99 protein-coding genes and 1 other RNA gene (1 of these 100 running past the window's edge) are annotated in these 115343 nt (G+C 60.1%); 46 read left to right on the top strand and 54 right to left on the bottom strand.

The annotated features are described in order from the left end of the window. From AC1DWG_RS09335 to AC1DWG_RS09325, 3 genes are all read right to left on the bottom strand, one after another. Positions 1–760: the 5' portion of an NADH:flavin oxidoreductase/NADH oxidase gene (locus tag AC1DWG_RS09335; RefSeq protein ID WP_477754249.1), read on the bottom strand. The gene continues 347 nt to the left of window position 1, outside the view; the window shows 760 of its 1107 coding nt (coding positions 1–760); it begins with the start codon at positions 758–760; its stop codon lies beyond the left edge, outside the window. A gap of 266 nt (positions 761–1026) precedes the next feature. Then, positions 1027–2736 carry a single-stranded-DNA-specific exonuclease RecJ gene (recJ, locus tag AC1DWG_RS09330; protein WP_477762704.1) on the bottom strand — a complete coding sequence of 570 codons (1710 nt, stop codon included), beginning with the start codon at positions 2734–2736 and terminating at the stop codon, positions 1027–1029. Between the two features lie 66 nt (positions 2737–2802). Further along, positions 2803–3345 carry a YaeQ family protein gene (locus tag AC1DWG_RS09325; RefSeq protein ID WP_223459916.1) on the bottom strand — a complete coding sequence of 181 codons (543 nt, stop codon included), beginning with the start codon at positions 3343–3345 and terminating at the stop codon, positions 2803–2805. Positions 3346–3492: 147 nt separating this feature from the next. On the opposite strand from AC1DWG_RS09325, the gene AC1DWG_RS09320 reads away from it, so the two are divergent. Together AC1DWG_RS09320 and AC1DWG_RS09315 are read left to right on the top strand one after the other, a co-directional pair. Beyond that, the gene (locus tag AC1DWG_RS09320) at positions 3493–4692 is read left to right on the top strand and encodes a CaiB/BaiF CoA transferase family protein (protein WP_477760092.1); all 1200 of its coding nucleotides are present in this window, start codon (positions 3493–3495) and stop codon (positions 4690–4692) included. Further along, the gene (locus AC1DWG_RS09315; protein WP_477787683.1) at positions 4646–5602 is read left to right on the top strand and encodes a TIGR02285 family protein; all 957 of its coding nucleotides are present in this window, start codon (positions 4646–4648) and stop codon (positions 5600–5602) included. Before AC1DWG_RS09320 ends, AC1DWG_RS09315 begins: the two co-directional genes overlap by 47 nt. Positions 5603–5772: 170 nt before the next feature. Here the strand turns inward: AC1DWG_RS09315 and AC1DWG_RS09310 are convergent, their stop codons facing one another. The 11 genes from AC1DWG_RS09310 to ffh form a co-directional block, all read right to left on the bottom strand. Continuing rightward, complete coding sequence (locus tag AC1DWG_RS09310) at positions 5773–6060, bottom strand: DUF3509 domain-containing protein (RefSeq protein ID WP_477754252.1); 288 nt, start codon at positions 6058–6060, stop codon at positions 5773–5775. A 160-nt stretch (positions 6061–6220) separates the two neighbouring features. Beyond that, entirely contained in the window at positions 6221–7576 is a 1356-nt protein-coding gene (locus tag AC1DWG_RS09305) for a transporter substrate-binding domain-containing protein (RefSeq protein ID WP_477762702.1), read from the bottom strand. A 119-nt stretch (positions 7577–7695) separates the two neighbouring features. Then, positions 7696–9105 carry a threonine synthase gene (gene thrC, locus AC1DWG_RS09300; protein ID WP_477762701.1) on the bottom strand — a complete coding sequence of 470 codons (1410 nt, stop codon included), beginning with the start codon at positions 9103–9105 and terminating at the stop codon, positions 7696–7698. A gap of 66 nt (positions 9106–9171) precedes the next feature. Then, entirely contained in the window at positions 9172–10476 is a 1305-nt protein-coding gene (locus AC1DWG_RS09295; protein WP_007998527.1) for a homoserine dehydrogenase, read from the bottom strand. A 133-nt stretch (positions 10477–10609) separates the two neighbouring features. Next, positions 10610–11341 (bottom strand): bifunctional protein-disulfide isomerase/oxidoreductase DsbC, encoded by a 732-nt coding sequence (gene dsbC, locus AC1DWG_RS09290; RefSeq protein ID WP_477754254.1) that lies wholly within the window; start codon positions 11339–11341, stop codon positions 10610–10612. A gap of 255 nt (positions 11342–11596) precedes the next feature. Further along, positions 11597–12493, bottom strand: coding sequence for a site-specific tyrosine recombinase XerD (gene xerD / locus AC1DWG_RS09285; RefSeq protein ID WP_477762700.1), 897 nt, complete (start codon positions 12491–12493; stop codon positions 11597–11599). 99 nt (positions 12494–12592) lie between these two features. Further along, on the bottom strand, positions 12593–12943 hold the full coding sequence (gene rplS, locus AC1DWG_RS09280) for a 50S ribosomal protein L19 (RefSeq protein ID WP_003175895.1): 351 nt from the start codon (positions 12941–12943) through the stop codon (positions 12593–12595). A 45-nt stretch (positions 12944–12988) separates the two neighbouring features. Further along, positions 12989–13741, bottom strand: coding sequence for a tRNA (guanosine(37)-N1)-methyltransferase TrmD (gene trmD, locus AC1DWG_RS09275; RefSeq protein ID WP_007897583.1), 753 nt, complete (start codon positions 13739–13741; stop codon positions 12989–12991). 1 nt (position 13742) lies between these two features. Next, positions 13743–14279: a ribosome maturation factor RimM gene (rimM, locus tag AC1DWG_RS09270; protein WP_477762699.1), complete on the bottom strand. Its 537-nt coding sequence runs from the start codon at positions 14277–14279 to the stop codon at positions 13743–13745. A gap of 5 nt (positions 14280–14284) precedes the next feature. Next, on the bottom strand, positions 14285–14536 hold the full coding sequence (gene rpsP, locus AC1DWG_RS09265) for a 30S ribosomal protein S16 (RefSeq protein ID WP_108214983.1): 252 nt from the start codon (positions 14534–14536) through the stop codon (positions 14285–14287). A 250-nt stretch (positions 14537–14786) separates the two neighbouring features. Next, positions 14787–16163, bottom strand: coding sequence for a signal recognition particle protein (gene ffh / locus AC1DWG_RS09260; RefSeq protein ID WP_056726162.1), 1377 nt, complete (start codon positions 16161–16163; stop codon positions 14787–14789). A gap of 210 nt (positions 16164–16373) precedes the next feature. Between ffh and AC1DWG_RS09255 the strand changes: the two genes are divergently transcribed. From AC1DWG_RS09255 to rlmF, 5 genes are all read left to right on the top strand, one after another. Further along, on the top strand, positions 16374–17186 hold the full coding sequence (locus tag AC1DWG_RS09255; protein ID WP_477754505.1) for a cytochrome C assembly family protein: 813 nt from the start codon (positions 16374–16376) through the stop codon (positions 17184–17186). 12 nt (positions 17187–17198) lie between these two features. Beyond that, positions 17199–18431 carry a transporter associated domain-containing protein gene (locus AC1DWG_RS09250; RefSeq protein ID WP_477762698.1) on the top strand — a complete coding sequence of 411 codons (1233 nt, stop codon included), beginning with the start codon at positions 17199–17201 and terminating at the stop codon, positions 18429–18431. A gap of 255 nt (positions 18432–18686) precedes the next feature. Continuing rightward, complete coding sequence (locus tag AC1DWG_RS09245) at positions 18687–20003, top strand: MFS transporter (protein WP_477762697.1); 1317 nt, start codon at positions 18687–18689, stop codon at positions 20001–20003. Positions 20004–20241: 238 nt separating this feature from the next. Continuing rightward, complete coding sequence (locus tag AC1DWG_RS09240; protein ID WP_477762696.1) at positions 20242–23088, top strand: valine--tRNA ligase; 2847 nt, start codon at positions 20242–20244, stop codon at positions 23086–23088. A gap of 223 nt (positions 23089–23311) precedes the next feature. After that, entirely contained in the window at positions 23312–24340 is a 1029-nt protein-coding gene (gene rlmF / locus AC1DWG_RS09235; RefSeq protein WP_477787682.1) for a 23S rRNA (adenine(1618)-N(6))-methyltransferase RlmF, read from the top strand. A 70-nt stretch (positions 24341–24410) separates the two neighbouring features. Here rlmF and AC1DWG_RS09230 read toward each other — a convergent pair whose 3' ends face one another. Further along, on the bottom strand, positions 24411–24692 hold the full coding sequence (locus AC1DWG_RS09230; protein ID WP_007905514.1) for an HU family DNA-binding protein: 282 nt from the start codon (positions 24690–24692) through the stop codon (positions 24411–24413). Between the two features lie 396 nt (positions 24693–25088). Between AC1DWG_RS09230 and yejK the strand changes: the two genes are divergently transcribed. Both yejK and AC1DWG_RS09220 read left to right on the top strand, forming a co-directional pair. Then, positions 25089–26093 carry a nucleoid-associated protein YejK gene (gene yejK / locus AC1DWG_RS09225; protein WP_008018580.1) on the top strand — a complete coding sequence of 335 codons (1005 nt, stop codon included), beginning with the start codon at positions 25089–25091 and terminating at the stop codon, positions 26091–26093. Continuing rightward, positions 26093–26443 carry a glutaredoxin family protein gene (locus AC1DWG_RS09220; RefSeq protein ID WP_477787681.1) on the top strand — a complete coding sequence of 117 codons (351 nt, stop codon included), beginning with the start codon at positions 26093–26095 and terminating at the stop codon, positions 26441–26443. Before yejK ends, AC1DWG_RS09220 begins: the two co-directional genes overlap by 1 nt. A gap of 116 nt (positions 26444–26559) precedes the next feature. On the opposite strand, the gene AC1DWG_RS09215 is transcribed toward AC1DWG_RS09220, so the two are convergent. The 4 genes from AC1DWG_RS09215 to AC1DWG_RS09200 all read right to left on the bottom strand — a co-directional run bounded on the left by AC1DWG_RS09215 (position 26560) and on the right by AC1DWG_RS09200 (position 29162). Next, a complete protein-coding gene (locus AC1DWG_RS09215; protein ID WP_477787680.1) occupies positions 26560–27495 on the bottom strand; it encodes a glutathione S-transferase family protein in 936 nt (311 codons plus the stop codon). A gap of 88 nt (positions 27496–27583) precedes the next feature. Further along, on the bottom strand, positions 27584–27904 hold the full coding sequence (locus AC1DWG_RS09210) for a GIY-YIG nuclease family protein (protein ID WP_477787679.1): 321 nt from the start codon (positions 27902–27904) through the stop codon (positions 27584–27586). Positions 27905–27944: 40 nt separating this feature from the next. Beyond that, complete coding sequence (locus AC1DWG_RS09205; protein WP_477762692.1) at positions 27945–28415, bottom strand: nuclear transport factor 2 family protein; 471 nt, start codon at positions 28413–28415, stop codon at positions 27945–27947. Between the two features lie 120 nt (positions 28416–28535). Further along, positions 28536–29162, bottom strand: coding sequence for a response regulator (locus AC1DWG_RS09200; RefSeq protein ID WP_477787678.1), 627 nt, complete (start codon positions 29160–29162; stop codon positions 28536–28538). Positions 29163–29635: 473 nt separating this feature from the next. On the opposite strand from AC1DWG_RS09200, the gene AC1DWG_RS09195 reads away from it, so the two are divergent. The 5 genes from AC1DWG_RS09195 to AC1DWG_RS09175 all read left to right on the top strand — a co-directional run bounded on the left by AC1DWG_RS09195 (position 29636) and on the right by AC1DWG_RS09175 (position 35575). Continuing rightward, on the top strand, positions 29636–30364 hold the full coding sequence (locus AC1DWG_RS09195; RefSeq protein WP_477787677.1) for a fimbria/pilus chaperone family protein: 729 nt from the start codon (positions 29636–29638) through the stop codon (positions 30362–30364). Positions 30365–30504: 140 nt separating this feature from the next. Then, positions 30505–32988: a fimbria/pilus outer membrane usher protein gene (locus AC1DWG_RS09190; RefSeq protein WP_477762689.1), complete on the top strand. Its 2484-nt coding sequence runs from the start codon at positions 30505–30507 to the stop codon at positions 32986–32988. Positions 32989–32998: 10 nt separating this feature from the next. Next, positions 32999–34141 (top strand): DUF1120 domain-containing protein, encoded by a 1143-nt coding sequence (locus AC1DWG_RS09185; RefSeq protein ID WP_477787676.1) that lies wholly within the window; start codon positions 32999–33001, stop codon positions 34139–34141. Positions 34142–34227: 86 nt separating this feature from the next. Then, positions 34228–34842: a DUF1120 domain-containing protein gene (locus tag AC1DWG_RS09180; RefSeq protein WP_477787675.1), complete on the top strand. Its 615-nt coding sequence runs from the start codon at positions 34228–34230 to the stop codon at positions 34840–34842. Between the two features lie 82 nt (positions 34843–34924). Further along, the gene (locus AC1DWG_RS09175; RefSeq protein WP_477762686.1) at positions 34925–35575 is read left to right on the top strand and encodes a DUF1120 domain-containing protein; all 651 of its coding nucleotides are present in this window, start codon (positions 34925–34927) and stop codon (positions 35573–35575) included. A 7-nt stretch (positions 35576–35582) separates the two neighbouring features. Here AC1DWG_RS09175 and AC1DWG_RS09170 read toward each other — a convergent pair whose 3' ends face one another. The 6 genes from AC1DWG_RS09170 to AC1DWG_RS09145 all read right to left on the bottom strand — a co-directional run bounded on the left by AC1DWG_RS09170 (position 35583) and on the right by AC1DWG_RS09145 (position 41959). Next, positions 35583–36893, bottom strand: a complete 1311-nt coding sequence (locus AC1DWG_RS09170) for a CynX/NimT family MFS transporter (RefSeq protein ID WP_477762685.1) — start codon at positions 36891–36893, stop codon at positions 35583–35585. Continuing rightward, positions 36883–37542: a FadR/GntR family transcriptional regulator gene (locus tag AC1DWG_RS09165; RefSeq protein ID WP_477762684.1), complete on the bottom strand. Its 660-nt coding sequence runs from the start codon at positions 37540–37542 to the stop codon at positions 36883–36885. The genes AC1DWG_RS09170 and AC1DWG_RS09165 overlap by 11 nt, the downstream gene beginning before the upstream one ends. A 235-nt stretch (positions 37543–37777) precedes the next feature. Beyond that, positions 37778–38542, bottom strand: coding sequence for an amino acid ABC transporter ATP-binding protein (locus AC1DWG_RS09160; RefSeq protein WP_223459741.1), 765 nt, complete (start codon positions 38540–38542; stop codon positions 37778–37780). 30 nt (positions 38543–38572) lie between these two features. Beyond that, a complete protein-coding gene (locus AC1DWG_RS09155) occupies positions 38573–39670 on the bottom strand; it encodes an amino acid ABC transporter permease (protein WP_477762683.1) in 1098 nt (365 codons plus the stop codon). A gap of 10 nt (positions 39671–39680) precedes the next feature. Next, positions 39681–40862 carry an amino acid ABC transporter permease gene (locus tag AC1DWG_RS09150; RefSeq protein WP_477762682.1) on the bottom strand — a complete coding sequence of 394 codons (1182 nt, stop codon included), beginning with the start codon at positions 40860–40862 and terminating at the stop codon, positions 39681–39683. Between the two features lie 65 nt (positions 40863–40927). Next, a complete protein-coding gene (locus AC1DWG_RS09145; RefSeq protein ID WP_008018591.1) occupies positions 40928–41959 on the bottom strand; it encodes an amino acid ABC transporter substrate-binding protein in 1032 nt (343 codons plus the stop codon). Positions 41960–42426: 467 nt separating this feature from the next. Between AC1DWG_RS09145 and AC1DWG_RS09140 the strand changes: the two genes are divergently transcribed. The 5 genes from AC1DWG_RS09140 to AC1DWG_RS09120 all read left to right on the top strand — a co-directional run bounded on the left by AC1DWG_RS09140 (position 42427) and on the right by AC1DWG_RS09120 (position 47686). Beyond that, a complete protein-coding gene (locus tag AC1DWG_RS09140) occupies positions 42427–43083 on the top strand; it encodes an alpha/beta hydrolase (RefSeq protein ID WP_477787674.1) in 657 nt (218 codons plus the stop codon). 98 nt (positions 43084–43181) lie between these two features. Next, the gene (gene rhlB, locus AC1DWG_RS09135; RefSeq protein WP_477762680.1) at positions 43182–44672 is read left to right on the top strand and encodes an ATP-dependent RNA helicase RhlB; all 1491 of its coding nucleotides are present in this window, start codon (positions 43182–43184) and stop codon (positions 44670–44672) included. Between the two features lie 137 nt (positions 44673–44809). Next, complete coding sequence (locus AC1DWG_RS09130) at positions 44810–45754, top strand: ornithine cyclodeaminase family protein (RefSeq protein ID WP_477787673.1); 945 nt, start codon at positions 44810–44812, stop codon at positions 45752–45754. A 60-nt stretch (positions 45755–45814) separates the two neighbouring features. Continuing rightward, positions 45815–46942 (top strand): NAD(P)/FAD-dependent oxidoreductase, encoded by a 1128-nt coding sequence (locus AC1DWG_RS09125; RefSeq protein ID WP_477762678.1) that lies wholly within the window; start codon positions 45815–45817, stop codon positions 46940–46942. 102 nt (positions 46943–47044) lie between these two features. After that, positions 47045–47686, top strand: a complete 642-nt coding sequence (locus AC1DWG_RS09120) for a helix-turn-helix transcriptional regulator (RefSeq protein WP_477756321.1) — start codon at positions 47045–47047, stop codon at positions 47684–47686. Between the two features lie 112 nt (positions 47687–47798). On the opposite strand, the gene AC1DWG_RS09115 is transcribed toward AC1DWG_RS09120, so the two are convergent. The 6 genes from AC1DWG_RS09115 to AC1DWG_RS09090 form a co-directional block, all read right to left on the bottom strand. Then, positions 47799–48575, bottom strand: a complete 777-nt coding sequence (locus AC1DWG_RS09115) for an ABC transporter substrate-binding protein (protein WP_477762677.1) — start codon at positions 48573–48575, stop codon at positions 47799–47801. A gap of 307 nt (positions 48576–48882) precedes the next feature. Beyond that, entirely contained in the window at positions 48883–49335 is a 453-nt protein-coding gene (moaE, locus tag AC1DWG_RS09110) for a molybdopterin synthase catalytic subunit MoaE (RefSeq protein ID WP_477756323.1), read from the bottom strand. Positions 49336–49338: 3 nt separating this feature from the next. Further along, positions 49339–49581: a molybdopterin converting factor subunit 1 gene (gene moaD / locus AC1DWG_RS09105; protein WP_007989957.1), complete on the bottom strand. Its 243-nt coding sequence runs from the start codon at positions 49579–49581 to the stop codon at positions 49339–49341. Beyond that, positions 49578–50051 carry a cyclic pyranopterin monophosphate synthase MoaC gene (moaC, locus tag AC1DWG_RS09100; RefSeq protein WP_056726185.1) on the bottom strand — a complete coding sequence of 158 codons (474 nt, stop codon included), beginning with the start codon at positions 50049–50051 and terminating at the stop codon, positions 49578–49580. The genes moaD and moaC overlap by 4 nt, the downstream gene beginning before the upstream one ends. Before the next feature lie 234 nt (positions 50052–50285). After that, positions 50286–51680, bottom strand: a complete 1395-nt coding sequence (locus AC1DWG_RS09095; RefSeq protein WP_008050144.1) for a PhoH family protein — start codon at positions 51678–51680, stop codon at positions 50286–50288. A 336-nt stretch (positions 51681–52016) separates the two neighbouring features. Next, positions 52017–53141 (bottom strand): polysaccharide deacetylase family protein, encoded by a 1125-nt coding sequence (locus tag AC1DWG_RS09090; protein ID WP_477762676.1) that lies wholly within the window; start codon positions 53139–53141, stop codon positions 52017–52019. Between the two features lie 244 nt (positions 53142–53385). On the opposite strand from AC1DWG_RS09090, the gene yaaA reads away from it, so the two are divergent. The 13 genes from yaaA (at position 53386) to AC1DWG_RS09025 (ending at position 71684) form a co-directional block, all read left to right on the top strand. Beyond that, a complete protein-coding gene (gene yaaA, locus AC1DWG_RS09085) occupies positions 53386–54165 on the top strand; it encodes a peroxide stress protein YaaA (RefSeq protein WP_477753211.1) in 780 nt (259 codons plus the stop codon). An 825-nt stretch (positions 54166–54990) separates the two neighbouring features. After that, entirely contained in the window at positions 54991–56307 is a 1317-nt protein-coding gene (locus AC1DWG_RS09080) for a nucleotide sugar dehydrogenase (protein WP_223459840.1), read from the top strand. 200 nt (positions 56308–56507) lie between these two features. Further along, positions 56508–57989: a mannuronan synthase gene (gene alg8, locus AC1DWG_RS09075; protein WP_437128365.1), complete on the top strand. Its 1482-nt coding sequence runs from the start codon at positions 56508–56510 to the stop codon at positions 57987–57989. Between the two features lie 36 nt (positions 57990–58025). Further along, entirely contained in the window at positions 58026–59195 is a 1170-nt protein-coding gene (locus AC1DWG_RS09070; protein ID WP_477762675.1) for a PilZ domain-containing protein, read from the top strand. 138 nt (positions 59196–59333) lie between these two features. Next, positions 59334–60713, top strand: a complete 1380-nt coding sequence (gene algK, locus AC1DWG_RS09065; RefSeq protein ID WP_477762823.1) for an alginate biosynthesis TPR repeat lipoprotein AlgK — start codon at positions 59334–59336, stop codon at positions 60711–60713. After that, positions 60710–62197, top strand: coding sequence for an alginate export family protein (locus tag AC1DWG_RS09060; RefSeq protein ID WP_477753208.1), 1488 nt, complete (start codon positions 60710–60712; stop codon positions 62195–62197). Before algK ends, AC1DWG_RS09060 begins: the two co-directional genes overlap by 4 nt. Before the next feature lie 26 nt (positions 62198–62223). Next, positions 62224–63798, top strand: coding sequence for a mannuronan 5-epimerase AlgG (gene algG, locus AC1DWG_RS09055; protein ID WP_477762674.1), 1575 nt, complete (start codon positions 62224–62226; stop codon positions 63796–63798). Between the two features lie 10 nt (positions 63799–63808). After that, positions 63809–65260 carry an alginate O-acetyltransferase gene (locus tag AC1DWG_RS09050; RefSeq protein ID WP_477762673.1) on the top strand — a complete coding sequence of 484 codons (1452 nt, stop codon included), beginning with the start codon at positions 63809–63811 and terminating at the stop codon, positions 65258–65260. 8 nt (positions 65261–65268) lie between these two features. Further along, a complete protein-coding gene (locus tag AC1DWG_RS09045; RefSeq protein WP_477753205.1) occupies positions 65269–66393 on the top strand; it encodes a mannuronate-specific alginate lyase in 1125 nt (374 codons plus the stop codon). 207 nt (positions 66394–66600) lie between these two features. Next, positions 66601–68166, top strand: a complete 1566-nt coding sequence (locus AC1DWG_RS09040; RefSeq protein WP_477787672.1) for an MBOAT family O-acyltransferase — start codon at positions 66601–66603, stop codon at positions 68164–68166. Between the two features lie 11 nt (positions 68167–68177). Next, positions 68178–69353 carry an alginate O-acetyltransferase gene (locus tag AC1DWG_RS09035; protein WP_477762671.1) on the top strand — a complete coding sequence of 392 codons (1176 nt, stop codon included), beginning with the start codon at positions 68178–68180 and terminating at the stop codon, positions 69351–69353. 14 nt (positions 69354–69367) lie between these two features. Beyond that, positions 69368–70024 (top strand): alginate O-acetyltransferase AlgF, encoded by a 657-nt coding sequence (locus AC1DWG_RS09030; RefSeq protein WP_477762670.1) that lies wholly within the window; start codon positions 69368–69370, stop codon positions 70022–70024. Positions 70025–70232: 208 nt separating this feature from the next. Then, positions 70233–71684, top strand: a complete 1452-nt coding sequence (locus AC1DWG_RS09025) for a mannose-1-phosphate guanylyltransferase/mannose-6-phosphate isomerase (RefSeq protein ID WP_477760623.1) — start codon at positions 70233–70235, stop codon at positions 71682–71684. Positions 71685–71805: 121 nt separating this feature from the next. Here the strand turns inward: AC1DWG_RS09025 and AC1DWG_RS09020 are convergent, their stop codons facing one another. After that, positions 71806–74439: an RHS repeat domain-containing protein gene (locus AC1DWG_RS09020; RefSeq protein WP_477787671.1), complete on the bottom strand. Its 2634-nt coding sequence runs from the start codon at positions 74437–74439 to the stop codon at positions 71806–71808. 329 nt (positions 74440–74768) lie between these two features. Between AC1DWG_RS09020 and AC1DWG_RS09015 the strand changes: the two genes are divergently transcribed. From AC1DWG_RS09015 to AC1DWG_RS09005, 3 genes are all read left to right on the top strand, one after another. Then, entirely contained in the window at positions 74769–75233 is a 465-nt protein-coding gene (locus AC1DWG_RS09015; RefSeq protein WP_108214937.1) for a multidrug transporter, read from the top strand. Positions 75234–75267: 34 nt separating this feature from the next. Further along, positions 75268–76092: an SDR family oxidoreductase gene (locus AC1DWG_RS09010; RefSeq protein WP_477762667.1), complete on the top strand. Its 825-nt coding sequence runs from the start codon at positions 75268–75270 to the stop codon at positions 76090–76092. Between the two features lie 120 nt (positions 76093–76212). Further along, entirely contained in the window at positions 76213–76611 is a 399-nt protein-coding gene (locus AC1DWG_RS09005) for a DUF4440 domain-containing protein (RefSeq protein ID WP_477762666.1), read from the top strand. A gap of 40 nt (positions 76612–76651) precedes the next feature. Here the strand turns inward: AC1DWG_RS09005 and AC1DWG_RS09000 are convergent, their stop codons facing one another. The 4 genes from AC1DWG_RS09000 to AC1DWG_RS08985 form a co-directional block, all read right to left on the bottom strand. Beyond that, the gene (locus tag AC1DWG_RS09000; RefSeq protein ID WP_477762665.1) at positions 76652–77515 is read right to left on the bottom strand and encodes an efflux RND transporter periplasmic adaptor subunit; all 864 of its coding nucleotides are present in this window, start codon (positions 77513–77515) and stop codon (positions 76652–76654) included. A 24-nt stretch (positions 77516–77539) separates the two neighbouring features. Continuing rightward, positions 77540–77740 carry a DUF1656 domain-containing protein gene (locus AC1DWG_RS08995; RefSeq protein ID WP_477753196.1) on the bottom strand — a complete coding sequence of 67 codons (201 nt, stop codon included), beginning with the start codon at positions 77738–77740 and terminating at the stop codon, positions 77540–77542. Next, the gene (locus AC1DWG_RS08990) at positions 77730–79922 is read right to left on the bottom strand and encodes an FUSC family protein (protein ID WP_477787670.1); all 2193 of its coding nucleotides are present in this window, start codon (positions 79920–79922) and stop codon (positions 77730–77732) included. Before AC1DWG_RS08990 ends, AC1DWG_RS08995 begins: the two co-directional genes overlap by 11 nt. Positions 79923–80031: 109 nt before the next feature. Next, positions 80032–81543, bottom strand: coding sequence for an efflux transporter outer membrane subunit (locus AC1DWG_RS08985; protein ID WP_477762662.1), 1512 nt, complete (start codon positions 81541–81543; stop codon positions 80032–80034). Between the two features lie 281 nt (positions 81544–81824). Between AC1DWG_RS08985 and AC1DWG_RS08980 the strand changes: the two genes are divergently transcribed. The 7 genes from AC1DWG_RS08980 to AC1DWG_RS08950 all read left to right on the top strand — a co-directional run bounded on the left by AC1DWG_RS08980 (position 81825) and on the right by AC1DWG_RS08950 (position 91965). Then, positions 81825–82793 (top strand): LysR family transcriptional regulator, encoded by a 969-nt coding sequence (locus AC1DWG_RS08980; RefSeq protein WP_477753193.1) that lies wholly within the window; start codon positions 81825–81827, stop codon positions 82791–82793. Positions 82794–83494: 701 nt separating this feature from the next. Continuing rightward, complete coding sequence (locus AC1DWG_RS08975; RefSeq protein WP_477762661.1) at positions 83495–84655, top strand: efflux RND transporter periplasmic adaptor subunit; 1161 nt, start codon at positions 83495–83497, stop codon at positions 84653–84655. Continuing rightward, positions 84652–87753 carry a multidrug efflux RND transporter permease subunit gene (locus tag AC1DWG_RS08970; protein ID WP_477787669.1) on the top strand — a complete coding sequence of 1034 codons (3102 nt, stop codon included), beginning with the start codon at positions 84652–84654 and terminating at the stop codon, positions 87751–87753. Before AC1DWG_RS08975 ends, AC1DWG_RS08970 begins: the two co-directional genes overlap by 4 nt. A 9-nt stretch (positions 87754–87762) precedes the next feature. Continuing rightward, the gene (locus AC1DWG_RS08965) at positions 87763–88440 is read left to right on the top strand and encodes a heavy metal response regulator transcription factor (protein ID WP_477762659.1); all 678 of its coding nucleotides are present in this window, start codon (positions 87763–87765) and stop codon (positions 88438–88440) included. Next, positions 88430–89794, top strand: a complete 1365-nt coding sequence (locus AC1DWG_RS08960; RefSeq protein ID WP_477787668.1) for a heavy metal sensor histidine kinase — start codon at positions 88430–88432, stop codon at positions 89792–89794. Before AC1DWG_RS08965 ends, AC1DWG_RS08960 begins: the two co-directional genes overlap by 11 nt. 196 nt (positions 89795–89990) lie before the next feature. Next, positions 89991–90215, top strand: a complete 225-nt coding sequence (locus AC1DWG_RS08955) for a hypothetical protein (RefSeq protein WP_477760640.1) — start codon at positions 89991–89993, stop codon at positions 90213–90215. 247 nt (positions 90216–90462) lie between these two features. Then, positions 90463–91965 carry a sensor domain-containing diguanylate cyclase gene (locus AC1DWG_RS08950; RefSeq protein ID WP_477787667.1) on the top strand — a complete coding sequence of 501 codons (1503 nt, stop codon included), beginning with the start codon at positions 90463–90465 and terminating at the stop codon, positions 91963–91965. A gap of 109 nt (positions 91966–92074) precedes the next feature. On the opposite strand, the gene lpxC is transcribed toward AC1DWG_RS08950, so the two are convergent. The 18 genes from lpxC to rsmI all read right to left on the bottom strand — a co-directional run bounded on the left by lpxC (position 92075) and on the right by rsmI (position 111592). Continuing rightward, complete coding sequence (lpxC, locus tag AC1DWG_RS08945) at positions 92075–92986, bottom strand: UDP-3-O-acyl-N-acetylglucosamine deacetylase (RefSeq protein WP_007939852.1); 912 nt, start codon at positions 92984–92986, stop codon at positions 92075–92077. Between the two features lie 112 nt (positions 92987–93098). After that, positions 93099–94292 carry a cell division protein FtsZ gene (gene ftsZ, locus AC1DWG_RS08940; RefSeq protein ID WP_477762656.1) on the bottom strand — a complete coding sequence of 398 codons (1194 nt, stop codon included), beginning with the start codon at positions 94290–94292 and terminating at the stop codon, positions 93099–93101. 65 nt (positions 94293–94357) lie between these two features. Continuing rightward, a complete protein-coding gene (gene ftsA / locus AC1DWG_RS08935; RefSeq protein ID WP_007989901.1) occupies positions 94358–95617 on the bottom strand; it encodes a cell division protein FtsA in 1260 nt (419 codons plus the stop codon). A 15-nt stretch (positions 95618–95632) separates the two neighbouring features. Then, the gene (locus AC1DWG_RS08930; protein WP_477753058.1) at positions 95633–96502 is read right to left on the bottom strand and encodes a cell division protein FtsQ/DivIB; all 870 of its coding nucleotides are present in this window, start codon (positions 96500–96502) and stop codon (positions 95633–95635) included. 4 nt (positions 96503–96506) lie between these two features. Beyond that, positions 96507–97490, bottom strand: coding sequence for a D-alanine--D-alanine ligase (locus AC1DWG_RS08925; protein WP_477762655.1), 984 nt, complete (start codon positions 97488–97490; stop codon positions 96507–96509). Beyond that, the gene (gene murC / locus AC1DWG_RS08920) at positions 97487–98947 is read right to left on the bottom strand and encodes a UDP-N-acetylmuramate--L-alanine ligase (RefSeq protein ID WP_477787666.1); all 1461 of its coding nucleotides are present in this window, start codon (positions 98945–98947) and stop codon (positions 97487–97489) included. The genes AC1DWG_RS08925 and murC overlap by 4 nt, the downstream gene beginning before the upstream one ends. After that, a complete protein-coding gene (murG, locus tag AC1DWG_RS08915) occupies positions 98940–100010 on the bottom strand; it encodes an undecaprenyldiphospho-muramoylpentapeptide beta-N-acetylglucosaminyltransferase (protein ID WP_477753056.1) in 1071 nt (356 codons plus the stop codon). The genes murC and murG overlap by 8 nt, the downstream gene beginning before the upstream one ends. Continuing rightward, positions 100000–101217 (bottom strand): putative lipid II flippase FtsW, encoded by a 1218-nt coding sequence (gene ftsW, locus AC1DWG_RS08910; RefSeq protein WP_477753055.1) that lies wholly within the window; start codon positions 101215–101217, stop codon positions 100000–100002. The genes murG and ftsW overlap by 11 nt, the downstream gene beginning before the upstream one ends. After that, positions 101214–102560, bottom strand: a complete 1347-nt coding sequence (murD, locus tag AC1DWG_RS08905; protein WP_477762654.1) for a UDP-N-acetylmuramoyl-L-alanine--D-glutamate ligase — start codon at positions 102558–102560, stop codon at positions 101214–101216. Before murD ends, ftsW begins: the two co-directional genes overlap by 4 nt. Positions 102561–102566: 6 nt before the next feature. Continuing rightward, positions 102567–103649 carry a phospho-N-acetylmuramoyl-pentapeptide-transferase gene (gene mraY, locus AC1DWG_RS08900; RefSeq protein WP_108214916.1) on the bottom strand — a complete coding sequence of 361 codons (1083 nt, stop codon included), beginning with the start codon at positions 103647–103649 and terminating at the stop codon, positions 102567–102569. Further along, positions 103649–105016, bottom strand: coding sequence for a UDP-N-acetylmuramoyl-tripeptide--D-alanyl-D-alanine ligase (locus AC1DWG_RS08895; RefSeq protein ID WP_477787665.1), 1368 nt, complete (start codon positions 105014–105016; stop codon positions 103649–103651). The genes mraY and AC1DWG_RS08895 overlap by 1 nt, the downstream gene beginning before the upstream one ends. Beyond that, positions 105009–106472 carry a UDP-N-acetylmuramoyl-L-alanyl-D-glutamate--2,6-diaminopimelate ligase gene (locus tag AC1DWG_RS08890; RefSeq protein ID WP_477753052.1) on the bottom strand — a complete coding sequence of 488 codons (1464 nt, stop codon included), beginning with the start codon at positions 106470–106472 and terminating at the stop codon, positions 105009–105011. The genes AC1DWG_RS08895 and AC1DWG_RS08890 overlap by 8 nt, the downstream gene beginning before the upstream one ends. Continuing rightward, a complete protein-coding gene (locus AC1DWG_RS08885; protein WP_223459011.1) occupies positions 106472–108211 on the bottom strand; it encodes a peptidoglycan D,D-transpeptidase FtsI family protein in 1740 nt (579 codons plus the stop codon). The genes AC1DWG_RS08890 and AC1DWG_RS08885 overlap by 1 nt, the downstream gene beginning before the upstream one ends. Continuing rightward, positions 108211–108504: a cell division protein FtsL gene (ftsL, locus tag AC1DWG_RS08880; protein ID WP_223458993.1), complete on the bottom strand. Its 294-nt coding sequence runs from the start codon at positions 108502–108504 to the stop codon at positions 108211–108213. Before ftsL ends, AC1DWG_RS08885 begins: the two co-directional genes overlap by 1 nt. Continuing rightward, positions 108501–109448 carry a 16S rRNA (cytosine(1402)-N(4))-methyltransferase RsmH gene (gene rsmH, locus AC1DWG_RS08875; RefSeq protein ID WP_477753051.1) on the bottom strand — a complete coding sequence of 316 codons (948 nt, stop codon included), beginning with the start codon at positions 109446–109448 and terminating at the stop codon, positions 108501–108503. The genes ftsL and rsmH overlap by 4 nt, the downstream gene beginning before the upstream one ends. Beyond that, complete coding sequence (mraZ, locus tag AC1DWG_RS08870; RefSeq protein WP_221731512.1) at positions 109445–109900, bottom strand: division/cell wall cluster transcriptional repressor MraZ; 456 nt, start codon at positions 109898–109900, stop codon at positions 109445–109447. The genes rsmH and mraZ overlap by 4 nt, the downstream gene beginning before the upstream one ends. Positions 109901–110257: 357 nt before the next feature. Then, positions 110258–110611: RNase P RNA component class A (gene rnpB, locus AC1DWG_RS08865), an RNA gene on the bottom strand. A 75-nt stretch (positions 110612–110686) separates the two neighbouring features. Further along, positions 110687–111592: a 16S rRNA (cytidine(1402)-2'-O)-methyltransferase gene (gene rsmI / locus AC1DWG_RS08860; RefSeq protein ID WP_162130270.1), complete on the bottom strand. Its 906-nt coding sequence runs from the start codon at positions 111590–111592 to the stop codon at positions 110687–110689. 177 nt (positions 111593–111769) lie between these two features. Between rsmI and AC1DWG_RS08855 the strand changes: the two genes are divergently transcribed. From AC1DWG_RS08855 to AC1DWG_RS08840, 4 genes are all read left to right on the top strand, one after another. Then, positions 111770–113581 (top strand): penicillin-binding protein activator, encoded by a 1812-nt coding sequence (locus tag AC1DWG_RS08855; protein WP_477762651.1) that lies wholly within the window; start codon positions 111770–111772, stop codon positions 113579–113581. Beyond that, positions 113581–113943 carry a YraN family protein gene (locus tag AC1DWG_RS08850; protein ID WP_477753049.1) on the top strand — a complete coding sequence of 121 codons (363 nt, stop codon included), beginning with the start codon at positions 113581–113583 and terminating at the stop codon, positions 113941–113943. The genes AC1DWG_RS08855 and AC1DWG_RS08850 overlap by 1 nt, the downstream gene beginning before the upstream one ends. A gap of 104 nt (positions 113944–114047) precedes the next feature. Continuing rightward, positions 114048–114641, top strand: coding sequence for a phosphoheptose isomerase (locus tag AC1DWG_RS08845; protein WP_477753048.1), 594 nt, complete (start codon positions 114048–114050; stop codon positions 114639–114641). Beyond that, positions 114638–115216 (top strand): BON domain-containing protein, encoded by a 579-nt coding sequence (locus AC1DWG_RS08840; protein WP_477753047.1) that lies wholly within the window; start codon positions 114638–114640, stop codon positions 115214–115216. Before AC1DWG_RS08845 ends, AC1DWG_RS08840 begins: the two co-directional genes overlap by 4 nt. The last annotated feature ends 127 nt before the right edge of the window (positions 115217–115343 follow it).

The raw sequence follows: 115343 nt of genomic DNA, 5'->3' as shown, positions 1-115343 counted from the left end.
TGAGGCGGCGTGCCAGTTCCACCGTTTCATCGGGGTTCCAGCCATCTTCCACCCAGTCGGTGGCCGAGACTCGGACAAACACCGGCAACTCTTCAGGCCACACCGCACGCACCGCTTCGGTGACCTGCAGCACCAGCCGAATACGATTTTCGAAGGAGCCGCCATATTGATCGCGACGCTGATTGCTCAACGGCGACAGGAACTGATGCAGCAGGTAACCATGGGCCGCGTGCACTTCGACCACCTTGAAACCGGCCGTCAGTGAGCGTTTTGCCGCATCGACAAAGGCCTGGATCACCTTCGCGATCTCGCCGTCATCCAGTTGTCTGGGTTGGGTGTGCTGTGGATCGAACGCGATCGGTGAAGGTCCGACCGGCACCCAGCCGCCCTCATCGGGCTTGACGCTGCCATGCTTGCCGAGCCACGGCCGGTAGGTGCTGGCCTTGCGCCCGGCATGGGCCAGCTGAATGCCGGCAACGGCGCCCTGGGCGTTGATGAAGCGGGTGATGCGTTGCAGGGGTTCGATCTGCTCGTCATTCCACAGACCGAGGTCCTGAGCGGTGATACGCCCGTCGGCGGTGACCGCCGTGGCTTCGGTAAACACCAGCCCGGCCCCGCCGACAGCGCGGCTTCCGAGGTGGACCAGGTGCCAGTCATTGGCCAGGCCATCGGCACTGGAGTACTGGCACATCGGCGATACCGCGATGCGGTTGGGCAGGGTCAATTGGCGAAGGGTAAAGGGTTCAAGCAGCAGACTCATGGGGCACCTCTCGAATCAGTGGGCAGGCTCCAGGTTCTGTTTGAATAGTCGACGAGTGACAGGAAAAAGGTACAGCACCCGCCCCCGCGGGCAAAAAATTCGACAAGACGTCACAAGGCCAAAATCAAGCAGTGCTTAGAGCCTAGTCGACATCGGAGATCAGTGGAGGGTTCAAGAAAAGATCGCAGCCTTCGGCAGCTCCTACAGGTGTACGTCATGCCTTTGCAGGAGCTGCCGAAGGCTGCGATCTTTTGATCTTTAACGCACTATCGCGGTTCGATGTGGGCAATCATCAGCTGGACCGTCTCGTTGCCACGAAACTCGTTGAGGTCGAGTTTGTAGGCCAGTTCCACCCACTTGATGGTCGGATTCGGCCAGATGTCGCGGTCGATCCCGAAGGCAATGCCGTCGAGTTTCACCGAGCCACATTCACTTTTGAGCACGACTTTAAGGTGCCGTTCGCCAACGACGCGCTGCTCGACCAACTGGAACACCCCATGAAACAAGGGTTCCGGGAAGTGTTGCCCCCAAGGGCCGGCATGCCGCAAGGCACGGGCCAGCTCCAGGTGGAACTCTTCCACCGCCAGGGTGCCGTCCGACAACAGGCGGCCAGTCAGGTCTTCTTCGCGCAGTTGCCGGCGCACTTCAGCGTCGAAGGCTTCGGCGAACAAGGGGAAGTTCGCTTCCGGCAGCGTCAGGCCGGCCGCCATCGCGTGGCCACCGTATTTGGTGATCAGATTCGGATGCTGCGCCGCCACCACGCTCAGGGCGTCGCGGATGTGAAAGCCCTGGACCGAACGCCCCGAGCCCTTGAGCAGGCCATCTCCGGCATCGGCAAAGGCGATGGTCGGGCGGAAATAGCGCTCTTTCATCCGTGACGCGAGGATACCGATGACGCCCTGATGCCACTCGGGATCGAACAGGCACAAGCCGAACGGCATCGACTCCACCGGCAGATCCTTGAGCTGCGCCAGCGCTTCACGCTGCATACCTTGCTCGATGGATTTGCGATCCTGGTTCATGCCGTCCAGTTGCGCCGCCATCTCACGGGCCAGACCGGCGTCTTCGGTCAGCAGGCATTCGATGCCCAGGCTCATGTCATCCAGGCGCCCCGCCGCGTTCAGCCGCGGGCCGACAATGAAGCCCAGGTCGGTGGAAGTGATACGTGCATGGTCACGCTTGGCCACCTCGAGGATCGCCTTGATCCCCGGCCGGGAACGTCCGGCACGAATGCGCTCCAGGCCCTGATGCACCAGAATCCGGTTGTTGGCATCCAGCGGCACCACGTCGGCCACACTGCCCAAGGCCACCAGATCGAGCAGTTCGCCGATATTCGGCTGCGGCTTGCTTGTGTACCAGCCCAGTTCGCGCAACCGCGCACGCAGGGCCATCAGCACATAGAAAATCACTCCGACCCCGGCCAGTGCCTTGCTCGGGAACTCGCAACCTGGCTGGTTCGGATTGACGATGGCGTCGGCTAACGGCAGCTCGTCACCGGGCAAGTGGTGATCGGTAACCAGCACCTTGAGCCCGGCCTTTTTCGCCGCGGCCACGCCTTCGACGCTGGAGATGCCGTTGTCGACGGTAATCAGTAAATGCGGCTGACGCTCAAGCGCCACCGCGACGATCTCCGGTGTCAGGCCGTAGCCGTAGTCGAAACGGTTTGGCACCAGATAATCGACATGCGCCGCGCCCAGCAAACGCAGGCCCAGCGTACCCACAGTGCTGGCCGTCGCGCCGTCGGCATCGAAGTCGCCGACGATAAGAATGCGCTGGCGCTGTTCGAGCGCCGTCACCAGCAGATCCACGGCGGCATCGATGCCCTTGAGCTGCTGGAACGGAATCAACCGCGCCAGGCTCTTGTCCAGTTCTGCCTCGGATTGCACACCCCGCGCCGCGTACAGGCGGGTCAGCAGCGGCGGAATATCACCGAGGAATGGCAGGGTGTCGGGCAGCAAGCGAGGTTCGATGCGCATGGGGTGAATGATGCTTCTCTTCGATACGTAGGATAAAACCGGGTGACGCGGTGCAATGGCGAATAATCAGCCGCGCTCACCGGCCAGCCACTGCAACTGGACTTCGTGCTGACCACGGTCGTCGGTGACGAAAATCGTTCCTTCGCTGATCATCACGTCCCACTTGATAACGCGCGGCATGTCTTTGGCCAGGGTTTCCAGGACTTCCTGCGGAACAGCCGCGATATGTACGTTTTTTAGATTTTTGATCGCCGGGATCACTTTGGTTTCCCAGACGCGCAGGCTGCCATAGGCCAGCAGGCTGGTGCGCTCGGTGCGGCGCGAGCACCAGGTCAGGCGCTCGGCATCGGGCTGGCCGACTTCGATCCAGTGCAGGACGCGGTCATCCAGACTTTTTTCCCACAAGGCCGGTTCATCCACTTCCGACAGACCACGGCCAAAAGACAGTTGCTCGTTGTACCAGAGGGCGTAGGCCAGCAGGCGCACGGTCATGCGCTCTTCGGTTTCCGAAGGGTGACGGGCGATGGTCTGCTTCACGCTCTCGTAGACGCTGCGGTCAAGGTCGGTGAGGTTCAGTTCAAACTTGTAGGTCGTGGACGGCTGGGCCATGAACGGGCTTCTTGATACGAGGAAAGGCGGCAAGTCTAACCGATGCGACGGGCAATCCACGAATTGAACACAATCAAGCTGGAGCGCCTGACAGTCGGCTATGTTAAAACGCTCTAATCGCTCATCCCTTGTCCTGCAGGATCCCGCATGCCGCTCACCGCCAAACCGCTTTCCGGTCTGAAAGTCATCGAATTGGGTACCTTGATTGCCGGCCCGTTTGCTTCGCGCATTTGCGCTGAATTCGGTGCCGATGTGATCAAGGTCGAGTCCCCGGACGGCGGTGATCCATTGCGCAAATGGCGCAAGTTGTATGAAGGCACTTCGTTGTGGTGGTTCGTCCAGGCCCGCAATAAAAAGTCCCTGACCCTCAATCTCAAGCACCCTGACGGTCAGGCGATCCTGAAACAGCTGCTGGGTGAAGCCGACATTCTGATCGAAAACTTTCGTCCCGGCGTCCTGGAGAAACTAGGCCTGGGCTGGGACGTCCTGCACACCTTGAACCCGAAACTGGTCATGGTGCGGCTGTCGGGTTTCGGCCAGACCGGCCCGATGAAAGATCAGCCCGGCTTTGGCGCAGTTGGTGAATCCATGGGGGGCCTGCGCTACATCACCGGCTTCGAAGACCGGCCACCGGTGCGCACCGGCATTTCCATCGGCGACTCGATTGCCGCGCTCTGGGGCGTGATCGGCGCACTGATGGCCCTGCGTCATCGCGAGGTCAACGGTGGCCAGGGGCAAGTGGTGGACGTGGCGCTGTACGAAGCCATCTTCGCGATGATGGAAAGCATGGTCCCGGAGTTCGATGTGTTCGGCTTCATTCGCGAACGCACGGGCAACATCATGCCGGGCATCACCCCGTCCTCGATCCACACCAGCGCCGATGGCAAGCACGTGCAGATCGGCGCCAATGGCGACGCGATTTTCAAACGCTTCATGCTGATCATTGACCGGGAAGACCTGGCCAACGATCCTCTGCTTGCCAGCAACGATGGCCGCGATGCCCGACGCGACGAGATTTATGGCGTCATCGATCGCTGGGTCAACTCGTTGCCGCTGGACACGGTGCTGGCGCGGCTCAATCAGGCCGAGGTGCCGGCCAGCCGGATCTTCAGCGCCGAAGACATGTTCAATGACCCTCAGTACCTGGCGCGGGAAATGTTCCTGCAGGCCAAGCTGCCGGACGGCAAAGACTTCAAGATGCCGGGCATTGTGCCGAAACTCTCAGAGACACCTGGGGAATGTGAATGGGTCGGGCCACAACTGGGTGAGCACAACGCACAGGTACTCCAGGAACTTGGCTATGACGCGACGCAGATCGCACAGTTGCGCAAAGACGGAGCCATCTGAACCGAGGCGCCTGCCTCGATGCTGCCCGTCGCGCGGCGGGCAGCTGCTGCGCATGCTGGCGATTTTGCTCTTGCTCCTTGAAACGGTCCCATCAGCTCTGGCGCAAACCAGGGAAACCCTGATCTGGCTCAAACGCGACCTGCCGCCGCTGACGATCTTCGACGGCCCGAAAAAAGGCCAGGGCGTTATCGATCAACTGCTTCCACTGTTGATTGCCGGCATGCCGCAGTACCAGCACATCGTGATGAGGGTCAATCGCGCGCGTGGATTGCAAATGCTCCACGAGCCGTCCCTCGTCTGCGACGCGGCGCTGAACTGGAGCAAGGAACGGGAAAAGTGGATCGCCTTTTCCATCCCGGTCTTCCGCGCCATGAGCAATGGCCTGGCCGTGCGGCGCGTCGACCAGAAAGTGCTGACACCCTTTATCAAGGACGGCGAAGTGGACCTGGCAGCGCTGCTCGCCAGCGGCAGCGAAAAACTGGGGATTATTGCCGAGCGCAATTATGGCGAATACCTCGACGAGTTGCTCAAGCAAGCGCCAGCCGACGCGCTGACCGCTCATTACGGTAATGACGCCTTGAGCAGCCTGCTACAGATGCAGCGCCTGGGACGCTTGCGCCTGCTGTTGGGTTATCGCCCGGAAATTCGTTACCAGGCCTCACTGCAAGGTATCGCCGAAGATGAATTGCAGTTCTATCCGATCCGTGGCACTGGCAAGTACCTGTCCGGTTACATCGGCTGCACCGACACGCCAAAGGGCCGGCAGGCCATTGTCGAGATCAACCAGGTGCTGCGCACCCTTCCCCGTGAACGCCTTGACGAGGCCTACGCCGCCTGGCTGGATCCGGAGAGTCGCAGCGATTACTTGAAAGACACCAAGGCGTTTTTCGACAATCTGGCGCAGCCATGACAAATCCCGGGCAAAAAGAAACCCCGGGAAGTGGGGAGACGACCCGGGGTTAAACTTGGCCTGCCTGGAGACCAGTAGCAGCAAGCTACAAGCACCGGAGCACAATGCTTGATCCTGCTGTTACAAAGTCTGACTGACCTGGGCGCGGGAAGGTTCCCACAAATATCCGTTCAATTGCGGCTGGCCAGAAGCTTGTCCTGCGCCGCATTACGCAATGCCGCGATGACACAAGGCTCAAGGCGCCCTTCAGCGATCAGCACGTCGCGATGCAAACCGTCGACCACATCCGTCAGCAGCCGTTTGTCATTCAACTGGACCTGATTGAACGCGCGCTCGACCACGGTCGCGCCGATAGCATTCTTCAAGGTTATCCGGCATTCGCCACGAATGCCTGATGGGGTCAACGTGACCTGATACGGGCTCAGCGCCTCACCGAGCAACAGACTGATACTTTCCATCCCGATCACCACTCAATAGTCCGAAACAACGTGCCTGGGGCATGCCTGAAAAAGATGACCGCTGGCCCGAGAAGAAAGTTCTGGATACTGACCGCAAGCGAACCTGCAGCCCAGTCAAGAGAGCATGCACGGCGAACATGACAGAGAAAAAACGTAACCATCACGTCTGTCGGGTACGTCGGGCGATGTCGGCCCAGCCCCCCAACAATCCTCGTAGCTGGCCATCTGCCGTGTAAAACGGCACCGTCCACTGGTAGATATCCCTGACGCCTTCCTTGAACATCAATTGACGCTCGAAAAAGCGCGTCCTGCGCGTACTCAACTGCGCCAGAAACTCGGCATGCAACAGTTCAGCGGTTTGTCTGGGCATGACATCGACCTCGATCAACTGCCGCCCCTGCATCCGGTCAAAACGTGTCGACAAGGCGTCCTCATAACTTTTGTTGCACATGATCAAGCGCCCTTGCAGATCACGGACAAACATCGGGTCAGGCATGGCATCCATCAGGGCATGCTGGAAGGCGAGCTGATCGCGCAGGCTCCTTTGGGCCTCGACCCGTTGCCTGACCACCACCGCCAACCGCCGATTCCAGAGCAGGGACAACAGCCCGAACAGGCTGAGCACAAACATGCCCCAGCAGACCCACTGGTCAATCCGCTGCCAGAGACCAGGCGGCTGTGGCACGGTAGCGCCGCCGAACCACTTCAGGCGAAGGTCGCGCAGCTCCTGCGCAGGAAACGCCTCAAGCGCCTTGTTGAGGATACTCAGCAACTGCGGCTGACCTTTGCGCAACGTCAGATAATCCGCATCCCATTTGCCCGGCACCACAGCCCCGATCTGCAGCCGACCCGACGGAAAATGCTGGGCGCCGATTTCGTTTTCGATGGTGACGTAGGCTTCGTCGCTTTCAACCCAGGCACGGGCTTCGGCGTAGGTTTTAACCGAACGCAATTCGATGGACGGATAATCACGACGGATCACCGCTTCCAGTGCATGCCGGGTCGGCAGCACCAGTACCCCCGTCGCCATATCCTCCAGCGACTGCACCGGCGGCGCCCCAGCCTGCCCGACAAAGACCCATCCGGCACCGCCGAACGCATGGCTGAAATCGAGAAATACCTTGCGTTCGTCATTCATCGCCAGGGTCGTACTCAAATCCGCCGCGCCGCTTTCCAGATGGGCCAGCATCTGATCGGTGGAAAAAGACTGTTCGTAAACGAACTGCAACCCCGTCATGTCACTGATGCGCTTGAGCAGATCACTGTTCAAGCCCGTCCATTGGCCATGTTCATCCTTGAACAGGTACAACGGATATTCCAGTGCCGTGACCACGACCCGTGGATGGCTGGCCATCCATTGCAACTCCTGGTCATTCAGCACGACCTTTGAGTGGGGGGCAGACATCCCGCGTTCCGGAATCGATGCAGGGTTCGCCCCTCCCCATTCGGCGATTCCCAGCATGCCGAATAAAAACAGCCAGCGTGCGACTGGCTTGAACACACTTGTAAACAGCATTCCCACGTCCTTGGTGATCCATTCGCCTGTCCCTTCGCGGCGATAACACGACAAGTGTGCATGCAGAAATGAAAAAGCCCGTCAGGAGACGGGCTTCAAAATGTTACAGCGCTGACCGGTTACAGCGGCTTGCCGCGGTTGCCATGCTGACTGACAAAGGCCTGCACGGCCTTCAAGTCATTTGGCAATACGGTGCAACGTTCGTCTCGTTCAAACAAATCAGAAAGATGTGCAGGCAGTTCGAGCGCTTTTCCTACACCGGCTTTTTCCACGGCGTCCGGGAATTTGACCGGGTGGGCGGTGCCCAGGATCACCATTGGAGTGTCCAGGCTGCGACGGCATTCCCGCGCAGCTTTCACGCCGATGGCAGTGTGCGGATCCAGCACTTCACCGGTCTGCTCGTAGACTTCAGCGATGGTTTCGCAGGTTTGCGCGTCATCCACGGCCAGCGAGTCGAACAACTTGCGAGCTTCGGTCCAACGCTCTTGCTCGACACTGAAACCGCCGCCCTGCTTGAACGAATCCATCAGCCCGGCGATGGCCGCGCCGTTGCGACCATGCAGGTCGAACAGCAGGCGTTCGAAGTTCGACGACACCATGATGTCCATGGACGGCGACAGCGTGGCGTGCAGGGTTTCCTTGACGTACTGGTTGCCGCTCATGAAGCGGTGCAGGATGTCGTTGCGGTTGGTGGCGACGATCAATTGGTTGATCGGCAGGCCCATGTTGCGCGCCAGGTAACCGGCGAAGATGTCGCCGAAGTTGCCGGTCGGCACCGAGAACGCCACCGAACGCGCCGGGCCGCCCAGCTGCAGGGCCGCGTGGAAGTAGTAAACGATCTGGGCCATGATCCGCGCCCAGTTGATCGAGTTCACGGCCACCAGGCGAGTGCCCTTGAGGAAACCCTGGTCGGCGAAGCTCGCCTTGACCATTTCCTGGCAGTCATCGAAGTTGCCTTCGATGGCGATGTTGTGGATGTTCTCACCAAAAATGGTGGTCATCTGCCGACGCTGCACTTCGGACACGCGGTTGTGCGGGTGCAGGATGAAGATGTCGACGTTTTCGCAGTGCTTGCAGCCTTCGATGGCGGCCGAGCCGGTGTCACCGGAGGTGGCACCGACGATCACCACGCGCTCGCCGCGCTTTTCCAGCACGTAGTCGAGCAGGCGACCGAGCAATTGCAGGGCGAAGTCCTTGAACGCCAGGGTCGGGCCGTGGAACAGCTCCAGCACCCATTCGTTGCCGTTCAGCTGACGCAGCGGCGCAACGGCGCTGTGGGCGAATACGCCGTAGGTTTCTTCAAGAATTTTTTTGAAATCGGCGTCCGGGATGCTGCCGGTGACGAACGGGCGCATGACCCGAAAAGCCAGTTCGTGATACGGCAGGCCGGCCCAGGAAGCGATTTCTTCCTGGGTGAAACGTGGCAGGTTTTCCGGGACGTACAGACCGCCGTCGGTGGCAAGACCTGCCAGCAGGACGTCTTCGAAATTCAGGGCCGGTGCCTGGCCGCGGGTACTGATGTAACGCATGACTGACTCCAATGGACAGTGTTCGTAGTGCCGGGCCCGCAAGCGAGCCCGGTCAACGATATCGGCTTAGTTCAGGTGCTCGACACGGATCCGTACAACCGGACCGACCACACCCGCCAAGGCTTCCAAAGCAGCGATGGCGTCGTTGATGTGCTGTTCCAGCACGCGGTGGGTCAGCAGGATCATCGGCACCAGGCCGTCGTGCTCCTCGGCTTCCTTCTGCATGATCGACTCGATGTTGATGCCGCGCTCCGAGAGGATGCTCGCGACCTGAGCCAATACGCCCGGATGGTCCTTGGCCTGAATACGCAGGTAGTAGGCGCTTTCACAGGCTTCGATTGGCAGGATCGGATGAGCCGACAGCGAATCCGGCTGGAACGCCAGGTGCGGCACGCGGTTTTCCGGGTCGGAAGTCATGGCGCGGACCACGTCCACCAGGTCGGCGATCACCGACGAAGCGGTCGGTTCCATGCCGGCGCCAGCGCCGTAGAACAGGGTCGAACCGGCAGCATCGCCGTTGACCATCACCGCGTTCATCACGCCGTTGACGTTGGCGATCAGGCGATCGGCCGGGATCAGCGTCGGGTGCACGCGCAGTTCGATACCCGCCGCGGTGCTGCGCGCCACGCCCAGGTGCTTGATACGGTAGCCCAGCGCTTCGGCGTAGTTGACGTCGGCGGTGGTCAGTTTGGTGATGCCTTCGGTGTAGGCCTTGTCGAATTGCAGCGGGATACCGAACGCGATGGACGCCAGGATCGTCAGCTTGTGAGCGGCGTCGATACCCTCGACGTCGAAGGTCGGATCGGCTTCGGCGTAACCCAGTGCCTGGGCTTCGGCCAATACGTCTTCGAAGGTGCGACCCTTCTCGCGCATTTCCGTCAGGATGAAGTTGCCGGTGCCGTTGATGATACCGGCCACCCAGTTGATGCGGTTGGCCGACAGGCCTTCGCGGATCGCCTTGATCACTGGAATACCACCGGCTACCGCCGCTTCGAACGCAACGATCACGCCCTTCTCGCGGGCCTTGGCGAAAATTTCATTACCGTGAACGGCGATAAGTGCCTTGTTCGCGGTGACCACATGCTTGCCATTCTCGATGGCCTTGAGTACCAGCTCGCGGGCAACGGTGTAGCCGCCCATCAGCTCTATAACGATGTCGATCTCAGGGTTCGTGGCCACTTCGAAGACATCGTTGGTAATCGCAATACCGGTCGTTTGGAACTGAGGCTTTGGCGTGCGCATGGCAATTTGTGCCACTTCGATCCCACGCCCGGCACGACGAGCAATTTCCTCGGCGTTGCGCTGAAGTACGTTGAAGGTACCGCCACCGACGGTTCCTAACCCACAGATGCCTACTTTGACCGGTTTCACTGTGAACTCCCCATAAAACGGCCGACTCGAGGCCGGCCGTGAAAACAACCGCAGACTCGCGGCTCTCTATTGATGGCCCGGCGAATGTCGCTACCGGACCATGATCGTCAAGGCTTGCCGTGACGATACGAATTTACTTCGCGCCCAGCGCCAGTTTGGCGACTTGTGGCGCAGGCTGGTAGCCCGGAATGACCTGACCGTCGGCCAAAACGATGGCCGGTGTACCGTTCACGCCGATCGACTGGCCGAGTGCGAACTGTTTGGAAACCGGGTTATCGCACTTGGCGGCCTTGATTTCCTTGCCGTCGACCATTTTATCCATGGCCGCCTTCTTGTCCTTCGAGCACCACACCGCTTGCAGCTGTTCGTCACCCGGCGAGCCCAGGCCCTGGCGCGGGAACGCGACGTAACGCACTTCGATGCCGCGCTTGTTCAGCTCAGGCACTTCGGCATGCAGTTTGTGGCAGTACGGGCAGGTGGTGTCGGTGAATACGGTGATGTGCGACTTGGTTTCGCCAATGGCCGGGTAGACAACGGTTTCGGCAACCGGGATGTCGTTGATCAGCTTGGAGATCCCCTGGCGCTCGGTTTTCTCGGTCAGGTTGACCGGCTTGCCGTCCTTGAGATCGAACAGGTAGCCCTGAACTACGTACTGGCCGTCGGCACTGGCATACAGCACGCGGCTGCCTTTGAGCTTGACTTCGTACAGGCCTGGCAACGGGCTGGCGGTGATGCTTTCCACTGGCACTTCGAGCTGGAGGTTTTCCAGGCTTTTACGAATGGCTTTGTCGGCCGCGTCATCGGCGACGGCAAAGGTGCTGACCAACGCAATGGCTGCGGCGGCGAAAATCTGGGTCAGACGCATGAGAACTCCTGAAGGCGAACATATGGGACGATCAGAACGCCCGTGCCGAAACACCGGGTCATAACCGCCCATCGTGCAAACCGGCTCAGCCTATCACATAAGGCCCGCATGGCCGAATGCGCCTGTCGCAAGAGATTTTGAGAGCACCGAAGAACCTGTAGGAGTGAGCCTGCTCGCGATAGCGGTAGTCCTGACAACACAGCGGTGACTGACAGACCGCCATCGCGAGCAGGCTCACTCCTACAGGGATTTTGTTCAGCCTCTGGGGTGGTGTTTGGCGTGCAGGTCCTGCAATCGCGCTCGGGCAACATGGGTGTAGATCTGTGTCGTCGACAAATCGCTGTGCCCCAGCAGCATCTGCACCACCCGCAGGTCTGCGCCGTGGTTGAGCAGGTGTGTGGCGAAGGCATGGCGCAAGGTGTGTGGTGACAGTGACTTGCCTATCCCGGCCACCCTGGCTTGATGCTTGATCCGGTGCCAGAAGGTCTGGCGGGTCATCTGCTCGCCACGCTGACTGGGAAACAACACATCGCTGGGACGCCCGCCAAGCAGTTCGCCGCGAGCATCACGCATGTAGCGCTCGACCCAGACAATCGCCTCCTCGCCCATTGGCACCAATCGCTCCTTGCTGCCCTTGCCCATCACTCGCAACACGCCCTGGCGCAAATTGACCTGTTCCAGGGTGAGGCTGATCAGCTCGGTCACCCGCAAGCCACAGGCGTACAGCACTTCAAGCATGGCCCGGTCGCGCTGACCGATTGCCTCACTCAAGTCCGGTGCCGCCAGTAGCGCCTCGACGTCGGCCTCCGACAAGGATTTCGGCAGTGGCCTGCCGAGCTGCGGCATATCAATCCGTAACGTTGGATCGACGGCGATCATCTTTTCCCGTAGCAAATAGCGATAGAAGCCACGTACACCGGAGAGAAATCGAGCAGTGGAACGAGGCTTGTAGTTTTGCTCCAGGCGCCAGGCCAGGTGGTCGAGAATCAACTCTCGCCCGGCATTGACCAGCTCCAGTCCATTGTCCTGTAACCAGCCGTTGAACAACGCCAGGTCACTACGATAGGCGTCTCGAGTGTTATCGGAGAGACCTTTCTCCAGCCAAAGAGCGTCGAGAAACTGGTCAATCAGGGGATGATCAATGGCAGGCATAAAGGCTCAGGCAAAACCGGCAATACGGCCAGGGAAGATAAATCGCAGACAACAAAAAAGCAGCCCGCAGGCTGCTTTTTTTTGCATCGGAAGCTGGACTTAAGCCAGTTTTTCCTTGATGCGAGCTGCTTTACCCGACAGGTCGCGCAGGTAGTACAGCTTGGCTTTACGTACGTCACCGCGACGCTTGACAGCCATGCTGTCGATTTGCGGGGAGTAGGTCTGGAAAGTACGCTCTACGCCAACACCGTTGGAGATTTTACGAACGGTGAATGCACTGTTTACGCCGCGGTTACGCTTGGCGATAACAACACCTTCGAACGCTTGCAGACGCGAACGGTCGCCTTCCTTCACTTTCACCTGAACGACAATGGTGTCGCCCGGGGCAAAGGTAGGGATCTCTTTGGTCATCTGCTCTGCTTCGAGTGCAAGGATGATTTTGTTAGTCATGCTGTGCTCCTAAGGTAAATCGTCGGATCTACCATCGATACGTTGTTAACTATCGTCCCGCTCGCGGATGTATTCCTCGAGCAGCTTCTTCTCTTCTCCAGAAAGCGAGCGGCTTTCCAGAAGATCGGCGCGTCGTTCAAAGGTCCGACCAAGGGACTGCTGTAAACGCCAACGCCGGATGTGCGCGTGATTGCCACTTAGCAATACGTCGGGAACACGCTGATCCGCATACACCTCCGGTCGGGTGTAGTGCGGGCAATCCAGCAAACCATCCGTAAAGGAATCTTCCTCGGCGGAGTCCGCATGCCCTAAAGCTCCAGGCAGCAGTCGTGTAACCGCATCGATCAGGACCATCGCCGGCAGCTCGCCGCCAGACAGTACATAGTCGCCAATCGACCACTCTTCATCGACATGAGCATCAATAAAACGCTCGTCAATGCCTTCATAGCGGCCGGCAATCAGGATCAATGCATCCAGATTCGCCAACTCGCGTACCGCCGACTGAGTCAGTTGACGGCCTTGGGGGGACAGGTAAATCACCTTCGCCGCCTCCCCGGCTGCTGCCTTGGCCTGAACCAGAGCATCTTCCAGGGGCTTGATCTTCATCACCATGCCCGGACCACCGCCAAACGGGCGATCGTCCACAGTGTGATGTCGATCCGTCGTGTAGTCTCGCGGATTCCAACAGGTGAGCTGCAAGAGCCCCTGTTTCACCGCCCGACTGGTGATGCCGTACTCGCTGATGGCGGAAAACATCTCGGGAAACAGACTGATCACTTCTACGCGCAAGTTAGCCACGTTAGAAATCCGCGTCCCAATCCACCTTCATCTCGCCCGCGGCCAGATCGACGGCCAACACGCATTGCTCCGTATAGGGCAACAGGCGTTCGCGATCATCCAGGCTGCCAGCGCAAGGCTTGACCACCATGACATCGTTCGAGCCGGTCTCCAGCAGGTGATCGATTTTCCCGAACAGTTGTCCGAGAGTGTCGATGACCTTGAGACCTTCCAGCTGGTACCAGTAGTACTCGCCGTCGATGAGTTCAGGGAACAGGTTGCGCGGCACGCAGATCTCATAACCGGCTAGAAGACGAGCTTCTTCGCGATCATCGAGACCCTTGAGCTTTGCGACCAGGAACTTGTCGTTCCCGCGTCCGCTGACCAGCTCTACCTGCTTTACATTGCCGTCACGCTTGAGCGTCCAGGTTTTGTAGTCCAGCAGGTTTTTAATCGGATCAGTAAAGGAGTACACCTTCACTTCGCCGCGAACGCCGTGAACAGAATAAATCTTGCCGATAACGATCAAATCATCAGCAATGGCTGGCGTCGCGTTCATATTGCTCAGGCCGCAGCCTTAGCAGTTTCCTTCAACAACTGAGCAACGCGCTCAGAAGGTTGTGCACCAACGCTCAGCCAGTAGGCTACGCGCTCTTGGTTCACGGACAGACGAACTTCCTGACCACGAGCAACAGGGTTGAAGTAGCCAACCTGTTCCTTGTGCGAACCGTCGCGCGGGTTGCGGCTGTCGGTTACGGTCAAGTGGTAAAACGGGCGCTTTTTGGAGCCGCCAAGGGCAAGACGGATTGTTAGCATGTGAACATCGTTCCTGTAGTCGGTGCTGCAAATCTAAAGGCACAGCGGGCATGGGTGCCCGAAAGGCCGCATATTCTAAGGAATATCCGGACTTTTGCAAATGACTTTTTCCGGCGGTCTATCGGCCGCCATGCAGATTTGCTATAGAGCCGTCGTTGAAAACGGCCGGTCAGCTCCCGCCAAGTGCGGGTTTGCTGTGTATCCCACGTCCGTGTGGGGCAGCGCCGACCTGATGGCCGGCGCGGATTCTTTACATTTTAGGCATGCCGCCGCCGGGCAACATTCCGCCCATGCCGCGCATCATCTTGGCCATTCCGCCTTTCGCGGAGAACTTCTTCATCATCTTCTGCATCTGCTTGTGCTGCTTGATCAAGCGGCCGATGTCCTGCACCTGAGTGCCAGAACCCATGGCGATCCGACGCTTGCGCGAACCGCTGATCATCTCAGGGTCGCGGCGCTCGGCCGGGGTCATGGAGTTGATGATGGCTTCCATCTGCTTGAATTGCTTTTCTGCCGCGCCCTGGGCGTTGCCCATTTGCGCCAGGTTCACGCCGCCCATGTTCGGCAGCTTGTCCATCAGGCCACCGAGGCCGCCCATGTTCTTCATTTGTTGCAGCTGATCGCGAAAGTCTTCGAGATCGAAGCCCTTACCCTTCTTCAACTTTTTAGCAAGCTTGTCGGCTTTGTCCTTGTCGAGCGTCGCTTCCGCCTGCTCGATCAGGCTGAGCACGTCACCCATGCCGAGGATGCGCGAGGCGATACGCTCAGGATGGAACGGATCGAGCGCTTCGCTCTTCTCGCCCATACCGATGAACTTGATCGGCTTGCCGGTGATCGCACGCACCGACAGAGCGGCACCGCCACGGGCGTCGCCGTCGACCTTGGTCAGGATCACACCGGTCAGCGGCAATGCATCGCCGAAGGCCTTGGCCGTGTTGGCGGCATCCTGGCCGGTCATGGCGTCGACCACGAACAGGGTTTCGACCGGGTTGATCGCGGCGTGCAGGGCCTTGATCTCGCCCATCATCTCTTCATCGATGTGCAGACGACCAGCGGTATCGACGATGACCACGTCGATGAATTTGAGTTTCGCTTCCTTAATAGCCGCTTGCGCGATCTCGACCGGCTTCTGGCTCAGGTCGGACGGGAAGAAGGTAACGCCGACTTCACCGGCGAGCATTTCCAGCTGCTTGATCGCCGCGGGACGGTAAACGTCGGCGGACACCACCATGACCGACTTCTTCTTGCGCTCTTTGAGGAAGCGCGCGAGCTTGCCGGCAGTGGTGGTTTTACCAGCGCCCTGCAAACCGGCCATCAGGATGACCGCTGGCGGCACGGCGCTCAGGTTCAAATCTTCGTTGGCCGCGCCCATCAGGCTTTCAAGTTCGGCCTGGACGATCTTCACGAAGGCCTGGCCCGGCGTCAGGCTGCGCGACACCTCGGTACCGACGGCACGCTCCTTGACCGAATTGACGAAGTCCTTGACCACCGGCAGGGCGACGTCGGCTTCGAGCAACGCCATGCGCACTTCACGCAGGGTGTCTTTGATGTTGTCTTCAGTCAGCTTGGCCTTGCCGGTGACATGGCGCAGCGTCTGCGAGAGACGGTCGGTTAAGTTTTCAAACATTGCGCGATCCTTTCAGGCCCTGTGTAGACCGGGATAATGGCGGCCCGGACCGGACTAAACGTGTGCTCGGCGAGCCTGCGGCGTGGGCAGGTCGCGGATTATAGCGAAGACTGTGGCCGGCGGACACCTCGCTGTCGGGTTGCGCGGTCTTTCGTGCGGCGGGGGTTCTATGCCAAACTCAGCGACTTTCGGGCTTGCCTAACAGGATTTATGCTCCCCTTGTCACCCAGCTTGCTAACTACCCTCGCCGCCGCCTGCTTGTATGCCGCTGCGACCATTTACCAGGGCACTCGCCTGGCTTCCGGCGCCAAGGCCAACAAACGCCTGCTGGTCATGCTCGGCGTGCTCGCCGTATTGGCCCATAGCGCCAGCCTGCTCACCCACCTGCTGACCCCGGGCGGCCTGGCCCTGGACTTCTTCAGCGCCGCCAGCCTGATTGCCGTGGCGGTCATCGCACTGACCCTGCTGGCCTGCTCGCGGATTCCGGTAGAGAACCTGCTGATCCTGCTGTTCCCGCTTGGGGCCTTGACCGTGTCACTGGCGCATTTCGCGCCGGCCGGTACGGTGCAGGTCATCGATGAAGAGCCTGGCATCCTCGCCCACATCCTGCTTTCGATTCTGGCCTACGGCATGTTCACCATCGCGGTGTTCCAGTCCTTGCTGCTGCTGGTTCAAGACCACCAGCTCAAGCACAAGCATCCCTCCGGGCTGATCAAGAACTTCCCGCCACTGCAAACCATGGAAAGCCTGCTGTTCGGTTTCCTCTGGGCCGGCTGGACGCTGTTGTCGCTGTCGCTGATTTCCGGCTGGCTGTTCGTCGAGAACCTGTTCGCCCAGCATCTGGTGCACAAAACCCTGCTGGCCTGCCTGGCCTGGGTCGTCTTCAGCGTGCTGCTGTGGGGACGCAATCGCCTCGGCTGGCGCGGGCACAAAGCGATTCGCTGGACCCTGGCCGGTTTTTGCCTGCTGATGCTGGCGTATTTCGGCAGCAAGCTGGTTCGTGAATACATCCTGCATATCTGACGGGCGGCATTAATGGACGACTTGCCCATAGGGCCGATGCTCGCGGTAGTGACCCTGCTGATTTTATGGTCGGGGCTGTTTACCGCCATCGAAGCGGCGCACCAGCATTTGCTGGCCCAGCGCACCGCAACGCGTTCCAGCGACAAACCGGTGGCGAAACTCAGCTTCCCCCTGGCCAGCCTGATTTTTTGCAACACCCTGTGCCGTGCACTGGTGGTAGTCATCAGCACCTTGCTGGCCATTTTCACCTGGGCCGAGAACGGCCCGTGGGTCGCCTGCCTCGGGACGGGTGCCATGTTGCTGGTGTTTTCCGACTACTTGCCACGCGCCCTCGCCACCCGCTATCCGGATGCGATCCTGGCCCAGGGCAACAATCTGCTGCGGGTGCCGCTGAAAATCATCTATCCCGCGGCATGGCTGCTCAATAGCATCAGTCAGTTGCTGACGCGACCATTCGCCCGTAAAACCAAAGTGGTGCAACAAAGTGAGGACGAAGCGCTGACGGAGCGGCATGCGCCCTCCGAAACCGTAAGCCGCCCTCACCCGCTGCCAGGCATCCACGCGCTGGACAACATCACCGTCAATGACATCCTGGTACCGCGCAGCGACGTGGACGGCATCAATCTCGATGACTCCATCGAAGAAATCATCGAACAATTGCGCCACAACAAGCGCACGCGCCTGCCGGTGTTCCACAGTGATATCAACCAGGTCGAAGCCGTCCTCAACACCCGACACATCCTCCACTTGCTGCCCGATGCGATCCTGACCAGGGAAGCGTTGCTGGCGGCCAGCCATGAGCCGTACTTCGTGCCGGAAAGTACCCCGTTGCAGTTGCAGCTGCTCAACTTCCACAAGCAGCAGCGGCGCCTGGGCATGGTGGTCGACGAATACGGCGAAGTGCTGGGCATCGTCACCCTGGAAGACATTCTCGAAGAAATCGTCGGTGAGTTCGAAAGCCAACACAGCGTGGACAATCCGCACATTCATCCGCAAGCCGACGGACGCCTGGTGATCGACGGTGCCGCCTCCATTCGCGAGCTGAACAAGAGCCTCGGCTGGCACCTGCCCAGCGATGGCCCGAAAACCCTGAACGGCTTGGTCACCGAGGCCCTGGAAACCATTCCCGAAAGCGCGGTGTGCCTGAAGATCGGCCGCTACCGCCTGGAAATTCTCGAGACCGAGGACAACCGTGTCACGCGGGTGCTGATCTGGCAGACAAGTGCGATGCCTGTTGTTATCTAAAACTCGCCACAATGTCCTCGCAAGCCCTCTTGTTCGATCGTTAGCCACCTTCCTATAATCGAACCGCTTACCCAAGCCTCGCCGGCCCCGTGCTTATCCCGCACTTCACAACTTCCGGCCTGTCCACCCGCAAAGTCCGCAACAAACCGACGACTGTTCCTACCTTGAACAGCGACCGTGCCTCCACCCACATCCCTGGGTTCTCGACCATAATAATTCGCTCCACTGGGGCACATGACTGTCAGGGATAACCGCATGACGACCAGCACAACTTACAGCGACTCCACACCTGCACAACCGACGAACTCCGCCACCCGCGTGGCTACCGCGAGTTTCATCGGCACAGCCATCGAGTTCTACGACTTCTACGTCTATGCCACCGCCGCCGCGCTGGTGATCGGTCCGGTGTTCTTTCCGCAGACATCCGGCACCGCCCAGATGCTTTCGGCGTTTCTCACGTTCGGCATCGCCTTCCTTGCGCGCCCCTTGGGTTCGGCCCTTTTCGGTCACTTCGGCGACCGTATCGGCCGCAAGAGTACCCTGGTCGCCTCGCTGCTGCTGATGGGCGTGTGCACCACCCTGATCGGCGTTCTGCCAGGTTACGACAGCATTGGCGCCTGGGCACCGGTCCTGCTGTGTGTCCTGCGCTTCGGCCAGGGCTTGGGGCTGGGCGGCGAATGGGGTGGTGCGGCGTTGTTGGCCACGGAGAACGCACCCAAAGGCAAGCGCGCGTGGTTCGGCATGTTCCCGCAACTGGGTCCATCCATCGGCTTTCTGGCGGCCAACGGCCTGTTCCTGACCCTGGCCGTGGTGCTGGATGATGAACAGTTCCGCTCATGGGGCTGGCGTATTCCGTTCCTGCTCAGCGCCGCACTGGTGATGGTCGGCCTGTACGTGCGCCTCAAGCTGCATGAGACCCCCGTGTTCGCCAATGCCATGGCACGCCAGGAACGGGTGAAGATCCCCCTGTTCGAGCTGTTCGGCCAATACTGGGCGCCCGTATTGCTGGGCGCTGGCGCGATGGTCGTGTGCTACGCGCTGTTTTACATCTCCACCGTGTTTTCCCTGAGTTACGGTGTGGCAACGCTCGGCTACAGCCGCGAAACCTTCCTCGGCCTGCTGTGCTTCGCGGTGCTGTTCATGGCTGCCGCCACCCCGCTGTCGGCCTGGGCCAGCGACCGTTACGGGCGCAAACCGGTACTGATCATCGGTGGTGTGCTGGCGATCCTGTCAGGGTTCCTCATGGAACCGCTGCTGACCCAAGGTTCGACCTGGGGCGTGGCGCTGTTCCTGTGCATCGAGCTGTTTCTGATGGGCGTGACGTTTGCGCCGATGGGTGCGCTGTTGCCGGAGCTGTTCCCCACTCACGTGCGCTACACCGGCGCTTCGGCGGCCTACAACCTGGGCGGTATCGTCGGTGCGTCCGCAGCGCCGTTCTTCGCTCAGAAACTGGTGGCGATGGGCGGGTTGAGTTACGTCGGCGGTTATGTGTCCGGGGCGGCGGTGCTGAGTTTGATTGCGGTGCTGTGCCTGAAGGAAACGCGGCATAACGATTTGAATCAGGTCGCCTGACAGACCGCCATCGCGAGCAGGCTCGCTCCCACAGGTTGAGTGTCGTTCACAAAATGCTGGTACGACACATATCCCTGTGGGAGCGGGCTTGCCCGCGATGGCGCCCTCACTGACAAAACACCCCCCGAAAAACCACAACTTTCCCCCACCCATTGTCACCTCGCTCTACGCGCATCGGCTCATCCCCGCTATACTTCCCGGCTTTTCCTGAATAAATGCCAATAGGGTCCCGCCGCGCATGGATAAGACCTACCAGCCGCACGCCATTGAAACTTCCTGGTACAACACCTGGGAGTCAGAGAATTACTTCGCCCCGCAAGGCGCGGGCGAGTCCTACACCATCATGATCCCGCCGCCGAACGTCACCGGCAGCCTGCACATGGGTCACGGCTTCAACAACGCGATCATGGACGCCCTGATCCGTTTCCGCCGCATGCAGGGTCGCAACACCCTGTGGCAGCCGGGCACCGACCACGCCGGTATCGCCACGCAGATGCTGGTAGAGCGTCAGCTCGAAGCCAAGGGCCAGAGCCGCCATGACTTGGGCCGCGAGAAATTCCTCGAGAAAGTCTGGGAGTGGAAAGATGAGTCCGGTGGCAACATCAGCCGTCAGATCCGTCGCCTCGGCTCGTCGGTTGACTGGAGCCGCGAGCGCTTCACCATGGACGACGGACTCTCGGAAGCCGTTAAAGAAGCTTTCGTACGCCTGCACGAAGACGGCCTGATCTACCGCGGCAAGCGCCTGGTCAACTGGGACACCAAGCTGCACACGGCGATTTCCGACCTCGAAGTGGAGAACCACGACGAGAAAGGTTTCCTGTGGAACCTGAAATACCCGCTGGCCGACGGCGCCAAGACCGCTGAAGGCAACGATTTCCTGATCGTCGCGACCACTCGCCCGGAAACCATGCTCGGCGACTCCGCCGTGGCCGTTAACCCGAACGATGAACGCTACAAAGCCCTGATCGGCAAATTTGTCGAGCTGCCACTGGTTGGCCGCCGTATCCCGATCATCGCCGACGATTACTGCGACCCTGAATTCGGCACCGGCTGCGTGAAAATCACCCCGGCCCACGACTTCAACGACTACGAAGTCGGCAAGCGTCACAACCTGCCGCTGCTGAACATCTTCGACAAGAACGCAGCGGTCCTGCCGGCCTGCCAAGTGTTCAACCTTGACGGCACGCTGAACGAAACCATCGACGGCAAGATCCCGGCCGAATATGCCGGTCTCGACCGCTTCGAAGCGCGCAAGCAGATCGTCGCCGCGTTTGACGCTGCCGGTCTGCTGGTCAGCGTTGACGATCACGCCCTGAAAGTGCCGAAAGGCGACCGCTCCGGCACCGTCATCGAGCCATGGCTGACCGACCAGTGGTACGTGTCCACCAAGCCTTTGGCCGAACCTGCGATTGCCGCCGTTGAAGACGGCCGTATCCAATTCGTGCCGAAACAGTACGAAAACATGTACTTCTCGTGGATGCGCGACATCCAGGACTGGTGCATCAGCCGCCAGCTATGGTGGGGCCACCGGATTCCGGCCTGGTACGACGAGTCGGGCAAGGTCTACGTCGGTCGCGACGAAGCCGAAGTTCGGGCCAAGCACAACATCGGCCCGGACGTTGCTCTGCAGCAGGACAATGACGTTCTCGACACCTGGTTCAGCTCGGGCCTATGGACGTTCTCCACCCTCGGCTGGCCGGAAAAAACCGAATTCCTGAAGAAATTCCACTCCACCGACGTCCTGGTGACCGGCTTCGACATCATTTTCTTCTGGGTTGCCCGGATGATCATGCTCACCATGCATTTGGTGAAAAACGAAGACGGCACGCCGCAGGTACCGTTCAAGACGGTGTACGTTCACGGCCTGGTGCGTGACGGCCAAGGCCAGAAAATGTCCAAGTCAAAGGGCAACGTCCTTGACCCGCTGGACATCATCGACGGCATCGAGCTGGAAGAACTGGTGCAGAAACGCACCTCCGGCATGATGCAGCCGAAACTGGCGAAGAAGATCGAGAAGCAGACCCGCGACGAGTTCGCCGAAGGCATCGCCAGCTACGGCACCGACGCCCTGCGCTTCACCTTCTGCTCGCTGGCGTCCACCGGTCGTGACATCAAGTTCGACATGGGTCGCGTCGAAGGCTATCGCAACTTCTGCAACAAGATCTGGAACGCGGCGCGCTACGTGCTGGACAAGGGCGAAGACTGCGGCCAGAACGGCGAAGCCTTTGAGCTGTCCCTGGCTGACCGCTGGATCATTTCGCAGCTGCAACGCACCGAAGCCGAAGTGACCCGCCAGCTTGACCAGTTCCGTTTCGACCTGGCCGCGCAAGCCTTGTACGAGTTCATCTGGAACCAGTATTGCGACTGGTACCTGGAACTGTCCAAACCTGTACTGTGGGACGAAAACGCACCGGTCGAACGCCAGCGCGGCACCCGTCGCACCCTGGTTCGCGTACTGGAAGTCGCCCTGCGCCTGGCGCACCCGTTCATGCCGTTCATCACCGAAGAAATCTGGCAGCGCATCGCGCCGCTGGCGGGCATCGATGGCAAGACGATCATGCTGCAACCTTGGCCGGTGGCCAACGAAACACGCATCGATCAGGCCGCCGAAGATGACATCGAATGGCTCAAGGGCCTGATGCTCGGCACTCGCAACATCCGTGGCGAAATGAACATCGGCCCGGGCAAACCGCTGCCGCTGTTCCTGAAGAACGTCAGCGCCGAGGATCAGCGTCGCCTGACCGAGAACGAAGCCCTGCTGAAGAAGCTGGCCCGCCTCGAATCGATCACCGTGCTGGCTGCTGGCGAAGAAGCACCGCTGTCCGCTACCGCTCTGGTCGGCGAGATGGAAGTGCTGGTGCCAATGGCCGGCTTGATCGACAAAGGTGCGGAACTGGCGCGTCTGGACAAGGAAATCCAGCGTCTGCAAGGTGAAGTGCAACGTGTCGGCGGCAAGCTGTCCAACGCCGGTTTCGTTGACAAGGCGCCAGCCGAAGTCATCGAGAAAGAACGCGCCAAACTGGCCGAGGCCGAACAGGCCCTGGGCAAACTGGCCGAGCAGCATGCGCGGATTGCCAGTTTGTAACGGCAAGTCGCGATGAAAGAGGGAGGCCCGGATGGCCTCCCTTTTTTATCCAAAAACACAACAAATCCCCTGTAGGAGCTGCCGCAGGCTGCGATCTTTTGACTTTGCTTAAAAACAAGATCAAAAGATCGCAGCCTGCGGCAGCTCCTACGGGTTCGGCGCATTCGCCATCAATGTGGGACAATGCCCGCCACTTTCAGCCATACCCGAATCGACCACACCCATGACCGCCCCCCGCCCCCCCAAGCCTGCGCGCAAAAAGCCTGCTCCGAAGACTCCGGCCACGGCCGTCTCCCCGAAGGAAAAGGCCAGCCTGCATCCGCGCAATCGCCATCAGGGTCGCTACGACTTTCCGGCGCTGATCAAAAGCGCCCCGGAACTGAAGAAATTCGTGATCATCAATCCGTACGGCAAGGAAAGCATCGACTTCGCCAGCCCGGAAGCCGTGCGGGTGTTCAACCGCGCACTGCTCAAGTCGTTCTATGGCATCGCTCACTGGGACATTCCGGCCGACTACCTGTGCCCACCGGTGCCAGGTCGTGCCGATTACGTGCACTTCCTCGCCGACCTGCTGGCCAGCAGCAATGACGGTGTGATCCCCCGGGGCGCCGCCGTGAAGGTGCTGGACATCGGCATGGGCGCCAACTGCGTGTATCCGCTGATCGGTTACAGCGACTATCGCTGGCAGTTCCTTGGTTCCGATATCGATGCGACCGCCATTGCCGCGGCGAAGGCCATCATTCAAACCAATGGCCTGAACAAAGCGATCCAGGTACGCCAGCAGAGCAACCCCAAGCAGATCCTCACAGGCCTGCTGGAGAGCGCAGAGCGGTTCGACCTGACCATGTGCAACCCGCCATTCCACGCCTCGCTGGACGAGGCCACACGGGGCAGCACGCGCAAATGGCGCGCCCTGGGCAAGGCCGATCCGAAACGCAAGCTGCCGGTGTTGAACTTTGGCGGCCAGTCGGCCGAGTTGTGGTGCGAAGGCGGTGAAGTACGCTTCGTGACCCAACTGGTCAGCGAAAGCGTGCAAGTCGCTCAGCAGGTGCTGTGGTTCAGTACATTGGTATCAAAGGCGTCCAACCTGCCAGCGATCCAAACTGCCCTGAAAAAGGCCGGCGCCCTGGAAAGCCTGGTAGTGGAAATGTCCCAAGGGCAGAAGCAGAGCCGCTTCGTCGCCTGGACCTTCCAGAACAAAGCGCAGCAACAAACCTGGCGCCAGGCGCGATGGAGCAACGCTTCAGCGTAGTGAGCGCTTTATCGCGCCCACAAAAAACCGTGCCCGGATCGCTCCGGCGCACGGTTTTTTTTAACAAGTCTTACTTGTTAACAGCGTCGGTCAGGCCTTTGGCCACAACCAGCTTGATCACTTTCTTGGCAGCGATTTCGATGGCAGCGCCAGTCGAAGGGTTACGGCCAGTACGGGCAGGGCGCTCAGTCACTTTCAGTTTGCCGATACCTGGCAGAGTGATTTCGCCGCCGTTTTCCAGCTGATCGGCAACGATTTGGCCCAGTTGGTCCAGAGCGTTACGCGCGGTGGTTTTCGGCGCGTCGATAGCTTCAGCGATGTCGGCGATCAGTTGGTCTTTAGTAAGAGCCATTTAGTGTTCCTTCCCTATCAAATTCATATGGATTGCAGAGTGCAATGTCAGCCATCGAGCCCGATCTTCTGGATCTGGCACCCTCGGCGAAATAACCTCGGGATCGGGGTTATAGATACCGAAATCAGGGTTTGGTTCGACCTGACAAAAGCTGACTGCAGGCTTAACGCAGTGACTTCGCGCAAGACCGGGCAAAACTAGCACACAGACGTGGAAATATCCGCCTCTAGCTACCCATTTGGTCAGCTTTATTGCGCTAAAACATGAAAAAAACCCATAAGCGCCGCCGGTCGCCCGCCAATTACCCTTCGCACCGCGCCAAAACCAGTGGTTGCGGTACACTGGGCGCTTTTTCGGGGGAGCACGCCCTCCTCTCTTCATTCAGCCGAGAAGCCCATGCCGATCCGTCATTGCATCGTCCACCTGATCGACAAAAAACCCGACGGCACACCTGCGGTTCTCCACGCCCGTGACTCTGAACTGGCTGAGTCCGCGGCCATCGAGAACATGCTCGCCGACCTCAATGAAAGCTATAACGCCAAACAGGGTAAAGCCTGGGGCCTGTTCCATCCGGAATCCGGCGCGTTCCCGTTCAGCGGCTGGCTGAAGGAGTACCTGGAGGGCGGCCAGGATTTCACCGCATTCAGCCGCGTGGCGGTCGAGCACCTGCAAAAACTGATGGAAGAGTCGAACCTGTCGGTCGGCGGCCACGTGCTGTTCGCGCACTATCAGCAAGGCATGACCGACTACCTGGCCATCGCCCTGCTGCACCACAGTGAAGGCGTGGCCGTGACCGACGAACTGGACGTGACCCCGTCCCGTCACCTGGACCTGGGTCAATTGCACCTGGCGGCGCGGATCAACGTTTCCGAGTGGCAGAACAACAAACAATCCAAGCAGTACATTTCGTTCATCAAAGGCAAGAACGGCAAAAAGGTTTCGGAGTATTTCCGCGACTTCATTGGTTGCCAGGAAGGCGTCGACGGTCCCGGTGAAACCCGCACCCTGCTCAAAGCCTTCAGTGATTTCGTCGAAAGCGAAGACCTGCCGGAAGACGACGCACGCGAGAAGACCAAGACCCTGGTGGATTACGCCAGCAGCCAGGCCAAACTCGGCGAACCGATGGGCCTGGAAGAGTTGTCGGGACTGATCGACGAGGAACGCCCGAAGGCCTTCTACGACCACATCCGCAACAAGGATTACGGCCTGTCGCCGGAAATCCCGGCTGACAAACGCACCCTGAACCAGTTCCGCCGTTTCACCGGCCGCGCCGAAGGCCTGTCGATCAGTTTCGAAGCCCACCTGCTGGGCTCGAAGATCGAGTACGACGAAGAAGCCGGCACGTTGATCATCAAGGGCCTGCCCACTTCGCTCACCGATCAGCTGAAGCGTCGCAACTGATGCTCGGCGGCGTACTGAAAAAACTCCTGCTGATCCTGCTGGTGGTCGTGGCTTACCAGAACTGGGGCAAGATCGAGCGAGTGTTCAACCCTTCGCAAGTGGTACCTGCACAGACGCAGGCCCAGGCCAACGTCGTGCTCTACGCCACCGATTGGTGTGGTTACTGCAAGCTGACCCGGCGCTTTCTCGATCAGAAAGGCATTCCGTACAAGGAATTCGATATCGAGAAGGATGCCGTCGCGCGCGGGGACTATGCAGCCTTGGGTGGCGGCGGGATTCCGATCATCGATGTAAACGGAACCCTGATTCGCGGGTATGACCCGGATGCGATTCTGGCGGCACTGAAGTAAACCAAAGATCAAAAGATCGTCCGATCGCGGCCCGAGCCTTCGGCAGCTCCTACATGAGATTGGTGTAGGAGCTGCCGAAGGCTGCGATCTTTTCGTTTTTACTATCAACAGAAATGTCAGCTGGCTTCGATACGGAAACCAAACCGCGGGAAGTGCACATGCACCACACCGCCACGCTCGTCCTCGCGCTGTACAATCAGCTCTTCGCGGCCGGCAAACAACAACTCCCCCGCCACCGGATCAACGCCATAGTCCGTGGCTGCAATCACTACCTGCTGCCCCGCCTTGAATCCATTGGGATCGACGAACTGCTCATCCGGCAATGCCGCTGGCGTGGACGCGCGCGCCACTGCCAGAGCCTCCTCGGAGCTCATCTCGCTGGACGCACCATGACCGAAGCCCAAAACCCTCGCATGCCAGGCGGCAACCGCCGGATAAGCATCGACCAAGGGTGCCGTGACCGACGTCGCCTTGAGAAACCACAGTGAATGAGCCAGGGCGAAGTCGGCAATCGACGGTTCGCCAAACAGGTAATCGCCTTCTTCGCGCTGCAACTGTTGCTCCAGGCGAGACATGATCGTTGGCCACTGGTGTTTGGCCTGCTCGGCGGACAACCTGGTCGCGCTGCCACCACTGAACAAACCGGCGCGGTCGGCGATAAACGCCTTGATCGCTTCCGGCGACAAATTGCCAAAGCGCACCGCTATCGATTCCGGCTGGAACACCAGGCTGACCGCATGCTGGAACACCACTGAGTCGGCCCAGGCTGCAAATGACGCGGTGATCATTTCTTGACCCTCAGGGAAGAACGCCGGCAAGGCTTTTTCCTGTTCCAGTCGCCGGGCAATCAATGCCGTGTCGCAATAGATATCTGCACCGACCTGCAACACCGGTGTCTTGCGGTATCCACCGGTCAGCGCCGTGAGATCCGGTTTGGGCATCACTGACGAGATCTTCACCGAGCGCCAGGACAAGCCCTTGAAGCCCAGCAGCAGGCGGGCCTTCTCGGCAAAAGGGGACGTCGGGTAATGATGCAGAATCAACTCGGACATGCTCGGCTCCGCCGCAAGGATCAGGAACCAGCAGCTTAGCGCGCAATCAGCTGGCAGCCTACAGATCTGCCTGATGGGAACTGATCAGTCAGAGTGATAAGCCAGAGGCGGCGCTCGCTGCGTTCGCCACCAGGCATTCCTTGGCGCTTTTCTTGAGTTTTTTGATCAGCCGTTCCTGACGCAACGCATCGCTTTTGTCGCGACAACGTTCGGTGTAGACCAGGGCCATGGCCGGGCTGGAGAGAAAGAATCGTGCGCCCTTGCCGCTTTGATGCTTGGCGAAGCGACGCACGGGATCATCGCTGATCCCACAATAAAGCGAACCGTTGGCCGCGCGAACGAGGTAGACGAACCAGGTTTTGCTCGCGCAGGTGTCGGCGTCGACAGGGCTTTCGCTGAGGGTGGTCACGTAACGATCCGGGCTTGAGGGAAAACAGGCCGCGATTTTATCAGCGACTGGCCTGGAATGCCTTCAGCCCCTTCAATGCCTGGGCGCGAACGGCGTTGCGCACCAGTGGCGTCCAACCCAGCAACAGACCTTTGAAACCCAGCGCCTGACGCGACCAGGCCCACAGATCAAAACGGTCATGATGCTCGCAGATCTTGCCATCACGAAAGACGAAACGCGCCTGGATATCGTTGACCACGGTGTTGCCGGTCTGGCTGAACAGATAGGTCGCGACCCAATGGGCACCACCGGTGCGCTCATCGGCGTGAACATGATCGAAGGTCAGGGAAAAATCCTTGGCCCGAGTGGTCAGCATGCGCCACATGTCACCGGCATCGCGACCGCGAAGCTCGCCGAACGCCGGGTCGCTGAACACCACATCATCGGTGTAGCAGGCAGCCATGGCTTCGGCATCCAGGCGCTGGAAAGCCTGGTAGAAACGGGTGATCAAGACGCTATGGGCTTCACTCATTTGCGGATTCCCCAGGATTTGCATAATGGCTTCGAAAGATTGCCTGCACGATAGTCTGCAAATGCATCGAACACTATCGGCATTCATGACGAAAATAACGCGATGATTATTCCTGTCATTTCAGTACGACATTCCGTTGTCCCGGGCGTAGGAAAAAAGATCAACATCCGTGGAAATACCCAGCCGGTGCATGGCCATGTTCTTTTGTTTACTGATGGTCGACACGCTGCGATTGAAATGAATGGCGATTTCGCTGACGGTCATGCCACTGGCGAGCATTCGAACCACTTCGTGCTCCTTGGCTGACAGTGGCGATTCGTGCAGCTGATTGCGGGTGTTGGCCAGCAGTGTGCGCAGGGACTCGCTGAGGTAGCGGCGCCCTGCCTGCACCGCATTGATTGCCAGGGGCAACTCAGTCGCCGATGCGGTTTTGGCGACGACGGCCATCACCCCTTGAGCCAACGCAGCCCTTGCTGTCGCCACACTGGTAAACATCGTCACCAGAATGATCGGCAAGGCCGGGTAACGGCGTTGAATCGTACTCAACATTTTCAAGCCATCGGCCTGCTGCCCCCCCGGCATGGAGAAATCCGTGATCAGCAGGTCGCAGGGCGTGCTTGAAAGCAGCTCCATCAGGCTGTCGGCACTGTCGGCCTCACCGACGATCACACATCGTCGACTGGCGTTGATGAGTATGCGCAGCCCGACACGAACGACGGAATGGTCGTCAGCAATAACGACTCGCATTGTGGGATACCTCCTGCTTGTGGCGCGAAGGCGCGGAAAATAGCGCCGTTCTTACCCATTCCACAACGCCCCGAAAAAACCTCTAACGTCGCCCCCTCAATGTATTCAATGAGCTGACTCTTTGCCCATCTAACAAACAGATGGTTCCTACATTGCAGCGCGCTGAAGACTACGCATGAGGATTACAACCAAAGGATTCCTCGTTAGAAAACGTTACGTAGTCCGCAACACCCTTTCATACATACCCCCCTCTCTTTTCGTACTAGTTGCATTCCTCCCGCTCCGCCTGCTCGATAAATTGTCGCCTGCCAAGCAGTCCGGCCGTAGCCGTAAAGAACTGCGCTCACTCTCTGCCTGACTATCGAATACGTGAACAAGACGCCAATGACCCTGCGCGCTGCATTCTTACTCACGCAATCCCTGCGCTACCTGTATCGCGAGCCATGCCAACGGTCTTTTATCCGGGAATTTCAATGAGAGACATCAAGACAATATTGTTGAAGCAAGTGCGCCGTTTGACCCATACGGGTATCGGTGCCTGCGCTCTGTTATGGACCGCACAGGTCCACGCCGACGGCATGGTGCCCGATACTTCAGTGGTCATCGTCAATGAAGCCAACGGGGAAACCGCTGTCTCTGTAACCAATACCGATAGCAGCCTGGCGCTGCTGCACGTCACCCTCGAAGACATTCCCGAAGACACCGAGCCTTTGGTGTTCGTGACGCCCCCCTTGGCACGCGTTGAAGCCTCCGGGACGCAGTTGGTGCGCTTCATCCTGCAATCAGAAAAGCCCCTGCTCACCCAGCGTTTGAAGCGGGTGATTTTTGAAGGCATCCCACAAGGCAAATCTGCTCCCGAAGCCGGGCATGCCCGTGTCGGCGTGACGGTGCGCCAGAACCTGCCGGTCATCCTTCACCCCGCAGGCCTGGCGCCCAACCGCACACCATGGACCAACCTGAAATGGTCGCTGCAGGATGGTCATCTGACCGTACGCAACGAAACACCTTATGTCGTACGTCTGGCTCAGGAAGTGCAACTGTTGCCTTCCGGGAGCGGTGCAATGCTACCGCGAACCTACGTACTGCCTGGAGACCACATCAGCGTTCCGGTCCCCGTAAAGGCTGCCACCCAGGTTCGAATTCATCCCGCGACCGTCTATGGCTTTGCCGTGCCTCCCTATGACGCGCTGCTCGCCCCCTGAAACTGACACCACCGATAGCGCCGTTCAGGGAATAGCTGGCGCCAATACTTCAAGGTGACGGCCTGTTTTTCCGTCGCTACATGCAGGTCTGAAGCCGTAGCGGAATAGGCCAGCACACAGGCAAACCCCAAGTGAACCTCATGAACACCGTATTGAAATACCGTGATGGCGAAGCCATGCCTGCGATTCGGGCGATCCGCAAACTCCCTCATCTGTCGCGACTTCGTACCGGCATGGTGTTGCTGCTAAGCAATGTAGTGATGGGGACCGACGCCTACGCCGAAGATCTCAATGACGCTTCGTTGCAGACTTCGTTCGACCAGAAGATGCTGACACAACGCGGTATCGACCCAGGCCTTGCAACCCTGCTGCTGGCCGCTCCGAACTTCACCGCCGGCCGACATCCGATCACCCTCATAGTCAATGGTATGCGCCGTGGCCGGGTGGACGTCACGTTCAACCGCGAAGGCGACTTGTGCTTTGACCGTGCCCTGCTCGATGCGGCAAACCTGACTGTGCCCCCCACCCCGGCCAACGACAAAGGCTGTTTCGATGTCCTCGCCACCTGGTCGCAAACCCGAATCGAACAAGACCCGGCCAACCTCGGCCTGTCATTGATCGTGCCCACCCAGGCGATACGTCCGGCGGTCCGGGATATCTCGGGTTATCAAACCGGCGGTATCGCCGGGTTGTTCAATTACGACGTCAACAGCCTCCACAACCAATATGGCAATCAATCGAACCGTTACCTCTCGGCCAATACCGAAGTCGGGTTCAATGCCGGCGACTGGATTGTGCGCAGTCGTCAGGTGCAGACCTGGCAGAACGATGTGTCCAGCACCACTCACCTGGCGGCCTATGCCCAGCGCACCTTTGCCAGCCATGAGACGGTGCTTCAAATGGGTCAGGTCAATCTCTACAACCCGGTACTGGCTGGCGCGCAGATCACTGGCGTCCAGGTGATGACCGAGCAGGCGCTTCAGGTCGAAGGCCAAAGCAATCCCGTCGAAGGGATTGCTCGCAGCCAGGCTCAGGTCGAAATTCGCCAGAACGGTTCGCTGATCCACTCGACAGTGGTGCCGGCCGGGCCGTTTTCCCTGAGTAACGTGCGTCGGCTCGACAGTCGCTCCGATGTTGAAGTCACCGTCAAGGAAGCGGATGGCAGCGAGCAACGCTTCACGGTCCCCGTCGCCATGCTCGGCGTTGGCCTGCCGGCTCCCGGCTTTTCGTTGGCCGCAGGCCAGGTACGCAGTCTCGGCGCGGCACAGAGCGGCGACCCATGGGTGATCAGCGGCGGCTGGAGCGGAGCACTCAACCCGTATGCCCTGCTCAGCGCCGGCGCCACGGGGACCGCCGACTATCGTGCAGCGGGCGCAGGTCTTGGCCTGCTGACGGGGCCCGGCACACAGATCCAGACCACCCTGCAAGCGGCCGACACCAGCACCCGCCAAGCCGACAGAGGGCTACAGGCCGACCTGAATATTTCGCAACGCCTGGGTGAGCAGTGGTCGATCAATGCCGGAACTTCGCACCGGACCTTCGGCTATCGCGAACTGTCCGAGGCCGTGTTCGACACTCAGTCGGAACGTAGCCAGTCGCGTTACCGTGATCGGCAAAGCCTGTCGCTGGCCTGGTCATACCCAGGACTTGGCGCGTTCAGTAGCGGCTTCAATCGTTCAACGACATTCGACGGACAGAACAGCAGCCGCGCGCTGGCGTCCTGGGGCACCCAGATCGGCGGCGTGTCGGTGTCAGCCACGGCACAATGGCAAGTCAATGGCACCCAACGCAGTGACGACAGCGTTTACCTGAGTTTCAGTATTCCGCTGGGTGAAAATCGTCGGGCGCGCACTTGGGTACGCAGTTCCGCTGGCGAATACCGCAGCGGTGTCGGCTTGAACGAACAGGTCAACGACCAGTTGAGTTACCGGGTCGGTGTTGAGCACGACACACGAGACAAACAAGTGCAGTCCTCGGCGGGGGTTTCCCTGCTGCCGCGCTACAGCCAATTGGATTTGAGCTACACCCGCTCCGATGCCGAACACTCCAGCTACCAGGTTGGCGCGCGTGGCGGCGCCGTGTTGCACGGCGACGGTTTGACGTTATCGCCGTATCCCGTGCGTGACACTTTCGCGCTGCTTTCGGTAGGCGATACGAGCGCCATCAAAGTCTCGACCCCCAGTGGTCCGGTATGGACCGATTGGCAAGGTCACGCCGTGGTTCCTCAAGTGAGCGCCTACGGTCGCAGCCCGGTAGAAGTCGACACCCGCTCGCTGCCACGCAACCTCGACATCAACAACGGACTGGCCATGGTTTGGGCCGGGCGCGGAGCCGTCGACAAGGTTGAATTCGGTGTCACGTTGACCCGCCGTGCCTTGCTCAAAGTCACCACCGACAACGGTGCCCCCCTGCCCCGTGGCGCGACGGTCAGCACTGCAAACGGCGAGTTCGTCACGCTCGCTCAAGAAGGGGGATTGGTGTTTCTGCCCAACGCCCTGGACACCCCTGACCTGTGGATAACCGCACCGGGGCTGGAGCGCTGCGAACTGCGTTTCGAACTGCCGACCAAGGCCAACACCCAGGTGTATTACGAGACCGCCGCCGCCCAGTGCCGGACTCTTTAAGGATGATCCTATGAAGCTGTCCCACCCTTTGCTGTTAACACTCGGCACCTTGATGTTGAGCGGACTTGCGCCACAGGCCTGGGCGCTCACCGATGAATGCCAGCTCGCCCTGAGTCAGCCGGTACTCGATTACGGTTTGACGAATAGGGCTATACGCGCCAATGGCTCCGCAGAGCGAACCCTGGGCGAGCGCCGCCTGAGTCTGAACCTGAGCTGCCCACAACCCACCGACATGACTCTGTTCTACCGCGCCATGGCCGCGACCGCCGAACGCTTTCGCTTTGCCGAACACGGCACCTATGCCGTGCGCATGAGTGACGCGGTACTCGATGGGCAACCGGTGGACCTGGGCCTGATTTCCGCCGTCGGCCAGGTACCCGAAGCCGCCGCTTCGAGTCTGCTTTGGCGACCGCAGCAAGCGATCGTTCCGGTTCGGGGCGGTGTGGCTGTGCAGGGGCAAAGTCTGTCGGCGCAACTGGAACTGACAGCCTGGGCGCAGGAAAAAGCGTTGCAGGTGCGTGACGCCGTTGTCTGGGAAACCACCGGTCTGTTCGATGCGGTCGCTACGGGCCGCTCAAGGGAGATAACCCTGCGCGCCAGTTTTGCGCCCGCCGCGTGCAACGTGGAACTGTCCAATGGCGGCCTGGTGGATTTCGGTCGGTTATCGAAAAACGACCTGAACCCTGACAGGAACACCCGATTGCCACCCAAGGAATTAACCCTGCGGGTTGGCTGCGACGCCCCGGCACAATTTGCCCTGGTCATGCATGACAACCGCTCAGGCACGGCGACGGTCAACAGCGAGATTTACTACGGGCTGGGACTGGATAACCGCAGCAACAAGATCGGCCTGTACTCACTGAATGTCGATCCCGCCAACGCCAGCGCCGACAGCTTTGCTCGCGTGTATCGAACCGACTCCACCACCCAGGGCGTGGCCTGGAGCACCTCCAGTTCGAACCCCATACCGATCGCCCGGAAAAGCTACCTGGGCTTTACCGACAGCGCCGCCAGCACCGCAGGGGCCGCCTCGATCCAGAACCTCACAACCACGGTGACAGTCGATGCCGTCATTGCCCCCACCGCCAGTCTGGACCTGAGCACCGCCGTTCACCTCGACGGCTCAGCGACGATCGAAATGCTTTACCCGTAACACTCACCCTGCCTTGTTGAAGCCCAGGTGCAATCACGCGCTCTGGGCCATTCAAGGTCAACAACAGTAGTAAGGAAGTTTCATCCATGAAAAAGTACTTCGCAGCACTCACCACAACAGCACTGATCAGTGCCGCACCTTTTGCGCTCGCAGCGTCGAGCACTGACCTGACGGTTACAGGCATTATCACACCTGTCGCTTGCACGCCGACCTTCTCCGGCGGCGGTGTCATTGATATTGGCAAGATCTCGTCAGGGGACCTTAATTTGGACAAGAACACCCTGGTTGGGACACATCCAATTCAACTGGTCGTAACCTGCGATGCTTCAGCCAAGTTCGCACTGAATCCAATTGACAATAAAGACGGCACATCTTCGGGTGATTGGTTTGGCCTTGGTCTGACCCCTGACGACGAAAAGTTGGGCTTCTTTTTCCCCAAAGTCATGCAAGTCAAAGACGGGGCAACTTCGCTGGATGCAATCAAATCAGACGACGGCGGATCAACCTGGGTGAAAGCAACCGATGCTCAAGCGGGATATCTCTTGTCCGTTGCCACTACTGGCGGCACCGCACCGATTGCAGCTGAAGTTGTCACCTTTGATTTTGAGGTCGAGACCTACATCGCCCGCGCCGACTCACTGACCCTGACCGAAGAAGTCACCATTGATGGCTCCGCGACGTTCGAAGTGAAATACCTCTAAGGACCAAGGCGCTGAACCGTTCGCTGCCTGAAGGAACGGGCGGTTCAGCACCTATACCTTCTTCTCAAAAAGGAGTTTACCGATGAAGCGTATCCCTATCTCCCTGACCACAGCACTGTTGTTGAGCACGACGACTTGCGCCCTGGCCGCATCTACCGCCGATATGACTGTCAACGGCATCATCACCCCGGTCGCCTGCACCCCGATTTTTTCCAATAACGGTCTTGTCGACTACGGAAAAATATCCCGGCAGGACCTGAACGTAGACAAAAGGACGCAACTGCGTGACCAATTCCTTGACCTCAACATCAGTTGCAACGCTGCGGCCCGTTTCGCGTTGATCATGCGGGACAACCGGGAAGGCTCGGCCATCGTCAACAGTGAGATCTATTACGGCCTGAATTTCGACCGCAGCGACAACAAGATCGGTCTTTATTCGTTGCACTTCGATCCCGCCAGCACCGTAGTGGACGCTTGGCCTGAAGTCTATCGAACCGACTCCACCACTGGAGGGCGGGCATGGAGTCCATCCAGGTCGAGCCCCATACCGATTGCCGCAAAAAGCTATCTGGGCTTTACCCATGTGGCGGGCAGCACCGCAGGTCCTGTCGCGATTCAGAACCTGAGCAGTCGGGTCACGCTCGTCACGGTCATTGCACCCACCTCAACGCTGGACTTGAGTGACGATGCCACACTTGATGGCTCGGCGACCCTGGAGGTTGTCTATTTATAGGTGTCCGTCACGGTTGAATTTTCCCACTGCTGACCTGCACATACAGCGCCCGCCCGGCACCGAGACCGGCGATGATCGCCCCCAGGCCAATGACGCCAAAAATCCAGCCCACGGCCGTCCAGCCGCCGGTCCAGTCATGCACGATGCCGACCGCGAACGGCCCCATGGACGCCAGGGTGTAACCGAAGCCCTGGGCCATGCTCGACAGGTTCGCCGCGACATGGGAGTCCCGCGAGCGCAACACGATCAGGGTCAACGCCAGGCTGAACGTGGCGCCCTGCCCCAGCCCGAGCACGATCGCCCAGCCCCACAGACCTTCAATCGGGGCGTAAAGACAGCCGAACAGACCGCCGAGCGTCAGGGCCATCACGATCACAATCGCCAGCCGCTGATCCTTGCCGCGCGTTGCCAGCCATGGCGCGGCGAGGGAGCTGACCAGTTGAACGATCACCGAACCCGACAGCACCAGCCCGGCCTGGGTCGGAGTCAGGCCGCGACCGATCAGGATCGACGGCAACCAGCCGAACACGATGTAGGCCAGGGACGATTGCAGGCCCATGTACAAGGTCACTTGCCAGGCCAGCGGATCGCGCAGCAATCCCCGAACGCGATAGGCGACGTTGTGCGCGCCGTGTTTCTGGCCGACTTGCGGCAACCAGAACAGCGCCGCCGCTAATGCCGGAATGACCCAGATGCCGAGACCCAGCGCCCAGCTCTTGTCGAAATGCTCACTGAGCGGCACGGTCGCACCCGCCGCCATCGCCGCGCCCAGACACAGGGCCATGGTGTAGACGCCGGTCATGGTCCCGGCCTGTTTCGGGAAGTCGCGTTTGACGATGCCCGGCAGCAACACCCCGATCACACCGATGCTGGCACCGGCGAGCACGCTGCCGGCAAACAATCCCATCTCGCCAAAAGAACTGCGCAGGATGATCCCGCCCGCCAGAGTCAGAAGAATGCCCAGCACCACCCGCTCCGCACCAAATCGCCGCGCCAGCACGGGTGCCAAGGGCGCAAACAGGCCAAGACAAAGCACCGGCAACGTGGTCAGCAATCCCGCAGCAGATGCCGACAAGCCGAGGGACTTCGACACTTCGCTGAGCATCGGCGCCATGCTCGACAGCGCCGGGCGCAGGTTCAGCGCCACCAGAATCAGCCCCAGCAGCAACAGCCACGGCCGGCGCAGAACCGGGTGGGTTTGCTGGACCTGTTCGTCATCGGCCTCGGCATCGATCAGCAGCTCTTCCAGCTCTGCCGAGCGTTTTGAGGCTGTGGATAAATCACTGCGGTGCATGGACTTCTCGGTTTCAAGGTTCATTGATCAACTGCCTCGACAGGGCTTTAGCCCGCTCCGGGTCGCGTTGTTCGACGGCATCGAGCAACTCGATGTGCAGGTCGAACACTTCCTGGCGGCGCGGGACGACGCTCAGGGTCTGGCGCAACTGCGCGCCGACGATGCTGGAGAAATAGCGGTACAACTCGCTGAGGGTCGGGTTATGCGCGGCGTCCACCAAGCGGCGGTGAAACACCAGATCGCAGGCGATGTAGGTGTCGAGATCGCCGTGGTAGTGGCTACCGCTGACACCCAGCGCCTCGCGCAATGCAACCAGGTCTTCATTGGTACGGCGCATGGCTGCCAGGCCTATGGCCTCGACTTCGAGGATGTGCCGGGTCTCGCGAGCCTGTTCAAGCGAACAACGGGACAACGCCTTGAGCGTGTCCAGCGGATCGACCACCGCCCGCAGGTAACTACCATCGCCCTGACGGATCTCGATCAACCCGGAAAACGCCAACACACGCATGGCTTCGCGCACGGTGTTGCGGCTGATGCCCAGCTCGGCGGACAACTCAGGCTCGGTGGGCAAGCGCTGGCCTACTACCCAAACGCCTTGGTTGATACGCAGGCGCAGTTGGTCGAGGGCCTGATCGACCAGGGATCGTTTTACCAATGGAGAGATTTCAGACATGGAATTCGCCCTCTCATCCAATCATAGGATGAATTTTCTGACATGTTAGTCAGGTTAAGCTACCCACACAACCCCCCGTAGGAGCTGCCGCAGGCTGCGATCTCTTGATCTTCGCGTTTTAAAAACAAAATCAAAAGATCGCAGCCTTCGGCAGCTCCTACCTGGATGGACACAAAACCGCAGACAAAAATAAACCCGGAACTCAGTCCGGGTTTATTTCAGTGCCTGGGTTCGATCAATGCAGGATCTGGCTCAGGAACAGCTTGGTGCGTTCATTCTGCGGCTTGTCGAAGAAGTCGTTCGGTGCAGCCTGTTCGACGATTTCGCCCTTGTCCATGAAAATCACGCGGTTGGCCACGGTGCGGGCGAAGCCCATTTCGTGGGTCACGCAGAGCATGGTCATGCCGTCTTCGGCCAGGCCGATCATGGTGTCCAGTACCTCTTTCACCATCTCCGGGTCGAGTGCCGAGGTCGGTTCGTCGAACAGCATGATTTTCGGCTTCATGCACAGCGCGCGGGCGATCGCCACACGCTGCTGCTGACCGCCGGACAGTTGCCCCGGGAATTTATGCGCCTGCTCCGGAATGCGTACGCGTTCCAGGTAGTGCATGGCAATTTCCTCGGCCTTGCGCTTGGGCATCTTGCGCACCCACATCGGCGCCAGGGTGCAGTTCTGCAAAATGGTCAGGTGCGGGAACAGGTTGAAGTGCTGGAACACCATGCCGACTTCACGGCGGATCGCTTCGATCTGCTTGAGGTCGTTGGTCAGCTCCACGCCATCGACCACGATGCGGCCCTGCTGGTGCTCTTCCAGACGGTTGAGGCAGCGGATGGTGGTGGACTTGCCGGAACCCGACGGGCCGCACAGCACGATACGCTCGCCCTGCTTGACGTTGAGGTTGATGTCTTTCAACACGTGGAACTGACCGTACCACTTGTTCACGCCCTGCATCTGAATAATGCCTTCAGGGCTCACAGGCTGCTTGATTGCTTCGCTCATAAAAGAACTTCCTAAATTAGGTACGGCGCTTCAGCGCTTGTGGCCAGTGTCGAGCTTGCGTTCCAGATGCATGGAATAGCGCGACATACCAAAACAGAAAATCCAGAACACCAGGGCGGCGAACACATAGCCTTCAGTGGCCATGCCCAGCCATTTCGGATCGGCGGCGGCTTGCTTGACGCTGTTGAGCAGGTCGAACAGGCCGATGATGATCACCAGGCTAGTGTCCTTGAACAGCGCAATGAAGGTGTTGACGATGCCGGGGATCACCAGCTTCAGGGCTTGCGGCAGAATCACCAGGCCCATGCTGCGCCAGTAGCCCAGCCCCATCGCCGCAGCCGCTTCGTACTGCCCCTTGGGAATCGCTTGCAGACCACCGCGCACCACCTCGGCCACGTAGGCCGACTGGAACAGGATCACGCCGATCAGCGCCCGCAGCAGTTTGTCGAAGTTCATGCCTTCAGGCAGGAACAACGGCAGCATCACCGAGGACATGAACAGCACCGTGATCAACGGCACGCCGCGCCAGAACTCGATGAAGGTCACGCAGACCACGCGAATCGCCGGCATGTTCGAACGACGACCGAGGGCCAGGACAATCCCCAGCGGCAGCGCACCGGCGATGCCGACGGTGGCGATCACCAGGGTCAGCATCAGGCCGCCCCATTGGCTGGTCGCCACGCTGGTCAGGCCAAAAATGCCGCCATTCAGCAGGAAGTAGGCAAAGATCGGGTACAGCACCAGGAAGCCCAGCCCGTACACCGCTTTATGGTGAAAGCGCGAGATGAACAACGGCGCCACGCCGACGATTGCCAGCCACACCGTCAGGTCCACGCGCCAGCGCAGTTCCGGTGGGTAGTAGCCGTACATGAACTGGCCGAAACGCTGCTGGATGAACACCCAGCAGGCGCCTTCCTTGGTGCAGTCGGCGCGGGTGGTGCCCACCCAGTTGGCATCGAGGATGGCCCAGTGCAGGATCGGCGGCACCACCAGGTAGATCAGGTAGAACGCAAACAGGGTCAGCAGGGTGTTGAGCCAGCTGGAGAACATGTTCGCGCGCATCCACGCCACCACACCGATGCTGCGGCCCGGTGGAGGCATGTCAGGTTTGAAAGTATGAGTGCTCATGCGCTTTTCCTTACCGCTCGATCAGCGCAATGCGCTTGTTGTACCAGTTCATCAGCAGGGAAATGCTGATACTGATCGCCAGGTACACGCTCATGGTGATGGCAATCACCTCGATCGCCTGCCCGGTCTGGTTCAGCACGGTCCCGGCGAACAGCGAGACCATTTCCGGATAACCGATACCGGCCGCCAGCGAGGAGTTCTTCGCCAGGTTCAGGTACTGGCTGGTCAGCGGTGGAATGATCACGCGCAGGGCTTGCGGGATGATCACCTTGCGCAGGGTCGGACCGTTGCGCAGGCCGAGCGAGTGCGCCGCTTCGGTTTGGCCGTGGCTGACCGACTTGATGCCCGAGCGCACGATCTCGGCGATAAACGCCGCGGTGTACACGGTCAGGGCCAGGGTCAGCGCCAGCAGTTCCGGGATCAGCACCCAGCCACCGATGAAGTTGAAGCCTTGCAGTTTCGGCATTTCCCAGTGCAGTGGCGCGCCGAAGATCAGCGCGCACAGCGCAGGGATCACCAGAAACATCGCCAGGCCCACCCAGAACTTGTGGAACGGCACACCGGTGGCTTCGAAGCGCTTGGTCGCCCAGCGGCTCATCAGCACGATGGCGACGATGGCCACCACAATGCTCGCCACAAACGGCCAGAACCCGTCCGCCATCATGGCGGCCGGCATGTTCAGGCCGCGGCTACTGACGAAAAAGGTGTCGCCGAAGTTATGGCTGTTGCGCGGCCCCGGCATAGTCAGGAACACCGCGAAGTACCAGAACAGGATTTGCAGCAGTGGCGGAATATTGCGGAAGACTTCCACATACACCGTCGCTACCTTGCTGATGATCCAGTTCTTCGACAGCCGTGACACGCCGACGATGAACCCGAGGATCGTCGCCAGGATCACGCCGATGAAGGTCACCAGCAGCGTGTTGAGCAGGCCGATAACAAACACTCGGGCATAGGTGTCCGATTCGCTGTAGTCGATCAGGTGTTGAGCGATGCCGAAACCGGCACTGCGCTCCAGAAAGTCGAAACCGGAGGTGATGCCCCGGTGCTGAAGGTTGGTCTGGGTGTTATCGAACAGATACCAGCCCATCGAGACCACCGCGACAATGGTGATGATCTGAAATAGCCACGCACGCACTTTCGGATCGCTGAGGCTGAGCCTCTGCTTTGGTGCGCCGATTGAATTTTGCATGAAGTGCCCCGCAAATAATGGAACAGAACATCACCCGGTGGTTGGCCCACCGGGTGATAGAACCATCAGCGCACTGGTGGTGCGTATTGAATGCCGCCAGCGTTCCACAGAGCGTTCAGCCCGCGGTCGATTTCCAGCGGAGTGCTCTTGCCGAGGTTTTTCTCGAACACTTCGCCGTAGTTACCCACTTGCTTGATGATCTGCACGACCCAGTCTTTCTTCACTTTCAGGTCTTTGCCGTATTCACCGTCGGTACCCAGCAGACGGGCAACGTCCGGGTTCTTGGTGCCCTTGGCTTCGGCTTCGACGTTCTTCGAAGTGATGCCGGCCTCTTCAGCGTTGAGCATGGCGTAGCCAGTCCAGCGTACGATGGCCAACCACTCGTCGTCGCCATTACGCACGACCGGGCCCAGAGGTTCCTTGGAAATGGTTTCCGGCAGAACCACGTAGTCCTTCGGCGAAGCCAGCTTGCTGCGTTGGGCGAACAGCTGGGATTTGTCGGAGGTCAGTACGTCGCAACGACCGGATTCCAGCGACTTGGCGCTTTCGTCGGAGGTGTCGAACGTGATCGGGGTGTATTTCAGGCCGTTGCCGCGGAAGTAGTCGGAAACGTTCAGTTCGGTGGTAGTACCGGCCTGGATGCAGATGGTTGCACCGTCCAGTTCCTTGGCGCTCTTGACGCCCAACTTGTTGTTTACCAGGAAGCCGATGCCGTCGTAGTAGGTGATGAAGCCCGGGAATTTCAGGCCCATGCCCGCGTCACGGGAGCTGGTCATGGTGGTGTTGCGCGACAGGATGTCGATTTCGCCGGATTGCAGCGCGGTGAAGCGCTCCTTGGCGTTCAACTGGCTGAACTTGACCTTGGTCGCGTCGCCGAAGACAGCCGCCGCTACTGCGCGGCAGTAGTCAGCATCGATACCCACGATCTTGCCGGTGGAATCCGGAACCGAGAAGCCTGGCAAGCCATCGCTGACGCCACACTGCACGAAACCTTTCTTCATCACTGCATCCAGGGTTGCGCCCGCCTGGGCAAACCCGCTGACACCGAGTACCGCGGCTGCAGTCACGATAGCCAGGGTGGATTTCAACATCTTCATTCAAACCTCCAGTTTTGCTCTTGTTGTGTCGGAGCGTGAGTCCAGTCGCACCCTTTTGAGGCGTAGTCGACCCGTGTTGGCTTTTTTTGGGGTCAACCGACGTAAGACGTTAGCTATGAGTCTATTAGGAGAAAATCCACGTCATGGAAAACTCACTCTCACCAGTCGGCCGAACGGGCTGTAGCCCTTTCACGTTCGCGAAGCCCCGTACCGGCCCTTGGCGAACATCCATCACCGGATTCATTGCTATCCCACAGTCGGCAGTACACTGATAGTGTTACCGCCGGGCGCGAGATGTGTTGCACCGTTTCTCCATAGCAAAGCCCGTACCACACCGCCTGCCAAAGCGCTTCAACTGCAGGTCAATAGCAAAACTTGTACCCTTGCGACATCTTCTTAACGGATCAACCTGACGCGCACTTGGATCACGCACTTGATGAGCGCGCACGCACAACATTGGAGCAGCCATGACCAACCCCTTGATTCTTGAACCCGTCAAGACCGCAGACGCCTGCGTCATCTGGCTGCATGGCCTGGGCGCCGACCGCTATGACTTCCTGCCGGTGGCCGAAGCGCTACAGGAAAGCCTGCTGAGCACCCGCTTCGTTTTGCCCCAGGCACCGAGCCGCGCCGTGACCATCAATGGCGGTTACGAGATGCCGAGCTGGTACGACATATTGGCCATGAGCCCGGCGCGCGCGATCAATCGCGAACAACTTGAAGAGTCTGCCAACTGGATCATCGAATTGATTGAGGTGCAGCGAGCCTGCGGAATAGACGCCTCGCGGATTTTCCTGGCAGGTTTTTCCCAGGGCGGTGCCGTGGTATTCCACACCGCGTTTCTGAAGTGGCAGGGACCACTGGGTGGCGTAGTTGCCCTTTCTACTTATGCACCGACCTTCAGCGATGAACTGGAGTTGTCCGCCAGCCAGCAGCGCATTCCGGTGCTGACGATGCACGGCCAGTATGACGACGTGGTGCAAAACTCGATGGGACGCAGCGCCTATGAGCATTTGAAGCTGCGTGGTGTCACCGTGACATGGCAGGAATACCCAATGGGTCACGAAGTGTTACCCGAAGAAATTCGCGACATCGGCACCTGGCTCGCCGAGCGCTTGCGCTGAGCGTTCAGGATTAAAAGCGCCCTTTGATCCATCCCCCTACGCCGCGCCCGTTTCTTGCATTACACTGGCCGGCGTACATTCCTTAATCAATTGATGAGATGACCGTGCTCAAAGCACTCAAGAAAATGTTCGGTAAAAGCGAGACTGAGCAACTCGCGCCAGTTCCCAGCCCTGCGTCTCACGCTCCCGGCCACCGCACCGACGGTAATCAGTCTGAACGGGCCGCCACCACCGCGGCACCCAAGCATGAGCCGAAGACCGCAATATCTGCCCAGCCTGCGGCGATAACAGCCCCGGAGCAGCCGCTCAGCGAAACGCCGAAACCCGCCAAACCGCGCCGCGAACCCAAGCCCAAGGCGCCGGTCATCCCATGGAAACTCGAAGACTTCGTTGTCGAGCCCCAGGAAGGCAAAACCCGCTTCCACGATTTCAAACTCGCCCCCGAGCTGATGCACGCCATCCAGGACCTGGGCTTCCCGTATTGCACGCCGATCCAGGCCCAAGTGCTGGGCTTCACCCTCGCGGGCAAAGACGCCATCGGCCGCGCCCAGACCGGTACCGGCAAAACCGCTGCGTTCCTGATCTCGATCATCACCCAGCTGCTGCAAACCCCGCCGCCGAAAGAGCGCTACATGGGTGAGCCGCGGGCGCTGATCATCGCACCGACCCGCGAACTGGTGGTGCAGATCGCCAAGGACGCCGCCGACCTGACCAAGTACACCGGCCTCAACGTCATGACGTTCGTCGGTGGCATGGACTTCGACAAGCAACTTAAGCACCTCGAAGCCCGCCACTGCGACATCCTCGTGGCCACACCGGGCCGTCTGCTGGACTTCAACCAGCGCGGCGACGTGCATCTGGACATGGTCGAAGTGATGGTGCTGGACGAAGCCGACCGCATGCTCGACATGGGCTTCATCCCGCAAGTGCGCCAGATCATTCGCCAGACGCCACCGAAGTCCGAGCGTCAGACGCTGCTGTTCTCCGCGACCTTCACCGAAGACGTGATGAACCTGGCCAAGCAATGGACCACCGACCCGTCGATCGTCGAGATCGAAGCGCAGAACGTGGCCAGCGAAAACGTCGAGCAGCACATCTACGCGGTGGCCGGTGCCGACAAATACAAACTGCTCTACAACCTGGTCAACGACAATGGTTGGGAGCGGGTGATCGTGTTCGCCAACCGCAAGGATGAAGTGCGACGCATCGAAGAACGCCTGGTGCGCGATGGCATCAACGCCGCGCAACTGTCCGGCGACGTGCCGCAGCACAAGCGCATAAAAACCCTGGAAGGCTTCCGCGAAGGCAAGATCCGCGTACTGGTCGCCACCGACGTGGCCGGCCGCGGCATCCACATCGACGGCATCAGCCACGTGATCAACTTCACCCTTCCGGAAGTGCCGGACGACTACGTGCACCGCATCGGTCGTACCGGGCGTGCCGGTGCCGACGGTGTATCCATCAGCTTTGCCGGTGAAGACGACTCCTACCAGCTACCGTCCATCGAAGAACTGCTGGGGCGCAAGATCAGCTGTGAAACGCCACCGACCCACCTGTTGCGGGCGGTTGAGCGTAAACGTCCGCACTGAGTGACGTTGCAGAAACAAGCGCAGCCGGAAACGGACTGCGCTTTTTTTTCGCCCGGCTTTTTTCAACAGGAGCTTGCTCGCTACAACTAAAAGTCCATAATGGACAAATTAGTTTACTTCCAGTCCCGGAGCCGACCATGTCCAGCACGCCCCAAGTGATTACCCAAGCCCAGGCCCGCGAGTATCTGGCGCGAGTCGATGTGCCGCAGATCCTGCGCAAACTGTTCCGCGACCTGGCCGCCGGGCAAGCCGTGCAACCGGCGCAGCAACTGGTGGAATTTCCCCAGGGCGCCGGCGACTTCATCAATTACCTGGGCGTGTTGGCCGAAGACGGCGTGTACGGGATCAAGACATCGCCGTACATCGTCCGTGAACAGGGGCCGCTGGTGACAGCGTGGACGCTGTTGATGTCGATGCAGACCGGCCAGCCGCTGTTGCTGTGCGATGCCGGAGAACTGACCACCGCGCGCACTGCGGCCACCACCGCCGTGGCGGTCGACGCCCTCGCGCCACTCACAGCCAATCGCCTGGCCATCATCGGCAGCGGCAAAGTGGCCCAGGCGCACCTGCATTACGTGAAAGGCCTGCGCGACTGGCAGAGCATCTGCCTGTACTCGCCGAGCGTGAGCGAAGATGCCGAAACCGTGAGCCTGCTGAAAAACATCGAGCCACGCCTGAACATCGTCGACAGTCGCGAAGCTGCCGTTCAGGACGCCGACGTGATCATGCTCTGCACCTCGTCCGCCGGTCCGGTGATCGATCCGTCAAGCCTGCGCAAACCGGCGCTGATCACCTCCATCAGCACCAACGCGCCGCGTGCCCACGAAGTGCCGCCGCAAAGCCTCAACAACATGCAGGTGTTCTGCGACTATCGCCTGACCACCCCGGGCTCGGCCGGTGAAATGCTGATCGCCGCCGAACAGCACGGCTGGGACAAGAGCGCGATTGTCGGCGACCTGCCAGACCTGCTCAGCGAAAAAGTCCTGCGCCCTGATTACGATCGCCATGTGTTCTTCCGCTCCATCGGTCTTGGCCTGGAAGACATTGCGCTGGCCAATGCGATCTATCGCCTGTCCCGCTGACACCTCGGCCCCTACAGGGGATCACCATAATTCCGGCATTGTGCTTCACAGGAGACGTTCATGAGCCAGGCAGATTTCATCATCATCGGCGGCGGGATTGCCGGTGCTTCCACGGGTTTCTGGCTGTCGCAGCACGGCCGCGTGATCGTGCTCGAACGCGAACCCCATCCGGCCTATCACTCCACCGGTCGTTCGGCGGCGCTGTACACCGCGGCCTACGGCACCCCGCAAGTGCGGGCGTTGACCTTGGCCAGCCGGGACTTTTTCGACAACCCGCCCAGCGGTTTCTGCGAACACCCGCTGCTGACCCCGCGTGGCGAAATGACCGTGGACTTGACCGGTGACCCGGACGAACTGAACAGGCAATACCAGAGCGCAAAAACCACGGTGCCAGAGATGCAATTGCTCGGCGTCGACGAGGCCTGCGCGCTGGTGCCGATCCTGCGCCGGGAAAAGGTCCACGGCGCCATCTACGACCCGACCGCCAGCGACATCGACACCGACGCCCTGCACCAGGGCTATTTGCGCGGTATCCGCCGCAACCAGGGCGAAGTGCACACCGACAGCGAAGTCGTCAGCCTGAGCCGCGACGACCAAGGTACGTGGCAGGTCCATACCGGCAACCAGACGTTCAGCGCACCGATCATCATCAACGCCGCCGGCGCCTGGGCCGACAAAATCGGTGAACTGGCTGGCGCCAAGCCGCTGGGCCTGCAACCCAAACGCCGTGCCGCGTTCATCTTCGCCGGCCCCGAAGGCGTGGACATCCACCATTGGCCGATGCTGGTCAGCCTCGACGAATCCTTCTACATGAAACCCGACGCCGGGATGTTCCTCGGCTCGCCGGCCAACGCCGACCCGGTCGAACCCCACGACGTACAGCCCGAAGAGCTGGACATCGCCATGGGCATCTACCAGATCGAGGAGGCCACGACCCTGACCATTCGCCGCCCGACTCGCACCTGGGCCGGCCTGCGCAGCTTCGTCAGCGACGGCGACTTGCTGTCCGGCTTCGATCCACAGGTACCGGGGCTGTTCTGGGTCGCGGCACAGGGCGGTTATGGCATCCAGACATCGCCAGCCATGGGCCAGGCCAGCGCGGCACTGGTGCGCGGTGCAGCGCTGCCCGAGTCACTTGGCCGTTTCGGCCTGAATGCCGAAATGCTCTCCCCTGCCCGTCTCGGCTGATCCTGATCCTGATCCTGATCCTCAGGTGACGCGCCCACACGATTACGGCACACTTTCAGAGCCCCTTTGATGGGGCGCTGACGCTGCCTGGAGTTCCACCGTATGAACGCCCCCGAAAAAGACTCGGCCCCGAACACTGCGTCGCTGGATAACTTCCGGGCGATCGCCGATGCCATCGCCACACTGTTCTTTCCCCATGCTGAAGTGGTGCTGCACGACCTGCGTACGCAAAAGGTCGACTACATCGCCAACAACCTGTCCAAGCGGGAAATCGGCGACGACTCGGCGCTGGAAGACATGCTCAGCGACGATGTCAGCGAGCGAAACATCGGGCCTTACGAAAAGCTCAACTGGGATGGTCAGAAGATTCGCAGCCTCAGCACGGTGCTACGGGACAGCGAAGGTCGTCCGCTGGCGGTGCTGTGCATCAACCTGAACATTTCGTTGTTCGAAAATGCCAAGGCCGCCCTGGACCTGTTCCTGTCGCCGACCAAGCTGATCCCGCAACCGGACTCACTGTTCCGTGATGACTGGCAGGAACGGATCAACACCTTCCTCCACGCCTGGCTGCGCGAACGCCAGCTGAGCCTGAATCTGCTGACCCGCGACCACAAGCGTGAACTGGTGCTGGCGTTGCACGCCGAAGGCGCGTTCAAGGGCAAAAGCGCATCGAACTACGTGGCCAATGTACTGAACATGGGCCGGGCGACGGTGTACAAGCATTTGAAGGAATTGAAGGGCTAGGCCCTGAAATTTGAGTTGTTTGATCCGACGCCATCGCGAGCAGGCTCGCTCCTACAATGGATCGGTGTACACCGTACCCTGTAGGAGCGAGCCTGCTCGCGAAAGCGGACTATCAGTCGCCGTAGATGTCGGACTTGAAGTACTTCTCGGAAATCTTCTGGTACTCACCATTGACACGAATGCCATCAATGGCCGTGTTCAGCTCGCTGACCAACTCGGTGTTGCCCTTGCGCACGGCAATCCCGGCCCCCTCGCCCACATACTTCGGATCTTTCAACTCCGGCCCGACAAAGGCATAACCCTTGCCACGCGGCATCGACAGGAAGTCATTGAGCGGAATGGTGTCGGCAAAAATCGCGTCGAGGCGACCGGCGGCCAGGTCCATGTAGATTTCTTCGTTGTTGCTGTAGCGCTTGACGTTGATGCCCTTGGGCTCGAACACCTCGGTGGCATAACGGTCGGTGGTGGTGGCGCGCTGCACACCGACGGTCTTGCCCTTGAGGCTGGCGTACTGGTCATCCACCACCGCGCCATCCTTCATCACCAGGCGCGACGAAGTGAAATAGTACTTGTGGGTGAAATCCACCGACTTCTTGCGGTCTTCGTTGATGGTCATGGACGACAGCGCCATGTCGATTTTCTTCACCTTCAGGGAAGGAATCAGACCGTCGAACTCACCTTCGACCCACACACACTTGGCCTTCATCTGTGCGCACAGGGCATTGCCGATGTCATAGTCGAAACCGACGATTTCGCCTTTGTCGGTTTTCGAGGCGAACGGTGGATACGCCGCTTCAATACCGATGCGCAGGGTTTTCTCGGCGGCGAACACGGAGCTGCACGCCAACAGGCTAAGGGCCAGACCGGTGATGAGGGGGAACTTCTTCATGTTCGTTTTCTCGCGGTTGTTGTTGGTTTGGCAAGACAGAAGAAAAAGCTGAAACGGGTGGAAACCTTTTTTTGTACTTATAATTCCATACTGGACTTTTATGTATAAATCGTCAATGAGGCAAATGCAGCCCGTGCCGGCCGATGGTCGGGAGGTGCCTCAGGAGGTTATGGGGTGAAGCAGATGGCCTCTTCGCGGGCAAGCCCGCTCCCACAGTGGATCTGGCTGAACACAAATTTTGTGTACGACGCAGAACCCTGTGGGAGCGGGCTTGCCCGCGAAGACTGACTAAAAGACGCCGCAGGATTCACTGCTTCCAGCGATCCGCCGCCGCATGATCACTGTCACGCCCCTCGACCCAACGCGGTCCGTCACTGGTGTTTTCTTTCTTCCAGAACGGCGCACGGGTTTTCAGGTAATCCATGACAAAGGCGCAGGCGTCGAATGCCGCCTGACGATGGGCGCTGGCCGCGCCGACGAAGACGATCGGCTCACCCGGTTCCAGGGCGCCGATGCGGTGCAGCACTTCCAGCTTGAGCAGCGGCCAGCGCTGTTCGGCCTCGGTGGCTATCTTGCCGAGGGCTTTTTCGGTCATGCCCGGGTAGTGCTCAAGGAACATCCCGGCAACGTCGAGGCCGTCATTGAAGTCGCGCACATAGCCGACAAAACTCACCACCGCACCCACGCCGACATTGGCATCGTGCATGGCGTTGACCTCGGCACCCGGGTCGAACGGCGTGGACTGCACGCGAATCGCCATGGTTCAGCCTCCGGTCACAGTCGGGAAGAACGCCACTTCATCGCCCTCGCTGACCGGCTCGTCGAGCTGGCACAGGTCCTCGTTGCGGGCGCACATCAGGTTTTGCTCGCTCAACACCTCGGCACCGTCACGTTGGGCCAACAGTGCGCGGACGTCGTCAACGGTGGCGAAATCGCCTTGAACCTTCACCGAGTCCAACCCCAGCGCTTCACGATAACGAGCGAAAAACTTCACGGTAACGTTCATGACTGCTCCGCCTGGAAATGTCCGCTCTTGCCGCCGACCTTCTCCAGCAGACGCACGCTTTCGATGGTCATGCCGCGGTCCACGGCCTTGCACATGTCGTAGATGGTCAGCGCGGCGACACTGGCAGCGGTCAGCGCCTCCATCTCGACGCCGGTCTGCCCGGACAGCTTGCAGCGCGCCACGATGCGCACCGAATCGTCGCCTTCGGCACTGAGCTCGACCTTGACGCCGGTCAGCATCAGCGGATGGCACAGGGGAATCAGATCGCTGGTTTTTTTCGCTGCCTGAATGCCGGCAATGCGCGCCACGGCAAACACATCACCCTTGGGGTGGCCGCCGCTGACGATCATCTGCAGGGTTTCGGGCAGCATGCGCACCAGCGCTTGGGCGGTCGCTTCACGGAACGTCACGGCTTTTTCAGTGACGTCGACCATGTTGGCGCGACCTTGGGAATCGAGATGAGTCAGCACGGGATTACTCCTGATCAGGAGCGTCGATTGTAAACCTGCGGGTCAATTTTTCGCACGCCTGATTATCCGATCACCACAATCCCACCGTAGGAGCTGCCGAAGGCTGCGATCTTTTGATCTTCGCCTTGAAAATCAAAAGATCGCAGCCTTCGGCAGCTCCTACAGGGGAATTGCGTCAGGCACAAAAAACCGGGCGGTTTTGAGGCCGCCCGGTTTTGGTGAGGGGTGAGACAGTTACAAATGCGATTCGGCGTATTCGGCCAGGATCGAGCGTGGTACCCCTTGCAGGGTGATGTGCACCCCGTTCGGGAAGTCCTTGAAGCGTTCAGTGAGGTAGGTCAGCCCGGAGCTGGTCGCGGACAGGTAAGGGGTATCGATCTGCGCCAGGTTGCCCAGGCACACCACTTTGGAACCGGCGCCGGCACGGGTGATGATGGTTTTCATCTGGTGCGGCGTGAGGTTCTGGCATTCGTCGATCAGGATCAGGCTCTGCTGGAAGCTGCGGCCCCGGATGTAGTTGAGGGATTTGAACTGCAACGGCACTTTGCTGAGGATGTAATCGACGCTGCCATGGGTGCTTTCATCATCCATGTGCAAGGCTTCGAGGTTGTCGGTGATGGCGCCCAGCCACGGCTCCATTTTTTCCGCTTCGGTGCCGGGCAGGAAGCCGATTTCCTGGTCCAGGCCCTGCACGCTGCGGGTGGCGATGATGCGGCGATAACGTTTGCTGACCATGGTCTGCTCGATCGCAGCGGCCAGCGCCAGGATGGTTTTACCTGAACCCGCGGCACCCGACAGGTTGACCAGGTGGATGTCCGGATCGAGCAAGGCGTACAACGCCAGGCTCTGATAGATATCACGCGGCTTGAGGCCCCAGGCCTCCTGGTGCAGCAGCGGTTCCTGGTGCAGGTCGAGGATCAGCAAGCGGTCCTCTTCGATCTCCTTGATCCAGCCGACAAAGCCCTGCTCATCAATGATGAATTCGTTGATGTGCACCGCCGGCAGGTTGTCGATCAACTGCACCTGATGCCAGGTGCGGCCGTGATCCTGACGGGTTTCGACCTTGCTCACGCGGTCCCAGAAAGAGCCGGTCATGTTGTGGTAGCCGTTGGGCAGCAAGGACACGTCATCGACTAGTTGGTCGGTGCTGTAGTCCTCGGCCGCGATCCCGCAAGCGCGCGCCTTGAGGCGCATGTTGATGTCTTTGGTGACCAGTACCACGGGCTTCTTCGGGTCGCGCGCGTGAAGGTCGATAAGTTGATTGATGATTTTGTTGTCGTTCAGGTGCTCGGGCAGAATCAGGTTCGGCTCGGCATGCTTGCTCATCAGAATTGACAGCAAACCCTTGGGTCCGCTTTTGCCACGCTGGATCGGCACACCCTGCTCGACGTCCTCGGGAGAGGCATCGCCCAGGGTCTTGTCGATCAGGCGGATGGCCTGGCGGCATTCGGCGGCTACGCTGTGATGCCCGCTCTTGAGCTTGTCGAGCTCTTCAAGCACGGTCATCGGGATCGCGACGTGGTGTTCTTCGAAGTTAAGCAGCGCGTTTGGATCGTGAATCAATACGTTGGTATCGAGTACATAAAGGATTGGCTGGTTGGAAGAAGAGCTACGTCCGTGATCATCCATACTCGGTCACCTTTGTGGGAGCCAGTCGACGCAATACCTTGACAGTGCTGCGCCTCGAAGTGACTGCCGAGTACACCTGCGGGGACTCAAGTGTTCTGCATACATGCGGGGTCTTGGAAGACGCCACCTGTGTTGCAGGTTTCGGCGGTCTGTCTTCGTAATACTCCAAAACGTGTGACAGAAAAAAGTACTTTGACGCTTTTTTGAAGTTTATTTTGCAGATTGACCAATAACACTTGGCGGACTGCCATCACCCGTTTACAGTCGGAAGTCAACCTGCAGCGAATCCCCTTCAAAAATCGCCATAAACCCAATGTTTACGGGGTTTTGTCGTTTTCAGCGAAACGCATCCTGGCAATCTTCCCAGCCGATTCCGACAGGCGCCGTTTGCGTGACCAGCCACGGCAACGCCGTTTTCACCCCATCCTGCTTCACATTGAAATTGATCACCCCGTGCCGCCAGAGCAGCATCAGGGTCAGCACCCGTTGCGCACTCGGGTTGCCCTTGAGTTTGCCGGCGCCGTCCAGGGCGTCGATGTCCCACAGCGCTACCTGCAGCCCCTGAGCCTTGAAGAAGCCTTCGGCATCGGAACGGCGCTGGCCATCGGGCGGGCGGAACAGTGGCACGTAGTTCTCCGGCAGCTTGCTTTTGACCAGTTCGGCACTGCGGCGCACCGAGTCCTGCCAGTCCTGCCAGTGGCTGTGGGAGCGGAACTCCCAGCCTTGAACGCCAATGCACTGGGTCGAGTAGGTTGACTGCAGGTTGCTCACCGAATGCTCGGCCAAACGGGCCTGGATGTCCTTGCCGAGGACGAAGAATGTCCCGCTCAGGTTCGACTTGCGCAGGTACTCGGTGACCCAGGCGGTGTTATCCGGCGCGGCATTGGCAGCGCTGTCGAAAGTCAGCAGAAACAGCCGGTCATGCATCTCGTCGCCGCTGCGCTCATAGTCGCCGAAACGATCGACTTCGCTGCTGGTTTGCGGGAACAGCGCGGCCTTGCGCAACTGCTCGTCCAGGTACTGGGTGTGGAACACACGGCTCGGCTCGGCCCACTTGATGTAGTAGCTGTCTGCGCCTACCTGGAATTTGGCAGCCTGCTCGCGCAAGGTCGGCATGTCTTCGACCAGGAAACAGAAGGAGGCATCCTGGTCGCAACTCTGTTGAGCGAAGTTGTAGTTGGCCAGCAGCCGTTGCCACAGACGCTGGCGAACCCGGTTGACCGACTCCAGATTGATCGTGCGCAAGCCCAGGCGCTGGGCCAGGGCGGGTTCATCCAGCGACTCGCTGGCCAACAGCACACTGGAAAACATGAGGATCTCGGCCCTCGACGCCACGTCGAACAGCGTCGGGTTACCCAGTTTTTCCGGCCAGGTGCTGCGATCGAGCGTTGCCACATCGCCCGGTGCCGCGAGGGCGCCGAAGCTCAGTAGCCAGATCGAGATGAGAAAAGCGATACGCAATGGGATGTCTCCATAACAAAACCCGCGCGGCACTATATCCCGGGAAGATCAAAAGATCGCAGCCTACGGCAGCTCCTACGCGATCCGATTCCATTTTTGAGCCAACCTGGTCCCGTAGGAGTTGTCGAGTGAAGCGAGGCTGCGATCTTGCCCCATGACACCTCCGATCACCTATCACGCTCATAGCTGGAGTCAACACGAACAACCCCCTAGAATCGCCGCCACGATTAAAGGAGACGACTTCATGCTGATGGTGATTTCACCCGCCAAGACCCTCGACTATGAAACACCGCCGGCGACCCAGCGCTTCACCCAGCCGCAGTACCTCGACCACTCCCAGGAGTTGATCCTGCAATTGCGTGAGCTGTCCCCGGCGCAGATCAGCGAGTTGATGCACGTCTCCGACAAGATCGGCGGGCTCAACGCCGCGCGCTTCGGCAGCTGGACCCCCGCGTTCACCCCGGAAAACGCCAAGCAAGCTCTATTGGCGTTCAAGGGCGACGTTTACACCGGCATGAATGCGCAAACCCTCAGCGAAGCCGATTTCGACTACGCCCAAAAACACTTGCGCATGCTCTCGGGTCTCTATGGCCTGCTGCGTCCGCTGGACCTGATGCAACCCTACCGCCTGGAAATGGGCACCAGGCTGGCCAACGCCCGGGGCAAGGATCTGTATGCCTTCTGGGGCACGCGCATCAGCGAATGGCTGAACGAAGCCCTGGTCGATCAAGGCGATGACGTGCTGCTCAACCTGGCGTCCAACGAGTACTTCTCGGCGGTCAAGCGCAACGCCTTGAACGCGCGCATCATCAATACCGAATTCAAGGACCTGAAGAACGGCCAGTACAAGATCATCAGCTTCTACGCGAAAAAGGCTCGCGGCTTGATGAGCCGCTTCGTCATCGAAGAACGCATCAACGACCCGGCCACCCTCAAGCAGTTCGACGTTCAAGGCTATCGCTACAGCACCGAACAATCCAAACCGGACAATCTGGTGTTTCTGCGCGATCACGCACCAGAGTGATGCACCCAGTCGGCGCATGACCTCCACAACTCTCGTGCGCCGACCCTTGACTCACTTCAACCTTCCCCGCCTTTTCGCCATATTTATGGCGCCAAAAATACATCGCCCAATTTTCTAACTTTAGTTTCACTCGACTTCGATCTTTTTTTTGCGTAGTGGCACTGACTTTTTTTAACAGTAGTGGCAAAAAAATATCCCGCCCAATGATCCGCCTATATATAAAGGGCGAAACGGCAAGTGCTATCAGTTTGAGAGCAGTGCCACCTTTCTCAATATTTCAAGAAATTTCAGATTTCACGATGAGCGGACTGGAACTATGTCCAAACGCGCCGCTCATACCACCGGTAACGATTCTCGCCGAGCGTGTACGAGATAACTTACGCAGATAAGCGATTCACGTAGCGAAGTTGAAACACTAACTTGCGCTGACTAATCACTGATTTGGACAACAGCAATCGGACAGGAGATAACGCGGTATGACTATCCCCTACAAGGCCACGGCAGCGCCCCTATAAACGTGCTCACCCGAGCACCCAACCGCTTGATCCACGGGCTTTCGGCCTGACATCAAGCGTGCAAGGCCGTTGCACCTGCATCCTTCCGACAGGAGGATCGGCTGCATAACAGGGCAAATCATAACAACAAGGCCTAGTTGCGCACACCTTGAGTGCATTTATTTAGACACTCGTAACTTATATGCCAGCACACGGCATTGCTGTGCCTGTAAGGCACACTTGCGAGTGCACTAAAACACGCTGAACACCATTAACTCCGGCCATCTAATGGCTTGATGTATACAGGCTTGATAACAGAGAGGTAATTGCGATGCGCATCAGCATTTTTGGTTTGGGTTACGTCGGCGCAGTATGTGCCGGTTGCCTGTCTGCACGGGGCCATGACGTCGTTGGCGTCGATGTGGCCAAAGACAAGATCGATATGATTAATGCCGGCAAATCGCCGATTGTTGAACCGGGCCTTGGTGAACTTCTGGCCCAGGGCATCCAGACCGGTCGCCTGCGTGGTACCACCAACTTCGCCGAGGCGATTCGCGACACCGACCTGTCGATGATCTGCGTGGGCACGCCGAGCAAAAAGAACGGTGATCTGGAACTGAACTACATCGAGGCAGTGTGCCGCGAAATCGGTTTTGTCCTGCGTGACAAGACCACCCGCCACACCATCGTCGTGCGCAGCACCGTGCTGCCGGGTACCGTGGCCAACGTGGTCATCCCGATTCTCGAAGACTGCTCCGGCAAGAAAGCCGGCGTTGATTTCGGCGTGGCCGTGAACCCTGAGTTCCTGCGCGAAAGCACCGCCATCGCCGACTACGACCAGCCGCCAATGACCGTCATCGGCGAATTCGACAAGGCTTCCGGCGACGTTCTGCAATCGCTGTACGAAGAGCTCGACGCACCGATCATCCGCAAGGACATCGCCGTCGCCGAGATGATCAAGTACACCTGCAACGTGTGGCACGCCACCAAGGTCACCTTCGCCAACGAAATCGGCAACATCGCCAAGGCGGTCGGCGTCGACGGTCGCGAAGTGATGGACGTGGTCTGCCAGGACAAGACCCTCAACCTGTCCCAGTACTACATGCGCCCAGGCTTCGCCTTCGGCGGCTCGTGCCTGCCAAAAGACGTGCGTGCCCTGACCTACCGCGCCGGCTCCCTGGACGTGGAAGCCCCGTTGCTCAACTCGCTGATGCGCAGCAACGAATCCCAGGTGCAGAACGCTTTCGACATCGTTTCCAGCCACGACAAACGCAAAGTCGCCCTGCTGGGCTTGAGCTTCAAGGCCGGTACCGACGACCTGCGCGAAAGCCCGCTGGTCGACCTGGCGGAAATGCTGATCGGCAAGGGCTATGACCTGAGTATCTACGACAGCAACGTCGAATACGCCCGTGTTCACGGTGCGAACAAGGACTACATCGAGTCGAAGATCCCTCACGTCTCGTCCTTGCTCAACTCCGATTTCGACGCGGTGATCAACAACTCCGACGTGATCATCCTCGGCAACCGCGACGAGAAGTTCCGCGCTCTGGTGCAGGACGTTCCACACGGCAAGCAAGTGATCGACCTGGTCGGTTTCATGTCCAAGGCCACCAGCGTGACTGGCCGGACTGAAGGTATCTGCTGGTAACGCGGTATCTGTAGGAGCTGCCGCAGGCTGCGATCTTTTGGCGCCGGCGTGATAGCTGAAGATCAAAAGATCGCAGGCTTCGCCAGCTCCTACAGGGATTCTGGCGTCATCCAGAGCGGGTGCCGCCAGTTTTCACAGGCCTGCCTTAACCCCATCGGGCCACCCCAAAGGCTCGCCCGAGATCGAGACGGATGCAGATTATGCACAGGCTAAAACACGGCCTACTCCAGGCCGCCGGTTGGCTGTTCTACCTGAGTTTACTGATGGGCCTCGCCATGGCGTTGCCCGTGTCCACGTTCGACTCCGAGTCGAAGGACTTCATTTTCCTGATTGGCGCCGTGGGTATCTGGCGCTACTCGATGGGTGCCACGCACTTTGTGCGCGGCATGATTTTTCTGTACATCGTCTACCCGTACCTGCGACGCAAAGTGCGCAAGCTGGGCAAAGCGGCTGACCCGTCCCATGTATTCCTGATGGTCACCAGTTTCCGTATCGATGCCCTGACCACTGCGCAGGTCTACAGCTCGGTGATCCGCGAAGCCATCGACTGCGGCCTGCCGACCACCGTGGTCTGCTCCATCGTGGAAATGTCCGATGAGCTACTGGTCAAAAGCCTGTGGAACCGGATGAACCCGCCGTCCCGGGTCAAGCTCGACTTCGTGCGCATTCCCGGCACCGGCAAGCGCGACGGCCTGGCCTATGGCTTCCGCGCCATCTCCCGGCACCTGCCGGATGATCGCGCCGTGGTCGCGGTGATCGATGGCGACACCGTGCTGGCTGAAGGCGTGGTGCTCAAGACCGTGCCGTGGTTCCAGCTGTTTGGCAACGTCGGCGGCCTGACCACCAACGAGTTCTGCGAAGTGCGCGGCGGCTACATCATGAGCGAATGGCACAAACTGCGTTTCGCCCAGCGCCACATCAACATGTGCTCGATGGCCTTGTCCAAGCGCGTGCTGACCATGACCGGCCGCATGTCGGTGTTCCGCGCCACCGTGGTCACCAACCCGGACTTCATCGCCGACGTGGAAAGCGACTCGCTGCAACACTGGCGCCTGGGTCGCTTCAAGTTCCTTACCGGCGATGACAAGTCGAGCTGGTTCAGCCTGATGCGCCTGGGCTACGACACGTTCTACGTGCCCGACGCGGCGATCAACACCGTTGAACACCCGCCGGAAAAGAGCTTCATCAAGGCCAGCCGCAAACTGATGTTCCGCTGGTACGGCAACAACCTGCGGCAGAACTCCCGTGCCCTGGGCCTGGGGATCAAACGCCTCGGCGTGTTCACTTCGGTGGTGCTGTTCGACCAGCGCGTGTCGATGTGGACCTCGCTGCTGGGCCTGACCGTGGCGTTGATCGCCAGCTTCAAGTACGGCACCGCGTTCATCCTGGTGTACCTGCTGTGGATCGGCATCACCCGGTTCATCCTGACCTTGTTGCTGTCGTGCTCCGGACACCGGATCGGCCCGGCCTACCCGGCGATTCTCTATTACAACCAGATCGTCGGCGCGCTGGTGAAGATCTACGTGTTCTTCCGCCTCGATCAACAGTCCTGGACTCGCCAGCCCACTTCTCTGACCCGTGATCTCGCCAGCTTTCAACGTTGGTTCAACACCTGGTCGTCTCGGACCATGACCTTCTCTGCCGGCAGCATTTTTGTCGCCGTGCTGCTGTTGATGGTCTGACCGAACTCGCCTGAATTAACTAGGAAAACGCCCCCTATGAATACCGCCGTCAACGCCAACGTAGTGCACGAATCCGAAGCCCAGCGCCAACACGCCCGAGTGAAAATCCCGGCCAAGTTGCGTTTCTTCGGCCCTGACCGGACGCCGGTCGAAGCCCGGGTGATCGACCTGTCCGCCGGTGGCCTGGCATTCAACGCCGGTCAATTGCCGCTGAAGATCGGTGACGTGTACAAGGCCCGCCTGCAATTCCTCATCGACAACCTCGGCCTGGCCATGGACGTCGAGTTGCAGGTCCGCTCCTTCGATCGCGAGACCGGACGCGCCGGCTGCCAGTTCCAGAACCTGGAACCACGGGACATCTCGACCCTGCGCCACCTGATCACTTCGCACCTGGCTGGCGACATCGTCAGCGTGGGTGAAATGCTGGCGACCCTGCAGCGCGACAATTTCACCAAGGCGCGTAAGGTCAAGGACGGCGGCCACGGCATGTCCGCGCTCGGCCGCATGAAAGCCGTGACCTTCAGCCTGGGGATCTTCGTTGTCGGCCTGGCTGCATTCGGCTTTGTTTTCAAATCGGTGTACGGCATGTACTTCGTCAGCCACGCCCAGGCCGGTCTGGTCAGCGTGCCGGGCGTGAACATCACCATGCCCCGCGACGGCACCGTGCAGAGCCTGGTGAAAGCCGACGGCGTGGCCGCCAAGGGCGCACCACTGGCGACCTTTAGCACCAGCATGCTCGACGTGCTCAAGGGCCATCTGGACGAAGACCAACTGCAACCGGCCAAGGTTGCAGAACTGTTCGGCAAGCAGATGACCGGCACCCTGACCTCGCCTTGCGACTGCACCGTGGCCCAGCAAATGGTCGCCAACGGTCAGTACGCCAGCAAGGGCGACGTGATATTCCAACTGGTGCCGCGCAACAGCGAAGCCAATGTTGAAGCGCGCTTCTCCTATCGCCAGTTCGGCGACGTGCGCCCGGGTACTTCGGTGCGCTTCCAGATCGCCGGCGAGGACAAGAGCCGCACCGGCAAGATCGTCAGCAGCACCAGCCTGAAAAGCGCCGATCTGTCTTCGGACATCCGCGTGCTGATCCAGCCGGACGAAACCCTGGACAGCTCCCTCGCCGGCCGCCCGGTGGAAGTCAACAGCGACCGTGGCCCGAACCTGAACTGGCTGATCGACAAAGCCATGGCTGTCGGTCTTTAAGTCGAGGACATGCCTGTGACCATCACAAAAATCTCGAACACACCGCAATCCCTGTGGGAGCGAGCCTGCTCGCGATGGGATCCGCGCGGTCTGTCTGATGTACCGAGTTGCCTGCATCGCGAGCAGGCTCGCTCCTACATGGGGTCTCTGTGTGCAGTGGCATTGGCGGTGAGCCTGGCCGGTTGCGCCGGCCTGCCCGACCAGCGCCTGGCCAACGAAGCACTCAAACGTGGCGATACCGCCACCGCCGCGCAGAACTACCGGCAACTGGCAGACCTGGGCTACAGCGAAGCGCAGGTCGGCCTGGCCGATATCCAGGTCGACAGTCGCGACCCGGCGCAGATGAAACAGGCCGAGGCGACTTACCGCGCCGCGGCCAGCGTTTCGCCGCGCGCCCAGGCACGCCTCGGTCGTCTGCTGGTGGCCAAGCCAGGTTCCACCGAAGCGGAACAACACGAAGCCGAAACCCTGTTGAAAAAAGCCGCCGCCGCGGGCGAAGGCAACACGTTGATCCCGTTGGCGATGCTGTACCTGCAATACCCGCACAGCTTTCCCAACGTGAACGCCCAACAGCAGATCAGCCAATGGCGTGCCGAGAACAAACCGGAAGCCGGTCTGGCGCAGGTGCTGCTCTATCGCACCCAGGGCACCTACGACCAGCATCTGGATGACGTGGAAAAAATCTGCAAGGCCGCACTCAACACCAGCGACATCTGCTACGTCGAGCTGGCAACGGTCTATCAGAAACAGGCCAAGCCCGAGCAACAGGCCGAGCTGATCAAGCAGATGCAAGCGGCGCATGCCCGCGGCAGCGTTTCGGCGCAGCGCGTCGACAGCGTTGCCCGTGTGCTCGCCGATGCGTCCCTGGGCAAGACCGACGAGAAAACTGCACAGTCGCTGCTCGAACCGATCGCACCGGCCTACCCGGCGTCGTGGGTCAGCCTCGCGCAACTGCTCTACGACTTCCCCGAACTGGGCGACGTCGACCAGATGATGAAGTACCTGGACAACGGCCGCGCCGCCGACCAGCCCCGCGCCGAACTGTTGCTGGGCAAGCTCTACTTCGAAGGCAAACTGGTGCCGGCTGACGCCAAGGTCGCCGAAGAGCATTTCCAGAAAGCCGTCGGCCGCGAAGTCGCTGCCGATTACTACCTCGGTCAGATCTATCGCCGTGGCTACCTGGGCAAGGTCTATCCGCAGAAAGCCCTCGACCACCTGTTGACCGCTGCGCGCAACGGCCAGAACAGCGCCGACTTTGCCATCGCCCAACTGTTTTCCCAGGGCAAGGGCACCAAGCCTGATCCGCTGAACGCCTACGTCTTCAGCCAACTGGCCCTGGCCCAGAACACTCCGCAAGCCACCGAGCTTGCGCAAACAATCCAAACGCAATTGCCGCCCGACCGGTTGGCCGAAGCCCAACGCCTGTTGAAACAAGAACAGGCCGTGCGCGGTGCCCTGAGCCCGAACACGCCGGAACTGCACACCCTGCAAGAAGAAGTCAGCGAGGAATCCCAATGAAGTTGAATCCATTCATGAAGGCCGGCATCGGCCTGACATTCGCGCTGATCTGGTCTTGCCCGACGCTCGCTGCGATGACTGAGACCAAGAACTTTGGCCTCGAGGTGAAGGTTACCGGCCAATCCGAAGACGACAGTGACCTCGGTACCAAGAGCGGTGGCGACGTCAACGGCGTCGGCCTCGACTTGCGTCCATGGATCTATGGCGAAAGCGGCGCGTGGAGCGCCTATGCCATGGGGCAAGCCGTGACGGCCACCGACATCATCGAGACGGACACCTTGCAAGGGACCGCCAGCGATGGCACCACGCCCACCGACAACGGTGATCGCAAGACCAAGAAAAACTACCTGGCCATGCGCGAATTCTGGGTCGGCTACAGCGGACTCACTCCGTATCCGGGCGAGCAGTTGAAGCTCGGTCGCCAACGCCTGCACAACGCCGACGGCCAATGGCGCGACACCAACATCGAAGCCCTGAACTGGACGTTCGACACAACCCTGTTGCGCGCCAACGTCGGGATCGCCGAACGTTTCAGCGAGTACCGCACCGACCTCACGGAACTCGCCCCGAAAGACAAGGATCGCCTGCACGCCTACGCCGATGCGTCGTATCAGTGGACACCGGGCAACTGGGTCGGCATTCGCGGTCATCACACCCACGACAACGGCAAGCTCGACTTCCCGGAGCCAGGTGTGCCGGCGGATTCGCTGGACAAGAAACAGAACGGCGACATCAGCTGGCTCGGCCTCACCGCCGACAGCGACGCCTACAACTGGCGCAACACCAACACAGTCAATTACTGGGGCAGCATCACCGGCATGAGCGGCGACCGCGACATCGTCAACCCGCTGAACGCTGATGGCACCGCTCCGGCACAAGCCAAATCCAGCGGCAACGTTAATGGCTGGGCCACGGACCTGGGTGTGCGTCTGCGCCTCGATCCGCAATGGCAAGTCGGTGCCGCCTATGCCCGCGCCAGCGCCGAGTACGAACAGAACGGCTTGGAAAGCAACCGCTCGAACTACACCGGTACGCGCTCGCGGGTTCACCGTTTCGGCGAAGCCTTCCGTGGCGAAATGCAAAACATGCAGACCGCGACTTTGTTCGGTTCGTGGATGCTCAACGACGAATACGACGCCAGCCTGATCTACCACAAATTCTGGCGCGTCGACGGCAACAAACCGGTCGGCAGCAATGGCATCAACGCCGTCGAAAACAACACCGACGATGCCACCGGCGCAATTCTTTCCACCACGTCCCTGCCGCTGAACGATGGCGAGAAAGACCTCGGTCAGGAGATGGACCTGGTGGTCACCAAGTACTTCAAGCAAGGCCTGTTGCCGGCGGCGTTGAGCCAGTCGATCGACGAGCCTTCGGCCCTGGTGCGCTTCCGTGGTGGCGTGTTCAAGCCAGGCGATGCGTACGGCAAGGAAGTCGATTCGTACATGCACCGCGCGTTCATCGACGTGATCTGGCGCTTCTGATGCACATTGCGAAGGGAGTCTCCCAGATGAATCATCCAGCCCGAAAAGGCTCGATCAGCCTGTTGGCCGGCGCGATGCTGCTGGCCAGCGCGACTGCCTTCGCCAATGTGGAACCGGCGAAGCCGGTAACCACGGCCAAGGAACTGCAACAGGCCAAGACCTACACCGTCAGCAGCGCACCGACCGCGCCGCTGGAACTGGCCACGCCGAAACTGCCGGACGTTTCCGGCTACACAGCCGAAGCCATCGCCGCGAAGATCGTGCGCAGCAAACCGGGCAAGATCAGCCTGCGCCGGATGATGCAGGAAGACGCCCTGAAGGACTTCATCGGCGGCGACAACAAGATGGCCGAGTGGGTGGTGCGTCAGCACGGCATCCCACAGGCGATCTTCGTCGACGACGGCTACATGAACCTCAAGGACCTGGCGAAAAAAATCCCCAAGCAGTACTTCAGCGAAACCTCGCCGGGTGTGTTCCTCTCGCGGTTGCCGATCGTGGTCGGTCGTCACGGCATTCTGGAAATCGACAAGCAGACCCAGGAACTGCGCCTGTCCCAGGAGGCCGGTGCGTTCCTGGTCAACGACGGCCAGTTGTTTGTGCGTGACACAAAAATTACCGGTTGGCGCGAGAAGGACAACGGCCCGGCGACGTTCACTTCGCCGAAGGAATTCCGTCCGTTCCTGCTGTCCTGGGGCGGCACCGAGACCTACATCGCCAACAGCAAGATCGCCAGTTTCGGTTACGCCAACAGTAAGTCCTACGGCGTGAGTATTTCCCAATACACGCCGAACATGGCCAAGGTGCTCAAGCGTCCTGAGCCAACCGGCTGGATCGTCGGCTCCGAATTCTCGGACATGTGGTACGGCTTCTACTGCTATGAAACCCGCGACTTCGTGGTCAAGGGCAACACCTACAAAGACAACATCGTCTACGGCATCGACCCGCACGACCGTTCCCACGGCCTGATCATTGCCGACAACACGGTGTTTGGTACGAAGAAGAAGCACGGGATCATTATTTCCCGTGAGGTCAACGACAGCTTCATCTTCAACAACCGCAGCTACGACAACCACCTCTCAGGGCTGGTGATCGACCGTAATAGCGTCAACAACCTGATTGCCCACAACGAGATCTACCAGAACCACACCGACGGCATCACCCTCTACGAGAGTGCCGACAACCTGCTGTGGGGCAACCGCGTGTTGAGCAACAAGCGCCACGGCATCCGCATTCGTAACAGCGTGAACATCCGCCTGTACGAAAACGTCGCCATGGCCAACGGCCTGACCGGTGTCTACGGGCACATCAAGGACCTGAGCAACACCGACCGTGACATCAAGCTCGACCCGTTCGACGCCCAGGTATCGCTGATCGTGGTCGGCGGTGAACTGGCGGCCAACGGCAGCGGGCCGCTGTCCATCGACTCGCCGCTGAGTGTCGAGTTGTATCGCGTGTCCATGCTCGCCCCGACCAAATCCAGCGGCATCAGCTTTTCGGGGATTCTCGGCGAGCGCCAGGATGAAATTCTCGACCTGCTGGTGCGCCAGCAGAAAGCCGTGCTGATCGACCCTGTCGAACGCCAGACCGAAATGCGGGACTGAGGATAATTTTATGCACCCACACTTGATCAAATTACTCAGCCTGTCGGCCCTGACCGCCGGCATTCTCGCGGCCAGCGGTGGTGTTCGCGCCGATGAGGTCAAAGCACCCAGCTTCACTGCGGAACCGTGCTGCAGCCTGTGCCCGGCCGCCCACGATCCGAAGAACTACACCACCCGTTACCAGCAGAACTTCACCACGCTGGTGCAGGCCCAGGGTGACTGGTTGTTCCGTACGCAAGAAGACTTGCGCACCGAATTCGACACCACGCCCGCCGGCTACAAACGCATGAAACAACTGCACGATGCGTTCAAGAGCAAAGGCGTGGAACTGGTTGTCGTGTACCAGCCGACCCGTGGCCTGGTGAACCGCAACAAGCTCAACCCGGCGGAGAAGGCCAGCTTCGACTTCGACAAGGCGCTGCAGAACTACAAGTCCATGCTCGGTCGTTTCGCGCAGATGGGCTACGTGGTCCCGGACCTGTCGCCACTGACCAACGAGTCGTTGCCCGACACCCTGCCCGCCCACGATTTCTACTTCCGTGGCGACCAGCACTGGACCCCGTACGGCGCCCAGCGCACGGCGAAAATCGTCGCCGAGAAGGTCAAGCAGCTGCCTGAATTCGCCGACATTCCCAAGCGCGAATTCGAGACCAAAAAGTCGGGTCGCATGGGCAAGACCGGAACCTTGCACAACATGGCCGGTCAACTCTGTGGCACCAGCTACGCGATCCAGTACATGGATCAGTTCACCACCGAGCCGAAGGGCGAAGCGGGCGATGGCGATTTGTTCGGCGATTCCGGCAACCCGCAGATCACCCTCGTGGGTACCTCCCACAGCGGCAAGAACTACAACTTCTCCGGTTTCCTCGAAGAGGCCATCGGTGCCGACATCCTCAACGTAGCGTTCCCCGGCGGCGGCCTGGAAGGTTCGATGCTGCAGTACCTGGGCAGCGACGAGTTCCAGAAAAACCCGCCGAAGATTCTCATCTGGGAATTCTCGCCGCTGTACCGCCTCGACCAGGAAACCATCTACCGCCAGATGATGGCGCTGCTGGACAACGGTTGCGAAGGCAAGGATGCACAGATGTCCGGCAGCGCCACGCTCAAGCCGGGCAAAAACGAGTTGATGGTCAACAGCAAGAACATGGACCTGCGCAACGGTAGTCATCAGGTCGACATCCGTTTCGCCGACACCTCGGTGAAAACCCTGCAAGCCACCCTCTGGTACATGAACGGTCGCCACGAGGACATCAAGATCGACAAACCGGAAACCTCCGAGACTGACGGGCGTTTCGCTTTCGAGTTGCGCACGGACGAAGACTGGGCCTCGCAAAACCTGCTGGCCGTTGAAGTCCAGGGCCCGGAACAAGCGGGTGCCGCGCCACAGAAAGTCGAAGCGAAAATCTGCAAACGCAACGTATTCCCGGGCGCCGAACAGCGTACTGCTTCGGTCGGGCAATGAGGTCTGCTATGCGCTATCCGAAATTTTCAACTCTGTTGGCACCGACGCTCTTGAGCCTGGCGATGTTCGCCGGGGCCACGCAAGCGGCTGCGCCACTGCGTCCACCCCAGGGCTATTTTGCGCCTGTGGATAAATTCAAGACGGGCGACAAGAGCGAAGGCTGCGATGCAATGCCGACGCCGTACACCGGCTCGTTGCAATTTCGCAGCAAGTACGAAGGCTCGGACAAGTCCCGCGCGACCCTGAACGTGCAGTCGGAAAAAGCCTTCCGCGAAAGCACCGCCGACATCACCAAGATCGAGCGCGGCACCAGCAAGCGCGTGATGCAGTTCATGCGTGACGGCCGCCCGGAACAACTGGAATGCACGTTGAGCTGGCTGACGGCCTGGGCCCAGGCCGATGCCTTGATGTCCAAGGACTTCAACCACACCGGCAAGTCGATGCGCAAATGGGCGCTGGGCAGCATGGCTTCGGCGTACATCCGCCTGAAGTTTTCCGACTCCCACCCGCTGGCCACCCATCAACAGCAAGCGCAGTTGATCGAAGCCTGGTTCAGCAAGATGGCCGACCAGGTGGTCAGCGACTGGGACAACCTGCCGCTCGACCAGACCAACAACCACTCGTACTGGGCCGCCTGGTCGGTGATGGCCACTTCCGTCGCCACCAACCGCCGCGACCTGTTCGACTGGGCGGTTAAGGAATACAAGGTCGGCGCCAGCCAGGTCGACGCCGACGGCTACCTGCCCAACGAACTCAAGCGCCAGCAAAGGGCGCTGGCCTACCACAACTACGCCCTGCCGCCGCTGGCGATGATCGCCAGTTTCGCCCAGGTCAACGGTGTGGATCTGCGCCAGGAAAACAACGGCGCGCTCAAACGCCTGGGTGACCGGGTGTTGTCCGGGGTGAAAGACCCGGACCAGTTCGAGAAAAAGAACGGCAAGGAACAGGACATGACCGACCTGAAGGAGGACATGAAATTCGCCTGGCTCGAACCGTTCTGCTCGCTCTACACCTGCTCGCCGGAGGTGCTGGCGAAGAAGCACAAGATGCAACCGTTCAAGACCTTCCGCCTCGGCGGTGACCTGACCAAGGTCTACGACCCGGCCAATGAAAAGGGCAGCAAAGGTTCCTAGACCAGACACAACCCCCTGTAGGAGCTGCCGAAGGCTGCGATCTTTTGATCCTGCTTTTAAAGATCAAGATCAAAAGATCGCAGCCTTCGGCAGCTCCTACAGGGTCGGTGTCGAAAGTGAGTTTTGTGAGTTACCCCCCGGATTTCTGTGGGGGGTTTGGGGGGGCCGTTGGCCCTTGACTGTTGGTTCAAACAAGGAGAGATCGGGATGGTTTTTTCGTCCAACGTGTTCCTGTTTTTGTTCTTGCCGATCTTTCTCGGCTTGTACTACCTGAGCGGGCAACGCTATCGCAATTTGCTGCTGCTGATTGCCAGCTACGTGTTCTACGCCTGGTGGCGTGTGGACTTCCTCACACTGTTCGCGGCGGTTACGCTGTGGAACTACTGGATCGGCCTGAAAGTCGGTGCCGCCGGGGTCAGGACCAAACCGGCGCAGCGCTGGCTGCTGCTCGGCGTGGCCGTCGACCTGTGCATCCTCGGCTACTTCAAGTACGCCAACTTCGGCGTCGACAGCATCAACGCGATGATGACGTCGGTGGGTCTTTCGCCATTCATCCTGACCCACGTGCTGTTGCCGATCGGGATCTCGTTCTACATCTTCGAGTCCATCAGCTACATCATCGACGTCTACCGTGGCGACACCCCGGCGACCCGCAACCTGATCGACTTCGCGGCGTTCGTGGCGATCTTCCCGCACCTGATCGCCGGCCCCGTGTTGCGTTTCCGCGACCTGGCCGACCAGTTCAACAACCGCACCCACACCCTCGACAAGTTCTCCGAGGGCTGCACGCGGTTCATGCAGGGTTTCATCAAGAAAGTCTTCATCGCCGATACCCTGGCGGTGGTGGCCGACCACTGCTTCGCCCTGCAAAATCCGACCACGGGCGATGCCTGGCTCGGCGCGCTGGCGTACACCGCGCAGCTGTATTTCGACTTCTCCGGTTACAGCGACATGGCCATCGGCCTGGGCTTGATGATGGGTTTTCGCTTCATGGAAAACTTCAAGCAGCCTTACGTCAGCCAGTCGATCACCGAGTTCTGGCGGCGCTGGCACATCAGCCTGTCGACCTGGCTGCGTGACTACCTGTACATCACCCTCGGCGGCAACCGCAAAGGTACGCTGATGACCTATCGCAACCTGTTCCTGACCATGCTGCTCGGTGGTCTGTGGCACGGCGCGAACATCACCTACATCGTCTGGGGTGCGTGGCACGGCATGTGGCTGGCGATTGAAAAAGCCATCGGCCTGAATACTTCTCCACGCAGCTTCAACCCGATCCGCTGGGTGACGACCTTCCTGCTGGTGGTGATGGGCTGGGTGATCTTCCGCGCGGAAAACCTGCACGTCGCCGGGCGCATGTACGGCGCGATGTTCAGCTTCGGTGACTGGTCGCTGTCGGAACTCAACCAGGCCAGCCTCACCGGCCTGCAAGTGGCAACGCTGATCGTGGCTTACGTGACCCTGGCGTTCTTCGGCCTGCGGGATTTCTACACCAATCAGCCTCCGGTGAAGACCAAGCCTGCAGTGAACATCGACGCCGACGGCCCGGCCGCTGCGACACCGGGAACGATCAAGGCCGTGCCTGGGGATAACCCGGCAAACATTCACCAGCCAGGCTACACCGTCGGCGTCGAAGCCCAGGTGCAACCGGCCTACTGGACCGCTGACTGGTCGCGCTACGTGATGCGTGCGCTGGTGCTGCTGCTGTTCATCGCCTCGATTCTCAAACTCTCGGCGCAAAGCTTCTCGCCGTTCCTTTACTTCCAGTTCTGAGGGATCTGACCATGACCCGCTCATTACGCATCTTCTACATCGCGCTGTTCCTGGTGACCCTGCTGGTGCTCGGTCTGTGGTCGGTGCGCAGCTTCTTCGGCTTCAGCACCAACGCCGATGCGACAGTGCTCAACGGTCGCTGGACCAAGGCCGTGGAAACGCATTACGACGACGAGTTCCCGATCAAGCGCCTGGGCACCAACCTCTGGGCCGCGCTGGATTTCAAACTGTTCAACGAAGGTCGTCCGGGCGTGGTGCTCGGTCGCGACCAGTGGTTGTACAGCGATGAAGAATTCCACCCGGTGGTCAACGAAGAGCTGAACCTGCAAGGCAACTACGCGCTGGTCGAAGGCGTGCGCCAGACCTTGAAGGAAAAAGGCGTGCAACTGGTGATGGCGGTGGTGCCGGCCAAGGTGCGCCTGTACCCGGAACACCTCGGTGAAGTGAAACCGGCGAGCATCCACGCCAACCTCTACAAGGACTTCCACCAGCGCCTGGCCGCCGACCGGATTCCGGCCCCTGACCTGCTCGGCCCGCTGCAACAGGCCAAGCAGGATGGCCAGCAAGTGTTCCTGCGCACCGACACCCACTGGACGCCGCAAGGCGCCGAGATCGCTGCCAACCGTCTGGCCAAAACCATCGCCGACAAGTATCCGCTGAGCGGCGAGCCGCAGCGCTTCGTCACCGAACCTGCGGAAACCGTCACCCACAAGGGCGACCTGCGTCTGTTCCTGCCACTGGACCCGCTGTTCGAAAACCTGATGCCCAAGCAAGAAACCTTGCAGAAGCGCAATACGGTCGCGGCAGAAGATCAGCCCGCCGGCGACGACGCGCTGTTCGCCAACACCGAAGTGCCGGTGGCCCTGATCGGCACCAGCTACAGCGCCAACCCCAACTGGAACTTCGTCGGCGCGCTCAAGCAGGCGCTGCACAGCGACGTGGTCAATTACGCCGAAGACGGCCACGGCCCGATTCTGCCGATGCTCAGCTACCTGAAAAGCGATGCCTTCAAGAACAGCCCGCCACAGGTGCTGATCTGGGAGTTCCCTGAACGATATCTGCCCGTGAACAACGAAATCGGCGACGCCGACCCGCAGTGGGTCGCAGAGCTTAAACAAGCCGGCGCCCGCCAACAAAACGTAGCCAACATCAACAAATCCGAGACGCCCGACCGGGCGCAAAACTGAAAGAGAGGTACACCATGACTTTCACTACAACTCCTCGTCGTCTCGCTAAAAGCTTTGCCCTGGTTGCCGGCCTCAGCGTGCTGTCGGTACAGGCTTTCGCCGGTGGCGACGCCGCCCTGTACGGCCCGACCGCACCGAAAGGCTCGACCTTCGTGCGCATCTACAACGCCAGCAACGCCGAAGTCAGCGCCACCGTCGGCAGCACCAACCTGAGCGACGTCGCGCCACTGTCCAGCAGTGACTTCAGCTTCATGCCGGGCGGCGACTACAGCGCCAAGGTCGGTAGCCAGAGCCTGCCGGTGAAATTGGCCGGCGACCACTATTACACCTTGGTCAACAACGCCAGCAGCGCACCGCAACTGATCGAAGAGCCGCCGTTCAAGAACAAGCAGAAGTCCCTGGTACGCATGCAAAACCTCAGCGACAAGGCGCTGACCCTGAAGACCGCCGATGGCAAGACCGACGTGGTCCCGAACGTGGCAGCCAAAGGCCGTGGCGAACGTGAAATCAACCCGGTGAAGGTCAGCCTGGCGCTGTATGACGGCGCAACCAAAGTCGGCGACGTAAAACCGGTCGCCCTGGAACGCGGTGAAGCCGCGGTGCTGTACGTCACCGGCAGCGGCAGCAGCCTGTCGCCGGTCTGGGTGAAACGCCCGGTGTCGACGCGCTAATGATTTTTCCGCAGAGGTAACGTCGATCTCTGTAGGAGCTGCCGCAGGCTGCGATCTTTTGATTCTCAGCGTCATTGAATACGCCAAAAGATCGCAGCCTTCGGCAGCTCCTGCACAGGCAGCGCAACCCCTGCGACACGGAACAAAAACAAGAGTGAAACGACAGAACGCAGTAGCTCTAACCAATCGATATTCAAGGAGTAACAACATGATTCCGGTGATCTTGTCAGGTGGTAGTGGCTCACGTCTTTGGCCGCTTTCCCGCAAACAATTCCCTAAACAGTTCCTGGCCCTGACCGGCGAACACACCCTGTTCCAGCAAACCCTGGAACGCCTGGTGTTCGAAGGGATGGACTCGCCAATCGTGGTCTGCAACAAGGACCACCGCTTCATCGTCAACGAGCAATTAGCGGCGCGCAAACTGGAAACCCAACGCATCCTGATGGAACCGTTCGGTCGCAACACCGCGCCGGCCGTGGCCCTGACTGCGATGATGCTGGTCAGTGAAGGTCGCGACGAGCTGATGCTGGTACTGCCGGCCGACCACGTGCTGGAAGACCAGAAGGCCCTGCAACGCGCCCTGGCCCTGGCCACCGTCGCCGCCGAAAACGGTGAAATGGTGCTGTTCGGCGTGCCGGCCACCAAGCCGGAAACCGGTTATGGCTACATCAAGTCGACCAACGACTCGCTGCTGCCTGAAGGTGTCAGCCGCGTCTCGCACTTCGTCGAAAAACCCGACGTGAAGCGCGCCACCGAGTTCGTCCAGTCCGGCGGTTACTTCTGGAACAGCGGCATGTTCCTGTTCCGCGCCAGCCGCTTCCTGGAAGAGCTGAAGAAGCACGATCCGGACATCTACGACACCTGCCTGCTGACCCTGGAACGCAGCCATCAGGATGCCGACACCATCACCTTCGACGAAGCCACCTTCGCCTGCTGCCCGGACAATTCCATCGACTACTCGGTGATGGAAAAAACCCAACGCGCCTGCGTCGTGCCGCTGACCGCTGGCTGGAGCGATGTCGGCTGCTGGTCGTCGTTGTGGGAAGTCAATAAAAAAGACGCCAACGGCAACGTCACCAAAGGCGACGTGGTGATCCAGGACAGCAAAAACTGCATGATCCACGGCAACGGCAAACTGGTGTCGGTGATCGGCCTGGAAAACATCGTCGTGGTCGAAACCAAGGACGCCATGATGATCGCCCACAAGGACAAGGTCCAAGGCGTGAAACAGATGGTCAACACCCTCAACGAACAAGGCCGCAGCGAAACCCAGAACCACTGCGAGGTCTACCGTCCGTGGGGCTCCTACGACTCGGTGGACATGGGCGGGCGCTTCCAGGTCAAGCACATCTCGGTCAAACCGGGCGCTTGCCTGTCGCTGCAGATGCACCACCACCGCGCCGAACACTGGATCGTGGTCAGCGGCACCGCCGAGGTGACCTGTGACGAGAACGTGTTCCTGCTGACCGAGAACCAGTCGACCTATATTCCGATTGCTTCGGTGCATCGCCTGCGTAACCCGGGGAAGATCCCGTTGGAGATCATCGAGGTGCAGTCGGGGAGCTATCTGGGTGAGGACGATATCGAGCGGTTTGAGGATATCTACGGGCGCTCGACGCCGATTGAGCGTGGGGTTGCGGTGAAGACTATCGCGCAGTAAGCGATTGGTACTAAAGAAGCCCTCATCCAGTCCGCTGCGCTCCCTATCCGCAGTGGGTTGGGTGGGGGCTTTTTTTCTGTTGCTACCAGAGACGGCCTTGCGACGTTGAGTTTTCAAGATGTTATGCGAAAGGCCAATATATTTGTGTTTGTTTGGTAAACAACCTTACTTCGTCGAGATTATAATCAGGCGCCTTAAAAATATCCCCCTGCCCACGCTTTTTATAAAAGTCGTCAGCACGAAAAAGCTGCTCCCCTTCAAAATCAGGTACGCGAATTGAATTGGGATCTGCCGGATTTGAACGAACCATTGGAATACGATCGGATATAAATGTACTCGAAAAATCGACACCGTTTCTTTGAAGGAAATGCAACGTATGAATTTTCTGTTCCATATTAGGCTGATAGTGACCACTTTTGTTCTCTATAAACACGATACGCCCCTTATACAATGTCATCATCCCAGCATCCAACACCCTGCCACCTGCAAATGCGCTGGAATGATGAAACTTATAGTCTTGTTGCTTGTAAATCACGAGCTGCTTATTATTTGGAGAGTCAGCATCCCAACCTAGCACATAATTCATTTGTGAGCGCTTCCAGTCAAACGCCGTAGTAGTTTTAGGGGTTTTCACTGTTACTAACTTCCCTCCAATAGAAATATCAGCTGACGAAGTTAATAGCTGGCTCTCACCTAAAGAAGTCAATGAATAAATCCGTTTATTCATTATAGAAACCGTGTGAAACCGGCGTTCTTCGTCCGAAAAATATACAACCCCTCTGAACTGCCGAGAGCTGTCGGTAACCCGTGATGGGTCAGATATGTTTTCGGCGGCATACTGAGGTGAACGCTTGCTACCTAACATCGGATGACTTAAGGATTCAGAACGCGTCTCAGGATAAAGTAGGGAAATGGCACGCTGCCACCTCTCTCCTACCAGTCCATAAGCATCTTTTTTATTAACCGGATTATTGGTAACTGCTGCAAAAAAATTTTGACCATCTGCGTCCGATGCCGGATCCGGGTTCAACCACCGCTGCCACCCCGCCATGTAATACCTGAACCCATAGTAGTAAAGCCCCGTCGCATCCCGCTCCTTCCCCGAATAACGCACCGTTCTGTAACTCGCTTCTACCTCCCCGCGTCCGGCGAACCACGCGGTCGTGCCAAACGGGTGATAACGCTCCTGGCTGATCACTTCACCGTCCTTATCAAGCTCCAAGGTGCAGGAGCCCAAGTGGTCGTTGAGGTGGTAGCGATACTGATCATTGCCCATGCCGTTCGGCGGCTCGGACTCCCAATGCAATACCCGCACACTGCTGCGCCCGGTCTGCACGCTGATCACCTGCAAGACTTCGCCCATGCCACTGTGGTTACGCAGCTCCAGATTCGGCAGATAACGGGTTTCAGCGATCAGCGTCCGTACATCTGTGTGGGTCTCACGGACTTTACGCAGGCGCATGCCGTCAGCGCCGTAGACATAACGTTCGCGGTCGTTGGTACCTGAGTCACGTTCCACTGGCCGCACTTCGCCCAACTGGTTGCGCAGGTCCCATGCCAAGGCCTGCCCCGGTTGCAGGTTGAGCAAGTTACCGTTGCCATCGAAGTCTTGGCGGAAGTCGTCCTCACCGGGGTCAACGCCTTCCAGTACCGGCAGGCAACGGTTGCTGTGCGCCGCCGCGACCAGTCGATGGCCATGACTTTGCGGACCTTCGTGGGTCAGCTCCAGCAGATTGCTGCCCGCATCGTAGCGATAGGTCTGGCGGTAGTTGGCGCGGGGCGCAGGGTCATCGAAAGTCGAAAACTGTGGACCCTTATTGGCGCCGCCCGCTTCCCAGCCGGTGGCTTCGATCAGTTGCGAGAGGCTGTCGTACCCATAACGATTGACCGGCTCAATCCGCTGGTTGGCAAAGTAGCGAATCGGCTGCGGCGCATCCTCGATGCTCAGCACATTGCCCACCGGGTCGTAGGCGTAGCGCAGGTCTTGCAGGGCTTCGTTGCCGCGTTGCGCCTGGAGGCGGATCAGGCGCCCATTCTGCGCGTCGTATTCCTGCGTGGTGATCACGCCGTTGCCGGCGACTTCCCGTTCGGTCTGGCCATGGGCGTTGTAGGCGATGGCGTTGATCAGCGTTTTCGGAGTGGATGCGCCGTTGAGTTGCAGACGCACCGCGCGCAACTGGCCGTCGAGGGTCTGGCTGAACAACTGGCGGTGACCTTTCGCATCGGTCTGATGGGAGACCTCGCCCAATGCGTTGACCTGTGAACGGGTGGTGGCGCCCTCGCCCGGTTCCAGCAGCAACTCGCGATCCGCTATCGACTCGGGCCAGTCCGGCAACGTCAGGTCGTTCAGAAAATGCCGCGTCTGCTCCAGCACCGCGCCGTGCAAGCCGAACTCGGTAAACCGCTGCGTGCCCGCCGGGTCATCATGGCGAATCAGTTGCCCGCATTGGTTGTGCTCGGTAGCGACCTGATCGCTCGCGCCATAACCCAAACGCTCCGTGCAAAGCGCATCGCCGTCCACGGCTTGCTCGAACACCGATACCGGGCGCAGTTGAGTGTCGTACCGCATCCAGCGCTGCGAGTCCCGGCCATCCCAGTGGTGGAGCGGTTGCCCCGCCTCACCCGACAGCGCCACACGCCACCCGGCATCGACGCTGTTGGTACTCAACACCGCGCCGGACAGGGCGTAAACCGTTTGCAGATTGGCCGGTGCCGAAGCGTCCAGAAACAACCGCGGGTCCCACTGCGCAATCACTCGCCCTGCCCAATCATGGACCGTACGGTTGACCCGTGCCTGAGGAGGCACACCTTCAATGTCACGCCAGTAACCCACAGCGCGGACTGGCAACCCCCGAGGGTCCCTTGCAGTCAGGCTTGGGGTGTGGCGGTGGATTGAAAGGGTTGCTGGCACTGTAGCCGCTCCGGAATCACTCCCCTCATCTAAGCCTGTCGATCAAGTGCCCCGCTACTGTCAGAAATTACAGGGCCGACAGACGGCCTTCTGTACCATCGGCACGCCCCGCCCATCGCCAACCCCACCTGCGCTTAGGTAGGATGACCCTCTCTATTCCCGAGATTTACGTCATGTTCATCGGCGTCCTGCTGGTCATCACCTGGCTGATCCTGTTGTTGCGCTATCCAGCCAAGGCCTTGCCCGTTTCCATGGCCGCCGCCGCGGGGTTGGGCATCGTCGCCACCTGGGTCATCTGGATGGATCACCGCGAACTCAAGCAGCTGCAACGCCTGGAGTTGCGCATCAGCTACGCGCCTCAGCAATGTCCCGCCGATCGGCCACTGCAATTGACCCTGAACAACGGCAATGACGTGCCGCTAACCGAGCTGCGCTGGCGAGTGGCGGCTTATGCACCGGGCGATACGGTGAACCTGGCCGACAACCAATACACCGCCCCACGCTATCGCGGCCCCGGCGAATTGCAGGCCGGTGGCAACTGGGAAGATTGCTTGCCGCTGCCGCCATTGCGTCCTGGCTACCGTCCGGAAACCCTGGAGTTTCGCGCCGAGCGGTTGCAGGGTAGTTTTTCCGACTGATCCCTCCCCCATTTTTTTGCACAAGGAATGCGCCATGCCCGTTGCGTTGATTACCGGTTGTTCCAGTGGCATCGGCCGTGCCCTTGCCGATGCGTTCAAGGGCGCTGGTTATGAAGTCTGGGCCAGTGCGCGCAAGGTCGAAGATGTCGCCATGCTGAGCGCTGCCGGATTTACCGCCGTGCAACTTGACGTAAACGACGGTGTTGCCCTTGAGCAGTTGAGCGACCGCATCAACCAGGAGCGCGGTGGTCTCGACGTGCTGATCAACAACGCGGGTTATGGCGCCATGGGACCACTGCTCGATGGCGGCGTACCGGCCATGCAACGCCAGTTCGAAACTAATGTGTTCGCTGTCGTTGGCGTCACTCGCGCGATGTTTCCTGTGCTGCGCCGGACCAAAGGATTGGTCGTGAATATCGGCAGCGTTTCGGGTGTGTTGGTCACGCCATTCGCCGGCGCCTACTGCGCCTCGAAAGCCGCCGTGCATGCCTTGAGCGATGCCTTGCGCATGGAACTGGCGCCGTTCGGCGTGCGAGTGATGGAAGTCCAGCCGGGGGCCATCGCTTCCAGCTTCGCCAGGAATGCCGGGCACGAAGCCGAGCAACTGATCAGTGAGCAATCGCCATGGTTTCCGCTGCGCGAAGGCATTCGCGCCCGGGCCAGGGCTTCCCAGGACAAACCGACCCCGGCCAGTGAATTCGCCGCCGGATTGCTCAAGGCTGTGCAGCAGAACAAACCTGCGCGACTGGTGCGCCTGGGCAATGGCAGTCGTGCATTGCCGCTGATGGCCAGTTTGTTACCCAAGGGTTTGCTCGAATCCGGGCTGATGAAGCGGTTCGGGTTGCGCGGGCAGCTCTGAAACCGAGTCGCCGCTATCGCGAGCAGGCTCACTCCTACATTGAAATGCGTTTCCCTGTAGGAGTGAGCCTGCTCGCGATGGCGTCAGAACAGACACTGCAAAATTTCAGGAATGACTTCCATGACCGACTACACCGAATACTTCGACGAAGTGATCCAGGCCCACGTAGCCATCGAACAATGGCTGGCCGAAGAGCGGGACGCGTCCGAACTCGAACAACTGTTGACCCGTTTTTCGCCGCAGTTCTCCATGGTCTCGCCGCTCGGTCGGGTGCTGGATTTTGACGCGCTGAAAGAATTGTTCACGCTGGCGGGCGGCAAGAAACTCGGGTTCCGCATCGAGCTCAGTGAGTTGCGTGGCATTGCGTTGTACGACGGCGGCGCGACCGTGAGTTACCGCGAACAACAGACCGATGCGACCGGACTGCACTCGGATCGTCGCTCCACGGTGGTGTTTGAAAAACACGCCGATGGCCGGGTGATCTGGCGGCATCTGCATGAGACGTTTTGCAAGGAGTGAACCTCTGTCTTATGCCTGCGAGACCGAACCGGTCTACCTGTCATGCACCATTGTCCTGCTTCACCACCACCGTGCACGTGATCCCCGCCGCCAACAGCACCCCTTCCGGCACTTCATCGATGTGGATGCGCACCGGCACCCGTTGCGCCAGGCGAACCCAGTTGAAGGTCGGGTTTACATCGGCGATCAACTCGCGGCTCTCCGGGTTGTCGCGGTCGTAGATGCCACGCGAGATGCTTTCCACGTGGCCCTTGAGTACTTCGCCGCTCATCAGTTGCATGTCGGCCTTATCACCCACGCGCACATGGGGCAGCTTGGTTTCTTCGAAGAAGCCGTAGACCCAGAACGAGTTCATGTCGACCACGGCCATTTTCGCCTCGCCGATGCGCGCGTAGTCGCCGCGATGCACGTTGAGGTTGGTGACATAGCCGTCTACCGCCGCACGCACTTCAGTGCGTTTGAGATTGAGTTCGGCGGCTTCCAGTTGCGCCTTGGCCTGTTGGTAATCGGCCAGGGCCGAGTCAGCAAGATTGCTGGCGTCGTCACGGTTTTCCCGGGAGATCACCAGGTTGTCCATATCGGCTCGACGATAGGCGTTGACCTTGCGCATCTCCCAGGTCGCCTTGCGCGATGCCACCAGACTTTGAGCCTGCTTGACTGCAAGACGGTAGTGCTCGGGGTCGATCTGCATCAGCAAATCGCCCTTCTTCACCAGTTGGTTGTCGCGCACCGGCACGTCCACCACTTCGCCGGTAACGTCGGCGGCGACGTTGATGATGTCGGCGCGCACGCGGCCGTCACGGGTCCACGGCGTGTTCATGTAGTGCTCCCACAAGGAGCGGCCGATCCACAGCGCGAGGGCCAGCACCAGCAAGGTCGCGAGCAGGCTGAAAAACTTTTTCATCGGGGCATTCTCAGTGATAGAGAGTCAACGGTAGACAGTCAGCGCCAACGCGCCGAACAGACAGGTAAACAGGCTCAGGCGCAGCAACGCCGGGTGCCAGAAGAAGCGGTACAGATCGAACCCGGACAGGAACCGGTCGAGCGCCCAGGCAAGCGCCGCCGCGATGAAAAACATCAGGGTCATGGTCGGCATGTACACGCCGTGGAAGGCGAATTCACGAGGCATGTGCAAGTCCTTGTGGCTGGTTGCTGGCGAAGGTGGCAAGCGGTGATTGCGGGTCGAGCAGCGAGGTGCGGATGAAGTGCAGGTAGCTCTTCACCCGGCGCAACGCCGAGGTATCGAAGTGTGGGGCGAAGGGTTCGTCGGTGGACTGCACACGGCTGATGGCGTGATCGACTGCGACCAGAGCGCGTTCGAGGTTGCTGCTGTTCGGTTGCAGGAACAGCCGCACCAGTGCACGCCCCATCACCCGGATCGACTGGCGCCATGGCTGGGATTCGGCATAGGCCGGATGCACCGGCAGAATCGCCTGTTCCTTGCGCAATTCGATGATCGCGTGACCGACTTCCAGCACCACGAACATCCAGCGCAGCAATTCGCGCTGCACTTGCGGTTGCCCCGCCGCGAAGCCGTAGGCCTGATGCACCAGATCGCGGGTGCGGCTTTCGAAGCTCGACGCCAGCCCCTTGAGCTTGCCGCTGATGGCGTACACCACCTGACCGCGCAGGTCCTGCTCCAGCCGACGCCACAACCAGCGGCTGTTGGGCGGCAGAATGATCGCCCCGGCCGCTGCGCACACCAGCATGCCCAGCACCATGGCGATGTAGTCGTTGATGAAGGTGTAGGGGTTGTAGACCGTGAGGTTGTCCGGCACCGAACCGGTGCTGAAGAAGATCAGCAAGCCCAGGCCGACGCCGACATATTGCGGCCGCGAGGTCAGGAACGAGCCGAATACGATCACCGGTGCGAGCATCACGCACAACAATGGAAATCCGTCGATCCACGGGAAAATGAAAAACATCTCGACAAAGCCGATCAGCGCCCCGAGCAATGTCCCGCACGCCATCTGAAAGGCCATGCGTTTCGGGTTCGGGGTGGCGGCGGACAAGCCCACGGTTGCAGCAGCGATCAGGGTCATGGTCGCGCCGCTCGGCCAGGCGGTTGCCACCCAGTAGCTGCCCAAAACCACCAGGATGAACGCTGCGCGAATCCCCGATGCCGCCGCGGCCATCCAGTTGGTTTGCGGGGTGAACGGCTCGTCCCAGCGCTCCCGCTCGTGACTGTGATCGGCCAGGGAGGCGTGGGTCTGCGCATAACCGTGCAGGTCGTCGACGAAGCGATAGAGCAGCTCGTACGCGGTGTGGAAATCCAGTTGTTCAGCATCGCTCGGATTTTGCTGCTGGAACGTCGCCCGCAGACAGCGTACCCGCGCCGGCAAACCTTCTTTGTATGCGGTCAGCACCGCGACCAGACGCGCCGCATCGGCGCTGGTCAGGGCACGACCGCTGAAGCCGTCGAGCAATTCGGCGAGGTCCTGCAAACCCGGTTTGATCGCCGCCGCCACCTGGTCCGCCGCGCTGTTGCGCAAGCGTTCGAGCAACTGGTGCAAGGCGTTGAAGCGCGTGGTGATGCCCATGAACTCGCTGTTCAGGCGACTGAGCCGGCCATTGCGTCGACGCATGTGCGGGTCTTCAAACACAGTGACGCTGCGCAAGCCTTCCAGGCCCACCGCTTCGGCGATGAAACGCACGTTGCCGGCCTCGAACGCATCGCGCTGACTGCGACCGCGCAAGCCGTCGGTGACGAACAGGGCGAACACGCCAAAGCGCTGATACAAGGCATTGCGCATCGCCGCGCTCGCCGATTGCGGCAGGATGGCGGCACTGATCAGGGTCGAACAGAGAATGCCCAACGAGATTTCCAGCACCCGCCAGACCGCCGCCATGAACGCACCCTCCGGATGGGCCAATGCGGGCAAGCCGACCATCGCGGCGGTGTATCCTGCGAGTACGAAACCGTAGGCGCGGAAGTTGCGGCAGCGGGCGGCGCCGGCCGTGCAGATGCCGACCCAGATCGCCAGCGAACCGAGGAACAATTCTGTGTTCTGCGCAAACAGGGCGATCAGCGCGACCATCACCGCCGACCCGGCCAAGGTGCCGAGGAAACGATAGAAACTCTTGGCGAACACCTGGCCGCTTTGCGGCTGCATGACGATGAACACGGTGATCATCGCCGTGCGCGGTTGCGGCAGCTCCAGGCGCATGGCCAGCCACAGCGTCAGGAACGCGGCGAACAGCACCTTGAAGATGTAGACCCAGGTCACGCCGTCGCTGCGTGCCCAGTCGAAGAAACCCCGGCGCCATTCCAGGGAGTACAGCCAGCGCAAGGGTGCGGGCAAGGGAGTCATGAAATCCTCTGTAGGAGCGAGCCAGCTCGCGATAGCGGAGTATCAGTCGACATCAATGTTGGATGTGCCGCCCTCATCGCGAGCAGGCTCGCTCCCACAGGTTTGGTGTTCAATTCGAGAAGCTCTTAAGTAGAGCCGGAGTTTTCGGCACATCGGTCTGGCTGTCTTTCGGCACATCGTTGCCCGCCCCCAGACCGCCGCCCAACGCCGTCACCAGCTCTGCATGAGCACTCAACCGCGCCGCCTGAACCTGCTGCTGCACTTGCTGCTGCTTGAACAGCAGGGTCTGGGCGTTGAGCACGTTGAGGTAGTCGGTCAGGCCACGCTGATAGGCGATCATCGCGATGTCGTAGGTCTTCTGCGCGGTGGCCACCGACTCGGCGGCGAAAGCCTGTTGCTTGTCCATGGACTCGCGGCGGATCAACTGGTCGGAGATGTTTTTCAGCGCGTTGACCAGGGTCTGGTTGTACTTGGCCACGGCGATGTCATACCCGGCCGAGGCTTCGCCCAGTTCCGAGCGCAAACGCCCGCCGTCGAAGATCGGCAGCGAAATCGCCGGCCCCACGCTGTAGTTGAGTTTCTTGCCGGTCAGGAACTCCAGCGCCCCGCCGCCGGTGGCCATGTAGCCGAGGCTGCCGACCAGGTCGACGTTCGGGTAGAAACCGGCATGGGCGACATCGATGCCCCGCGCCTGCGCCGCCACTTGCCAGCGGCTGGCGACCACGTCCGGGCGCTGCCCGAGCAATTGCGCCGGCAGCGAAGACGGCAGTTTCAGTGGCGCACCCAGCGACAGCGTTGGCCGCTGCAACTGCGCGCCTTCCCCGGGTCCCTTACCGGCCAGGGCCGCGAGTTGGTTGCGGCTCAAGGCGATTTCTTCGTCGAGGGCATCGAGCTGGCGATGGGTTTCCGGCAGCGGCGTCTCGGCCTGGCTGACTTCGAAATGAGTGCCGATGCCACCGTTCAGGCGTTTTTGCGCCAGCTCGAGAATCTGCTGTTGCTGCTTCAAGGTCGCTTCAACGATGTCCCGTTGCGCGTAATGCAGCGAGAGCTCGATGTAGACCCGGACGATGTTGTCCTGCAATTCGAGCTGGGCCTGGCGCGCTTCGGCGACGCTCATGTGCGCCATGTCCACGGCGCGCTCGGTGGCATTGCTTTCACGGCCCCAGAGGTCGAGGGCATAACTGAAACCCAGCGCCGCGTTGTTATCCCAGGTAGTGCTGTTGGCCAGTTCGCCGGGGCCATAGAACTGGTCGGTCGGCCAGTTGTGACGCTTGAGGGTGGACTCGCCATTGATCTGCAGGGACTCGGCTGCTTCGGCCACGCCGGCCATGGACCTGGCCTGACGCACCCGGGCGGCGGCCATGGCCAAGCTCGGGCTGCCTTGCAGGGCGAGGTCGATCCAGCGATTCAGTTGCGGGTCGCCATAGGCTTGCCACCATTGCGCGGTGGGCCAATGCGCATCTTGTGCGGCGCTCTGGATCGCTTCGTCGGTAGCCAGTGAATTGGCCTCCAGCGCCTTGCCCTGCGGGGCAATACCTCCGGTTCCGATGCAGCCGCTGATTGCCAGGGTTAAAGCCAAAACACTGAGCGGCTGAAGCGCTCTGCTGATGCGACGCGGCACTGCTGCGATTTCCTGAGGTGGGGAGATGTTCTGTGCGTAGGAGCTGCCGAAGGCTGCAATCTTTTGACGTTGCTTTTAGAAGCGAAGATCAAAAGATCGCAGCCTTCGGCAGCTCCTACAGAGGTGAGCGCAATTCTATGGGGCGGCCTGAAGGGCGATAAGCTGGGATTCCTGTGAATCTTTGTTACCGTTAACGAGATAATCCGTAGGTAGATCCTTAGTCGCCTGTAAATAAACAGAAGCTTCGTGTCACAATTTGTCATTCGACGAGAGAGCACCCCATGGACACTTTGCAAAACATGCGCGCCTTCAGTTACGTGGCCGAGGCCGGCAGCTTCACCGCCGCCGCCGTACAACTGGACACCACCACGGCCAACGTCTCGCGCGCGGTCTCCAACCTGGAAGCCCACCTGCAAACCCGTCTGCTCAACCGAACGACCCGACGTATCGCCCTGACCGAAGCCGGCAAGCGCTACCTGTTGCGCTGCGAACAGATCCTGGCCTACGTCGAAGAAGCCGAAGCCGAGGCCAGCGACGCCCACGCCCGCCCGGCCGGGCAACTGAAAGTGCACACCATGACCGGCATCGGCCAGCACTTCGTGATCGACGCCATCGCCCGCTACCGCAAGACCCACCCGGACGTGACCTTCGACCTGACCATGGCCAACCGCGTGCCGGACCTGCTCGACGAAGGCTACGACGTGTCCATCGTCCTCGCCAGCGAACTACCGGATTCGGGTTTCGTCTCCCAACGCCTGGGCATCACCTACAGCATCGTTTGCGCCTCGCCGGCCTACGTCAAAGCCAACGGCTGCGCACAAAAACCCAGCGACCTGCTCAACCACGCCTGCCTGCGCCTGGTCAGCCCGGTGATTCCGCTGGAAAAATGGGCCTTCGACGGTCCTGACGGCCAGGAAATGGTCACCATCAACAGCTCACCCTTCCTGGTGAACTCCGCCGACGCGATGAAATCCGCGATCATCAGCGGCATGGGCGTTGGCGTCCTGCCGCTGTACGCCGCGATAGAAGGCCTGCGCAACGGCACGCTGGTCCGCATGATGCCCAAATACCGCTCGCAGGAACTGAACCTGTACGCCATCTACCCGTCGCGCCAGTACCTGGATGCGAAGATCAAGACCTGGGTCGAGTATTTGCGCGGATCGTTGCCGGAATTGCTGGCGGCGCATCAGGCGGAACTGGCGGCGTATGAACTGAGCGGGAGTTTGGGTGGGGTTCGGGTGGCGAATTGATTCATCGGTTCAGAGATTGATCCCTTGTGGGAGCGAGCCTGCTCGCGATAGCGTTCTCACATTCAAATCTCTGCGAGCAGATACACCGCTTTCGCGAGCAGGCTCGCTCCCACAGTTTGAGTTGTGTACATCCTTGACGGACTGGTCGGCTGTCTGGCCGCCATCGCGAGCAAGTCGGATCGCCGCACCGTCGCTCCCACAAAAGAGCAAAAACAGATCAGCGTACACCCACGCTTCTCACCACTCATCAGGCCGAGCGTTAGCTCGCCTGCAGCTCTTGATCCACACGCCCCCTCGAGAGGCCGAGTGGAGGTTCTGCGTAGTGGGCAACCCGGCATGGATGCCGGGTTAGCCGCCCCCGGCCATGGATGGCCGATGGCGGCGGGCCCACGGAGCAGGACCGGAGCGAGGGCATGCCGAGCCTAGGCGAGGCACCGAACGTCAGGGGCAAGAGCCCTTGGTTACTTGGGGCTTTTCCAAGTGACCCGCCGTAAGGGCGGAACCGATAGCCGCCATTACCGAAGAAACGGATATGTACACGGTCACCCACAACATGGTCGGCCCAAAGGCCGCCAAGACCTAACCAAACCGCAAACTGACAGCGCCGTCAGTTAGCCGTCACCCTCCTGACCAGCAAACAGGTTTATAAAGGAAAATACCTTACCCACCTACCGACCACCCAGCCCCGGCGCCCCACTCGCATGCGAATCCAGAAAAAATCCGCCCTGCTCGTCGCCCTTCTGATCGTCCTGGCAGCGCTGGGCCTGTGGTATGCCACCAAACCGGCCAAAGCCAAACTCGCCATCTCCACCGCCATCCCCGTGCGAGTGGTCGCCGTCGCCGAAAAAGACGTACCGCGCTACGTCAGCGGCATCGGTTCGGTGCTGTCCCTGCACAGCGTCGTGGTCCGCCCGCAAATCGACGGCATTCTCACCAAAATCATGGTCAAGGAAGGCCAACTGGTGAAAAAAGACGACCTGCTGGCCACCATCGACGACCGCTCGATCCGCGCCAGCCTCGATCAGGCCCGGGCACAACTGGGCGAAAGCCAGGCGCAACTGCAAGTGGCGCAAGTCAACCTCAAGCGCTACAAGCTGCTGAGTGTCGACGACGGCGTGTCCAAGCAGACTTACGACCAGCAACAAGCCTTGGTCAACCAACTCAAGGCCACCGCCCAAGGCAACCAGGCCTCGATTGATTCCGCCGAGGTACAGCTTTCCTACACACAAATTCGCTCACCGGTCAGCGGCCGTGTCGGTATTCGCACGGTGGACGAAGGCAACTTCCTGCGCATGACCGACACCAAGGGCCTGTTCACTGTGACCCAGATCGACCCGATCGCCGTGGAGTTCTCCCTGCCGCAGCAAATGCTGCCGACCCTGCAAGGCCTGATCAACGACCCGCAACACACTCAGGTAAAGGCCTACATCGGTGCCGACACCGACGGCGAAACCGGCAACCTGCTCGGCGAAGGTCACCTGACCCTGATTGACAACCAGATCAACGCCAACACCGGCACCATCCGCGCCAAGGCCGAATTCGACAATCCGGGGCAGAAGCTCTGGCCGGGCCTGCTGGTGACGGTAAAGATTCAGACAGCCCTGGATAAAGATGCGCTGGTGGTGCCGCCGACAGTCGTACAACGCGGCCTCGACCAGCACTTCGTGTACCGGGTCAATGGGGACAAGGTCGAAGCCGTACAGGTGCAGATGGTCTATCAAGGCAGCGGCCAGGACATCATCAAGGGTGTGAAGCCGGGTGATGTACTGGTCAGCGATGGTCAGTCGCGGCTCAAGCCCGGCGCTACCGTGCAAGTGCTGACCGAGCCGCCGCAAGTGGTGCGATCGGAGGCGGCGCAATGAAGGGCCATGGTTCGGTTTCAGCCTGGTGCATCGACCACCCGGTGGCCACGGTCCTGCTGACGTTCGCCCTGGTGCTGCTGGGTGTCATAGCGTTTCCGCGCCTGCCGGTAGCGCCGTTGCCGGAGGCAGAATTCCCGACCATCCAGGTGGCCGCGCAACTGCCCGGCGCCAGCCCGGAAACCATGGCTTCCTCGGTGGCCACGCCTCTTGAAGTGCAATTCAGTGCCATTCCCGGCGTAACCCAGATGACCTCGAGCAGTGCACTGGGCTCGACCAACCTGACCCTGCAATTCACCCTCGACAAGAGCATCGACACCGCTGCCCAGGAAGTCCAGGCAGCGATCAACACCGCCGCGGGCAAACTGCCCAAGGACATGCCGAACCTGCCGACCTGGCGCAAGGTCAACCCCGCGGACAGCCCGGTGCTGATCCTCAGCGTCAACTCCTCGCTGATGCCCGGCCCGGAGCTCAGTGACCTGACGGAAACCCTGTTGTCCCGTCAGCTCAGTCAGGTCGACGGTGTAGGCCAGGTCGTCATCACCGGTCAGCAGCGTCCGGCGATCCGCGTCCAGGTTTCGGCGGACAAGCTCGCGGCCATCGGCCTGACCCTCGCCGACATCCGCCTGGCGATCCAGCAGACCAGCCTCAATCTGGCCAAGGGTGCGCTGTACGGGGAGTCGAGCATCTCGACCCTGTCCACCAACGACCAGTTGTTTCACCCGGAGGACTACAGCCAGCTGATTGTTTCCTACAAGGACGGTGCACCGGTTCATCTGCGCGATGTCGCCAAAGTCGTCAACGGTTCGGAAGATGCCTACATCCAGGCTTGGGCGGGCTCGCAACCGGGGGTCAACCTGGTGATCTTCCGCCAGCCTGGCGCCAACATCGTCGAGACCGTGGACCGCATCCAGGCCGCCTTGCCGGCACTGGAGGCGATGCTCCCCGCCTCGGTGCAGGTCAAGACGCTGATCGACCGCACCCAGACCATCCGTGCCTCGCTGCATGAAGTGGAAATCACCCTGCTGATTGCAATCATGTTGGTGGTGGCGGTAATGGCACTGTTCCTGCGCCAACTGTCGGCCACACTGATCGTGTCGGCAGTGCTCGGCGTGTCACTGATCGCCAGTTTTGCGCTGATGTATGTGATGGGCTTCAGCCTGAACAACCTCACGCTGGTAGCGATTGTGGTCGCCGTGGGGTTCGTGGTCGATGATGCGATCGTGGTGGTGGAGAACATTCACCGCCATCTCGAGGCCGGCGAAGGCATGCGCGAGGCCGCGATCAAAGGCGCTGGCGAGATCGGATTTACCGTGATTTCGATCAGCTTCTCGCTGGTGGCAGCGTTCATTCCGCTGCTGTTCATGGGCGGCGTGGTTGGGCGACTGTTCAAGGAGTTCGCCCTGACCGCCACTTCCACCATCATGATTTCAGTGGTGGTTTCGCTGACGTTGGCACCGACCCTCGCTGCACTGTTCATGCGCGCGCCAGTGCATCATGCCCACGACAAACCGGGTTTCGGTGAGCGCCTGTTGGCGTGGTACGAAAAAGGCTTGCGTCGTGCCCTCGCCCACCAGAAATTGATGATCGGCGTGTTCGGCCTGTCGCTGGGGTTGGCGGTCGCCGGTTACATATTTATCCCTAAAGGTTTCTTCCCGATTCAAGACACCGGCTTCGTCCTCGGTACCACTGAAGCGGCCGCCGATATTTCCTACGGCGACATGGTGAAAAAACACCTGGCGATGGCCGAAATCGTCGCCGCCGACCCCGCTGTCGAAACGTTCTCGCACTCAGTCGGCGTCTCGGGCAGTAACCAGACCATCGCCAACGGCCGCTTCTGGATCACCCTGAAAAAACGCAGCGACCGCGATGTCTCCGCCAGCCAGTTCATCGACCGGATTCGTCCGCAACTGATGAAAGTGCCGGGTATCGTCCTGTACCTGCGCGCCGGCCAGGACATCAACCTCAGCTCCGGCCCGAGCCGCGCCCAGTATCAATATGTGCTCAAGAGCAACGATGGCCCGACCCTGAGCACCTGGACCCAGCGCCTGACGGAAAAACTGCGCGCCAACCCGGCCTTCCGCGACATTTCCAACGACCTGCAACTGGGCGGCAGCATCACCCACATCAGCATCGACCGCAGCGCCGCCGCACGTTTCGGCCTCACCGCCAGCGACGTCGACGAAGCCCTGTACGATGCCTTCGGCCAGCGCCAGATCAATGAATTCCAGACCCAGGTCAACCAGTACAACGTGATCCTGGAGCTGGACACCAAGCAACGCGGCAAGGCCGAGAGCCTCAATTACTTCTACCTGCGCTCGCCCCTGAGCGGGGAAATGGTGCCGCTGTCGGCCCTGGCCAGGTTCGATGCGCCGACCATCGGCCCGCTGTCCATCGCTCATGACGGGATGTTCCCGGCGGCCAACCTGTCGTTCAACCTGGCCCCCGGCGTGGCGTTGGGCGATGCGGTGATCTTGCTCAACCAGGCCAAGACCGACATCGGCATGCCGACCGCCATCAGCGGCAATTTCCAGGGCGCGGCCCAGGCGTTCCAGAGCTCGCTGGCCAGCCAGCCGTGGCTGATTCTGGCGGCGCTGGTGGCGGTGTACATCATTCTCGGTGTGCTCTACGAGAGTTTCGTGCATCCACTGACGATCATTTCGACCTTGCCTTCGGCGGGCCTCGGCGCGGTGATCATGCTGTGGATTTGCGGCCAGGACTTTTCGATCATGGCCTTGATCGGCCTGGTGCTGCTGATCGGTATCGTCAAGAAAAACGGCATCCTGATGATCGACTTCGCCCTCGAAGCACAGCGCAATGGCGGACTGTCGCCTGAAGAAGCGATCTTCAAGGCCTGCATCACACGGTTCCGGCCGATCATCATGACCACCCTCGCCGCCCTGCTCGGCGCCCTGCCGCTGATGCTCGGTTACGGCACCGGCGCCGAATTGCGCCAGCCCCTGGGGATCGCGGTGGTCGGCGGTTTGCTGGTGAGCCAGGCGCTGACGCTGTTCACCACGCCGGTCATATACTTGTGGCTGGAGCGGCTATTCCATCGGCCTAAAGCAGCACCGGATCCGGCGCTGGCGACCACAGACTGAGGCGGGGTCATGCGCGTTCTGATTATCGAAGACGAAGAAAAAACCGCGGACTATCTGCATCGCGGCCTGACGGAACAGGGTTTCACCGTGGATCTGGCACGCGATGGTGTGGAAGGCCTGCACCTGGCGCTGGAGAGCGACTACGCGGTGATCGTCCTCGACGTGATGCTGCCGGGCCTCGACGGCTTCGGTGTGTTGCGCGCCCTGCGTGCGCGCAAGCAAACCCCGGTGATCATGCTCACCGCCCGCGAGCGTGTGGAAGATCGCATCAAGGGCCTGCGTGAAGGCGCCGATGACTATCTGGGCAAACCGTTTTCCTTCCTTGAACTGGTGGCACGCCTGCAAGCGCTGACCCGGCGCAGCGGTGGCCATGAACCAATGCAAGTGAGCATCGCCGACCTGTGGATAGATTTGATCAGCCGCAAGGCGACCCGAGGTGGCGCACGGCTGGACCTGACTGCCAAGGAGTTCTCGCTGCTCAGTGTGCTGGCCCGGCGCCAAGGTGAAATCCTGTCGAAAACCGCCATTGCCGAAATGGTCTGGGACATCAATTTCGACAGCGACGCCAACGTCGTCGAAGTCGCGATCAAACGCCTGCGGGCCAAGCTCGACGGGCCGTTCGAAGAGAAACTGCTGCACACCATTCGTGGCATGGGTTATGTGCTGGAGAGCCGTGGTGTCCGGTAACTCGATCGCGCTGCGTTTAAGCGGGATGTTTACGCTGGTGGCGCTTCTGGTCTTTCTGTTGATCGGCTGGGCTTTGTACCAACAGGTCGACAAAGGCCTGGGCCTGTTGCCGGAAGCCGAACTGGATGCGCGCTACAGCGTGCTCGAATCCACGGTCGGCCGTTACGGCACGCCCGAGCATTGGGTGAAGATCAACAACAAGCTCAATCTGCTGAGCGAAGAAGACAAGCGCATCAGTTTCTGGATCATCAGCGGCGATCCACACTACGAATACGGCAACCTGACACCGCAAATCCGCGCCTTTGCCCAAGGGCCGCTGGGCACCCGCGACATGCATCTGCCGGATCACCCCTATCCGTTGAAAGTGCTGGTCAGCGAATTCCCGGCCAAGGATCAGCGCCCAGCGCTGCGCTTCATGATCGCCATCGATACCGAGACGTTTTTCCACACCCAGCATCAATTGCTGATCGCGCTGATCAGCCTGGCGATTGTCGGCGTGCTGCTGGCCTCGGCACTGGGTTACTGGGTGGCTCGGATCGGGCTCAAGCCGCTGATCAAACTGTCCCAGGAAGCCCAGCGCCTGGCCCCGCCGTTGCGCTCGGGGCGCTTGCGATTGTCACCGTTGCCGCCGGAACTCGATCAATTCGTCAGCTCGTTCAACTCGACCCTGGAACGGGTCGAGCAAGCCTACTCGCGCCTTGAATCGTTCAACGCCGACGTCGCCCACGAACTGCGCTCGCCACTGACCAACCTGATCGGCCAGACCCAGGTCGCGTTGACCCGCGGACGCTCCGCCGAGCATTACTTCGAAGTGCTGCAATCGAACCTCGAAGAGCTTGAGCGACTGCGTTCGATCATCAACGACATGCTGTTCCTCGCCAGCGCCGATCAGGGCAGCAAGGCGACCAAACTCACCTCAACCTCGCTGGCTGATGAGGTGGCCACGACCCTGGAGTATCTGGATTTCATTCTCGAGGACGCTCAGGTCCGGGTTGAGGTCAGTGGTGACGCACAAGTGCGGATCGAGATCGCTCATCTGCGCCGGGCGTTGATCAATCTGCTGAACAACGCGGTGCAGCACACCGCGCCCGGGCAGGTGATTCTAGTGCGGATCGAAGCCCAGGAGCATCAAGTCAGCATCGGCGTCGCCAACCCCGGTTCGCCGATTGCCCGTGAACACCTGCCACGGCTGTTCGAGCGCTTCTACCGGGTCGATGCCTCGCGCAGCAACAGCGGCCACAATCACGGATTGGGGCTGGCCATCGTCAAGGCGATAGCGTTGATGCACGGCGGCGATGTGTTCGTGCGCAGTGACGATGGGATGAATACCTTCGGTATCCATCTCCCGGTCTGACACACCTGGAAAGTCAAAAGATCGCAGCCTGCGGCAGCTCCTACAGTTGGACTGTTTTTCTGTAGGAGCTGCCGCAGGCTGCGATCTTTGCTTTTAGCGTAATAGTCCTTTCATGAATCCACTCTTTTTCCCCTCGCCCCATATCCTTATCTTTGCCCGCACCAAACAGCACTTGCCAAGCAAGAAGGTTTTAAAGATGTCCAACAGTATGGGTATTGCCAGCGCTTTCGTTTTGTCCTCTTTGTTCCTGTCGCCCTTGGCGATGGCGGAAGAATCGCAGACTTTCGTCGCGCATAACGCTGCACGCGCTGCGACGTTCGGAGAGCATCAGATCGAAATGACCGCCAAGGCTGCGCAAGACGCCCAGGCCCCGCAAGCATCCAGCACTCAGGCGCAGCCACAGGCCGAGAAAGACAGCTGATCTGCACCGATCACTCCCGTTTCCCTCGACACTTTTCTTCGGCTCTTCCCTTTGAAAAGTTGTCTTCAAGGCCGCTGCTGTCAGCGGCTTTTTTTATAGTGGCGACTCAACCTTCATTGCAATTTTTGCAACGAAACTCACTGACGCCCACGCCATCGATCAATCGTTCGAGCAACAGGAACGATTCACTCGGCTGCTACGTTTATGCAACTACGCTTACAACGTCCCTCTAGCAGACGTCAGCCCTATGACCGCAAGCCGCACCCCGAATTTTCAAGGCCCGCCCGGGCGACCCGAGATCATGGTGATCCTCGGCAGCACCCTGACTGTCATCTCGATCCTGTGCATCGTCACTTACCTGCTGATCCGCGAACACGCCTACGCCCAGCAGACCGCCACACGCAGCGCGACTACCATTGCGCAACTGATCGATGCCGATGTCCTGCGTACGGTCGAGCTCTATGATTTGACCTTGCAGGGTCTGATCGCCGCCGCCCAACGGGACGACCTGAAACAGGTTTCGCCGCAGATCCGTCATCTGGTGCTGTTCGAGCGCTCCACCACCGCGCGCTACAAGGGCGACATCCTGCTGCTGGACAAGCACGGCGACGTGCTGGCCGACTCATCATTGATCGAGCCGAAACCGGGCAACTTCGCTGACCGCGATTATTTCCTGGCCCATGTCTTCAATCCCGGCACCGGCATGTTTATCAGCCGACCGTTCAAACCGCGCTGCGACTGCGATGACAACGACGAATGGCGCATCAGTTTCAGCCGGCGCATTTCCTCTCCCACGGGAGAGTTTCTGGGGGTCGCTGTGGCGTCGATGCGCATGAGCTATTTCGACCAGCTGTTCAGCAGCCTCGACATCGGCACCGGCAGTACGCTGGGCATCATCAACGATGACGGGATTCTCCTGGCGCAGAAACCGTACCGGGAAAAAAACGCCATCGGCAAAAGCTTCTCCAGCCGCCCCAACGTCGTACGCATGCTGCAGGAGCGCAGTGGTACCTTCGAAAGCGTGTCGAGTGTCGACCATCAACAGCGCCTGTACACCTTTTCCCGGGTCGGCAACCTGCCGCTGACCGTCATCGTGGCCCTTTCCATCGATGAAGTGTTCGCCACCTGGAACCGCACTGCCTATGTGATCAGCGGTGCTACCGGGGTTTTGTGCATCGGTTTGTTATGGCTGACCTGGCTGCTCTGCCGCGAGCTGCGCCTGCGCCAACATGTCGAGCAGGAATTGGCGCAGTTGGCAGCCACCGATGCCTTGACCGGCGTGGCCAACCGTCGATCCCTCGATCAAACCCTGCGCCATGAATGGTTTCGTGCGCAGCGCAGCGGCAAGCCGTTGTCGTTGCTGATGATTGATGCCGATCACTTCAAGGCCTTCAATGATCGGCACGGGCATCAGGCCGGCGACGATGCCTTACGGGCATTGGCCGAGGTTATCCGCGCCAATGTCCATCGCCCGGCAGACCTGGTGGCTCGCTATGGTGGCGAAGAGTTTTCAGTGGTCCTGGCCGAAACTGGCAGTGAAGGCGCGCAGCAGATCGCCGAACATATCCGCGAGGCGGTGCAAAAACTGCCACTGGTGGACGCCGGCGAGCGACCGATGAGCGTGAGTATTGGTATTGCCACCTGGACGGCGGGCAGCGATATCAACCTGGAGCAATTGCTGTTCAGTGCGGACAAGGCGTTGTATCAGGCTAAGGAAGGGGGGCGTAATCGGGTTGTTTGTGCGGATTAAAGCAAAGATCAAAAGATCGCCCGAAGGCTCGGTCCGCGCTCGGGCGATCTTTTGCTTCATAAAAAAAGGCCACCCGAAGGCAGCCTTTAAAAACTAGAGAGGTTTTTACTTACACGGCCGCAACCGGACGCATGTAAGAGATCGGTGCAGTGCTGGCGTCTTCGAACGTCACGACTTCCCAGGCATCTGTCTGCTCAATCAACTTGCGCAGCAGCTGGTTGTTCAGTGCGTGGCCGGACTTGAAGCCCTTGAACTCACCAATCAGGCTATTGCCCAGCAGGTAGAGGTCACCAATTGCATCGAGAATCTTGTGCTTCACGAATTCGTCTTCATAGCGAAGGCCGTCTTCGTTCAGTACGCCATCGGCGTCGACCACAATAGCGTTTTCAACACTGCCGCCGAGTGCGAGGTTGTGCTTGCGCAGGTACTCGATGTCACTCATGAAACCAAAGGTACGGGCGCGGCTGACTTCTTTTACAAACGAAGTGCTGGAAAAATCCACGCTTGCACTTTGGGTGCGGTCACGGAAAACCGGGTGATCGAAATCGATCTCAAAGCTCACCTTGAACCCTTCGAAAGGGACGAAAGTGGCGCGCTTGTCGCCGTCTTCCACTGTCACTTCACGCAGGATGCGGATGAACTTCTTGGCAGCGTCCTGTTCTTCCAGGCCAGCCGATTGAATCAGGAATACGAAAGGTCCAGCGCTACCATCCATGATCGGGACTTCGGACGCGGAGAGCTCGACGTAGGCGTTATCGATGCCCAGGCCTGCCATGGCCGAGAGCAAGTGCTCTACCGTGTCCACTTTGACGTCACCGTTAACGAGCGTGGTCGACATAGTGGTTTCACCAACGTTTTCCGCGCGGGCAGGAATCTGCACCACGGGGTCGAGGTCGGCGCGACAAAACACAATGCCGGTGTCGACGGGCGCTGGCTTGAGGGTCAGGTAGACCTTCTCCCCGGAGTGCAGGCCGACACCTGTGGCACGGATAATATTCTTCAGGGTGCGTTGTTTAATCATGGCATGGGCCGCTTCAGCGCAAATTGCGAACTGGTATCAACAAAGGCTGGCGATGATAGCAGACCAGACCTTTGCTGAACACCAATCACCCTAATACCCCTGATACATTTCATCAATCGGCCTGACGACGCAGGAATGCCGGGATGTCCAGGTAGTCCAGGTCATCTTGCGGATTCATCTTCGCGGCAGTCGCAGCACCGGCCTGAGCCTGGTTGCGCATGACGGTCGGACGGTCCAGGTCACGGTAGTTCACCGCTGGAGCTTCCTGACGAACAGAGGTCTGTTGTTGCGGCTGGGAAGCCATCGACGTGTGCACGGTATTGTCGATGATCTTCACCGGCTTCTCGATTTTAGCGCCTAAACCTGTGGCAACGACAGTCACGTGCAGCTCGTCGCGCATGTCCGGATCGATAACGGTACCGACCTTGACCATGGCGTGCTCGGAAGCGAACGCCTCGATGATGCTGCCCACGTCGGAGTATTCACCTAGGGACAGATCCGGACCGGCAGTAATGTTCACCAGGATGCCGCGAGCGCCTTGCAGGTTCACGTCTTCGAGCAACGGGTTGCGAATGGCCGCTTCGGTGGCCTCACGTGCACGGTTCGGACCGCTGGCGCAGCCAGTGCCCATCATCGCCATGCCCATTTCGCTCATCACGGTACGCACGTCGGCGAAGTCGACGTTGATCATGCCCGGACGCTTGATGATGTCGGAGATACCGCGAACAGCACCGGCCAGTACATCGTCGGCCTTGGCGAAAGCCGACAAGAGGCTTGCGTCTTTACCGAGGATGGTCAGCAGCTTCTCGTTGGGAATGGTGATCAACGAGTCGACGCTTTCAGACAGCAGACGGATGCCTTCGTCGGCGATCTGCATGCGCTTGCGACCTTCGAACGGGAACGGACGAGTCACCACCGCAACGGTGAGAATGCCCATTTCCTTGGCCACTTCAGCAATGATTGGCGCAGCACCGGTACCGGTACCACCGCCCATGCCCGTGGTGATGAACACCATATTGGTGCCCTGCAGGACTTCGGCAATGCGCTCACGATCTTCCAGAGCGGCCTGACGACCTACTTCAGGGTTGGCGCCAGCGCCGAGACCTTTGGTCACGCCGGTGCCCAGTTGCAGGATGGTCCGCGCGCCGATGCTTTTCAGCGCTTGGGCATCAGTGTTGGCGCAGATGAATTCAACGCCTTCAATGTTGCTCTTGACCATGTGGTTGACAGCGTTGCCGCCGCCACCGCCGACACCGATAACTTTGATTACCGGGCTTGCGGGGATGTTGTCTACGAGTTCGAACATTTTCCCTCTCCTTTACATTCTCTAGTTTTTTCGCCTACTGCGTGCTTCGGTGTAGCGGTAAATCTTTAGAAATTGCCCTGGACCCACTTCTTCAGGCGGTCCAGCAGCGGAGCCTGTGGCTCTTCGTTGCTGTAGCTGTCGCGGCTGCCGATGCCCGAGAACGAGATGCCGTCGGACTGCTTCTGCAGGCCGTACATCAACAGGCCGACGCCGGTGGAATAGATCGGGTTGCGCACCACGTCATCCAGACCTTTCACGCCGTGAGGCACGCCCAGGCGCACCGGCATGTGGAAGATTTCCTCGGCCAGTTCAGTAGCGCCTTCCATCTTCGACGTACCGCCGGTCAGCACGATGCCGGCCGGGATCAGGTCTTCGTAGCCGCTGCGGCGCAGTTCGGCCTGGATCAGCGTGAACAGTTCGTCGTAGCGCGGCTCGACCACTTCGGCCAGGGCCTGGCGGGACAGCTCGCGTGGTGGACGGTCGCCAACGCTTGGCACCTTGATGGTTTCACCGGCACCGGCCAGTTTGGCCAGGGCGCAGGCGTAGCGAATCTTGATTTCTTCGGCGTACTGGGTCGGAGTGCGCAACGCCATGGCGATGTCGTTGGTCACCTGGTCACCGGCAATCGGGATCACTGCGGTGTGACGGATCGCGCCTTCGGTGAAGATCGCGATGTCGGTGGTGCCGCCGCCGATGTCCACCAGGCACACGCCCAGCTCTTTCTCGTCATCGGTCAGTACCGAGTACGCGGAAGCCAGTTGCTCGAGAATGATGTCGTCGATTTCCAGGCCACAACGACGCACGCATTTTTCAATGTTCTGTGCGGCATTGACGGCGCAGGTGACCACGTGGACCTTGGCTTCCAGACGCACGCCGGACATGCCCAGTGGCTCGCGGACGCCTTCCTGGTTATCGATCACGTAATCCTGCGGCAGGGTGTGCAGCACGCGCTGGTCAGCCGGGATCGCCACGGCCTGGGCCGCGTCGAGTACACGCTCAAGGTCCGCCGAGCTGACTTCGCGATCACGAATCGCCACGATGCCGTGGGAGTTCAGGCTGCGGATGTGATTGCCGGCCACACCGACGAACGCCGAGTGAATGCGGCAACCCGCCATCAGCTGCGCTTCTTCGATGGCGCGCTGGATCGATTGCACGGTGGATTCGATGTTCACCACCACGCCTTTTTTCAGGCCACGGGATGGATGGGTACCGATCCCGACGATTTCCAGCGTGCCGTCGTCCGCGACCTCGCCCACCAGCGCCACCACCTTGGAGGTGCCGATATCGAGACCGACGATCATTTTGCCGCTTTGCACGTTTGCCATGGGTCCTGCCTCTTCTTAATTCTTCGCGACAGCGGGTTGGGCTGCCGTGGGCGCTACAGGTTCCCGCCAGCCAACAGCGAGGCCGTTGGCGTAGCGCAGATCGATGCGCGCAATGTTCGTAATCTGTTCTTTGAGCGTCTTGTCATAGATGGCGATGAAACGGCGCATCTTTTCCACCTGGTTGCCGCGTCCCAGCAGCAGTTCGATCCCGGGACCCGCGCTGCCGGGGCCGGTGGTCAGGAACCAGCTGCCACGATCACGCAGTTCCAGGCGTGCAATCGAGAAGCCCAGCGGCCTGAGCATCTGGCTCAGCACCTGGTATTGCTGCATCACTTGCTGTTGAGCCCGCTGCGGGCCAAACAGCTGAGGCAAGTGTTCGTAGTTCGCCAGCTCGCGCGGGGTGAAGGCCTGGCCCTGGTTGTTCAACAGCGACTCGTCACCCCATCGGGCCACCGGCAGTTGTTCTTCCAGGCGGATCACCACTTGATCCGGCCACACCCGGCGCACTTCGGCGTGGGCAATCCATGGCATCGTTTCCAGCTCGGTGCGCATGCTCGCCAGGTCGATGGTGAAGAAGCTCGACGCCACGTACGGGGCGATCCGCTGCTGCACCGCTTGCTGGCTGATGTAACTCAAGTCGCCCTGCACGTTGATCCTGGTGATCGGCCGGTCGGCATACGGCAACAGCCGTGTCGCGCCTTCGTAAGTACCGAACCCCAAAGCCACCAGCACTACCGGCCAGAACAACGCTTTGAGAAAACCGAAGTTGGCTTTCGGCAGGCGCGCGGACATCGGCTCTTTGGCCACCATTCGGCTGGCACCCCGCGGCACCGGCTTGCGGCCGGGCGATGCGGGGGGCTGATGTCTGAGCTGAGCGCCTTGCATGGCCTTAACCTCTCGTCGACTCTTGGTTACCGGCAGTGTTGCCGGCAACGCTCTCGGCCAGAATGGCCAGAACCAGTTGCTGGAAATTCAGACCGGCAGCACGGGCCGCCATCGGCACCAGGCTGTGATCGGTCATGCCCGGTGCGGTGTTGACTTCCAGGAACCAGAACTGCCCGTCGGCGTCCTGCATCACGTCTGCCCTGCCCCAACCGGCGATACCCAGCGCTTCACAGGCTTTCGCCGTGAGGTCCATGAGTTCCTGTTCCTTGGCGCTGTCCAGACCGCACGGAATGCGGTACTGGGTATCGTTGGCGATGTACTTGGCGTCGTAGTCGTAGAAGCTGTGCGTCGTGCCCAGGGCAATCGGTGGCAACACCTGGTCACGCAGGGTGGCGATGGTGAACTCCGGACCGTGAATCCATTGCTCGACCAGCACTTGCGAATCGTAGGTACTGGCCGCTTTCCATGCGTCGATCAATTCGGACGCGGAACTCACTTTGGCCATACCGATACTTGAACCTTCATGGGCCGGTTTGACGATCAAAGGGAAGCCCAGTTCCGTCGCCGCCGAAATACAATCGGCCTCGCTGCTGAGTACCGCGTGACGTGGGGTCGGAATGCCCAGGCTGTGCCAGACCTGCTTGGTGCGCAGCTTGTCCATGGCCAGGGCCGAAGCCAGGATGCCGCTGCCGGTGTACGGAATGCCCAGGCATTCGAGCAGGCCCTGCATGCTGCCGTCTTCACCGCCACGGCCGTGGAGGATGATGAAGGCGCGGTCGATCTTTTCGTTGAGCAGTCGCTGCAGCAGGTCATCGCCCACGTCGAGGCCGAACGCGTCCACACCGGCGCTTTGCAGTGCGTCCAGAACGGCGTTACCCGACTTCAGGGACACTTCACGCTCGGCACTCTTGCCGCCGAACAGCACGGCGACGCGGCCGAAGTCTTTCGGCGCGATCGTGGAGACCAGGTTGGCGTAGGCAGCAGTCATTTCAACTTCCCCTTCTTCGGCGCGGCAACGGCACCGGCGAACAACTCACTTTTCAACAGTTTTGGTGCGAGACCGCCGATATCGCCGGCGCCCTGGCACAGCAGGATGTCGCCGGCGCGCAGCAGCGGCTTGACCACTGGCGCAAGGTCGACACCACGCTCGATGTAGATCGGGTCGAGCTGGCCACGCTGACGGATGCTGTTGCACAGCTTGCGGCTGTCAGCGCCCGGGATCGGCTCTTCGCCGGCCGGATAGACTTCCATCAGCAGCAGTACGTTGGCGTCGGCCAGTACATTGACGAAATCGTCGTACAGGTCACGGGTGCGGCTGTAGCGGTGCGGCTGGTAGACCATCACCAGGCGGCGCTCCGGCCAGCCACCGCGTACGGCCTTGATCACTGCCGCGACTTCCGTCGGGTGGTGACCGTAGTCATCGACCAGCATTACATTGCCGCCGTCTACCGGCAGTTCGCCGTAGACCTGGAAGCGTCGGCCGACACCCTGGAACCCGGACAGGCCCTGGACGATGGCTTCATCGCTGACGCCTTCGTCGGTGGCGATGCAGATAGTCGCAAGGGCGTTCAATACGTTGTGGTTGCCCGGCATGTTCACCGAAACATCCAGTGGCTCGCGGTCGGGACGCAGTACGGTGAAGAAGGTCTGCATGCCTTGCTGGCGCACGTTGATCGCACGTACGTCGCAGTCTTCGCCGAAGCCATAGGTGACCGTCGGACGTTTGACCTGCGGGAGGATTTCACGCACTACCGGATCGTCCAGGCACACCACCGCCAGACCGTAGAACGGCAGGTTGTGCAGGAATTCGACGAAGGTTTTCTTCAGTTTGTTGAAGTCACCGTCGTAGGTCGCCATGTGGTCGGCGTCGATGTTGGTGACCACGGCCACCAGCGGCTGCAAGTGCAGGAAGCTGGCGTCGCTTTCGTCGGCTTCGGCAATCAGGTAACGGCTGGTGCCGAGCTGGGCATTGGTACCCGCGGCATTCAGACGGCCACCGATTACGAACGTCGGGTCCAGGCCACCGGCGGCGAACACCGACGCGATCAGACTGGTGGTCGTGGTTTTGCCGTGGGTACCGGCAACGGCGATGCCGTGGCGATAGCGCATCAGCTCAGCCAGCATCTCTGCACGCGGCACCACCGGAATACGGCGTTCCAGCGCGGTAGCGACTTCCGGGTTGGACGTGTTCACGGCACTCGACACCACCAGCACGTCGGCGGCAGCGGCGTTCTCGGCGCGGTGGCCGATGAAGATCTGCGCGCCGAAGGACTCCAGGCGCTCGGTGACCGGCGAAGCCTTCAGGTCGGAACCGGACACTTCATAGCCCAGGTTCAACAACACTTCAGCAATCCCGCACATGCCCACACCGCCGATACCAACGAAGTGGATGCGACGGATGCGGCGCATTTCCGGTTGTGGCATGGCTTTCTGATTCTCAACCATGGGCCACCTCCAGGCAGCTATCGACCACGTTACGGGTGGCATCGGGTTTGGCCAGGCGGCGTGCCGCAGTAGCCATTTCGTTGAGTCGTTGTGGTTGCATCAGGACCTCTGTCAGGCGAGCGGCAAGATCCGCTGCACCAGTCGTTCTTTGCGGCATCAGGAAGGCTGCGCCTTCACGGGCCAAATATTCGGCGTTGCGGGTCTGGTGATCGTCGATGGCATGAGGCAAAGGCACCAGCATCGAGGGCAGACCGGCGGCGGCCAGTTCACTGATGGTCAGCGCGCCTGCGCGACAAACCACCAGGTCGGCCCAGCTGTAGGCTTGGGCCATGTCTTTGATGAAGGGCTGCACCTGCGCCTCGACGCCAGCCGCGCGATAGCGCTCTGCAGTCACTTCATCGTGGTTTTTGCCGGCCTGATGGAACACTTCCGGACGCAAATCGGCAGCGACTTGCGACAGGGCTTCAGGCAGCAACTTGTTCAACGGTTCTGCGCCCAGGCTTCCGCCCAGGATCAGCAAACGCGCCTTGCGACCAGCCAGGGCAGGTCGCGATGTCTCGAGGAACAGCTCGGTGCGCACCGGATTACCGGTGGTCCGGCGGCTGTCCGACAGGGTAAAGGTGTCGGGGAACGCTTCACAGACTCGGGCGGCCAACGGCACCAGCAACCGATTGGCGGTACCGGCCACGGCGTTCTGTTCGTGAACGATCACCGGCACGCCGGCCAGTTTGGCAGCAACGCCACCAGGACCGGTCACATAACCACCAAAGCCAACCACGCAGACCGGCCGCAGCCGACGAATGATCGCCCGCGCCTGCCAGACCGACTTGAGCAACATGAACGGCGCCTTGAACAGGGACAGCTTGCCCTTGCCGCGCAGACCGCTGGCATTGATCCGGTGCAACTCGATACCGGCCGCCGGCACCAGATCGTTCTCGATGCCACGCGGAGTGCCGAGCCAGTGCACGGTATAGCCGCGTGCCTGGAATTCGCGGGCACAGGCCAGTGCCGGGAACACGTGGCCACCGGTGCCGCCAGCCATGATCATGACGTTAGCGCCCATGGTTCGGCTCCTCGGCGAAGTCGCTCTCATGGAACTCCATCTCTTCACTGCCCAGGTGGGTTCGACTTTCCCACTCGATGCGCAGCAACAAGCCGAGACAGGCACAGCAGATCACCAACGAACTACCGCCATAACTGAGGAACGGCAAGGTCAGACCCTTGGTCGGCAGCAGACCGACGTTTACACCAATGTTGATCAGGAACTGACCAATCCACAGGAACGACAGACCGTAGGCCACGTAAGCCGCGAAAAACTGCTTGGCCTTTTCAGCCCACAAACCGATGTACATGCCACGAATGCACACGAAGACGAACAGTGCCACGGTGCACAACGAACCCACCGCCCCCAGCTCTTCGGCCAGGACCGAGAACACGAAGTCAGTGTGGGCTTCCGGCAGGTAGAACTGTTTCTGCACGCTGTTGCCCAGGCCGACGCCCAGCCATTCACCGCGACCGAAGGCGATCAACGCCTGGGACAACTGATAGCCGGCGCCGAACTGGTCGGCCCATGGGTCGGCAAAGTTGGTCAGGCGCGCCATTCGATACGGCTGCATTTGAATCAACAGCACCACCGCGCCGACAGCCAGCACCACCATCAGGGAAAAGCGGAACAGCCCGACGCCGCCAAGGAACAGCATCGCCGCCGCCGCCCCCATCATCACGACGGTGGCACCGAAGTCCGGTTCCATCAGCAGCAGGCCCGCCATTGGCAGCAGCACGATGAACGGCTTGAAGAAGCCCATCCAGCTTTCGCGCACTTCTTTCTGGCGGCGCACCAGATAACCGGCGAGGTAGATCACCACGAACACCTTGGCGATCTCGGAAGGCTGAACGTTGAAGAAACTGAAGCCGATCCAGCGCATCGAGCCGTTAACCTCACGGCCGATCCCCGGAATGATCACCATCACCAGCAAGCCGAACGCACCGAGCAGCATCAGCCAGCCCAGCCGTTGCCAAGTAGCGATCGGGATCATCATGGTGACGATGCAGGCACCCAGGCCCAGCACCACGTAAATAAGGTGGCGAATCATGTAATACAGGGCGCTGCCCGACTGCACGGCCGCCACTTCGGTCGATGCCGAGGCAATCATGATCAGCCCCAGGCCGAGCAACGTCAGGCAACCGGCGAGCATCGGGAAGTCGAGGTCGATACCGCGCCCGGTGATGATCGGCGAAGGGTATGGCTTGATGATGTCTCTCAGGCTCATGCCAGATCCTCCACGGCTTGGACGAACTGGTGACCACGGTCTTCGTAGTTCTTGAACATGTCGAAACTGGCGCAGGCTGGCGACAGCAGCACCACGTCGCCCGGCTGGGCGGCGGCGCGGCATTGCTCGACGGCCTCGGCCAGGGAGCCGGCGCGGATCAGCGGTACGGCGTCGCCGATAGCCTCGCCGATCTTGTCGGAGTCGCGCCCCATCAGCACCACGGCGCGGCAGTTGGCCGCCACCGGATCGTGCAGGTCCTTGAACTCGGCACCTTTGCCATCGCCACCGGCGATCAGCACGACTTTGCCGTCGATGTCTGCGCCCAAACCTTCGATGGCCGCCAGTGCGGCGCCGACGTTGGTGGCTTTGGAATCGTTGTAATAGCCCACGCCGTCAAGATCGCGGACCCATTGGCAGCGATGCTCGAGACCGGCGAAGGTGCGCAGGCTCGACAGCATGGCATCGAACGGCAGGCCGACCGCATGGCCCAGGGCCAGGGCTGCCAGGGCGTTGGACTGATTGTGGGCGCCGCGAATCTTCAATTCGCGCACCGGCATCAGGTTCTGGAATTCGAAGGCCAGGTATTTCTCGCCGTCTTCTTCACGGATACCAAACGCCTTGAAATCGGGTTTGCTCAGGCCGAAGGTCCAGCATGGCTGCCCTTCGCCTATCAACGGACGACTCAGGGCATCCTGACGGTTGACCACGAACTGTCTGGCACCGCGGAAGATCCGGTGCTTGGCCAGGTGATAGGCTGGCAGACCGCTGTAACGGTCCATGTGGTCTTCGCTGATGTTGAGCACGGTCGCCACTTCGGCGTTGAGTTGGTCGGTGGTTTCCAGCTGGAAACTCGACAGTTCCATCACGTACAACTCGATGTCGTCGCTGAGCAAGTCCAACGCCGGGGTACCGAGGTTGCCACCAACGGCAACACGCTTGCCCGCCGCCGCCGCCATTTCGCCGACCAGCGTGGTGACGGTACTTTTCGCGTTGGAACCGCTGATGGCCACGATCGGCGCCTTCGCGTTACGCGCGAACAGTTCGATGTCGCCGGACAATTTCACGCCACGGGCGGCGGCGGCCTGCAGGGCCGGGGTCGCCAGCGCCAGACCGGGGCTGACGTAGAGCTCGTCGGCACGGCACAGGAATTCGACGTCCAGCTCGCCACAACGCACTTCCACGTGCGGATAGTCACGCTTGAGCGTGGCCAGTTCCGGTGGATTTTCCCGCGTATCGGCCACGGCAAACGCCACGCCCCGGTTCGCCAGGAAGCGAACCAGAGACATGCCACTCTTGCCGAGGCCGACAACGATGCGGAAGTGGTCAGAAGCGATCAGAGACACGAGTTTCTACCTCAGCTTCAGGGTGGCAAGGCCGACCAGCACGAGAATCACGGTGATGATCCAGAAACGGACGATCACACGCGGCTCGGGCCAGCCCTTGAGTTCAAAGTGGTGGTGGATCGGCGCCATGCGGAATACGCGGCGACCGGTCAGTTTGAAAGAGGCAACCTGAATGACCACGGACAGGGTTTCCATCACGAACACGCCGCCCATGATGAACAGAACGATTTCCTGACGGACGATCACTGCGATGGTGCCCAGGGCCGCGCCCAGCGCCAGTGCGCCGACGTCGCCCATGAAGACTTGTGCCGGATAGGTGTTGAACCACAGAAAGCCCAGGCCTGCTCCGATCAACGCGCCACAGAACACGATCAGTTCACCGGCGCCCGGCACATAAGGAATCAGCAGGTATTCGGCGAATTTCACGTTACCCGACAGGTAGCAGAAAATGCCCAGGCCGCCGCCCACCATCACCGTCGGCATGATCGCCAGGCCGTCTAGGCCGTCGGTCAGGTTGACCGCGTTGCTCGAACCGACAATCACGAAGTAGGTCAGGACGATGAAGCCGGCGCCCAATGGAATGCTGTAGTCCTTGAGCATCGGCAGGATCAGTGTGGTTTCCACCGGCGTGGCGGCGGTCACATACAGGAAGATCGCTGCGCCCAGACCAAATACCGACTGCCAGAAATACTTCCAGCGGCTTGGCAGCCCGCGGGAGTTCTTCTCGATGACCTTACGGTAGTCGTCGACCCAGCCGATGGCGCCGAACAGCAGGGTCACCAACAGTACGACCCAGACGTAACGGTTGCTCAGGTCAGCCCAAAGCAGGGTGCTGACACCGATGGACGACAGAATCAGTGCGCCGCCCATGGTCGGTGTACCCGATTTGGACAGGTGCGACTGCGGGCCGTCATTGCGAACGGACTGACCGATCTGACGGTTCTGCAGGGTGCGGATCATCCACGGGCCATAGCACAGCGACAAAACCAGCGCGGTCAGTACACCGAGAATCCCGCGCAGGGTCAGGTACTGGAAGACCGCGAAGCCTTTGTAGAACTGTTGCAGATACTCCGCTAGCAGCAGCAGCATTAATGTTTCTCCAGACTGGACCCGCACAAGGCGGCGACGACGTTTTCCATCGCAGCGCTGCGCGACCCCTTGATCAAAATGGTGGTGTTTGTGTCTTGTTCGGCGTCCAGGGCCTTGATCAGCTCAGCCTGCGTGCTGAAGTGAAAAGCCTGTGGACCGAATGCGTTCACGGCGTGAGCCATCATTGGCCCGACGGCGTACAGCGCAGAAACCTTGCCACGGGCGTACTCGCCCACGTCGCGGTGCCCCTGCTCCGCCCATTCGCCCAACTCGCCGATCTCCCCGAGCACCAGGACGGTGCGACCGGAAAAGCCGGCCAGTATATCAACGGCAGCGCACATGGAGGTGGGATTGGCGTTGTAAGTGTCATCGATCACGCGCATGCCATTGCTGGCCAATTGCGCAACGGTGCGACCCTTGACCGGTTGCACCGCGCCAAGGCCGGCGGCGATACCGAACAGCGACACACCCAGGGCATGGGCGGCAGCGGCGGCAGCCATGGCATTGGCGACGTTGTGGGTGCCGAGCAGGTTCAGTTGAACGCGCTCCGAGCCTTCAGGGCTGTGCAGGTTGAACGCCGGGCAGCCGCGAGCATCGGTGGCCAGGTCACTGGCATGGAAATCGGCGCTGGTGTTGCTCAACGCAAACGTCAGCACGTTGCGGTCACCGGCGCGCGCCTTCCAGATACCGAATGCCTTGTCGTCGAGATTGAGAACGGCGACGCCATCGGCATCCAGCCCTTCAATGATCTCGCCCTTGGCTTCGACGATTTTGTCCGGACCGCCGAACTCACCGACGTGGGCGGTCCCGGCGTTATTGAGAACGGCCACATGGGGTTTGGTCATGCTCACGGTGTAGGCAATTTCGCCCAGGCGCGAGGCACCCAGCTCGATCACCGCAGCGGCATGTTCCGGCGCCAGTTCGAGCAGGGTCAGCGGAACGCCGAGGTCATTATTCAGGTTGCCACGGGTCGCCAGCACCGGGCCACGGGTGCGCAGGATGCTCGCAAGCATTTCCTTGACCGTGGTCTTGCCGCTGGAACCGGTGATGGCCGCGACCGGATGGGTGTAGGCGGCGCGATTCAGCGCGCCCAACTGGCCCAGGGCCTGGCGAGTGTCGCTGACCAGCAATTGTGGCAGCGTGCTGTCGGCGACTTCACGCTCGACCAGCGCGGCCACGGCACCCTTGGCGGCGACTTCATTCAGATAATCATGACCATCGAAGCGCGGACCGGCCAGCGCGATAAACAGTTGACCGGGCTTGATTGCGCGGCTGTCGATGCTGACACCGTCGAAACTGGCATCGGCGGACACCAGGCGAGCATTCAGCGCACCGGTCAGTTCGCTCAGTTTCAAGGCCTTAAGCATGGGCCACCTCCCACGCGGTCAAGGCATGATCGGCCTCGACCAGATCGGAAAAGGCATGACGCTCGCCGTTGATTTCCTGATAGTCCTCGTGACCTTTACCGGCCAGGACAATCACGTCATCCACCGAAGCGCTGGCAATCAGTTGGGCAATCGCCTGGCCACGACCGGCAACGAACTCCACTTTATCCACAGCCGTGAAACCGGCGCGGATGTCATCGAAAATCACTGCCGGGTCTTCAGTACGCGGGTTGTCATCGGTCACCAGCACGCCATCAGCCAAGCGCTCGACCACTTCGGCCATCAACGGGCGCTTGCCGCGATCGCGGTCGCCGCCACAGCCGAACAGGCACAGCAACCGGCCCTTGGCGTGTGGACGCAGGGCCAGCAATACTTTTTCCAGGGCATCCGGGGTGTGGGCGTAATCGACCACCACCAGCGGCTGCGAACCACCGCCCAGACGCTGCATGCGACCGGCAGGGCCTTCAAGCTGCGGCAGCACCTTGAGGATTTCGTCCAGGGCGTAATCAAGACCGAGCAACGCGCCGACCGCCGCCAGGACATTGCTCAGGTTGAAGCGACCGAGCAAGGTGCTGCGCAAGAGGTGCTCGCCCTGCGGCGTGACCAGTGTGGCGCGCACGCCTTCGTCGTCGAATTGCGCCTGGCGGCAATACAGGTAAGCGCTGGAATTTTCCAGGCTATAGGTGATCAGCCGCGATTCGCACTTGTCGGCAGCCAGTTGCCGGCCGAACTCGTCGTCGAGGTTGACCACGCGGCATTTCAAGTCATTCCAGGCAAACAGCCTGGACTTGGCTTCGCCGTAAGCCTGCATGGTGCCGTGGTAATCCAGGTGATCGCGGGACAGGTTGGTCATCACCGCCACATCGAAGGCCAATGCCGTCACGCGCCCCTGGTCCAGGCCATGGGAAGACACTTCCATCGCCACGGCTTTGGCCCCGGCCTTCTTCAGGTCCGCCAGGGTCGCTTGCACGGCAATCGGATTCGGCGTGGTGTGCAGGCCGCTTTCCAGCGCGCCGTAGAAACCGCAACCGAGTGTGCCGACCAGGCCGCAGTGCTGGCCGAGCAGGTCCAGTGCCTGGGCGACCAATTGCGTCACGCTGGTCTTGCCGTTGGTGCCGGTTACGCCCACCAGGTTCAGGTGATGACTCGGCTCGCCATAAAAACGCCCGGCGATGTCCGACAGTTGAGCCGCCAGGCCTTTGACCGGAATCAGCGGCACTTCAGTGATCGGCAGGATCGTGGCGCCTTCTACTTCATAGGCCACCGCAGCCGCACCGCGCTGCAAGGCGTCGGCAATATGCGCGCGCCCATCGAATTTCCCGCCTGGCACGGCGAGGAACAGATCACCCGCGCGCACATTGCGGCTGTCCAGGGCGAGTTCGCGAATCAGCAGATCGTGGCCGGCGTGAGGGAAAATCTTGTTCAGGCTCAGAGACATCAGCCGCGCCCTCCATTGGCTTTCAGCGGAACGACCGGTGTTGCGTTCGCTTGTTGAGTAGGTGGCAAGTTGTCCGGCGTAATGTTCATCAGGCGCAGAGTGCCCGACATCACACGGCTGAACACCGGCGCGGAAACCAGGCCACCGAAGTAACCGGCCTTGGTCGGCTCGTCGATCACCACCACGATGGCGTAACGCGGATCGCTCATCGGGCCGAAGCCGGCGAACAGCGAACGGTAGGAGTTCTCGGCGTAGCCCTTGGTGCCAACCGAGGTTTTACGCGCAGTACCCGACTTGCCGCCCACGTGATACGCCGGCACCTGCGCACGGAACACACCGCGCGGGGCCTCGATCACTTGTTGCAGCATGCCTTGCATGGTTTTCGCGACGGCCTCCGGCAACACCTGGGTGGTTTGCGGTGCCTTGTCGGTCTTGATCAGGGTCAGCGGTGCGAGGCGACCGTTGTTGGCCAGGGCCGAGAAAGCGTGGACAAGCTGGATTGCGGTAACGGAGATACCGTAGCCGTAGGACAGCGTGGCGGTTTCTGCCTTGCGCCATTCGCGGTAGTTCGGCAGGTTGCCGACGCGCTCGCCCGGGAAGCCCAGGCCGGTGTCCTGGCCGAGGCCGACTTTCTGCGCGAGACGGAAAATGGTTTCGCCGCCAATGTCGAAGGCAACCTTGCTCATGCCGACGTTACTGGAGTTGATCAGGATGCCGGTCAGGTCGAGTACCGGGCCTTCGGTCTTGGATACGTCCTTGATGGTGTACTTACCAATCTGCAAGGATCCCGGATACACCTCGACGGTGTCGCTCGGTTTCCAGCGGCCGGTTTCGATCGCAGCGCTCATCGAAATCGCTTTCATGGTCGAACCCGGCTCGAACACGTCGATCATCGCGCGGTTACGCATCATCGCCGGTTGCAGGTTACGACGGTTGTTCGGGTTGTAGGTCGGCTGGTTGACCATCGCGAGAATCTCGCCGGTCTTCACGTCCATGATCACCAGGCTGCCGGCCTTGGCGCCGTTCTCAATGATCGCGTTGCGCAATTCGCGGTTGGCCAGGTATTGCAGTCGCAGGTCAATGGACAACGCCAAGGGCTTGCCGGCCTTGGCGTTTTTGGTGACCTGGACATCCTTGATCAGCCGGCCGCGCCGGTCCTTGATCACCTGACGCTTGCCAGGGACCCCGGCCAGCCATTCGTCGTAGGCCAGTTCGACGCCTTCACGACCGTGATCGTCGATGTCGGTAAACCCGACCATATGAGCAGTGACTTCGCCGGCAGGATAAAACCGCCGAAACTCTTCGATGCCATAGACACCCGGCACCTTCAGGTCGAGCACGGCCTGACCCTGCTCAGGCGTCAGCCCGCGCACCAGGTAAATGAATTCTTTGTTGGCCTGGGCTTCAAGACGCTCAGTCAGGGCTTTGGGATCTTGTCCCAGCGCTGCGGCCAGTGCTGGCCACTTGTCTTTTTCCAGCTGCATTTCCTTGGCGTTGGCCCACAGTGTGGTCACCGGGGTACTGACGGCCAAAGGCTCGCCGTTACGGTCGGTTATCAGACCACGGTGAGCCGGAATCGGAATATGACGAACGCTGCGCGCATCGCCCTGACCTTTAAGGAAGGCACGATCGACCACTTGCAGGTCAATGATGCGCCAGGCAATCGCGGCCACCATGACGCCAAGCAAACCCAGCACCACGCGGAACCGCCAAGGAAAGAGTGCACCTTCGAGTTTCATCATGGCGCCACCATCTTCACGTCAGCGGCACCGGGGATGTGCATTTTCAATTGTTCGGTGGCCAGCACTTCGATACGGCTGTGGGCGGTCCAGGTGCTCTGCTCCAGAATCAACCGGCCCCACTCGGCTTGCGCCTTGTCGCGCACGCTCAATTCGTTGTACAGCGTGTTCAGCAACTGGCGATTCCAGTGGGCGCTGTAAGACACGCCGATGGCCGACACGAGCACGCCGACAAACAACAGCAGCATGAAGAAGCTTCCGCCGGGCAATGGCTTGGCGAAAAGCTTGCTCACCGCAGCTTCTCCGCCACACGCATGACAGCACTACGGGAACGTGGATTGGCTTTGAGTTCGGCGTCGGAGGCCGTCTGCGCTTTGCCATGGACTTTGATTTTCGGTTCGAAGGCGACATGCCGAACCGGCAGGTTGCGCGGCAGGTTGTCGGCTTCGCCTTTCACCAGCTTGCGCATGAACAGTTTGACGATACGGTCTTCCAGCGAATGGAAGCTGATCACCACCAGGCGACCGCCCACTTCCAGGCACTCCAGCGCGGCTTCGAGGCCGGTCTGCAGATCACCCAGCTCGTTGTTTACGTGAATGCGCAAGCCCTGGAACGCACGGGTTGCAGGGTTTTTGCCCTTTTCCCATGCCGGGTTGGCAACCTTCAGGACTTCTGCCAAGTCACCGGTGCGCTCGAATGGCTTGATGTCTCGGCGCTCGGCCACGGCACGGGCCATGCGGCCGGAGAAACGCTCTTCGCCGTATTCCTTGAACACCCGTGCGATTTCTTCCACGGGCGCGGTGTTGACGAATTCGGCGGCGCTGATGCCACGGGACGGATCCATGCGCATGTCCAGCGGGCCGTCGTTGAGGAAGCTGAAGCCGCGCTCAGGGTCGTCGAGCTGTGGCGAAGACACGCCTAGATCCAGCAATACGCCGCTGACCTTGCCGTTCATCCCGCGTTCGGCGACTTCCGAACCGAGCTCGGCAAAGCTGCGCTGCACAACGACAAAGCGGCCGTCTTCGGCCGCTAGCGTCTGCCCGGTGGCAATCGCTTGTGGATCTTTATCGAATCCGAGCAACTGACCATCGGGACCGAGCTGGCTGAGGATCAACCGGCTGTGTCCGCCGCGCCCGAACGTGCCGTCCAGATAGCAGCCATCAGGACGTACGGCGAGAGCCTCGACGGCTTCGTCAAGCAGTACGGTGATGTGGTTAAAGCCGCTATCAATAGTCACAGGATCAAATCACGCAGTTCATCAGGCATCGCGCCCGGTTGTTGAATGGCAGCCAGGTCAGCGGCAGAAACCGCGTTCCAGGCATCCTCGTCCCACAATTGGAACTTGTTCAGTTGGCCTACCAACATCGCGCGCTTATCCAACTTGGCATATTCACGAAGACGCGGCGGAACCAGAAAACGACCACTGCCATCGAGCTCGAGGTCGACGGCATTACCAATCAATAAACGTTGCAGGCGGCGGTTCTCTTCGCGAAGCGAAGGCAGTGCGCGCAGTTTGGTTTCAATAATTTCCCACTCATCGAGGGGGTAAACACACAAACAAGGATCAACGGCATCAATTGTCACGATCAATTGACCGGAACTGCGCGATTCGAGCTCGTCACGGTACCGGCTCGGCATTGCGAGACGGCCCTTTGCATCGAGACTGATAGCGTTGGCTCCGCGAAACACGTCAGCGTTTCTCCAAATTCTAGCGTTTTGAGTTCAAAAAACCCACTTCATGCCACTTTCCGCCACTTGCGCACACTATAGGAATGCGCCCACCACACCGTCAAGGCGCGGAGCAAAGGAAAACCCTTACAGAACTGAGATTTAGGAGCATTAACGGAGAGGCAACGAGAATCCGGCAGATGAAACTGATCGATAACTTGAATCAGCACAGAAGGCTGCGTTCGAAAGTTAAAGTGATTTATTAAGAGTAAGATTTTTTTGGTATTACAAAAGAGGTTCTGCTGATGATTGTGTAAGGAGGGAAATTGCTATCACTTGCCCCCCCTGCTCAATGATTCAAGCAGAGGAAAGAAAAAGGTGGAGAGTCGATCTGTAAGCCGGGTTCTGTCTTGAACAGTCATTCGTCTACGATGGCCATCACTGGACATCTTTAGCAACCTACCCGGTCCCAGCGCGGGCCACGCCTTGGGACCCTATTTGGTCTTGCTCCAAGTGGGGTTTACCTAGCCACGAACTGTTGCCAGACGTGCGGTGCGCTCTTACCGCACCTTTTCACCCTTACCGGCGCCGAAGCGCTTAGGCGGTTATTTTCTGTGGCACTTTCCGTAGGCTCACGCCTCCCAGGCATTACCTGGCACTTCGCCCTATGGAGCCCGGACTTTCCTCCCCCCCCTAATTTTCATAGAGGGCAGCGACTGTCCGATCGACTCTCCGCCGCGAAGGTTACCGGCACAGCGCCCGAAGAACAAGCGCCAAGCGCCATTGAGCACGCCTGTGCGTCGGGTTTTACTCGCCCTTCTGCTGATCCAGCGCGATCTGGTACAGCACATTCTTTCGTTCGCCGGTGATTTGCGCCGCCAAAGCCGCCGCTCGCTTGAGCGGCATTTCTTCGAGCAACAGGTTGAGGATGCGCATCGCCTCACTGCTGACGGCGCCCTCCTCCTCGGGCGCAGACCAGCCCGCCACCAGCACCACGCACTCGCCGCGCTGCTGATTGCTGTCCGACTCGACAAACTCGCGCAGCTCAGCCAGCGGCAGCCCCTTGAGAGTCTCAAACGTCTTGGTCAGCTCACGGGCAAGCAGCGCCGGGCGCTCGGGACCGAACACCAGTTCCATGTCTTGCAGGCACTCCAGGATGCGATGTGGGGCCTCATAGAAGATCAAGGTGCGAGGTTCTTCCTTTACCTGTTCGAGACGCGCACGCCGCCCCACCGCCTTGGCCGGCAGAAAACCTTCGAAAATGAATCGATCGGAAGGCAGCCCTGCTGCCGACAGCGCGGCAATCAACGCGCAGGCACCCGGAACCGGTACCACATTGATGCCCGCCGCCCGGGCCTGCCGCACCAGGTGATAACCCGGATCGGAAATCAGCGGCGTCCCGGCATCCGAGATCAACGCCACGTTGTCACCGGCAAGCAGGCGAGTGATAAAGCGGCTACCTTCATCCCGCTCGTTGTGCTCATGGCAGGCCGCCAATGGCGTCGAGATGCCGAAGTGCTGCATCAAACGCTGGGAATGACGGGTGTCTTCCGCGGCGATCAAGGCCACTTCACGGAGAATCTTCAGCGCCCGCGCACTGATGTCATCCAGGTTGCCGATGGGCGTCGCCACCACATAAAGCGAGCCAGCAGCGGAATTCAAAGCACCTGGAGCAGTCAAAGCGCACACCTCATGATCGGTAAAAGTCGCCATTGTAGCGCGTAGCGAGGTTCACGATACGCGCAACCAATGGAGGTCTCGGCGACTGTTTGTGCGCTGGCGCAACATTTACACCAGCTAAATTGATCGATTCACACCAGTAACATCGCGCCCCGGCCAGTGCTTGGGTACAATTCCACGCTAATTTGATCGAGTATCAGGAACGCTTACATGATCGCTTGCCTGCGGCTGTTATCTGCCCTCTGCCTCGCTGCCTTGCTGGCGGCTTGCGCCAGCTCGCCCTCCTCCAGCCTTGGCGAACTTCCACGGACACCGGATGCCAGTATCGAGCAACTGCTTGAGAAGGCCTCCCAAAGCAAATCACCGGAAGATGCCGCCCTGCTGCGCTTGAGCGCTGCCGACCTGGCCTATCGCCAGGGCAATGCCGGCCAGTCCGCGCAAATCCTGCAACAGGTTCCGATCGAACAGCTCAAGCCGGGCCCACAGGTTTTCGCCAGCACCCTGGCGGCTGAACTGGCCATGACCCGCAACCAGCCCAAGGCCGCGCTGACGGCCTTGAGCCATCCGAGCATGCAACGCTTGAGCGAACTGCCCATCGAACAACAGGTCCGCACCGGCACCGTTCACGCCCGTGCACTTGAAGCCGATGGCCAGACCCTCGCCGCTGCTCGGGAGCGCATTTTCATCGCCCCGATGCTAAAAGGTGAGGCCGCGAGCAAAAACCACGAAGCCATCTGGGTCCTGATCGCTTCGCTGCCGACCGAGCAATTGCAACCGAACACCACCGACGATCTCGGCGGCTGGATGGCCCTCGCGCTGGCCGTGAAATCCGCCGGCACCCTGGAGCAGCAACAAGCCGCCATCGACAAATGGCGCGCGCAGAACCCGAAACACCCGGCAGCCATTCAATTGCCGCAGCCACTGACCCAACTCAAGGAACTGGCCAGCCAGCCCCTGAGCAAGATCGCCCTGCTGCTGCCTCAGGACGGCCCGCTGGCCTCGGTCGGCAAGGCACTGCGCGACGGCTTCATGGCTGCTCACTACCAGGCCCAACAGGCCGGGCAGAAACCACCCGCCATCGAGTTCTATGACAGCTCGCGCCTGACCTCCATGGACGAGTTCTACCGCAAGGCCCAGGCCGATGGCGTGCAACTGGTCGTCGGCCCGTTGGAGAAGCCGCTGGTCAAACAGCTGAGCGCTCGCCCGCAATTGCCGATCACCACACTCGCGCTGAACTATAGCGAAGGCGATCAGGGTCCGGCGCAGTTGTTCCAGTTCGGTCTTGCCGCTGAAGACGAAGCTCGCGAAGTGTCGCGCCGCGCTCGCGCCGACGGCCTGCATCGCGCAGCCATCATGGTGCCGAAAGGTGAATGGGGCGACCGCGTGCTCAAGGCATTCAGCCAGGATTGGCAAGCCAATGGCGGCACCATCGTCGCCACCGAACGCGTCGATCAACCGGTCCAGTTGGCCCAGCAGATTGCCGACATGTTCCAGCTGCGTCAGAGCGAAGGTCGCGCCAAGAGCCTGCAAAGCACCGTTGGCTCGCAAGTAGCTGCCCAGCCATCGCGCCGCCAGGACATCGAGTTCATTTTCCTCGCCGCAACACCGCAACAGGCCCAGCAGATCAAACCGACCCTGAACTTCCAGTACGCAGGCGATGTGCCGGTCTACGCCACCTCCCACGTGTTCAGCGCCAGCGGTGACGTCAACCAGTACAACGACATGAATGGCATTCGCTTCTGCGAGACGCCATGGTTGCTGGACGCCAATGATCCACTGCGCCGCCAGGTCACCGCCCAGTGGCCACAAGCCGCCGGCAGCCTGGGGCGCCTGTATGCCATGGGTGTGGACGCCTATCGCCTGGCGCCACGCCTGGGCCAGCTCAAGTCACTGCCAGACAGCCGCATCGACGGTGAATCGGGCAGCCTTGGCATGTCTCAGAGCCAGCGAGTCGTGCGCCAGTTGCCATGGGCCGAGTTCGCCAATGGCCAGGTTCAGCGCCTGCCGGACACCGCTCGCTGATGCCCGACAGGTCACGCCAGCAAAGCGGCAAGGATGCCGAGCGCCATGCGCTCGAGCATCTTCAACAACAGGGTCTGCGCCTGCTGGCGCAGAACTGGTTGTGTAAACGCGGCGAGCTTGATCTGGTCATGCTAGATGGCGATACAGTAGTATTCGTTGAAGTCCGCTACAGAAAAAACACTCAATGGGGTGGCGCGCTCGACAGCATCGATGAGCGCAAACGGCAAAAACTGATTTTCGCCGCGCAATATTTTCTTCAGCGCGAGTCGCGCTGGGCCAATTTCCCTTGCCGCTTCGACGTGATTGCCATCGACAGCAACCTCGATCAGTTGAACTGGCTACAGAATGCCTTCGACGGCTGATCGCCGGCAGTGCGAACCGGACACTATCACCGAACACTTTTGCTCTTTGCTTTGCGGGCTGCACATTCATGTGCCGAACAGCCGCGCCACTTAAGGTCACACAGATGGACATGCAATCCCGAATTCGCCAGCTTTTTCAGGCCAGTATCGACACCAAGCAACAGGCGATGGAAGTACTTGCACCGCACATCGAGCAAGCCAGCCAGGTCATGGTCAACGCCCTGCTCAACGAAGGAAAAATGCTTTCCTGTGGTAACGGCGGCTCTGCCGGCGACGCCCAGCACTTCTCGTCCGAGCTGCTCAATCGCTTTGAGCGCGAGCGCCCGAGCCTGCCAGCCATCGCCTTGACGACCGACAGCTCGACGATCACCTCGATCGCCAATGACTACAGCTACAACGAAATCTTCTCCAAGCAGATCCGCGCACTCGGCCAACCGGGCGATGTGTTGCTGGCTATCTCCACCAGCGGTAACTCGGCCAACATAATTCAAGCGATCCAGGCCGCACATGATCGCGAAATGATTGTCGTAGCATTGACCGGTCGTGATGGCGGCGGCATGGCGTCACTGCTATTGCCCGAGGACGTCGAGATTCGCGTACCGGCCAACGTCACTGCACGCATTCAGGAAGTCCACCTGCTGGCGATCCATTGCCTTTGCGATTTGATCGACAGCCAAATATTCGGGAGTGAAGAATGACCCCTAATCGCCTGGGCCTTCTGGCCTTGACCCTGTGCCTCGGCATCAGTGGCTGCACCTCGGTGGTGACTGCCAGCCGTGAAGCACCGATTGAAGATGACCGTGGCACCCGCACACTGGGCAGCAAGATCGACGACTCCCTGATCGACACCAAGGTTGGCGTGAACGTCGCCAAGGCCGACCCAGCCCTGGATAAGGACTCGCACATCGTCGTCACCAGCTTCAACGGCGTCGTGCTGCTCGCCGGGCAAACGCCACGCGCAGACCTCAAGGCCAAGGCCGAACAGGCCGCCGCCGCGGTCCAGCGCGTGAAGCAGGTGCACAACGAGCTGCAGGTCCTGCCACCCTCCAGCTTCCTGGCCCGTCAGAACGACACCTGGCTGACCTCCAAGATCAAAGCCCAGATGCTCGCCGACGCCAACATCCCCGGTTCGCGCATCAAGATCGTCACTGAAAACGGCATTGTCTACATGCTAGGCCTGCTGACCAAACAGGAAGCTGCGCAGGCGACCAACCTGGTGCAAGGCGTTTCCGGCGTACAGAAGATTGTGAAGCTGTTTGAGTACATCGACTGATCTGCACACCGCTTACCTATCTGCACGCGGTGTAGGAGCCGCCGAAGGCTGCGATCTTTTGATCTTAAAAAGCCAAATCAAAAGATCGCAGCCTTCGGCAGCTCCTACCCGTTTGAAGGTGGTGAAG

The sequence above is a fragment of the Pseudomonas sp. P4_B3 genome (assembly GCF_056402295.1).
This window is presented reverse-complemented; position numbering and strand designations above follow the sequence as displayed.

Bases quoted from the DNA above. Each gene is read 5' to 3' on its own strand.
- recJ (WP_477762704.1), bottom strand. From the start codon at position 2,736: ATGCGCATCGAACCTCGCTTGCTGCCCGACACCCTGCCATTCCTCGGT.
- AC1DWG_RS09325 (WP_223459916.1), bottom strand. From the start codon at position 3,345: ATGGCCCAGCCGTCCACGACCTACAAGTTTGAACTGAACCTCACCGAC.
- AC1DWG_RS09320 (WP_477760092.1), top strand. From the start codon at position 3,493: ATGCCGCTCACCGCCAAACCGCTTTCCGGTCTGAAAGTCATCGAATTG.
- AC1DWG_RS09315 (WP_477787683.1), top strand. From the start codon at position 4,646: ATGACGCGACGCAGATCGCACAGTTGCGCAAAGACGGAGCCATCTGAA.
- AC1DWG_RS09310 (WP_477754252.1), bottom strand. From the start codon at position 6,060: ATGGAAAGTATCAGTCTGTTGCTCGGTGAGGCGCTGAGCCCGTATCAG.
- AC1DWG_RS09305 (WP_477762702.1), bottom strand. From the start codon at position 7,576: ATGCTGTTTACAAGTGTGTTCAAGCCAGTCGCACGCTGGCTGTTTTTA.
- thrC (WP_477762701.1), bottom strand. From the start codon at position 9,105: ATGCGTTACATCAGTACCCGCGGCCAGGCACCGGCCCTGAATTTCGAA.
- dsbC (WP_477754254.1), bottom strand. From the start codon at position 11,341: ATGCGTCTGACCCAGATTTTCGCCGCCGCAGCCATTGCGTTGGTCAGC.
- xerD (WP_477762700.1), bottom strand. From the start codon at position 12,493: ATGCCTGCCATTGATCATCCCCTGATTGACCAGTTTCTCGACGCTCTT.
- rplS (WP_003175895.1), bottom strand. From the start codon at position 12,943: ATGACTAACAAAATCATCCTTGCACTCGAAGCAGAGCAGATGACCAAA.
- rimM (WP_477762699.1), bottom strand. From the start codon at position 14,279: ATGAACGCGACGCCAGCCATTGCTGATGATTTGATCGTTATCGGCAAG.
- rpsP (WP_108214983.1), bottom strand. From the start codon at position 14,536: ATGCTAACAATCCGTCTTGCCCTTGGCGGCTCCAAAAAGCGCCCGTTT.
- ffh (WP_056726162.1), bottom strand. From the start codon at position 16,163: ATGTTTGAAAACTTAACCGACCGTCTCTCGCAGACGCTGCGCCATGTC.
- AC1DWG_RS09255 (WP_477754505.1), top strand. From the start codon at position 16,374: ATGCTCCCCTTGTCACCCAGCTTGCTAACTACCCTCGCCGCCGCCTGC.
- AC1DWG_RS09250 (WP_477762698.1), top strand. From the start codon at position 17,199: ATGGACGACTTGCCCATAGGGCCGATGCTCGCGGTAGTGACCCTGCTG.
- AC1DWG_RS09245 (WP_477762697.1), top strand. From the start codon at position 18,687: ATGACGACCAGCACAACTTACAGCGACTCCACACCTGCACAACCGACG.
- AC1DWG_RS09240 (WP_477762696.1), top strand. From the start codon at position 20,242: ATGGATAAGACCTACCAGCCGCACGCCATTGAAACTTCCTGGTACAAC.
- rlmF (WP_477787682.1), top strand. From the start codon at position 23,312: ATGACCGCCCCCCGCCCCCCCAAGCCTGCGCGCAAAAAGCCTGCTCCG.
- AC1DWG_RS09230 (WP_007905514.1), bottom strand. From the start codon at position 24,692: ATGGCTCTTACTAAAGACCAACTGATCGCCGACATCGCTGAAGCTATC.
- yejK (WP_008018580.1), top strand. From the start codon at position 25,089: ATGCCGATCCGTCATTGCATCGTCCACCTGATCGACAAAAAACCCGAC.
- AC1DWG_RS09220 (WP_477787681.1), top strand. From the start codon at position 26,093: ATGCTCGGCGGCGTACTGAAAAAACTCCTGCTGATCCTGCTGGTGGTC.
- AC1DWG_RS09215 (WP_477787680.1), bottom strand. From the start codon at position 27,495: ATGTCCGAGTTGATTCTGCATCATTACCCGACGTCCCCTTTTGCCGAG.
- AC1DWG_RS09205 (WP_477762692.1), bottom strand. From the start codon at position 28,415: ATGAGTGAAGCCCATAGCGTCTTGATCACCCGTTTCTACCAGGCTTTC.
- AC1DWG_RS09200 (WP_477787678.1), bottom strand. From the start codon at position 29,162: ATGCGAGTCGTTATTGCTGACGACCATTCCGTCGTTCGTGTCGGGCTG.
- AC1DWG_RS09195 (WP_477787677.1), top strand. From the start codon at position 29,636: ATGAGAGACATCAAGACAATATTGTTGAAGCAAGTGCGCCGTTTGACC.
- AC1DWG_RS09190 (WP_477762689.1), top strand. From the start codon at position 30,505: ATGAACACCGTATTGAAATACCGTGATGGCGAAGCCATGCCTGCGATT.
- AC1DWG_RS09185 (WP_477787676.1), top strand. From the start codon at position 32,999: ATGAAGCTGTCCCACCCTTTGCTGTTAACACTCGGCACCTTGATGTTG.
- AC1DWG_RS09180 (WP_477787675.1), top strand. From the start codon at position 34,228: ATGAAAAAGTACTTCGCAGCACTCACCACAACAGCACTGATCAGTGCC.
- AC1DWG_RS09175 (WP_477762686.1), top strand. From the start codon at position 34,925: ATGAAGCGTATCCCTATCTCCCTGACCACAGCACTGTTGTTGAGCACG.
- AC1DWG_RS09170 (WP_477762685.1), bottom strand. From the start codon at position 36,893: ATGAACCTTGAAACCGAGAAGTCCATGCACCGCAGTGATTTATCCACA.
- AC1DWG_RS09165 (WP_477762684.1), bottom strand. From the start codon at position 37,542: ATGTCTGAAATCTCTCCATTGGTAAAACGATCCCTGGTCGATCAGGCC.
- AC1DWG_RS09160 (WP_223459741.1), bottom strand. From the start codon at position 38,542: ATGAGCGAAGCAATCAAGCAGCCTGTGAGCCCTGAAGGCATTATTCAG.
- AC1DWG_RS09155 (WP_477762683.1), bottom strand. From the start codon at position 39,670: ATGAGCACTCATACTTTCAAACCTGACATGCCTCCACCGGGCCGCAGC.
- AC1DWG_RS09150 (WP_477762682.1), bottom strand. From the start codon at position 40,862: ATGCAAAATTCAATCGGCGCACCAAAGCAGAGGCTCAGCCTCAGCGAT.
- AC1DWG_RS09145 (WP_008018591.1), bottom strand. From the start codon at position 41,959: ATGAAGATGTTGAAATCCACCCTGGCTATCGTGACTGCAGCCGCGGTA.
- AC1DWG_RS09140 (WP_477787674.1), top strand. From the start codon at position 42,427: ATGACCAACCCCTTGATTCTTGAACCCGTCAAGACCGCAGACGCCTGC.
- rhlB (WP_477762680.1), top strand. From the start codon at position 43,182: ATGACCGTGCTCAAAGCACTCAAGAAAATGTTCGGTAAAAGCGAGACT.
- AC1DWG_RS09130 (WP_477787673.1), top strand. From the start codon at position 44,810: ATGTCCAGCACGCCCCAAGTGATTACCCAAGCCCAGGCCCGCGAGTAT.
- AC1DWG_RS09125 (WP_477762678.1), top strand. From the start codon at position 45,815: ATGAGCCAGGCAGATTTCATCATCATCGGCGGCGGGATTGCCGGTGCT.
- AC1DWG_RS09120 (WP_477756321.1), top strand. From the start codon at position 47,045: ATGAACGCCCCCGAAAAAGACTCGGCCCCGAACACTGCGTCGCTGGAT.
- AC1DWG_RS09115 (WP_477762677.1), bottom strand. From the start codon at position 48,575: ATGAAGAAGTTCCCCCTCATCACCGGTCTGGCCCTTAGCCTGTTGGCG.
- moaE (WP_477756323.1), bottom strand. From the start codon at position 49,335: ATGGCGATTCGCGTGCAGTCCACGCCGTTCGACCCGGGTGCCGAGGTC.
- moaD (WP_007989957.1), bottom strand. From the start codon at position 49,581: ATGAACGTTACCGTGAAGTTTTTCGCTCGTTATCGTGAAGCGCTGGGG.
- AC1DWG_RS09095 (WP_008050144.1), bottom strand. From the start codon at position 51,680: ATGGATGATCACGGACGTAGCTCTTCTTCCAACCAGCCAATCCTTTAT.
- yaaA (WP_477753211.1), top strand. From the start codon at position 53,386: ATGCTGATGGTGATTTCACCCGCCAAGACCCTCGACTATGAAACACCG.
- AC1DWG_RS09080 (WP_223459840.1), top strand. From the start codon at position 54,991: ATGCGCATCAGCATTTTTGGTTTGGGTTACGTCGGCGCAGTATGTGCC.
- alg8 (WP_437128365.1), top strand. From the start codon at position 56,508: ATGCACAGGCTAAAACACGGCCTACTCCAGGCCGCCGGTTGGCTGTTC.
- AC1DWG_RS09070 (WP_477762675.1), top strand. From the start codon at position 58,026: ATGAATACCGCCGTCAACGCCAACGTAGTGCACGAATCCGAAGCCCAG.
- algK (WP_477762823.1), top strand. From the start codon at position 59,334: ATGGGGTCTCTGTGTGCAGTGGCATTGGCGGTGAGCCTGGCCGGTTGC.
- AC1DWG_RS09060 (WP_477753208.1), top strand. From the start codon at position 60,710: ATGAAGTTGAATCCATTCATGAAGGCCGGCATCGGCCTGACATTCGCG.
- algG (WP_477762674.1), top strand. From the start codon at position 62,224: ATGAATCATCCAGCCCGAAAAGGCTCGATCAGCCTGTTGGCCGGCGCG.
- AC1DWG_RS09050 (WP_477762673.1), top strand. From the start codon at position 63,809: ATGCACCCACACTTGATCAAATTACTCAGCCTGTCGGCCCTGACCGCC.
- AC1DWG_RS09045 (WP_477753205.1), top strand. From the start codon at position 65,269: ATGCGCTATCCGAAATTTTCAACTCTGTTGGCACCGACGCTCTTGAGC.
- AC1DWG_RS09040 (WP_477787672.1), top strand. From the start codon at position 66,601: ATGGTTTTTTCGTCCAACGTGTTCCTGTTTTTGTTCTTGCCGATCTTT.
- AC1DWG_RS09035 (WP_477762671.1), top strand. From the start codon at position 68,178: ATGACCCGCTCATTACGCATCTTCTACATCGCGCTGTTCCTGGTGACC.
- AC1DWG_RS09030 (WP_477762670.1), top strand. From the start codon at position 69,368: ATGACTTTCACTACAACTCCTCGTCGTCTCGCTAAAAGCTTTGCCCTG.
- AC1DWG_RS09025 (WP_477760623.1), top strand. From the start codon at position 70,233: ATGATTCCGGTGATCTTGTCAGGTGGTAGTGGCTCACGTCTTTGGCCG.
- AC1DWG_RS09015 (WP_108214937.1), top strand. From the start codon at position 74,769: ATGTTCATCGGCGTCCTGCTGGTCATCACCTGGCTGATCCTGTTGTTG.
- AC1DWG_RS09010 (WP_477762667.1), top strand. From the start codon at position 75,268: ATGCCCGTTGCGTTGATTACCGGTTGTTCCAGTGGCATCGGCCGTGCC.
- AC1DWG_RS09005 (WP_477762666.1), top strand. From the start codon at position 76,213: ATGACCGACTACACCGAATACTTCGACGAAGTGATCCAGGCCCACGTA.
- AC1DWG_RS09000 (WP_477762665.1), bottom strand. From the start codon at position 77,515: ATGAAAAAGTTTTTCAGCCTGCTCGCGACCTTGCTGGTGCTGGCCCTC.
- AC1DWG_RS08995 (WP_477753196.1), bottom strand. From the start codon at position 77,740: ATGCCTCGTGAATTCGCCTTCCACGGCGTGTACATGCCGACCATGACC.
- AC1DWG_RS08990 (WP_477787670.1), bottom strand. From the start codon at position 79,922: ATGACTCCCTTGCCCGCACCCTTGCGCTGGCTGTACTCCCTGGAATGG.
- AC1DWG_RS08980 (WP_477753193.1), top strand. From the start codon at position 81,825: ATGGACACTTTGCAAAACATGCGCGCCTTCAGTTACGTGGCCGAGGCC.
- AC1DWG_RS08975 (WP_477762661.1), top strand. From the start codon at position 83,495: ATGCGAATCCAGAAAAAATCCGCCCTGCTCGTCGCCCTTCTGATCGTC.
- AC1DWG_RS08970 (WP_477787669.1), top strand. From the start codon at position 84,652: ATGAAGGGCCATGGTTCGGTTTCAGCCTGGTGCATCGACCACCCGGTG.
- AC1DWG_RS08965 (WP_477762659.1), top strand. From the start codon at position 87,763: ATGCGCGTTCTGATTATCGAAGACGAAGAAAAAACCGCGGACTATCTG.
- AC1DWG_RS08955 (WP_477760640.1), top strand. From the start codon at position 89,991: ATGTCCAACAGTATGGGTATTGCCAGCGCTTTCGTTTTGTCCTCTTTG.
- AC1DWG_RS08950 (WP_477787667.1), top strand. From the start codon at position 90,463: ATGACCGCAAGCCGCACCCCGAATTTTCAAGGCCCGCCCGGGCGACCC.
- lpxC (WP_007939852.1), bottom strand. From the start codon at position 92,986: ATGATTAAACAACGCACCCTGAAGAATATTATCCGTGCCACAGGTGTC.
- ftsZ (WP_477762656.1), bottom strand. From the start codon at position 94,292: ATGTTCGAACTCGTAGACAACATCCCCGCAAGCCCGGTAATCAAAGTT.
- ftsA (WP_007989901.1), bottom strand. From the start codon at position 95,617: ATGGCAAACGTGCAAAGCGGCAAAATGATCGTCGGTCTCGATATCGGC.
- AC1DWG_RS08930 (WP_477753058.1), bottom strand. From the start codon at position 96,502: ATGCAAGGCGCTCAGCTCAGACATCAGCCCCCCGCATCGCCCGGCCGC.
- AC1DWG_RS08925 (WP_477762655.1), bottom strand. From the start codon at position 97,490: ATGACTGCTGCCTACGCCAACCTGGTCTCCACGATCGCGCCGAAAGAC.
- murC (WP_477787666.1), bottom strand. From the start codon at position 98,947: ATGGTTGAGAATCAGAAAGCCATGCCACAACCGGAAATGCGCCGCATC.
- murG (WP_477753056.1), bottom strand. From the start codon at position 100,010: ATGGGCGCTAACGTCATGATCATGGCTGGCGGCACCGGTGGCCACGTG.
- ftsW (WP_477753055.1), bottom strand. From the start codon at position 101,217: ATGAGCCTGAGAGACATCATCAAGCCATACCCTTCGCCGATCATCACC.
- mraY (WP_108214916.1), bottom strand. From the start codon at position 103,649: ATGCTGCTGCTGCTAGCGGAGTATCTGCAACAGTTCTACAAAGGCTTC.
- AC1DWG_RS08895 (WP_477787665.1), bottom strand. From the start codon at position 105,016: ATGCTTAAGGCCTTGAAACTGAGCGAACTGACCGGTGCGCTGAATGCT.
- AC1DWG_RS08890 (WP_477753052.1), bottom strand. From the start codon at position 106,472: ATGTCTCTGAGCCTGAACAAGATTTTCCCTCACGCCGGCCACGATCTG.
- AC1DWG_RS08885 (WP_223459011.1), bottom strand. From the start codon at position 108,211: ATGAAACTCGAAGGTGCACTCTTTCCTTGGCGGTTCCGCGTGGTGCTG.
- rsmI (WP_162130270.1), bottom strand. From the start codon at position 111,592: ATGGCGACTTTTACCGATCATGAGGTGTGCGCTTTGACTGCTCCAGGT.
- AC1DWG_RS08855 (WP_477762651.1), top strand. From the start codon at position 111,770: ATGATCGCTTGCCTGCGGCTGTTATCTGCCCTCTGCCTCGCTGCCTTG.
- AC1DWG_RS08850 (WP_477753049.1), top strand. From the start codon at position 113,581: ATGCCCGACAGGTCACGCCAGCAAAGCGGCAAGGATGCCGAGCGCCAT.
- AC1DWG_RS08845 (WP_477753048.1), top strand. From the start codon at position 114,048: ATGGACATGCAATCCCGAATTCGCCAGCTTTTTCAGGCCAGTATCGAC.
- AC1DWG_RS08840 (WP_477753047.1), top strand. From the start codon at position 114,638: ATGACCCCTAATCGCCTGGGCCTTCTGGCCTTGACCCTGTGCCTCGGC.